The sequence below is a fragment of the Streptomyces sp. SS1-1 genome, assembly GCF_008973465.1.
In the GTDB taxonomy this organism is placed as follows: Bacteria; Actinomycetota; Actinomycetes; order Streptomycetales; family Streptomycetaceae; genus Streptomyces.
Genome location: NZ_WBXN01000004.1, coordinates 2,796,989 through 2,890,000, shown reverse-complemented (window position 1 = coordinate 2,890,000; position 93,012 = coordinate 2,796,989). Strand labels below are relative to the sequence as shown.

The 93,012-nt window shown below is 72.3% G+C and carries 69 protein-coding genes, 2 rRNA genes, 1 other RNA gene and 1 pseudogene (2 of these 73 only partly in view); 36 read left to right on the top strand and 37 right to left on the bottom strand.

The genetic code is table 11. The features are described 5' to 3' along the window. Positions 1-3,051, top strand: a 23S ribosomal RNA gene (locus tag F8R89_RS14280) (it extends 72 nt beyond the left edge of the window). An 84-nt stretch (positions 3,052-3,135) separates the two neighbouring features. Continuing rightward, positions 3,136-3,252, top strand: a 5S ribosomal RNA gene (rrf, locus tag F8R89_RS14275). Positions 3,253-3,364: 112 nt separating this feature from the next. On the opposite strand, the gene F8R89_RS14270 is transcribed toward rrf, so the two are convergent. Genes F8R89_RS14270 through F8R89_RS14250 form a run of 5 tightly spaced genes read right to left on the bottom strand, consistent with a single transcriptional unit; the run spans position 3,365 to position 8,984 of the window. Continuing rightward, a complete protein-coding gene (locus tag F8R89_RS14270; protein ID WP_151784333.1) occupies positions 3,365-4,675 on the bottom strand; it encodes a DUF58 domain-containing protein in 1,311 nt (436 codons plus the stop codon). Continuing rightward, a complete protein-coding gene (locus tag F8R89_RS14265) occupies positions 4,675-5,664 on the bottom strand; it encodes an AAA family ATPase (protein ID WP_151788124.1) in 990 nt (329 codons plus the stop codon). The genes F8R89_RS14270 and F8R89_RS14265 overlap by 1 nt, the downstream gene beginning before the upstream one ends. After that, the gene (locus tag F8R89_RS14260) at positions 5,664-6,872 is read right to left on the bottom strand and encodes a DUF4350 domain-containing protein (protein ID WP_151784332.1); all 1,209 of its coding nucleotides are present in this window, start codon (positions 6,870-6,872) and stop codon (positions 5,664-5,666) included. The genes F8R89_RS14265 and F8R89_RS14260 overlap by 1 nt, the downstream gene beginning before the upstream one ends. Continuing rightward, positions 6,869-7,642: a DUF4129 domain-containing protein gene (locus tag F8R89_RS14255; RefSeq protein WP_151784331.1), complete on the bottom strand. Its 774-nt coding sequence runs from the start codon at positions 7,640-7,642 to the stop codon at positions 6,869-6,871. The genes F8R89_RS14260 and F8R89_RS14255 overlap by 4 nt, the downstream gene beginning before the upstream one ends. Positions 7,643-7,646: 4 nt before the next feature. Beyond that, positions 7,647-8,984, bottom strand: coding sequence for a glycerophosphoryl diester phosphodiesterase membrane domain-containing protein (locus F8R89_RS14250; RefSeq protein ID WP_151784330.1), 1,338 nt, complete (start codon positions 8,982-8,984; stop codon positions 7,647-7,649). A gap of 140 nt (positions 8,985-9,124) precedes the next feature. On the opposite strand from F8R89_RS14250, the gene mtnA reads away from it, so the two are divergent. The 7 genes from mtnA (at position 9,125) to F8R89_RS14210 (ending at position 18,313) form a co-directional block, all read left to right on the top strand. Continuing rightward, on the top strand, positions 9,125-10,273 hold the full coding sequence (gene mtnA, locus F8R89_RS14245) for an S-methyl-5-thioribose-1-phosphate isomerase (RefSeq protein WP_151784329.1): 1,149 nt from the start codon (positions 9,125-9,127) through the stop codon (positions 10,271-10,273). A gap of 157 nt (positions 10,274-10,430) precedes the next feature. Beyond that, positions 10,431-11,120 carry a two-component system response regulator MtrA gene (gene mtrA, locus F8R89_RS14240; protein ID WP_015659998.1) on the top strand — a complete coding sequence of 230 codons (690 nt, stop codon included), beginning with the start codon at positions 10,431-10,433 and terminating at the stop codon, positions 11,118-11,120. Between the two features lies 1 nt (position 11,121). Further along, entirely contained in the window at positions 11,122-13,200 is a 2,079-nt protein-coding gene (mtrB, locus tag F8R89_RS14235; protein ID WP_151784328.1) for an MtrAB system histidine kinase MtrB, read from the top strand. Then, complete coding sequence (locus F8R89_RS14230; RefSeq protein WP_192806125.1) at positions 13,190-15,037, top strand: LpqB family beta-propeller domain-containing protein; 1,848 nt, start codon at positions 13,190-13,192, stop codon at positions 15,035-15,037. Before mtrB ends, F8R89_RS14230 begins: the two co-directional genes overlap by 11 nt. 302 nt (positions 15,038-15,339) lie before the next feature. After that, a complete protein-coding gene (locus F8R89_RS14225; protein WP_151784327.1) occupies positions 15,340-16,359 on the top strand; it encodes a ComF family protein in 1,020 nt (339 codons plus the stop codon). A 315-nt stretch (positions 16,360-16,674) separates the two neighbouring features. After that, positions 16,675-17,367, top strand: coding sequence for a ribosome hibernation-promoting factor, HPF/YfiA family (gene hpf, locus F8R89_RS14215; protein WP_151784325.1), 693 nt, complete (start codon positions 16,675-16,677; stop codon positions 17,365-17,367). Positions 17,368-17,566: 199 nt separating this feature from the next. Next, positions 17,567-18,313 carry a response regulator gene (locus F8R89_RS14210; protein WP_151784324.1) on the top strand — a complete coding sequence of 249 codons (747 nt, stop codon included), beginning with the start codon at positions 17,567-17,569 and terminating at the stop codon, positions 18,311-18,313. A gap of 25 nt (positions 18,314-18,338) precedes the next feature. Here F8R89_RS14210 and F8R89_RS14205 read toward each other — a convergent pair whose 3' ends face one another. Both F8R89_RS14205 and F8R89_RS14200 read right to left on the bottom strand, forming a co-directional pair. Next, positions 18,339-19,511, bottom strand: coding sequence for a winged helix-turn-helix domain-containing protein (locus F8R89_RS14205; protein ID WP_151784323.1), 1,173 nt, complete (start codon positions 19,509-19,511; stop codon positions 18,339-18,341). A 73-nt stretch (positions 19,512-19,584) separates the two neighbouring features. Next, positions 19,585-20,166, bottom strand: a complete 582-nt coding sequence (locus F8R89_RS14200; protein ID WP_151784322.1) for a GNAT family N-acetyltransferase — start codon at positions 20,164-20,166, stop codon at positions 19,585-19,587. Positions 20,167-20,462: 296 nt separating this feature from the next. Here F8R89_RS14200 and secA point away from each other — a divergent pair, with 296 nt between their 5' ends. Further along, entirely contained in the window at positions 20,463-23,312 is a 2,850-nt protein-coding gene (gene secA / locus F8R89_RS14195; RefSeq protein ID WP_151784321.1) for a preprotein translocase subunit SecA, read from the top strand. Between the two features lie 1,056 nt (positions 23,313-24,368). Here secA and F8R89_RS14190 read toward each other — a convergent pair. Beyond that, a complete protein-coding gene (locus tag F8R89_RS14190) occupies positions 24,369-24,941 on the bottom strand; it encodes an Rv3235 family protein (RefSeq protein ID WP_151784320.1) in 573 nt (190 codons plus the stop codon). A gap of 335 nt (positions 24,942-25,276) precedes the next feature. Between F8R89_RS14190 and F8R89_RS14180 the strand changes: the two genes are divergently transcribed. Further along, complete coding sequence (locus F8R89_RS14180) at positions 25,277-25,789, top strand: DUF6912 family protein (RefSeq protein WP_151784319.1); 513 nt, start codon at positions 25,277-25,279, stop codon at positions 25,787-25,789. A 46-nt stretch (positions 25,790-25,835) separates the two neighbouring features. Next, a complete protein-coding gene (locus tag F8R89_RS14175; protein ID WP_151784318.1) occupies positions 25,836-26,501 on the top strand; it encodes an HAD family hydrolase in 666 nt (221 codons plus the stop codon). 42 nt (positions 26,502-26,543) lie between these two features. Here the strand turns inward: F8R89_RS14175 and F8R89_RS14170 are convergent, their stop codons facing one another. Continuing rightward, complete coding sequence (locus tag F8R89_RS14170) at positions 26,544-27,110, bottom strand: DJ-1/PfpI family protein (protein ID WP_151784317.1); 567 nt, start codon at positions 27,108-27,110, stop codon at positions 26,544-26,546. Between the two features lie 670 nt (positions 27,111-27,780). Here F8R89_RS14170 and F8R89_RS14165 point away from each other — a divergent pair. Together F8R89_RS14165 and F8R89_RS14160 are read left to right on the top strand one after the other, a co-directional pair. Beyond that, positions 27,781-32,715 carry an NAD-glutamate dehydrogenase gene (locus F8R89_RS14165; protein WP_151784316.1) on the top strand — a complete coding sequence of 1,645 codons (4,935 nt, stop codon included), beginning with the start codon at positions 27,781-27,783 and terminating at the stop codon, positions 32,713-32,715. A gap of 133 nt (positions 32,716-32,848) precedes the next feature. Next, a complete protein-coding gene (locus F8R89_RS14160) occupies positions 32,849-34,315 on the top strand; it encodes a hypothetical protein (protein ID WP_151788122.1) in 1,467 nt (488 codons plus the stop codon). Positions 34,316-34,321: 6 nt separating this feature from the next. Here F8R89_RS14160 and F8R89_RS14155 read toward each other — a convergent pair whose 3' ends face one another. The 4 genes from F8R89_RS14155 to F8R89_RS14140 all read right to left on the bottom strand — a co-directional run bounded on the left by F8R89_RS14155 (position 34,322) and on the right by F8R89_RS14140 (position 40,052). After that, a complete protein-coding gene (locus F8R89_RS14155; RefSeq protein WP_151784315.1) occupies positions 34,322-35,983 on the bottom strand; it encodes a glycosyltransferase family 2 protein in 1,662 nt (553 codons plus the stop codon). Continuing rightward, positions 35,980-38,202: a CDP-glycerol glycerophosphotransferase family protein gene (locus tag F8R89_RS14150; protein ID WP_151784314.1), complete on the bottom strand. Its 2,223-nt coding sequence runs from the start codon at positions 38,200-38,202 to the stop codon at positions 35,980-35,982. The genes F8R89_RS14155 and F8R89_RS14150 overlap by 4 nt, the downstream gene beginning before the upstream one ends. A 103-nt stretch (positions 38,203-38,305) precedes the next feature. Next, positions 38,306-39,139: an ABC transporter ATP-binding protein gene (locus tag F8R89_RS14145; RefSeq protein WP_151784313.1), complete on the bottom strand. Its 834-nt coding sequence runs from the start codon at positions 39,137-39,139 to the stop codon at positions 38,306-38,308. Further along, a complete protein-coding gene (locus F8R89_RS14140) occupies positions 39,132-40,052 on the bottom strand; it encodes an ABC transporter permease (protein ID WP_151784312.1) in 921 nt (306 codons plus the stop codon). Before F8R89_RS14140 ends, F8R89_RS14145 begins: the two co-directional genes overlap by 8 nt. Positions 40,053-40,181: 129 nt before the next feature. Here F8R89_RS14140 and F8R89_RS14135 point away from each other — a divergent pair, with 129 nt between their 5' ends. Beyond that, the gene (locus tag F8R89_RS14135) at positions 40,182-40,820 is read left to right on the top strand and encodes a TetR/AcrR family transcriptional regulator (RefSeq protein ID WP_151784311.1); all 639 of its coding nucleotides are present in this window, start codon (positions 40,182-40,184) and stop codon (positions 40,818-40,820) included. Between the two features lie 37 nt (positions 40,821-40,857). Here the strand turns inward: F8R89_RS14135 and galE are convergent, their stop codons facing one another. The 3 genes from galE to F8R89_RS14120 form a co-directional block, all read right to left on the bottom strand. After that, entirely contained in the window at positions 40,858-41,841 is a 984-nt protein-coding gene (gene galE / locus F8R89_RS14130; RefSeq protein WP_151784310.1) for a UDP-glucose 4-epimerase GalE, read from the bottom strand. A gap of 52 nt (positions 41,842-41,893) precedes the next feature. Further along, positions 41,894-43,504, bottom strand: a complete 1,611-nt coding sequence (locus tag F8R89_RS14125) for a glycosyltransferase family A protein (RefSeq protein ID WP_151784309.1) — start codon at positions 43,502-43,504, stop codon at positions 41,894-41,896. A 209-nt stretch (positions 43,505-43,713) separates the two neighbouring features. After that, positions 43,714-44,172, bottom strand: coding sequence for a MarR family winged helix-turn-helix transcriptional regulator (locus F8R89_RS14120; RefSeq protein ID WP_151784308.1), 459 nt, complete (start codon positions 44,170-44,172; stop codon positions 43,714-43,716). 157 nt (positions 44,173-44,329) lie between these two features. Here F8R89_RS14120 and F8R89_RS14115 point away from each other — a divergent pair, with 157 nt between their 5' ends. Continuing rightward, a complete protein-coding gene (locus F8R89_RS14115; protein WP_151784307.1) occupies positions 44,330-44,743 on the top strand; it encodes an organic hydroperoxide resistance protein in 414 nt (137 codons plus the stop codon). Between the two features lie 11 nt (positions 44,744-44,754). On the opposite strand, the gene F8R89_RS14110 is transcribed toward F8R89_RS14115, so the two are convergent. The 8 genes from F8R89_RS14110 to F8R89_RS14075 form a co-directional block, all read right to left on the bottom strand. Beyond that, entirely contained in the window at positions 44,755-46,341 is a 1,587-nt protein-coding gene (locus F8R89_RS14110) for a hypothetical protein (protein WP_151784306.1), read from the bottom strand. Between the two features lie 78 nt (positions 46,342-46,419). After that, positions 46,420-48,657 (bottom strand): bifunctional glycosyltransferase family 2 protein/CDP-glycerol:glycerophosphate glycerophosphotransferase, encoded by a 2,238-nt coding sequence (locus tag F8R89_RS14105; RefSeq protein ID WP_151784305.1) that lies wholly within the window; start codon positions 48,655-48,657, stop codon positions 46,420-46,422. A gap of 1 nt (position 48,658) precedes the next feature. Next, positions 48,659-50,866 carry a bifunctional glycosyltransferase family 2 protein/CDP-glycerol:glycerophosphate glycerophosphotransferase gene (locus F8R89_RS14100; protein ID WP_151784304.1) on the bottom strand — a complete coding sequence of 736 codons (2,208 nt, stop codon included), beginning with the start codon at positions 50,864-50,866 and terminating at the stop codon, positions 48,659-48,661. A 164-nt stretch (positions 50,867-51,030) separates the two neighbouring features. Further along, a complete protein-coding gene (locus tag F8R89_RS14095; protein ID WP_151784303.1) occupies positions 51,031-53,274 on the bottom strand; it encodes a bifunctional glycosyltransferase family 2 protein/CDP-glycerol:glycerophosphate glycerophosphotransferase in 2,244 nt (747 codons plus the stop codon). 168 nt (positions 53,275-53,442) lie between these two features. Then, the gene (locus tag F8R89_RS14090; RefSeq protein WP_151784302.1) at positions 53,443-54,357 is read right to left on the bottom strand and encodes a carbohydrate ABC transporter permease; all 915 of its coding nucleotides are present in this window, start codon (positions 54,355-54,357) and stop codon (positions 53,443-53,445) included. Further along, entirely contained in the window at positions 54,354-55,700 is a 1,347-nt protein-coding gene (locus tag F8R89_RS14085; protein ID WP_192806124.1) for a carbohydrate ABC transporter permease, read from the bottom strand. Before F8R89_RS14085 ends, F8R89_RS14090 begins: the two co-directional genes overlap by 4 nt. Before the next feature lie 4 nt (positions 55,701-55,704). Further along, complete coding sequence (locus tag F8R89_RS14080; protein ID WP_151784301.1) at positions 55,705-57,084, bottom strand: ABC transporter substrate-binding protein; 1,380 nt, start codon at positions 57,082-57,084, stop codon at positions 55,705-55,707. 220 nt (positions 57,085-57,304) lie between these two features. Next, positions 57,305-60,604: an FHA domain-containing protein gene (locus tag F8R89_RS14075; protein ID WP_151784300.1), complete on the bottom strand. Its 3,300-nt coding sequence runs from the start codon at positions 60,602-60,604 to the stop codon at positions 57,305-57,307. Positions 60,605-60,962: 358 nt separating this feature from the next. On the opposite strand from F8R89_RS14075, the gene F8R89_RS14070 reads away from it, so the two are divergent. The 4 genes from F8R89_RS14070 (at position 60,963) to F8R89_RS14055 (ending at position 66,195) form a co-directional block, all read left to right on the top strand. Continuing rightward, positions 60,963-62,642: a serine/threonine-protein kinase gene (locus F8R89_RS14070; RefSeq protein ID WP_151784299.1), complete on the top strand. Its 1,680-nt coding sequence runs from the start codon at positions 60,963-60,965 to the stop codon at positions 62,640-62,642. 235 nt (positions 62,643-62,877) lie between these two features. Continuing rightward, a complete protein-coding gene (locus tag F8R89_RS14065) occupies positions 62,878-64,119 on the top strand; it encodes a serine/threonine-protein kinase (RefSeq protein WP_151784298.1) in 1,242 nt (413 codons plus the stop codon). Positions 64,120-64,198: 79 nt separating this feature from the next. Further along, complete coding sequence (gene prfB / locus F8R89_RS14060) at positions 64,199-65,305, top strand: peptide chain release factor 2 (RefSeq protein ID WP_062668774.1); 1,107 nt, start codon at positions 64,199-64,201, stop codon at positions 65,303-65,305. 302 nt (positions 65,306-65,607) lie between these two features. Next, the gene (locus F8R89_RS14055) at positions 65,608-66,195 is read left to right on the top strand and encodes a hypothetical protein (protein WP_151784297.1); all 588 of its coding nucleotides are present in this window, start codon (positions 65,608-65,610) and stop codon (positions 66,193-66,195) included. Positions 66,196-66,304: 109 nt separating this feature from the next. On the opposite strand, the gene F8R89_RS14050 is transcribed toward F8R89_RS14055, so the two are convergent. Beyond that, the gene (locus tag F8R89_RS14050; RefSeq protein ID WP_151784296.1) at positions 66,305-66,496 is read right to left on the bottom strand and encodes a hypothetical protein; all 192 of its coding nucleotides are present in this window, start codon (positions 66,494-66,496) and stop codon (positions 66,305-66,307) included. A 238-nt stretch (positions 66,497-66,734) separates the two neighbouring features. Between F8R89_RS14050 and ftsE the strand changes: the two genes are divergently transcribed. The 7 genes from ftsE (at position 66,735) to F8R89_RS14015 (ending at position 73,130) form a co-directional block, all read left to right on the top strand. Further along, a complete protein-coding gene (gene ftsE, locus F8R89_RS14045) occupies positions 66,735-67,424 on the top strand; it encodes a cell division ATP-binding protein FtsE (RefSeq protein WP_151784295.1) in 690 nt (229 codons plus the stop codon). Between the two features lie 37 nt (positions 67,425-67,461). Further along, complete coding sequence (gene ftsX / locus F8R89_RS14040; protein WP_151784294.1) at positions 67,462-68,379, top strand: permease-like cell division protein FtsX; 918 nt, start codon at positions 67,462-67,464, stop codon at positions 68,377-68,379. Positions 68,380-68,447: 68 nt separating this feature from the next. Next, positions 68,448-69,614 carry a S41 family peptidase gene (locus tag F8R89_RS14035; protein ID WP_151784293.1) on the top strand — a complete coding sequence of 389 codons (1,167 nt, stop codon included), beginning with the start codon at positions 68,448-68,450 and terminating at the stop codon, positions 69,612-69,614. Between the two features lie 59 nt (positions 69,615-69,673). Further along, entirely contained in the window at positions 69,674-70,216 is a 543-nt protein-coding gene (gene smpB, locus F8R89_RS14030) for an SsrA-binding protein SmpB (protein WP_151788120.1), read from the top strand. 89 nt (positions 70,217-70,305) lie between these two features. Beyond that, positions 70,306-70,674: a transfer-messenger RNA gene (ssrA, locus tag F8R89_RS14025) on the top strand. Positions 70,675-70,841: 167 nt separating this feature from the next. Further along, entirely contained in the window at positions 70,842-71,849 is a 1,008-nt protein-coding gene (locus F8R89_RS14020) for a DUF4232 domain-containing protein (protein ID WP_413251255.1), read from the top strand. Between the two features lie 294 nt (positions 71,850-72,143). Next, on the top strand, positions 72,144-73,130 hold the full coding sequence (locus F8R89_RS14015) for an alpha/beta hydrolase family esterase (RefSeq protein ID WP_151784291.1): 987 nt from the start codon (positions 72,144-72,146) through the stop codon (positions 73,128-73,130). Positions 73,131-73,269: 139 nt separating this feature from the next. Here F8R89_RS14015 and F8R89_RS14010 read toward each other — a convergent pair whose 3' ends face one another. Then, positions 73,270-74,115 (bottom strand): SDR family oxidoreductase, encoded by an 846-nt coding sequence (locus F8R89_RS14010; RefSeq protein ID WP_151784290.1) that lies wholly within the window; start codon positions 74,113-74,115, stop codon positions 73,270-73,272. 102 nt (positions 74,116-74,217) lie between these two features. Further along, on the bottom strand, positions 74,218-75,183 hold the full coding sequence (locus F8R89_RS14005; RefSeq protein ID WP_151784289.1) for a helix-turn-helix transcriptional regulator: 966 nt from the start codon (positions 75,181-75,183) through the stop codon (positions 74,218-74,220). 64 nt (positions 75,184-75,247) lie between these two features. On the opposite strand from F8R89_RS14005, the gene F8R89_RS14000 reads away from it, so the two are divergent. After that, positions 75,248-75,850, top strand: a complete 603-nt coding sequence (locus tag F8R89_RS14000) for a TIGR03086 family metal-binding protein (RefSeq protein ID WP_151784288.1) — start codon at positions 75,248-75,250, stop codon at positions 75,848-75,850. 71 nt (positions 75,851-75,921) lie between these two features. Here the strand turns inward: F8R89_RS14000 and F8R89_RS13995 are convergent, their stop codons facing one another. The 5 genes from F8R89_RS13995 to F8R89_RS13975 all read right to left on the bottom strand — a co-directional run bounded on the left by F8R89_RS13995 (position 75,922) and on the right by F8R89_RS13975 (position 82,846). Beyond that, on the bottom strand, positions 75,922-77,439 hold the full coding sequence (locus F8R89_RS13995) for an FAD-binding oxidoreductase (RefSeq protein WP_151784287.1): 1,518 nt from the start codon (positions 77,437-77,439) through the stop codon (positions 75,922-75,924). Positions 77,440-77,567: 128 nt separating this feature from the next. Next, the gene (locus tag F8R89_RS13990; protein WP_151784286.1) at positions 77,568-79,271 is read right to left on the bottom strand and encodes an NAD(P)/FAD-dependent oxidoreductase; all 1,704 of its coding nucleotides are present in this window, start codon (positions 79,269-79,271) and stop codon (positions 77,568-77,570) included. A 29-nt stretch (positions 79,272-79,300) separates the two neighbouring features. Continuing rightward, positions 79,301-80,773: an FAD-dependent monooxygenase gene (locus tag F8R89_RS13985; RefSeq protein ID WP_151784285.1), complete on the bottom strand. Its 1,473-nt coding sequence runs from the start codon at positions 80,771-80,773 to the stop codon at positions 79,301-79,303. A 179-nt stretch (positions 80,774-80,952) separates the two neighbouring features. Then, a complete protein-coding gene (locus F8R89_RS13980; protein ID WP_151784284.1) occupies positions 80,953-81,348 on the bottom strand; it encodes a pyridoxamine 5'-phosphate oxidase family protein in 396 nt (131 codons plus the stop codon). Positions 81,349-81,361: 13 nt separating this feature from the next. Next, the gene (locus tag F8R89_RS13975) at positions 81,362-82,846 is read right to left on the bottom strand and encodes an MFS transporter (RefSeq protein ID WP_151784283.1); all 1,485 of its coding nucleotides are present in this window, start codon (positions 82,844-82,846) and stop codon (positions 81,362-81,364) included. Positions 82,847-83,011: 165 nt separating this feature from the next. Between F8R89_RS13975 and F8R89_RS13970 the strand changes: the two genes are divergently transcribed. Beyond that, positions 83,012-83,431, top strand: a complete 420-nt coding sequence (locus tag F8R89_RS13970) for a winged helix-turn-helix transcriptional regulator (RefSeq protein WP_225994394.1) — start codon at positions 83,012-83,014, stop codon at positions 83,429-83,431. A gap of 4 nt (positions 83,432-83,435) precedes the next feature. Here the strand turns inward: F8R89_RS13970 and F8R89_RS13965 are convergent, their stop codons facing one another. The 3 genes from F8R89_RS13965 to F8R89_RS13955 are packed head-to-tail and all read right to left on the bottom strand — an operon-like array spanning position 83,436 to position 85,736. Next, on the bottom strand, positions 83,436-83,972 hold the full coding sequence (locus tag F8R89_RS13965) for a flavin reductase family protein (protein WP_151784282.1): 537 nt from the start codon (positions 83,970-83,972) through the stop codon (positions 83,436-83,438). A 13-nt stretch (positions 83,973-83,985) separates the two neighbouring features. Then, on the bottom strand, positions 83,986-85,296 hold the full coding sequence (locus tag F8R89_RS13960; RefSeq protein ID WP_151784281.1) for a cation:proton antiporter: 1,311 nt from the start codon (positions 85,294-85,296) through the stop codon (positions 83,986-83,988). Further along, on the bottom strand, positions 85,293-85,736 hold the full coding sequence (locus tag F8R89_RS13955; RefSeq protein WP_192806123.1) for a nuclear transport factor 2 family protein: 444 nt from the start codon (positions 85,734-85,736) through the stop codon (positions 85,293-85,295). The genes F8R89_RS13960 and F8R89_RS13955 overlap by 4 nt, the downstream gene beginning before the upstream one ends. Before the next feature lie 223 nt (positions 85,737-85,959). On the opposite strand from F8R89_RS13955, the gene F8R89_RS13950 reads away from it, so the two are divergent. Both F8R89_RS13950 and F8R89_RS13945 read left to right on the top strand, forming a co-directional pair. After that, positions 85,960-86,652: an antibiotic biosynthesis monooxygenase family protein gene (locus F8R89_RS13950; RefSeq protein ID WP_151784279.1), complete on the top strand. Its 693-nt coding sequence runs from the start codon at positions 85,960-85,962 to the stop codon at positions 86,650-86,652. Positions 86,653-86,717: 65 nt separating this feature from the next. Continuing rightward, the gene (locus tag F8R89_RS13945) at positions 86,718-87,374 is read left to right on the top strand and encodes a response regulator transcription factor (protein WP_151784278.1); all 657 of its coding nucleotides are present in this window, start codon (positions 86,718-86,720) and stop codon (positions 87,372-87,374) included. Between the two features lie 35 nt (positions 87,375-87,409). On the opposite strand, the gene F8R89_RS13940 is transcribed toward F8R89_RS13945, so the two are convergent. Further along, positions 87,410-88,105 carry a ScbR family autoregulator-binding transcription factor gene (locus F8R89_RS13940; RefSeq protein WP_151784277.1) on the bottom strand — a complete coding sequence of 232 codons (696 nt, stop codon included), beginning with the start codon at positions 88,103-88,105 and terminating at the stop codon, positions 87,410-87,412. A gap of 120 nt (positions 88,106-88,225) precedes the next feature. Here F8R89_RS13940 and F8R89_RS13935 point away from each other — a divergent pair, with 120 nt between their 5' ends. Together F8R89_RS13935 and F8R89_RS13930 are read left to right on the top strand one after the other, a co-directional pair. Next, positions 88,226-89,317: a ScbA/BarX family gamma-butyrolactone biosynthesis protein gene (locus tag F8R89_RS13935; protein ID WP_225994393.1), complete on the top strand. Its 1,092-nt coding sequence runs from the start codon at positions 88,226-88,228 to the stop codon at positions 89,315-89,317. After that, a complete protein-coding gene (locus F8R89_RS13930) occupies positions 89,314-90,330 on the top strand; it encodes an NAD-dependent epimerase/dehydratase family protein (protein WP_151784276.1) in 1,017 nt (338 codons plus the stop codon). Before F8R89_RS13935 ends, F8R89_RS13930 begins: the two co-directional genes overlap by 4 nt. Here F8R89_RS13930 and F8R89_RS13925 read toward each other — a convergent pair. Next, positions 90,267-90,977: a ScbR family autoregulator-binding transcription factor gene (locus tag F8R89_RS13925; RefSeq protein WP_192806122.1), complete on the bottom strand. Its 711-nt coding sequence runs from the start codon at positions 90,975-90,977 to the stop codon at positions 90,267-90,269. The genes F8R89_RS13930 and F8R89_RS13925 overlap by 64 nt on opposite strands. Before the next feature lie 599 nt (positions 90,978-91,576). On the opposite strand from F8R89_RS13925, the gene F8R89_RS13920 reads away from it, so the two are divergent. From F8R89_RS13920 to F8R89_RS13910, 3 genes and pseudogenes are all read left to right on the top strand, one after another. Then, complete coding sequence (locus F8R89_RS13920) at positions 91,577-92,281, top strand: response regulator transcription factor (protein WP_225994632.1); 705 nt, start codon at positions 91,577-91,579, stop codon at positions 92,279-92,281. A gap of 350 nt (positions 92,282-92,631) precedes the next feature. Further along, a pseudogene (locus F8R89_RS13915) lies at positions 92,632-92,943 on the top strand (biotin carboxylase N-terminal domain-containing protein); the annotation flags it as partial. Positions 92,944-92,984: 41 nt separating this feature from the next. Next, positions 92,985-93,012, top strand: the start of a protein-coding gene (locus tag F8R89_RS13910; RefSeq protein WP_318841298.1) for a hypothetical protein. Its footprint extends 557 nt past the window's final position; the window shows 28 of its 585 coding nt (coding positions 1-28); it begins with the start codon at positions 92,985-92,987; its stop codon lies off the right edge, out of view.

The window sequence follows — 93,012 nt, the reverse complement described above, 5'->3', positions numbered from 1 at the left end:
AGTCCCCGGGGAGTCGTCAACCAGGCTTTGATCCGGGGGTTTCCGAATGGGGAAACCCGGCAGTCGTCATGGGCTGTCACCCGCTGCTGAACACATAGGCAGTGTGGAGGGAACGCGGGGAAGTGAAACATCTCAGTACCCGCAGGAAGAGAAAACAACCGTGATTCCGGGAGTAGTGGCGAGCGAAACCGGATGAGGCCAAACCGTATGCGTGTGAGACCCGGCAGGGGTTGCGTATTCGGGGTTGTGGGATCTCTCTTCTGTTGTCTGCCGGCAACAGGACGAGTCAGAAACCGTTGATGTAGGCGAAGGACATGCGAAAGGTCCGGCGTAGAGGGTAAGACCCCCGTAGTCGAAACGTCAGCGGCTCGTTTGAGAGACACCCAAGTAGCACGGGGCCCGAGAAATCCCGTGTGAATCTGGCGGGACCACCCGCTAAGCCTAAATATTCCCTGGTGACCGATAGCGGATAGTACCGTGAGGGAATGGTGAAAAGTACCGCGGGAGCGGAGTGAAATAGTACCTGAAACCGTGTGCCTACAAGCCGTGGGAGCGTCGGACATCAGCTTGCTGGTGTCTCGTGACTGCGTGCCTTTTGAAGAATGAGCCTGCGAGTTTGCGGTGTGTTGCGAGGTTAACCCGTGTGGGGAAGCCGTAGCGAAAGCGAGTCCGAATAGGGCGATATAGTAGCGCGCTCAAGACCCGAAGCGGAGTGATCTAGCCATGGGCAGGTTGAAGCGGAGGTAAGACTTCGTGGAGGACCGAACCCACCAGGGTTGAAAACCTGGGGGATGACCTGTGGTTAGGGGTGAAAGGCCAATCAAACTCCGTGATAGCTGGTTCTCCCCGAAATGCATTTAGGTGCAGCGTCGTGTGTTTCTTGCCGGAGGTAGAGCACTGGATAGGCGATGGGCCCTACCGGGTTACTGACCTTAGCCAAACTCCGAATGCCGGTAAGTGAGAGCGCGGCAGTGAGACTGTGGGGGATAAGCTCCATGGTCGAGAGGGAAACAGCCCAGAGCATCGACTAAGGCCCCTAAGCGTACGCTAAGTGGGAAAGGATGTGGAGTCGCAGAGACAACCAGGAGGTTGGCTTAGAAGCAGCCACCCTTGAAAGAGTGCGTAATAGCTCACTGGTCTAGTGATTCCGCGCCGACAATGTAGCGGGGCTCAAGCGTACCGCCGAAGTCGTGTCATTGCGATATATACCCCCAACGGGGATCGTGATGGGTAGGGGAGCGTCGTCTGCCGGGTGAAGCAGCCGCGGAAGCGAGTTGTGGACGGTTGACGAGTGAGAATGCAGGCATGAGTAGCGATTCACACGTGAGAAACGTGTGCGCCGATTGACTAAGGGTTCCTGGGTCAAGCTGATCTGCCCAGGGTAAGTCGGGACCTAAGGCGAGGCCGACAGGCGTAGTCGATGGATAACCGGTTGATATTCCGGTACCCGCTGTGAAGCGTCAAACATCGAATCCAGTGATGCTAAGCCCGTGAAGCCGCCGGCTGAGTCTTCGGACGAGGTCGGAGTGGTGGAGCCGGTGACCCGAGCTGGTAGTAGGTGAGTGATGGGGTGACGCAGGAAGGTAGTCCATCCCGGGCGGTGGTTGTCCCGGGGTAAGGGTGTAGGACGTCAGGTAGGCAAATCCGCCTGACACATAGTCTGAGACCTGATGCCGAGCCGATTGTGGTGAAGTGGATGATCCTATGCTGTCGAGAAAAGCCTCTAGCGAGTTTCATGGCGGCCCGTACCCTAAACCGACTCAGGTGGTCAGGTAGAGAATACCGAGGCGTTCGGGTGAACTATGGTTAAGGAACTCGGCAAAATGCCCCCGTAACTTCGGGAGAAGGGGGGCCATCACTGGTGATCCAATTTACTTGGTGAGCTGGGGGTGGCCGCAGAGACCAGCGAGAAGCGACTGTTTACTAAAAACACAGGTCCGTGCGAAGCCGTAAGGCGATGTATACGGACTGACGCCTGCCCGGTGCTGGAACGTTAAGGGGACCGGTTAGTCGAGATTCGTCTCGGCGAAGCTGAGAACTTAAGCGCCAGTAAACGGCGGTGGTAACTATAACCATCCTAAGGTAGCGAAATTCCTTGTCGGGTAAGTTCCGACCTGCACGAATGGCGTAACGACTTCTCGACTGTCTCAACCATAGGCCCGGTGAAATTGCACTACGAGTAAAGATGCTCGTTTCGCGCAGCAGGACGGAAAGACCCCGGGACCTTTACTACAGTTTGATATTGGTGTTCGGTTCGGCTTGTGTAGGATAGCTGGGAGACTGTGAAGCTCGGACGCCAGTTCGGGTGGAGTCGTCGTTGAAATACCAGTCTGGTCGTGCTGGATGTCTAACCTGGGTCCGTGATCCGGATCAGGGACAGTGTCTGATGGGTAGTTTAACTGGGGCGGTTGCCTCCTAAAGGGTAACGGAGGCGCCCAAAGGTTCCCTCAGCCTGGTTGGCAATCAGGTGTTGAGTGTAAGTGCACAAGGGAGCTTGACTGTGAGACCGACGGGTCGAGCAGGGACGAAAGTCGGGACTAGTGATCCGGCGGTGGCTTGTGGAAGCGCCGTCGCTCAACGGATAAAAGGTACCCGGGGATAACAGGCTGATCTTCCCCAAGAGTCCATATCGACGGGATGGTTTGGCACCTCGATGTCGGCTCGTCGCATCCTGGGGCTGGAGTCGGTCCCAAGGGTTGGGCTGTTCGCCCATTAAAGCGGTACGCGAGCTGGGTTTAGAACGTCGTGAGACAGTTCGGTCCCTATCCGCTGTGCGCGTAGGAGTCTTGAGAAGGGCTGTCCCTAGTACGAGAGGACCGGGACGGACGAACCTCTGGTGTGCCAGTTGTTCTGCCAAGGGCATGGCTGGTTGGCTACGTTCGGGAGGGATAACCGCTGAAAGCATCTAAGCGGGAAGCCTGCTTCGAGATGAGGACTCCCACCCACTTGATGGGGTAAGGCTCCCAGTAGACGACTGGGTTGATAGGCCGGATCTGGAAGCACAGTAATGTGTGGAGGTGACCGGTACTAATAGGCCGAGGGCTTGTCCTCAGTTGCTCGCGTCCACTGTGTTGGTTCTGAAACCACGAACAACCCCATGTGCCACACATGGTGCGGTTGATTGTTTCATAGTGTTTCGGTGGTCATAGCGTGAGGGAAACGCCCGGTTACATTCCGAACCCGGAAGCTAAGCCTTACAGCGCCGATGGTACTGCAGGGGGGACCCTGTGGGAGAGTAGGACACCGCCGAACAATTTTTGGGAAAGGGCTCACACCTTACGGTGTGGGCCCTTTCTGCGTTTCACCGTCCAAGTATCAGGCCCTTTCTGGTGGCAGAAAGGGCCTTTTTCGTTGCCGCTGTCGGCTACAGGCGGCCGGCTGTTTTGAGGGCCAGGTAGGCGTCGGCCAGGGCTGGGGCCAGGTCGTCCGGTGTCGCGTCCACGACGGTCACGCCGTGGCGGCGTAGTTGTTCCGCTGTGCGGTGGCGTTCGGCTTGGGCCTGGGCCGCGGATGCCGCCTCGTAGACGGCGTCCGTGCGGCCGCGGGCCTTTGCCATGTTCGCGATGTGCGGGTCGGCGACGGACGCGAGAAGGATTGTGTGGCGCCGGGTCAGTTGAGGGAGGACCGGGAGCAGGCCCTCCTCGATGGGGGCCGCGTCAAGGGCCGTGAGCAGGACGATCAGGGAGTGGCGGGGAGCCGTACGCAGGGCTGTGGACGTGAGTCCTCGGGCGTCGGTCTCGAGGAGTTCCGGTTCCACCGTGGCCATCGCGTTGACCAGGGAGGGGAGGACGTCCCGGGCTGTGCGGCCCTGGACGAGGGCGCGGACCCGGCGGTCGTAGGCCAGGAGGTCGACGCGGTCGCCGGCGCGGGAGGCCAGGGCGGCCAGCAGGAGGGCGGCGTCCATGGAGGCGTCGAGCCGTGGGGCGTCGCCGACGCGGCCCGCCGATGTGCGGCCGGTGTCCAGGACGAGAAGGATGTGGCGGTCGCGTTCGGGGCGCCAGGTGCGGACGGCGACCGCGGAGTGCCGTGCGGTGGCCCGCCAGTCGATGGAGCGGGTGTCGTCGCCGGGGACGTACTCGCGCAGGCTGTCGAACTCGGTGCCCTCGCCGCGGGTGATCAGGCTGGTGCGGCCGTCGAGTTCGCGGAGGCGTGCCAGCTTGGACGGCAGGTGCTTGCGGCTGGTGAAGGGCGGCAGCACCCGGACGGTCCAGGGGACCTTGTGGGTGCCCTGGCGGGCGAACAGGCCGAGGGGGCCGTAGGAGCGGATCGTGACGCGGTCGGCCTGGCGGTCGCCTCGGCGGGTGGGGCGGAGGCGGGTGGTCAGGCGCCGGCGTTCGCCCGCGGGGATCCTCACCTGGTGGCGGGAGGACGTGACCTCGGTGCCGGACTGCCAGCTGCTCGGGGGCCAGGCGTCGCGGAGATGGGCGCGGAGCGGCCGGTTCGACGGGTTGGTGACCGTCAGGGTGACGTCGGCCGTGTCGCCCAGGCGGACGGAGGTGTCGCCGGAGCGGGTCAGGCGCAGGCGCCGTACGGGGGCCGCGAGAGCGAAGTCGCAGGCGCAGGCGGCGGCCAGGGGGGCGTTGACCGCGAGGATGCCCGTCCAGCCGGGGTCCCAGATACCGACGGGGAGGGAGCCTAGGGCCGCGAGGAGCGCGGCGCGTCCGGTGAAGGCCATCAGCGCGGGACGGGGACGTGGGCGAGGATCGCGTTGATGACGGAGTCGGCGGTGACGCCCTCCATCTCGGCCTCGGGGCGGAGCTGGACGCGGTGACGGAGGGTCGGCAGGGCCAGGGCTTTGACGTCGTCGGGGATGACGTAGTCGCGGCCGGTCAGCCAGGCCCAGGCGCGGGCCGTCGCGAGAAGGGCGGTGGCGCCGCGTGGGGAGACGCCGAGGGCCAGGGAGGGCGACTCGCGGGTGGCGCGGCAGATGTCGACGACGTAGGCGGTGATCTCGGGGGAGACCGCGGTCTTGGCGACGGCCGCGCGGGCGGCTTCGAGGTCGGCGGCGCTCGCGACGGGGCGTACGCCGGCGGCGCGCAGGTCGCGCGGGTCGAAGCCCTCGGCATGACGCGTGAGGACGTCGATCTCGTCCTGGCGGGACGGCAGTGGGATCGTCAACTTGAGGAGGAAACGGTCCAGCTGGGCTTCGGGGAGGGGGTAGGTGCCCTCGTACTCGACGGGGTTCTGCGTCGCGGCGACGAGGAACGGCTCCGGGAGGGGGCGGGGGGTGCCGTCGACGGTGACCTGGCGTTCCTCCATGGCCTCCAGGAGGGAGGACTGGGTCTTCGGCGGGGTGCGGTTGATCTCGTCGGCGAGCAGGAGGTTGGTGAAGACCGGGCCGGGCTGGAAGGAGAACTCGGCGGTGCGGGTGTCGTAGACGAGGGAGCCCGTGACGTCGCTCGGCATGAGGTCCGGGGTGAACTGGACGCGCTTGGTGTCGAGTTCGAGGGCCGACGCGAGAGCACGGACGAGCAGGGTCTTGGCGACGCCGGGGACGCCTTCGAGGAGGACGTGGCCGCGGCACAGGAGCGCGACGACGAGACCGGTCACGGCGGGGTCCTGGCCGACCACGGCTTTGGCGATCTCGGCGCGCAGGGCCTCCAGGGAGGCGCGGGCGGTGCCCTGGTCCCCGGTGTTCCCGGCGTTGTCAGTGGTCGGGTCCATCATGGACGGCGTACCTCTCTTTCGAGGGCGTCGAGTTGGTCGGCGAGGGAGACGAGTGCCGCGTCGTCGCCGGGCGGCGGGCCGAAGAGGAGGGTGTGCAGGGTCTGTCCGTCCCCGTGCCGGCGCAGGTGGGCGGAGAGTGCGGGGAGCAGGGTCTCGGGCGCGTGCGCCTGGGTGAGGGGGACACCGACGAGGGGGGCGAGGCGGATGCGTGTGGTGGAGCGGAGAGCGGTGGCCGCGCGGTCGCGGGCGTTGGCCTTGCGGTAGAGGCGGGCCCGGCCTTCGACGGTCTCGGAGGCGCGGATCGCGACGGGGAGTTTCTCGGGGACCAGGGGGCCGAGTCGGCGTGCCCGCCACAGGGCGGCGACGGCCGCGGCGATGAAGAGCTGCAGGGTGCCCCAGAGCCAGCCCGAGGGGAGCAGGTCGAAGAAGCTTTGCTGGTCGTCCGGGTCGGCGGCCGAGGCGTCGGAGAGCGTGGGGAGGTACCAGACCAGATGGGGGCGGGAGCCGAGGAGCTGGAGGGCGAGCGAGGCGTTGCCCTGCTCGTCGAGGCGGTCGTTGAAGAGGATGTCGGGCGCGCCGATGACGACGGTGTCGCCGGTGCCGTCGCCGCCGGTCTCCGGGATCCGCAGGAGGGTGGCGAGGCGGTTGCTGGGGTAGCACTCGTCGGCGTCGAGGTGGGTGGTGGTGTAGCGGATGCCGCCGGTCTCGGCGGTGCCGGCCCGGCGTGCGGCGGGCAGCGCGCAGTCCGGGGAGAGCGCGGAGTCGAGGCTGTTCGCGGGGTCGGCGGTGACGCCGGGGGCGAGCCGTTCGACGGACGGGCTGCCGGGTGCGACGAGGAGCGTGCGGCCTCCGGCGTCGGCGGTCGCCGCACGCAGCGCCCTCTGCTGGGTGGGGGTGAGCAGGTCGGGGGCGGCGACGAGGAGGGTGGTGTCGGCGTCGGCGGCGGCGCGGGCTCCGTCCAGGGTGGTGACGACGCGCGTGTCCACCTCGCGGTCGGCGAGGAGTTCGGCGACGGCCCTGCTGCCCTGGCGGTCGGCGGAGCGGGGGTCGAGGGTGCCGTGCCGGGCGTCGGAGCGGATCGTGGCGATCGCGACGGCCGCCGCGAGCAGGAGGACGACGCCGAGGGCGATGCCCCGGGTGCGGGTCCACAGGTGGCGGGCGGTGGGCGAGGCCGAGGTGGACGGGTGTGTGGCCTCGGTCGTCATCCGGCGGCTCCCTGGTGGTCCTGGGGGCCCGTGCCGGAGGCCTGGGCGGCGAGCTGCGGCTTGGTGTTCTCCAGGTCGCGGTCGAGGGCCGCGAGGGTCTGGTACGTCTGCCGGGTCGCGGTCCGCCCGCCGTACGTGACGTCGTCGAAGGCGCGGGCGGCGGCCCGCAGCCGGTCGGCGTGGGAGGGCAGGGGTCGGCCGGCGTCGGCGGCGGCCTCGTCGGCGGTGCGGCCGGGGCGGACGTCGAGGAGGGCGCGTTCCTCAAGGGCGCGGACGATGGCGCGCATGCGCTCCTGGACGGCCCGGTTCCAGTGGCCCTGGGCGGCGTGGGCCTCGGCGGCGGAGCGGTGGTCGGCGGCGCTGCAGGGGCGGTCGTCGAACAGGGCGGCGGACGACGCGGGTTCGCGGCGCGGGGTGCCCAGGCGCCACCACAGCAGGCCGATCACGGCGAGGACGACGAGGATGACGACGACCAGGCCGAGCGGGCCGCCGGGAGTGACGGTCGCGGCGCTGTCGAACAGGTCCTCGACCCAGCCCCAGAAGGTGTCCAGCGCGCGCTGGAACCAGCTGGGATCGTCCTCGTGGTACATGCTCTTGGACAGCTCGCGCCGGGCCGCCTCCCGGGCGGGGTCGCGCGGCGTGGTCAGCGGCGGCGCGTCGTCCGCCGCCGCCGCCGCGCGTACGGACGTGTCACCGGCGCGCGCGAGGGCGCGTGCGGCTGCTTCCCGCAGCCCCGGTACCGCTGTGAGAACTCCCCCCGTCGGACTCACCTATTCAGCTCCCCGGGGTGCCGGTGCCGGAGTTCTGGACGCCGGCCGCGCGGGCCAGTTCGAGGTCGAGGGCCTCGCGGCGGATGCGCTGGTCGATGTAGAGCAGCACGGTCACGCCGGCCGTGATGGGCAGGGTGATCATGGAGCCGATCACCGAGCCCACGCCGCTGACGATGAGGAACGTCCAGCCGAAGTCGGTGGTGCCGTCGAGGATGCCGGCGGCGCCCTGGCCGCTGACCGCGCCCGCCAGGAACGTGAACGGGATGACGACGATCGCCGCGACGACGTTCGCGATGATCATGGCGAGGAGCTGGATGCCGAAGACCCGCCACCAGGCGCCCTTGACGAGCTTGGCGGAGCGGCTGAGCGCCTTCCTGATGCCCTGCTTCTCCAGCATCAGCGCGGGGGAGGCGAGGGAGAAGCGGAACCACAGCCACAGCGCGACGACGAAGCCGCCGATCGAGCCGAGGACGACGAGGGCGAAGCCCGCTTCCGTGGCGCCCGAGGCGGCCAGGACGATGCCCGGGACGGCGCCCGCGACGGCGACGCCGACGGTCATGAGGAGCAGCAGGAAGAGCAGGCCGAAGAGGCGCGGCACCTGCGAACGGGCGTCGCGCCACGCCTCGCCGGTGCTGACCGGCTTGCCGAGCACGGCGCGGCTGGTGACGGTCGTCAGCAGGGCGGTGGCGATGACGGTGCCGATCGCCGAGATCAGGAAGATCACGCCGGAGTTGATCAGCGAGTCGCCCATGGCGCGGGTGAGCTCGTCGAGGGTGGCGCTCGGGTCGTTGAGGGCCTCGGTGCTGACGCGCTCGTCCAGGAGGAAGCCCTGGACGAGGATGACGAGGATCTCCGTCACGACGGCGACGGTGAGGGAGACGCCGAGGACCGTGCGCCAGTGGGCGCGCATGGTGGAGACGGCGCCGTCGAGGATCTCGCCGACGCCCAGGGGGCGCAGCGGGATCACGCCGGGCTTGGCGGCCGGCGGGGGTCCGCCCCAGCCACCGCCCCAGCCGCCGTATCCGCCGGGCGGCCCGTAGCCCTGGGGGGCGCCGCCCCAGCCGCCGGGCGCGCCGGGGCCGGCCGGGGGCCTGGCGCCCCAGCCCGGGCCGGGCGGTGGGGGCGGCGGGGCCTGGCCGGGGGCCTGGGCGCCCGTGGGCGCGGACCACTGGCCCGCCGGGGGCTGCTCCTTGGACCACTTCGGGCCGGGGGCCTGCTGGTCCGCCGGTGGCTGCTGCGCGGAGTCGGCGCTGACCGAGGGCTCGGCGGGACCGGACGCGCCGGGTTCCTGCCCGTCGGACGGGGCGGATCCGGGCGAGGCCCAGCCCGGAGTGTCTTTCATCGTCGCTCCTTCACGGTGCCCGTCCGCGGTCGCGGCGGCAGTTCGGCAGCCATCGTGCCATGGGGGCACCGGGGAGGTACCCGCCGAGGTGTGGCCTGCTTCCCTTCAATTGTCCGCCGGATGCGGGGCAGACTGACGGCATGGCTGATCAGTACGCGCATTCCGGCGGGGACGACAGGCCGGCCGAGATACCGGCGATCCGGTGGGACGAGCGGCCGGAGGGCCCGGTCGTGGTCCTGCTGGACCAGACGAGACTGCCCGCGGAGGAGGTCGAGCTGGTGTGCACGGACGCCTCCGTGCTGGTGGAGGCGATCCGTTCGCTGGCCGTGCGGGGGGCGCCGCTGCTCGGGATCGCCGGGGCCTACGGGGTCGCGCTCGCCGCCGCGCGCGGGTTCGACGTGGACGCCGCGGCCGACGAGCTGGCGGGTGCCCGTCCGACCGCCGTGAACCTGGCGCTCGGGGTCCGCAGGGCGCGGGACGCCTACCGTGCCGAGTCGGCGGCGGGCGGTGACGCGCGGCGGGCGGCGTCGGCGGCGCTCGGGGCGGCGCGGGCGCTGCACGCGGAGGACGCCGAGGCGAGCGCCAGGATGGCCGAGCGGGGACTGGCCCTGCTGGACGAGCTGCTGCCGGGCGGTGGGCATCGCGTCCTCACGCACTGCAACACCGGGGCGCTGGTGTCGGGTGGTGAGGGCACCGCGTTCGCGGTGGCGCTCGCGGCACACCGGGCGGGGCGGCTGAGGCGGCTGTGGGTGGACGAGACGCGGCCGCTGCTGCAGGGGGCGCGGCTGACGGCGTACGAGGCGGCGCGCACCGGGATGGCGTACACGCTGCTCACGGACAACGCGGCGGGTTCGCTGTTCGCGGCGGGTGAGGTGGACGCGGTGCTGATCGGGGCGGACCGGATCGCGGCCGACGGCTCGGTGGCGAACAAGGTCGGGAGCTATCCGCTCGCGGTGCTGGCGCGGTACCACCATGTGCCGTTCATCGTGGTGGCGCCGCTGACGACGGTGGATCCGGCGACGCCGGACGGGGCGTCCATCGAGGTGGAGCAGCGGGCCGGGGCCGAGGTGACGGAGTTCGCGGTGCCGCAGGCGCCGGTCGTGGGCGGGCCGGGCGGCGGGATTCCCGTCGCGCCGCTGGGGACGCAGGCGTACAACCCGGCGTTCGACGTGACGCCGCCGGAGCTGATCACGGCGATCGTGACGGAGGAGGGCACCGCGTCTCCTGTGACGGCCGAGGCGCTGACCCAGCTGTGCGCGAGGGCGGGGTCGACGGCGCGAACGACATGATCCAGCCGTAGCGACAGGGTGGGCAGAGGGGGTCAAACCCCTCCAAAGGTCACGCACTGTGTAGGGGACGAGGGCAGACAGTGCGGATGACCTACGACTAAGGTCGCTGGTCGGTGACCTATCTCACCACTGCCTTCGCCACCGTTATGAGAATGGGATGATGTCGTTTATGAAGGGACGAGTCCTTGTCGTCGACGACGACACCGCACTGGCCGAGATGCTCGGCATTGTGCTGCGTGGTGAAGGTTTTGAGCCGTCTTTCGTAGCCGACGGCGACAAGGCGCTGGCCGCATTTCGCGAGACCAAGCCCGATCTGGTGCTGCTCGATCTGATGCTTCCCGGCCGGGACGGCATCGAGGTCTGCCGCCTGATCCGGGCGGAGTCCGGCGTGCCGATCGTGATGCTGACGGCGAAGAGCGACACGGTCGACGTCGTCGTCGGCCTGGAGTCCGGCGCCGACGACTACATCGTGAAGCCGTTCAAGCCGAAGGAGCTCGTGGCCCGCATCCGGGCGCGGCTGCGGAGGTCGGAGGAGCCGGCACCCGAGCAGCTCGCCATCGGCGACCTGGTCATCGACGTGGCGGGGCACTCCGTGAAGCGGGACGGGCAGTCCATCGCGCTGACGCCGCTGGAGTTCGACCTGCTGGTCGCGCTGGCCCGCAAGCCGTGGCAGGTGTTCACGCGTGAGGTGCTGCTCGAGCAGGTCTGGGGCTACCGGCACGCGGCCGACACCCGGCTGGTCAACGTCCACGTCCAGCGACTGCGTTCCAAGGTCGAGAAGGACCCCGAGCGCCCGGAGATCGTCGTGACCGTCCGTGGTGTCGGATACAAGGCAGGGCCGAGCTGACATGTCCCAGGACAGTGCCGCTACGGCCCCCGGTCGGACCGGGACCCGTCGGGAGCGGCCTGTCGGCCGGAAGACGGCGGGTTCCCGCTGGGGGCGGTTTCTGGAAGGCGGGCTGCTGCAGGGCGGGGTCCAGGGCAGCCCGGTCCTCCGTCTGCTGCTGCGCTGGGTGCGCCGGCCGTTGCTGCCGGTCATGCGGCTGTGGCGGCGCAACATCCAGCTCAGGGTCGTCGTCTCGACCCTGGTGATGTCGCTGGGCGTCGTCCTGCTGCTGGGTTTCGTCGTCATCGGGCAGGTCCGCAACGGCCTGCTCGACGCGAAGGTGAAGGCCTCGCAGAGCCAGGCGACCGGTGGGTTCGCGGCAGCCAAGCAGCGGGCCGACGAGTCCGCGGCGGGCTCCGCCGACGACGGTGCCGCCGCCGACGAGCGGTCCCGGCAGAACGTCATCCAGTGGATGAGCGACACCGTCTCGTCGCTGTCCAGCGGCGGTCAGGGCGCCTTCGAGGTCGTGACGCTGCCCGCCGCCGCGGGCAGTGAGACCGGGGGGCGCGGCCGGCGTGCCTCCGGCGGGGTCGACCCGACCGCGAGCGTGCCCGAGGCACTGCGGGAGCGGATCGACGGCACCACAGGCGTCTTCCAGAGCTACACCCGGATCGTCTACCAGCCGAGCGCCCACAAGGAGTCCCAGCCGGGCCTCGTGATCGGCAAGCAGGTCAGCGACCCCAACGGCGACCAGTACCAGCTGTACTACCTCTTCCCGCTCACGCAGGAGGAGAAGTCGCTGAGCCTGGTCAAGACGACGCTCGCGACCGCCGGGCTGTTCGTCGTCGTCCTCCTCGGGGCCATCGCGTGGCTCGTGGTGCGCCAGGTCGTCACGCCCGTCCGGATGGCGGCCGGCATCGCCGAGCGGCTGTCGGCCGGGCGGCTCCAGGAACGGATGAAGGTCACCGGCGAGGACGACATCGCCCGCCTGGGCGAGGCCTTCAACAAGATGGCGCAGAACCTCCAGGTGAAGATCCAGCAGCTGGAGGACCTGTCGCGGATGCAGCGCCGGTTCGTCTCCGACGTGTCGCACGAGCTGCGCACCCCGCTGACGACCGTCCGGATGGCGGCCGACGTCATCCACGAGGCGCGCGAGGACTTCGATCCGGTGACCGCGCGGTCGGCGGAGCTGCTGGCGGACCAGCTGGACCGGTTCGAGTCGCTGCTCGCCGACCTGCTGGAGATCAGCCGCTTCGACGCCGGTGCCGCCGCGCTGGAGGCCGAGCCGATCGACCTGCGGGAGGTCGTGCGGCGCGTCGTCAGTGGCGCCGAGCCGCTCGCCGAGCGCAAGGGCACCCGGATACGCGTGGCCGGTGACCAGCAGCCCGTCGTCGCCGAGGCGGACGCCCGCCGGGTGGAGCGCGTGCTGCGCAACCTGGTGGTCAACGCCGTCGAGCACGGCGAGGGCCAGGATGTCGTGGTCAAGCTGGCGGCGGCCGGCGGGGCGGTCGCGGTCGCGGTGCGCGACTACGGCGTAGGGCTCAAGCCCGGCGAGGCGACCCGCGTGTTCAGCCGCTTCTGGCGGGCCGACCCGGCCCGCGCGCGGACCACGGGCGGTACCGGACTGGGCCTGTCCATCGCGCTGGAGGACGCGCGGCTGCACGGCGGCTGGCTCCAGGCGTGGGGTGAGCCGGGCGGTGGCTCGCAGTTCCGGCTGACGCTGCCGCGTACGGCCGACGAACCGCTCCGAGGCTCACCGATACCCCTGGAACCGAAGGACTCGCGGCGCAACCGCGGCCTGGACGACGCCGGACTGCCCTCCGGGGGCAAGTCCGCGACCGTACCGGCCCAGCCGCAGGGCGAGCAGGGGGCGCTGCGGCCCGTGCGCGACCCGATAGCGCCGCGGCAGAGCGCGGCGCCCAAGGCCGACCCGACGGCGCTGCCCGGCAACGGGGCCCGGGTGGTGCCCCGGCCCGCGTCGGGCACGCGGCGGCTGGAGGACACCATCGGGGAGCAGCCCGGCGAGAGGGACGTGCCGGGCCAGGGGGCCGGGAAGGCCGGAGAGCCGGACAAGCAGGGGGAGACAACTCGTGGGCGCTGACCGCAAGCGGGCCGTCCGGCGGCACGGACCGGGGCGCGCGGCGGCCTTCGCGGCCTGCGGCGCCGTCCTGCTGGCCGGGTGTGCCTCGATGCCCGACAACGGTGATCTGCGCGGGGTGGAGTCCACACCGCGGCAGGAGGCGCAGGTGCGGGTCTTCGCCGTGCCGCCGCACGAGGACGCGTCGTACTCCGAGATCGTCACGGGCTTCCTGGAGGCGCTGACCAGCGACGACCCGGACTACGAGATAGCCCGCAAGTACCTGACCCCGCAGGCGTCGGCCAAATGGCACCCGCTGCGGTCCACGACCGTGCTCGCCGACGGCCCCGGCGCCCAGCCCGACCGGCTGAGCCGGGAGGAGACGGACAGCCTGTCGTACACGCTGACCGGCACCCGCGTCGCCACGGTGGACGCGGAGCAGTCGTACGCGCCCGCCGACGGCGACTACCGCGAGAGCATGCACCTCGTCCGGGACAAGAAGACCCGTCAGTGGCGCATCGACGTGCCGCCGCGCGGCGTCGTCATGGGCCGGTCGGACTTCCAGCGCAACTACCTGTCGGTCGACCGCTACTACTTCGCCACGGACACCAGTGCCGGGACGGCCCCGCACACGGCGGCCGTCGCCGATCCCGTCTATGTGCGCAGGAACGTCGACCCGGTGACCGAGGCGGTGCGCTCGCTGCTCCGCGGCCCCACACGCTGGCTCGACCCGGTGGTCCGCTCCAGCTTCCCGACCGGTACGGCGCTGCGGAACGCCTCGGAGTCGCTGACGCCGGACGACCAGAACAAGCTGACGGTGCCGCTGAACGGCAAGGCGGCGCGGGTCGGCGTGGACAAGTGCCGGGAGATGGCCGCCCAGCTGCTGTTCACCCTCCAGAACCTCACGCCCACCATGGACGAGGTCGAACTGCGCGCGGGTGACCGGCAGCTGTGCCGCCTCACCTCGGAGGACGCCGAGGACATCGCCGTGCGCGGCTCCGTGAAGCGCGCCGACTACCTGTACTTCCTCAACGACAAGCACCGGCTGGTCCGGCTGGCGGCGGCGACCGCCGACAGTGAGCCCACCCCGGTGCCGGGCGCCCTCGGGGAGGACGTGCAGCTGGGGTCGGCGGCCGTCGCGCGCGACGAGGACATGGCGGCCGGGGTCGGACTCGACGGCAAGAACCTGTACGTCGGGGCGCTGGTGTCGGGCGGTCCGCTCGGGGAGCCCGAGCTGACCAGCGCCGGTCCGTCGGCCGGGAAGCGGCTGTCGGCGCCCAGCTGGGACGCGCGGGGCGACCTGTGGGTGGCCGACCGCGACCCCGGCAAGCCGCGGCTGCTCCTGCTGAGGAAGGGCGTCGACGACCCGGTCGAGGTGAAGACCCCGCCCGGTCTCGAGGGCCGGATCGAGTCGGTCCGGGTGGCCGCCGACGGTGTGCGTGTCGCGCTCGTCGTGAAGGACGGCGAGAAGTCCTCCCTGCTCATCGGGCGGATCGAGCGAGGCGACGACGGAGGGGCCGACGGGGCCGGCGACGGCTCCGGGGTGTCCGTGCACGAACTGCGCTCCGCGGCACCCGAGTTGGAGGAGATCACGGCCATGTCCTGGGCCGGGGACAGCCGGCTCGTCGTGGTCGGCCGTGAGAAGGACGGCGTGCAGACGATGCGGTACGTGCAGGTGGACGGCTCCACGCCGGAGGGGCCCGCGCCGGCGGCCCTCAGCGGCGTCAAGGAGATCACCGCGTCCGAGGACGCGCGGCTGCCGCTGGTCGGGTACTCGGAGGACGGGATCGTCCGGCTGCAGTCCGGGACGCAGTGGCAGAAGGTCGCCGCGGACGGGACGGCGCCGGTCTATCCGGGCTGAGCCGTGTGTGCCCGCTCGGTTTTCCGGGCGGGCGCCGGGGCAGGGGACCGGTGCGGGCTTTTGTGTGCGGGGCGGTGGTATTCGCCCTGGACGGTTTGCGCGCGGGCCCGGTGGGTTTTCCCGGGCGCGCCCGTCGTTTCTTCCGGCGTGCTCATGAGCGGTGCTCATTCCGATTCGTTGTGCGGTGAACGGAATTCGGCTTCCGCCGGTGGAAAACCGGTTCCGGGCGTGGCTCTTGTTTTTCCACAGGCGGTTATCCACAGGGGTGGCCGGTCCCTGCCCGTCTTGGCAGAGTGGAGGCCATGCGGGGGTGGTGGCAGGACCTCACGGATCTGGTGCTGCCGGCCGAGTGCGGAGGCTGCGGGAAGCCTCGTACGGTGCTCTGCCCGGAGTGCCGTGCCGTCCTGACCGGGACCGCGCCGAGCCGGGTGCGACCGGTGCCGGAGCCGCCCGGACTGCCCGAGGTGCACGCGGCGGCCCGGTACACGGACGAGGTGCGGGCCGTGCTGCTGGCCCACAAGGAACGCGGCGCGCTGGCCCTTGCGGCACCGCTCGGAGCGGCGCTGGCGTGGGCCGTGCGGGCGGGGCTGCGGGAGAGCCGGGACGCCGGCGGTGCGGGGCTGCGTGAGAGCCGGGGTGCCTGCCGTGCGGGGGCGTCCGTCCGGGCCGGCGGGGACGGTTCCGTGCTGCTCGTGCCCGTCCCGTCCGCGCGGGCGGCGGCGCGGGCGCGGGGGCACGATCCCGCGCGGCGGATCGCGCTCGCGGCGGCGGGTGCGCTGCGGCGGACCGGGACGCCGGCGCGGGTGGCCGCCGTCCTGCGGCAGGCGCGCGGGGTGGCCGACCAGACGGGGCTCAGCTCCCGGCAGCGGCTGGTCAACCTCGCGGGCGCGCTCTCCGTCGTCCCCGGCGGCGGGCGGCTGCTCGCCGGTGCCGGGTCCGTGGTGCTCGTGGACGACCTGATGACGACGGGGGCGTCCCTGGCGGAGGCGGCGCGCGCCGTCCGGGAGGCGGTGGGGACCGGGCCGGCGGGCGGCGACCTGGGAATCCGCGCGGCCGGCGGCGGCTTTGGCCGAACGGAGGACGGCTCGCGCGCGTATGGAGGAGGGAACGAGGGGAACGGGGAGTTCGGTGACGCGTCCACGCCTGTGTATCGCGTGGGAAGCCGGGAAGGCAGAGGGGAAGACAGTGCGGGATCGACGGAGGGTGCGGTGCGGCGAACACGGGGCACGCCGGGAATCGACGGCCGCGGACGGGCCGGTTCCACGATCCGCGCGGCCGTGATCGCCGCCGCCCCTGATTCTTTCGAAATAAACCGGAACTGACAGGGAAGTTGCATCGTTGCAGGTGACGAGAGGATCAATTCACCTGAACGGAGGTACACGGTAGTAGAGGGTGACGACATCCCTCCGGGCGAGATATGTTCGGTTGTGAGGGAAAGCCGCAGGCCATCCCCGCAGTATCCGAATGCCGTGCCGTGGGTTTTCAACCATCACCCTCGGCCATGGGGTGGAGATCTTGCCCATGGGGGAGGAGGAGGTGGAAGTCGCCGAGTCCGAGGTTCCGGGGCCTACCGGAGCCTGGTGCAAAAGGGAGATGCTCCGCCGTCGGAGCGGAGCGATCCGGGAACGGAGTTCTGCGTGGACATCGTCGTCAAGGGCCGCAAGACCGAGGTGCCCGAGCGGTTCCGCAAGCACGTGGCCGAGAAGCTGAAGCTGGAGAAGATCCAGAGGCTCGATGCCAAGGTGATCAGCCTCGACGTCGAGGTGTCCAAGGAGCCCAACCCGCGACAGGCCGACCGCTGCGACCGGGTGGAGATCACCCTGCGTTCCCGCGGTCCGGTGATCCGGGCGGAGGCAGCGGCCAGCGACCCGTACGCGGCGCTCGACCTCGCGGCGGAGAAGCTGGACGCCCGGCTGCGCAAGCAGCACGACAAGCGGTTCTCGCGCCGGGGCGCACGCCGGATCTCGGCGGCCGAGGTGCCCGACCACGTCCCCGGTGCCGCCACGCTCAACGGCAACGGGCAGGCCTTCGAGACCGAAGAGCCGGACGCGATTCCCACCAAGAAGATCGGCTCGCTCGAGGTGAAGGGCGAAGGCCCGCTCGTCGTGCGCGAGAAGACCCACGTGGCCTCCCCGATGACTCTCGACCAGGCTCTCTACGAGATGGAGCTGGTCGGGCACGACTTCTACCTGTTCGTCGACTCCGAGACGAAGGAACCGAGCGTCGTCTACCGGCGTCACGCCTACGACTACGGCGTCATCCATCTGAGCACGGACCCGATGGTCACCGAGGCGCAAGCACCAGCGGCCGGTGGCACGCTGGGCGGCTGACCCACCCGGCCGACGGCTGAGCGGTGCCCCTGGAAGCGCGTGTGCGCCCCCAGGGGCACCGGTGTGCGACCAGTTCGCGCCCCGCACGTCACCGCAGTGTCGGCCAGGCATGGAATCATGACCGGACGGCCCAACCGATGGGCCACTGCCTTGGGTTGGCGATGGCATGCGACCAGCCACAGCCTCAGGGGGAGGAACCATGACGGACAGCTTCGGACCGATGCGGGACGAGGACGCCGACGGTCATGTCGTCGGCGCGGGCCCGGACGCGGGCTCTCCGCGCAAGGAGCCGATCAGAGTCCTCGTCGTGGACGACCACGCCCTGTTCCGCCGTGGACTGGAGATCGTGCTCGCCGCCGAGGAGGACATCCAGGTGGTGGGGGAGGCGGGCGACGGCGCCGAGGCCGTCGACAAGGCCGCCGACCTGCTGCCCGACATCGTGCTGATGGACGTCCGCATGCCCCGGCGGGGCGGCATCGAGGCCTGCACCTCCATCAAGGAGGTGGCCCCCAGCGCGAAGATCATCATGCTGACGATCAGCGACGAGGAGGCCGACCTCTACGACGCCATCAAGGCGGGCGCGACCGGCTACCTCCTCAAGGAGATCTCCACGGACGAGGTCGCCACCGCCATCCGCGCGGTGGCCGACGGGCAGTCCCAGATCAGCCCGTCCATGGCGTCGAAGCTGCTCACCGAGTTCAAGTCGATGATCCAGCGGACGGACGAGCGCCGGCTCGTGCCCGCGCCGCGGCTCACCGACCGGGAGCTGGAGGTGCTCAAGCTCGTCGCCACCGGGATGAACAACCGGGACATCGCCAAGGAGTTGTTCATCTCGGAGAACACCGTGAAGAACCACGTGCGCAACATCCTGGAGAAGCTGCAGCTGCACTCCCGGATGGAGGCCGTGGTGTACGCGATGCGGGAGAAGATCCTCGAGATCCGCTGACCCGGGCCCCGGACGGCCTCGCGGGTCACGCCATCAGGAGGGCCAGCTCCCTCGCGAGCGGTTCGCGTAGCTCCGGGGTGTCGACCCGCTCCACCCGCGCGTCCGTGCAGCCGACCCAGCCCGCCGCCTCGGCCAGCGCCTGCGCCACCGCCGGTACCGCCTTCGGGCCGGCCAGCGAGACCTGCTTCGCCACCAGGGTGCGGCCCTCCCGGGCCGGATCGACCCGGCCGACCAGACGGCCGCCGGCCAGGACCGGCATGGCGAAGTACCCGTGGACACGCTTCTGCCGGGGGACGTACGCCTCCAGACGGTGGGTGAAGCCGAAGATCCGCTCCGTGCGCGCCCGCTCCCAGATCAGCGAGTCGAACGGCGACAGCAAAGTCGTACGGTGACGGCCGCGCGGTGGTGTGCCGAGCGCCGCCGGGTCCGCCCAGGCCGGCTTGGCCCAGCCCTCCACCGTCACCGGCACCAGCCCCGAGTCGGCGATCACGGCGTCGACCTGCTCGCCCTTCAGCCGGTGGTAGTCGGCGATGTCCGCGCGGGTGCCCACCCCGAGCGCCTGACCGGCCAGGCCGACGAGCCGTCGCAGGCACTCGGCGTCGTCCAGCTCGTCGTGCAGCAGGGACGCGGGGATGGCCCGCTCGGCGAGGTCGTACAGGCGCTTCCAGCCGCGGCGCTCCACGCACACCACCTCGCCGTACATCAGGGCGCGCTCGACGGCGACCTTCGCGCCCGACCAGTCCCACCACTCGCTGGTGCGTTTGGCGCCGCCCAGCTCGGTCGCGGTCAGCGGGCCCTCCGCGCGGAGCTGCTTGATCACCTGGTCGTAGGCGCCCTCGGGGAGCTCGTGATGCCACTGCGGGCGGGCGCGGTAGGCGCGGCGCCGGAACGCGAAGTGCGGCCACTCCTCCACGGGCAGGATGCAGGCGGCGTGCGACCAGTACTCGAAGGCGTGCGTGTCGGTCCAGTAGGCGGCCTCGACCGTCTTGCGGCCGACGGCGCCCAGGCGGGCGTACGGGACGAGTTCATGGCTGCGGGCCAGCACGGAGATCGTGTCGAGCTGGACCGCGCCGAGGTGCCGCAGGACGCCGCGGACGCCGCCCCGGCGGTCGGGGGCGCCTAGGAAGCCCTGCGCGCGCAGCACGATGCGACGGGCCTCGTCGGCCGAGAGGTGGAGGGTGGGGCGCGGGGTCGTCATGGTGCGCACCTTAGGACGTGGCACTGACACTCGGGCGTGAACTGCGACGTCGTCGGGGACGGCCCCGGCGGGACTACGACGGCGGCCGGCGCGCGGGCAGATAGGGGGCCGTGGACGGCAGACCCAGGTCGGACGGGAGCAGGGAACCCACCCAGCAGTCGCGGCGCACGCCCTGGTGGATCAGGGCGGAGCGCAGGGTGCCCTCGACCGTGAAGCCGGCGCGCTCGGCGACCGCGCGGGAGGGCCCGTTGCCCGCCTCGGCGCGCCACTCCACGCGGTCCACGAGCAGATCGGAGAAGGCCCACCGGGACACGGCGAGCACCGCCTCCGTGACATAGCCGCGGCCGCGGTGCTTCTTGGTGCCCCAGTAGCCGATCTCGGCGGAGCTCATGGAACGCATCGTGAGGCCGATCATGCCGACCAGGTCCCCGTCGCGGGGGAGGAACAGCCCCCACGTGAACATCGAGCCGTTCCGCCAGCCCTCCGGGACCAGTTCGTGCGTGAAGCTGTGGGCGTGCTCGCGCAGATAAGGGGACGGGATGGTCGTCCAGCGCTGGATGTCGGGGTCCTGGGCGGCCTCGTACACGGCATCGGTGTCGCCCGGGCCGACCGTGCGCATCAGGAGGCGGCCGGTGGTGAGCGTGGCGGGTTCCATCGGCCGATTCTCCTCAAAGGCCCCCACGGCGCGCCATCCGAATACGCGGCGGAGGAGCGGGACACGGGCGCGGGGAGTGAGCGCGCGACCGCGTTCGGCACAATTCAGCGGCGGAACGCGGCACCATCCGACACCCCCGGCCGTTGTCCCTTTGACGGACATTCGAAGGAGCGGAGGCCCGGCGCCCCCGGCAGGCTCCCGGCGCGGCGGGGTCCTCGCATACGATGGCCGTTGCTCAGTCACGTCAGAAGGAAAACCGACCGTCCCAGGCCCGACCGGCAAGGAGACCAACCCCCGTGTCCGTCCTCTCGAAGATCATGCGTGCAGGCGAAGGTAAGATCCTGCGCAAGCTGCACCGCATCGCGGACCAGGTCAACTCCATCGAAGAGGACTTCGTCGACCTCTCCGACGCCGAGCTGCGGGCCCTCACCGATGAGTACAAGCAGCGCTACGCCGACGGCGAGACGCTGGACGACCTGCTGCCCGAGGCGTTCGCCACCGTGCGCGAGGCGGCCAAGCGCGTCCTGGGCCAGCGTCACTACGACGTGCAGATCATGGGTGGCGCGGCGCTCCACCTCGGCTACGTGGCCGAGATGAAGACCGGTGAGGGCAAGACGCTCGTCGGCACGCTGCCCGCGTACCTGAACGCGCTGTCCGGCGAGGGCGTCCACCTCATCACGGTCAACGACTACCTGGCCGAGCGCGACTCCGAGATGATGGGCCGCGTCCACAAGTTCCTGGGCCTGAGCGTCGGCTGCATCCTCGCCAACATGACGCCGGCCCAGCGCCGCGAGCAGTACGCCTGCGACATCACCTACGGCACGAACAACGAGTTCGGCTTCGACTACCTCCGCGACAACATGGCGTGGTCGCAGGACGAGCTGGTCCAGCGCGGCCACAACTTCGCGATCGTCGACGAGGTCGACTCCATCCTCATCGACGAGGCCCGTACGCCGCTGATCATCTCCGGCCCGGCCGACCAGGCCACCAAGTGGTACGGCGACTTCGCCAAGCTGGTCACGCGCCTCAAGCGCGGCGAGCCCGGCAACCCGCTCAAGGGCCTCGAGGAGACCGGCGACTACGACGTCGACGAGAAGAAGCGCACCGTCGCCATCCACGAGTCCGGCGTCGCCAAGGTCGAGGACTGGCTGGGCATCGACAACCTCTACGAGTCGGTCAACACCCCTCTGGTGGGCTACCTGAACAACGCCATCAAGGCGAAGGAGCTCTTCAAGAAGGACAAGGACTACGTCATCATCGACGACGAGGTCATGATCGTCGACGAGCACACCGGACGTATCCTCGCCGGCCGCCGTTACAACGAGGGCATGCACCAGGCCATCGAGGCCAAGGAGGGCGTGCCGATCAAGGACGAGAACCAGACCCTCGCCACGATCACCCTCCAGAACTTCTTCCGCCTGTACAAGCGGCACGACCACAACGGCAAGGAGATGCCGGGCCTGTCCGGCATGACCGGTACGGCGATGACCGAGGCCGCCGAGTTCCACCAGATCTACAAGCTCGGCGTGGTGCCCATCCCGACGAACCGGCCGATGGTCCGCAAGGACCAGTCCGACCTGATCTACCGCACCGAGGTCGCGAAGTTCGAGGCGGTCGTCGACGACATCGTCGAGAAGCACGAGAAGGGCCAGCCGATCCTCGTCGGCACGACGTCGGTCGAGAAGTCCGAGTACCTGTCGCAGCAGCTCAGCAAGCGCGGTGTGCAGCACGAGGTGCTCAACGCCAAGCAGCACGACCGTGAGGCGATCATCGTCGCCCAGGCCGGGCGCAAGGGCGCGGTCACCGTGGCCACCAACATGGCCGGCCGTGGTACCGACATCAAGCTCGGCGGCAACCCCGAGGACCTCGCCGAGGCCGAGCTGCGCCAGCGGGGCCTCGACCCGGAGGAGCACATCGAGGAGTGGGCGCACTATCTGCCGGCCGCCCTGGAGCGGGCCGAGCAGGCGGTGAAGGCCGAGAAGGAAGAGGTCGAGAAGCTCGGCGGCCTCTACGTCCTCGGTACCGAGCGGCATGAGTCGCGCCGGATCGACAACCAGCTGCGCGGTCGTTCCGGCCGTCAGGGCGACCCGGGTGAGTCCCGCTTCTACCTGTCCCTCGGTGACGACCTGATGCGCCTGTTCAAGGCCCAGATGGTCGAGCGCGTGATGTCCATGGCGAACGTGCCGGACGACGTGCCGATCGAGAACAAGATGGTCACGCGCGCGATCGCCTCCGCGCAGTCGCAGGTCGAGACGCAGAACTTCGAGACCCGTAAGAACGTCCTGAAGTACGACGAGGTCCTCAACCGCCAGCGCGAGGTCATCTACGGCGAGCGCCGCCGCGTCCTGGAGGGCGAGGACCTGCAGGAGCAGGTGCAGCACTTCATGGACGACACGATCGACGCCTACGTCGCCGCGGAGACCGCCGAGGGCTTCGCCGAGGAGTGGGACCTGGACCGGCTGTGGGGCGCCTTCAAGCAGCTCTACCCGGTGAAGGTCACCATCGAGGAGCTGGAGGAGGCGGCCGGCGACCGTGCCGGGCTCACCGCGGACTTCATCGCCGAGTCCATCAAGGACGACATCCGCGAGCAGTACCAGGCGCGTGAGGCGCAGCTCGGCTCCGAGATCATGCGGGAGCTGGAGCGCCGGGTCGTGCTGTCGGTCCTGGACCGCAAGTGGCGCGAGCACCTCTACGAGATGGACTACCTCCAGGAGGGCATCGGCCTGCGCGCGATGGCGCAGAAGGACCCGCTGGTCGAGTACCAGCGCGAGGGCTTCGACATGTTCACCGCCATGATGGAGGGCATCAAGGAGGAGTCCGTCGGCTACCTGTTCAACCTGGAGGTCCAGGTCGAGCAGCAGGTCGAGGAGGTCCCGGTCGAGGACACCAAGCCGGTGGCGGACCTGGAGAAGCAGGACGCGGTGCCCGCGCAGGCGGGTGCGCGCCCCGAGATCCGCGCCAAGGGCCTGGAGGCGCCGCGCCGTCCGGACCGGCTGCACTACACCGCGCCCAAGGTCGACGGCGAGGGTGACATCGTCGAGGGCGACTTCGACAACGGCGACGAGCCGGTGCGGTCCGAGGCCGACGGCCTCACGCGCGCGGAGCGCCGCAAGCAGGCGCGCGGCGGGCGCCGGCGCAAGAAGTAACCGGGACGCGTCTTGGCGGGCGCGACGGTCGGCAGGGCCGGGCCTCCTTCGGGAGGATCCGGCCCTTTGCCGTGTGTGGGCCGGGTGGGTCGGTTGGCGGCGGAGGGTCGGTGGCGTCCGCCCGGGCGCCCGCCACGCTCCGGGCGGCCTGGCCGCCCCTGCGCGCGGCCGTCCGCCGCTCTGAGGGCTCGGCCGGCGCATCGTGGGACCGCTTGCCTGGGGGCTGGTGCCCTTCCTCCGGTCGGGACGCCGCAGCCGGTCACCGATGCCCATGCCGGGGCGCCCTCGATCGGGCGCGCCGCGGCGGGCAGTCGGGCCCGGCGTGGGGGTACCGGGGCCCTATGGGCGGGCGCGCAGCCGCCGCCTGGCCTGTCCGGGTCGGCTGGCGCGTCGTGGGACGGCCGCGCGGAGCCGGTGCCCTTCCCAGGGCGGCACGCCCGCAGCCGGTCACCTGGCACCCTTGCCGGGGCGTCCCCAGGTCAGGCATGCGCGCGGGGGGGGGGGCGATCGGTCACTGGTGTGCCGATGCCGGGGTCCCGGACGGGTAGGTAGCCGCCGCCCGTCACGCCGCCTCGGCTGCCGCGTCGCGGTACGGCCGTGAGGGGCCTGGTCGGTGCCTGCCCCCAGGCCCGCACGCCGCAACGGTCACCGGCGCCCATGCCGGGCGCCCCGGTCCAGCACACCGCAGCCGTGGTCACCGGCGCCCAAGCCGGGTACGCCCCGGCCAAGCAGCCGCAACGGCCAGCGGCGCCCAAGCCGGGAGCCCCGGCCAAGCACGCCGCAGCCGGTCACCGGCGCCCCCGGCCGGGCACGCCCCGGCTTATGACCGGTGGCCAGCGCCGATGCTGTCGGGGGCGCCGCCGACACAGGCACGTCGCGGCGCGCGACCGGTCACCAGCGAGCGCTGCCGGGGCCCCGGCAAGGCAGGTCGCGGCGGGTGACCGGTCAGCGGTGACCGATGCCGGGCCCCCGGTCAGGCACGCCACGGCGCGCGACCGGTCAGCGGCGTGGCGATGACAAGGAGCCCCCGGTCAGGCAGCAGCCGTCCGCCCCCGCTCAGTCATCCTCCCCGCGTCGCCCCCTGGTCCCGCCCAGTTCCACCGCCGTGCAGCGCCAGCGGAGGTCGGGGCCCTGTTCGATGCGGAAGGCCATCGCGCGGAGTTGGTCGCCGGCGCCGATGCGGGCGAAGACCTCGACGGCGCCGGGGCGGGGTTCGAACCAGCCGAGGTCGCGGACGACCGGGCGGGTGCCGCGGGTGCGCAGGGGGCCGCGCTCGGCGAGGTGGGCGAGGTCGTCGTAGGCGCGGCCCGCGGTGTGGCGGAGCATCGAGTGCACGGGGCGCTGGCCGCTCAGGACGAGGAGCAGGCGGTCGGCGAAGACGTCCGTGGGCCGGGGGACGGCCGTTCCCGCGCTCGGTGCGGTGGCCGGGCGGCCGTCCGCGGGGCGGGTGCGGGACCGGGGCGGGGTGCTGCCGGGGGAGCCCGGGGGCCGGGCGCCCGGGGACGTCGTACGGGAGGTGCCGCCGCTCGGTGTGCGGGGCGGGGAGCCGGCGGGGCGGCGGGTGTCACGGCGGGACGGCGGGCGGCTGCCGGGGCGGTGCTGGGCGGTCCTGGTCATGACCTTGTTCATGGAGTCCCCGATCGGCGGGCCCGGTGCATACCGGGCGGTAACTTCGTGCTCGCTGATCTTGTATGGGGTCGTCCGGGGCGGCGGCAAGGAAGCGGGAGCCCGGGTCGGAGCGGCGGGAAGGTTCACCTATCAGGGTGAGGTGGGGGTGCAAGGGCCCGTGCCGGCGGGGCGGCACCGGGTGAATCGGCGGACGGGGGTGGACGTGAGGGGGAGAGGTGAGGGGGACTCGAAAGGGGACGCCCCCACGTATCCTGGTGGCCGCCTCGGACGGCGTGGAAACGGCCCGCCCGAGGTGCTGTCGAGCCACCCGAGCGAGTACGAGAAAGCGGTCAGTCATGCGCGTCTACGTCCCCCTGACCCTCCCCGCTCTCGCCGAGGCGCACAGGACGGGTGATCTGGGGGCCGGGCTCGTCGCGTACGCGGTCACCCCGGCGCTGCGCGAGTGGTATCTCTCCGATGACATCGAGGAGTTGGAGTACGCCGCGCTGAACCGGGCCGCCCTGGCCTCGCTGCGGCTGCTCGCGGCGGACCCGGGCGCGCGGCGCCGCCGGGTCGTGGTCGCCGTGGACGTGCCGGACAAGGCGGCCGTCGCCGACCCGGACCGGGGACTGGACCCGTCGGCGCTGGGCGAGGTGCGGGTCTCCGGGAGCGTGCGGCTGGCGAAGGCCGCCGCGGTGCACGTGGACGCCGACGACGCCGAGGCGGACGTGGCGGCGGCCGCGGCCGCGCTGCCGGCGGCGGACGGCGGGGACGACGACGCCCAGTTCGTCGTGGACGGCGCCGAGGACCACGAGCTGCTCTGGTACGCCACGCAGGAGATCCCGAACCTGGTCGGACTGGCGGACTGACCTGGCCCCCTCTTGATTGTCGGTGCGGCCGGGTACGGTTTTCGGCATGGGGAAGCAGTCAGGGGCGCACATCGTCTGGGACTGGAACGGGACGCTGTTCCACGACAACGACGCGATCATCGGGGCGACGAATGCGGCCTTCGGGGAGCTGGGGCTCGCCCCGATCACGATCGAGCAGTACCGGGCGCTGTACTGCGTACCGGTGCCGAAGTTCTACGAGCGGCTGCTCGGCCGGCTGCCGACGGAGGCCGAGTGGGAGGTCATGGACGTGACCTTCCACCGGTACTACGCGGAGCACCGGGTGTCGTGCGGGCTCACCGAGGGCGTGGCGGAGCTGCTGTCGGGCTGGCGGTCGGCGGGGCGCAGCCAGTCGATCCTCAGCATGTACGTGCACGACGAGCTGGTGCCGCTGGTGCGGCGGTTCGGCATCGAGGGGCACTTCCTGCGCGTCGATGGCCGGGTCGGGCCGTCCGGCGGCAGCAAGGCCGAGCACATGGTGCGGCACATCGAGGCGCTGGCGGGCGTGGACCCGACGCGCACGGTGGTGATCGGGGACGCCGCCGACGACGCGGTGGCCGCGCTGCACGTGGGCGCGCGGGCCGTGCTCTACACGGGCGGCTCGCACAGCCGGGCCAGCCTGGAGACGGTCGGCGTGCCGGTCGTGGACACGCTCGCGGAGGCCGTCGCCGAGGCGGAGCGGCTGGCCGCCTGAGGCGGCACCGGTGCCGGCCCCGCCCCACAGCGGTGGCGGGCCTCAGCTCACCGGCGCCTTCGCCCGCAGCACCGTGAGGAACTCGCGCATCCACGCGGAGTGGTCCGGCCAGGCGCGGGACGACACGAGGGTGCCGTCGACGACGGCCTCGGCGTCCTGGAAGGTGGCGCCCGCGGCCTGCATGTCCAGCTCCAGGGCCGGATAGGCCGTGACCCGGCGGCCGCGCAGGGTGTCGACCGCGGCGGTGACCAGGGGGCCGTGGCAGATCTGCGCGACCGGCTTGTCGGAGTCGAAGAACGACTTGAGGATCTTCCGCAGCTCGGGGTCGTTGCGCAGATACTCGGGCGCCCGGCCTCCCGGGATGACGACGGCCACGTAGGCGCCGGGGTCCACCTCGGAGAAGGCGAGGTCGGCCGGCCAGGTGTAGCCGGGTTTCTCGGTGTAGGTGTCGAATCCGGGTTCGAAGTCGTGCACGACGAACCGCAGCGTCTTGCGGGTGGGCGCCGCGATGTGGACCTCGTAGCCCTCCTCGCGCAGGCGCTGGTAGGGGTAGAGGACCTCCAGCGACTCCGCGGCGTCGCCGGTGACGATGAGGATCTTCGCTGTCATGCCGGGCTCCTCTCCTTGCCGGGCCGGCGGCTCCGTCCGGCCGGTCCCTGGGCAACGTGCCGCCGCGCGCGGGACGTGGCAAGACCGTGCGGCGGGGAGGCGACCGCTCTTTTCGGACGCGGGGCGCGAACGGACGGCCGGATTCCGGCGCCGTGGCCCGCTCCGGTGCCCGGAGCGTCTGCTCACCAGGCTGCCCCCGGGTGTCCCGCCCCGCCAGTTACGCCCCGCCCGCCCGGTTCGTCCCTGTGCAGAACGTCAAAGTTCACCCCCCGGTTTTGTACACATACGGCTCATGACGGGCCCCCTGTGCGGAGCGATAGCCTGGGTGGCGTGATCAGCGCGATAGCTCGCGGGGGCGACGATGCCCCTGCCCCGCGCCCGGCGACCACGGAGGACATCCGTGACCGGGCGCCGCTCGCTGGTCCTCACGGGCGGGAGGGGGGCGTACGGGCCCCCGGGACGAGATCGGTCCCCCGGGCCCGGGTGCCGCGGAGAGCGGCGTCACACCCCCTGGGCAGCTCAAGAATGGCTCATATACCCCCGCTCATCTCACCTCTCGGCATAGCGTCGAAGCAGACCGGACACCCCGCGTCGCGGCGTCACGCCGGAGGGGAAGAGACCGTACTTCCTTCAACGTCACGCAACGGCGCGCGACAGGAGCCAGAGGACAATGCAGACCAAGCTGGACGAAGCCAAGGCCGAGCTGCTCGAACGGGCCGCCCGGGTAGCTGAGAACAGCCCGGTCGGGGGGCACCTACCGACCGGGACCAAGGGCGAGGGCGGTTCCGGCACCCCGGACCACGACACGGTGCTCTCGTTCCTCCAGCGCTACTACCTGCACACCGCACCGGAGGACCTGCTCGACCGCGACCCGGTCGACGTCTTCGGAGCCGCTTTCTCGCACTACCGGCTGGCCGAGAACCGCCCGCAGGGCACGGCGAACGTCCGGGTCCACACGCCGACGGTCGAGGAGAACGGCTGGACCTGCAGCCACTCGGTCGTCGAGGTGGTCACCGACGACATGCCGTTCCTGGTGGACTCCGTCACCAACGAGCTGACCCGGCAGGGGCGGGGGATCCATCTGGTCATCCACCCCCTGGTCGTCGTCCGCCGCGACCTGACCGGCAAGCTCATCGAGGTGCTGCCCGCGGCGCCCGAGGGCGACCTGCCGCACGACACGCACATCGAGTCCTGGATCCACGTCGAGATCGACCGGGAGACGGACCGCGGCGACCTCAAGCAGATCACCGCCGACCTGCTGCGCGTCCTGTCCGACGTCCGCGAGGCCGTCGAGGACTGGAGCAAGATGCGGGACGCGGCCCTGCGCATGGCCGACGAACTGCCCCACGAGCCCCACTCCGACCTGCGCGAGCAGGAGATCGAGGAGGCCCGCGAGCTGCTGCGCTGGCTGGCCGACGACCACTTCACCTTCCTCGGCTACCGCGAGTACGAGCTGCGCGAGGACGACTCGCTGGCCGCCGTGCCGGGCACCGGCCTGGGCATACTGCGCTCGGACCCGCACCACTCCGAGAACGACGACCACCCGGTCAGCCCGTCCTTCGAGCGGCTGCCCGCCGACGCCCGCGCCAAGGCCCGCGAGCACAAGCTGCTCATCCTCACCAAGGCCAACAGCCGGGCCACCGTCCACCGGCCGTCGTACCTCGACTACGTCGGCGTGAAGAAGTTCGACGAGAACGGCGAGGTCGTCGGCGAGCGCCGCTTCCTGGGCCTGTTCTCCTCGGCCGCCTACACCGAGTCCGTGCGCCGCGTCCCCGTGATCCGCCGCAAGGTCGACGAGGTGCTCAGCGGCGCCGGCTTCTCCCCGCACAGCCACGACGGGCGCGACCTGCTCCAGATCCTGGAGACCTACCCGCGCGACGAGCTCTTCCAGACCCCGGTCGACGAGCTGCGGACCATCGCCACCTCGGTCCTCTACCTCCAGGAGCGCCGCCGGCTGCGGCTGTACCTGCGCCAGGACGAATACGGCCGCTACTACTCGGCCCTCGTCTACCTCCCCCGCGACCGCTACACCACCGGCGTACGCCTGCGGATCATCGACATCCTCAAGGAGGAGCTCGGCGGCATCAGCGTCGACTTCACCGCCTGGAACACCGAGTCGATCCTGTCCCGGCTGCACTTCGTGGTCCGCGTCCCGCAGGGCACCGAGCTGCCGCAGCTCTCCGACGCCGACAAGGAGCGCATCGAGGCCCGGCTGGTGGACGCCGCCCGGTCCTGGGCCGACGGCTTCGCCGACGCGCTGAACGCGGAACTCGGCGAGGAGCACGCCGCCGAACTGCTGCGCCGCTACGGCAACGCCTTCCCCGAGGGCTACAAGGCCGACCACTCCCCGCGCTCCGCGGTCTCCGACCTCGTCCACATCGAACAGCTCACCGAGGAGAAGGACTTCTCGCTGAGCCTGTACGAGCCGGTCGGCGCCGCCCCCGACGAGCGCCGCTTCAAGATCTACCGCAAGGGCTCCGCCGTCTCGCTGTCGGCCGTCCTGCCGGTGCTCAGCCGGCTCGGCGTCGAGGTCGTCGACGAGCGGCCCTACGAGCTGCGCTGCTCCGACCGCAGCGTCGCCTGGATCTACGACTTCGGCCTGCGCATGCCGAACCACGCCGCGGCCGCCGACTACGCGGGCGACGACGCGCGCGAGCGGTTCTCCGAGGCGTTCGCCGCCACGTGGACCGGCAAGGCCGAGAACGACGGCTTCAACGCCCTCGTGCTGAGCGCCGGGCTGACCTGGCGGCAGGCGATGGTGCTGCGGGCGTACGCCAAGTACCTGCGGCAGGCCGGGTCGACCTTCTCGCAGGACTACATGGAGGACACCCTCCGCCACAACGTCCACACCACCCGCCTCCTCGTCTCCCTGTTCGAGGCGCGGCTGTCGCCGGACCGCCAGCGCGCGGGCCGCGAGATCGTGGACGCGCTGCTCGAGGAGCTGGACGCGGCCCTGGACCAGGTGGCGAGCCTCGACGAGGACCGGATCCTGCGGTCCTTCCTCACCGTCATCAAGGCGACCCTGCGCACCAACTTCTTCCAGGCGGCGGCCGCGGGCGAGCCGCACGACTACGTCTCCATGAAGTTCGACCCGCAGGCCATCCCGGACCTCCCGGCACCCCGCCCGGCGTACGAGATCTGGGTGTACTCGCCGCGCGTCGAGGGCGTGCACCTGCGCTTCGGCAAGGTCGCGCGCGGCGGTCTGCGCTGGTCCGACCGCCGTGAGGACTTCCGCACGGAGATCCTCGGCCTGGTCAAGGCGCAGATGGTCAAGAACACCGTGATCGTGCCGGTCGGCGCCAAGGGCGGCTTCGTCGCCAAGCAGCTGCCCGACCCGGCCGTGGACCGGGACGCCTGGATGGCGGAGGGCATCGCCAGCTACCGCACGTTCATCTCGGCGCTGCTCGACATCACCGACAACATGGTGGCCGGCGAGGTCGTGCCCCCGGCGGACGTCGTCCGCCACGACGGGGACGACACCTACCTCGTCGTCGCCGCCGACAAGGGCACCGCGAAGTTCTCCGACATCGCCAACGAGGTCGCCGAGTCCTACGACTTCTGGCTCGGGGACGCGTTCGCCTCCGGCGGCTCGGCCGGCTACGACCACAAGGGCATGGGCATCACCGCCCGCGGCGCCTGGGAGTCCGTCAAGCGGCACTTCCGCGAGCTCGGCGTCGACACGCAGAGCGAGGACTTCACGGTCGTCGGCATCGGCGACATGTCCGGTGACGTGTTCGGTAACGGCATGCTGCTCAGCGAGCACATCCGGCTGGTCGCCGCCTTCGACCACCGGCACATCTTCATCGACCCGAACCCGGACGCGGCGACCTCCTACGCCGAGCGCCGGCGCCTGTTCGAGCTGCCGCGCTCCAGCTGGGAGGACTACGACACCTCGCTGCTGTCGGCCGGTGGCGGCGTCTTCCCGCGCAGCGCCAAGGCCATCAGCGTCAACGCGCACATCCGCGAGGCCCTGGGCATCGAGGGCAAGGTCTCCAAGATGACCCCGGCCGAGCTGATGAAGGCCATCCTCCAGGCCCCGGTGGACCTGCTGTGGAACGGCGGCATCGGCACCTACGTCAAGGCCAGCACCGAGTCGAACGCCGACGTCGGCGACAAGGCCAACGACGCCATCCGCGTCGACGGCGCCGACCTGCGCGTCAAGGTCGTCGGCGAGGGCGGCAACCTGGGCCTGACCCAGCTCGGCCGCATCGAGTTCGCGCGCCAGGGCGGCCGGATCAACACCGACGCCATCGACAACAGCGCGGGCGTGGACACCTCCGACCACGAGGTGAACATCAAGATCCTGCTCAACGGCCTGGTCGCCGACGGCGACATGACGGTCAAGCAGCGCAACAAGCTGCTCGCCGAGATGACGGACGAGGTCGGCCGCCTGGTCCTGCGCAACAACTACGCGCAGAACACGGCGATCGCCAACGCCCTCGCCCAGTCCAAGGACATGCTCCACGCCCAGCAGCGCTTCATGAAGCACCTGGTCAGGGAGGGGCACCTGGACCGTGCGCTGGAGTTCCTGCCCACGGACCGGCAGATCCGCGAACGCCTGAGCCACGACCACGGCCTGACCGGCCCCGAGACGGCCGTGCTGATGGCGTACACGAAGATCACGGTCGCCGAGGAGCTGCTGCACACCTCGCTGCCGGACGACCCGTATCTGAGCACGCTGCTGCACTCCTACTTCCCGACGGCGCTGCGCGAGCGGTTCCCCGAGCACCTCGTCAGCCACCCGCTGCGCCGTGAGATCACCACGACCGTCCTGGTCAACGACACGGTCAACACGGGCGGTACGACGTATCTGCACCGGCTGCGCGAGGAGACCGGGGCCTCCCTGGAGGAGATCGTCCGGGCGCAGACCGTGGCCCGCGCGATCTTCCGCCAGGCGGAGGTGTGGGACGCGGTCGAGGCCCTCGACAACAAGGTCGAGGCCGCCGTCCAGACCCGGATCCGGCTGCACTCGCGGCGCCTGGTCGAACGCGGCACGCGCTGGCTGCTGAACAACCGGCAGCAGCCGCTCGCCCTCGCCGACACCATCGACTTCTTCGCCGACCGGGTGGAGCAGGTCTGGTCGCAGCTGCCGAAGCTGCTGCGCGGCGCCGACCTGGACTGGTACCAGCAGATCCACGACGAGCTGACCGACGCCGGGGTGCCCGTCGAACTGGCCCAGCGGGTCGCCGGGTTCTCCTCGGCCTTCCCGACGCTCGACATCGTCTCGGTGGCCGACCGCATGGGCAAGGACCCGATGGACGTCGCCGAGGTCTACTACGACCTCGGTGACCGGCTGCACATCAGCCAGCTCATGGACCGGATCATCGAGCTGCCGCGGTCCGACCGCTGGCAGTCCATGGCCCGCGCCTCCATCCGCGAGGACCTGTACGCCGCCCACGCGGCGCTCACCTCGGACGTCCTGGCGGTCGGCGACGGCACCGCGACGCCCGAGCAGCGCTTCGAGGCCTGGGAGCGCAAGAACGCCGCGATCCTGAGCCGGGCCCGCACCACGCTGGAGGAGATCCGCGGCTCGGACTCCTTCGACCTGGCGAACCTCTCGGTGGCGATGCGCACCATGCGCACGCTGCTGCGGTCGCACACCTGATCCGCCCGGCCGCCTGAGGCGGACGCGCGGCGGAGCGCCCCGGACCCCACCGGTCCGGGGCGCTCCCGCATCCGGCCTCCCGCACAGCGGGCGAAACGGGAATTACAGTGCCCGTGTGAGCACGATCCGGGCCATGCCGCCGAAGGCGGCGGTCGTCGCGGGGGCCGCCGGCGCGCTGGTCCTCGTCCTGCTGCTCCTGGTGATCGTCCGGCTCCCGTGGGCCGGGGACCTCGGCATGCACGCGGCGACCGTCGAACGGCTGCGCCACAGCCTGGCCGACCCCGGCAACCCCCTGGTCGACGCGGACACGCCCAGCCCCTACTACTCGCCGTGGATGCTGGTCCTGGGCTGTGTGGCGCGGGTGACCGGGCTGTCCGTCTTCGTGGTGCTCCGGATCGGCGCGCTGGCCGGGCTGGCGCTGCTGGTCACCGGCGTCTGGCGGTACGTGCGGACGCTGACCGCCGACCGGGCGGCCCCCGCGCTCGCCCTGCTGTGCCTGGTCTTCCTGTGGGGGACGTCCCTGTTCGCGTGGAGCGGCTTCCTGGGGCTGAACTCCCTGGCGCTGACGGTGTCGTATCCGAGCGTGTTCGCGCTGGGGCTGGCCTTCCATCTGTGGGCGTGGCTGGCCGGGGCCGTGCGGGCGCGGGCCGGCTGGGGGGTGTGGCTCGGGCTCGGCGTGCTGTGGGCGGTGATCCTGCTCAGCCACCAGTTCTCCGGGGTCGTCGCCTCGCTCGGCGCCCTCGCCACGGTGGCCGCCGGGCGTCCGGGACGCGCGATGGCGGCACGGCTCGCGGGCGCCCTCGCGGTCGGCGCGCTGGTCCTGTGGGCGTGGCCGTACTACGACTTCTTCGCGCTGTTCGGGGCCGGGGCCGACCTGGAGTCGGTGCACCGGGGCCTGTACCGGGACCTGTTCGGCCGGTACTGGCTGGTGCTGCTCGGGGTGGCGGCGCTCGTACCGAGGTGGCGCAGGGACCGGCGCGATCCGCTGGTGCTGTTCTTCGGTCTCGGGGTGCTGGTCGTCGCGGCCGGCTGGCTGAGCGGGCACTACTCGTGGGGCCGGGCCCTGCCCGCCGTGGTGATCCCGGCGCAGCTCGCCGCCGCGCTCGCGGTCGCCGGTGCCCGGCCCGGCCGCCGGCGCACCGCCTGGGCGGCGGCCCTGACGGCGGCGCTGCTGGCCGGCGCGTGGACGCAGGCCGGCACGGTGGGCTACGTCGTGCCGCGCACCGCCCTGCCGGGCGCGGTCGCCGACAAGTACCGGGAGCCGTGGAACGGGTACCACTGGCTGACCCCGTGGGTGCGGTACGGCGACGTCGTCATGGCCCGCACCCTGCCCGCCCGGCAGATCCCGGCGTACGGCCCGTACACCGTGGCGCCCGGCTACCCCGACTTCTTCCTGCCCGACGAGGACCGGCGGGCGGCGGCCGTGCGGACGTACTTCGCGCCGGGCACCTCGCGGGAGGCGCGGCGCGCGATCGTGCGGGCGTACGGGGTGCGCTGGGTGGTGGACCGGGGGAGCACGGCCGGGGAAGGGCTGCGCAGGGTGGCCGACGGCCCGGACGGGCAGGTGCTGTACGAGGTGACGGCGCCCCCGGCCCGCTGACCGTCCCTACCGCAGCACGGTCCGCACGAGGCGGGCCGCCCTGCGCACCCTCGGCCGGTCGAGGCGGCGTACCACCGGGCGCACCAGCCGGGCCGTCACGCCGACCGGCTGCCAGCGGATCTGCAGACGCCCCGGACCGCGGTTCTCCGGCTCGATGGTCACCCGGTGCGGGGCCGTGCCGGAGTGGTGCCCGATCCGGGTGGTGAGGACGGGGAAGGACAGGGGGGCCAGCAGGACGGCGGAGTGGGCGAGGCCCTGGTGCTCGATACGGAGCAGGGGGTGGCGGACGCCCGCGAAGCCGTGCCGGGGGATCGGTGCCGCCGTCAGGTCCAGGTGGACCCGGCCCTCGAAGACGCCGGGGCGCACCGGGGTGAGCCGGAACGGCACCTTGAGGCGGCGCCGGCCCGGGGCGACGACGAGGCTCGCCCGGACCGGTCCGACGGGCAGCCGAAGCCCCGGGTCGTAGGTGCGCACGGCGAGGTCGACGGAGGCGCCGGGGCCCCGGGTGAGCTCGGTGATCTCGTGCCGGAACAGGGCGCCGCGGAAGGGGCGGGTGTCCAGCTCCAGGTCGGTGACGTCCAGCTCGCGGCGGGCCAGGTCGTCCGAGGGGACGGTGTCTCCCCAGTAGACGCGTCCGTCGGCGTCCGGGGTGACCTGCCGGGGCGCCACCCCGTGGCCGAGGCCGCGCGCGGCCAGCCGGGCCTCGGGGAAGCGCCGCTCGCGCACCAGCTGGAGCACCACGCGTTCCGGCCGGGGCAGCCGGGCGTAGGCCGCGGGGGAGAGCGTGTCGAGGTAGGGGGTCATGAGGTCGGCGAACGAGGCCAGCCAGGGGTCGTCCCGGTAGGGCAGGTCGCCCGCGTACATCCGGAAGTCGTGCTTGAGGAACTTGTAGTCCTTGTCCTCGCGCAGGCCGCCGTGGCCGCTCTCGGTGAGGAAGTCGTCGATGAGCCGCTGGACGGCGACCCGGTCGCGGACGTTGTCGAGCCGGTCGCGCTGGTTGGAGATGGAGGCGGTGTCGGCGGCCGCGAAGGGAGCGATGTGCCAGCGGTACACCGGCTCCGGGATGATCGTGAACTCCTTGGCGAGGCAGTACGCCTGCGTGGTGAACAGCTGGTCCTCGTAGTGGATGCCCTCGGGGAACCGCAGGTCGTGCCGGTCCAGGAAGGCACGGGCGTACATCTTGCTCGTCGACAGGTGCTCGAAGAGCAGCCGCGGCTCGGACTCGATGCCGAGGACCGTGCGCCGCTCGGCGACCAGGTGCGGCATCCACCGGGTGCGGCGGCCGCTGTCCTCGCGGACCCGGACGACCGCGCCCATCGCGAAGTCGATCTCCCGTTCCCGGTGGGCCGCGAGCAGCAGCTCGACCGCGTCCTCGGTGAGTTCGTCGTCGCTGTCGAGGAACATCGCGTACGGGGCCGTCGCGACGTCCAGGGCGCGGTTGCGCGGGGCGCTGCACCCGCCGCTGTTCTCCGGCAGCCGCAGATGCCGGACGCGGGGGTCGCGGGCCGCGAACTCCCGGGCGACGAACGGTGTCCCGTCGGTGGAGTGGTCGTCGCTGATGATGATCTCGATGTTGCCGTGGGTCTGCCGGAGCACCGACTCCACGGCCCGGGGGAGACGGTCGGCGTCGTTGTAGACGATGACCGTCACCGTGACGTCCGGAGTCATACGGCCTCCCGGGGGCTCGGCGCGGGCGTGCGGTCCTCCGGCGGGACCACGGGCGGCAGGGCGTCCTCGCTCTCGCCGAGGAAGACCCGGCGGACGACCCGTTCGGCGGCGTGCCCGTCGTCGTACTCGCAGAACCGGCGGCGGAACGCGGCCCGTGCCTTGGCGGCGCCCTCGTCCTGCCAGGCCTCGGTGGCGAGGATCTCGGTCAGCTCGGCCTGGGTGCGGGCCACCTGGCCCGGCGGCTCGGCCATCAGGTCGAAGTAGACCCCGCGGGTGGAGCGGTACGTCTCCCAGTCGTCGGCGTACACGACGATCGGGCGGTCCAGGTTGGCGTAGTCGAACATGATCGACGAGTAGTCCGTGACCAGCGCGTCGGCGGCCAGCGCCAGGTCCTCGACCGGGTCGTAGGAGGAGACGTCGATGATCCGGCCGGTGCGGCGCAGCGCGGTCAGCGGGGAGGGCGTGCCGTCGTAGAAGTAGTGGCCGCGCACCAGCAGGACGGTGTCCTCGCCCAGCCGGTCGGCGAGGGTGGCGAGGTCGAGGCGGGGGGTCCAGCCGGCCTCGTAGTCGCGGTGGGTGGGGGCGTAGAGGATCGCGCGGCGCTCCGGGGCGATGCCCAGACGGGCACGGATCGCCCGGATGTCGGCGGCCGTGGCGCGGTAGTACACGTCGTTGCGCGGATAGCCGTGGTCGAGGGAGACGAAGCGGGACGGGTACGCGCGCTCCCACATCCGGGTCGAGTGGCTGTTCGCGGAGACGCTGAAGTCCCACTTGTCGATCCGGGACAGCAGGGCGGGGAAGTCCAGCCCCTTGGCGGCGGCCGGGAAGTCCATCTGGTCCACGCCCATGCGCTTGAGCGGGGTGCCGTGGTGGGTCTGGAGGTGGACGGCGTCCGGGCGCTTCACGACGGCGTTCGGGAAGTTGACGTTGTTGACCAGGTACTTGGCGGTCGCCATGACCTCGCGGTAGCGGGGGGTGCCGGGGAGCACATGGTCGGTGTGCGGGGGGAGGAGCGCCGCGTTCTCCGGGGTGACCACCCACACCGGGTGGATCTGCGGGGCGAGTTCGGTCAGCTTGGCCGCGATCGCCGCCGGGTTGCAGGCCACGCCCCGGTACCAGTACGCGGCGAACACGGCGAGCCCCGGATCGACGGGCCGGGACAGGGCCGCCCGGTACCGCCGGTCGCCGAGCGCGCCCGCGATCCGGCGCCGCGTGGTCCGTACGGCCGTGCGGGTGGTGCGGCGGGCCCGGTTGGCGGCCTGGAACGCCCGGTACCCGCTGTACGCGCCGTCCTCCAGCAGGGCCCGGCGCATGCCCTCTGGCCCGGAGGGACGGCGGTATCCGGGCGGCCGGTACCGCACGGCCGCGTCGGCGGCCCGGCGGAAGAACTCGCGCGCCACGGCGTCCGGCAGGGCGGTGCGGGCGAAGGTCCGCAGACAGGTGCGGACCATGACGTCGTACAGCACGGCGTACGGCACCTGGGCGGCCGCTCCGGTGCGGTCGCCGGCGCGTTCGCGCGCGAGGTCCAGGAGGGCCGTGTACCGCTCGACGAGGGCGTAGCGGTCCTCGGGGGCGACCGGCGGCAGGCTCTCGGGGCGCAGTTCGTGGTGGAGGTGGGCCACCTGGTCGCAGGCGGCGACCTGGCCGGCGAGCAGCAGGGCCGCGTACGCCGCGAACGCCTCGTCGCCGGCGGTGAGCCGCTCCTCGTGCGCCCGCCAGAACGAGGTGCGCAGTGCGCGGTTGCCGAGCAGCGGGGTGACGCGCAGGGCGCTGCGGGCGATGTCGTCCAGGAGGCGGGGCGCGCGGCCCGCGCGGGCGAGCAGGCGGCCGTCGGGGGAGGGCAGGCCGGAGGTCTCCCAGGTGGAGCGGAGGTGGTCGAAGAGGAACACGTCGACCTCGTCCGGCAGTTCCGCGAGGCGTTCGGCGACCAGTCGCGGGCCGCCCGGGGGCAGTCCGTCGGACGCGTGCACGAAGTGCAGCCAGCGGCCCGAGGCGCGGGCCGCTCCCGCCGCGCGGGCCGCCGCGTCGCCGGTGCCCTCCGGCAGCGGAAGCACCAGCAGGTCCGGGGCGTGGCGCCGGGCCGTCTCCTGGGCCCAGGCGCCGACCGCCGCGACGACCACCTCGACGTCGCCGTGCGGGTGGCCGGCGAGGGAGTCCAGGAGCCCGGTCAGCCGGTCCTGCGTGTTCGGACCGTGGACGACGACGCTGAGCTCGGGCATCGCAAAGACTCCTTCACCTTCGTCATCGCTGCGGGGCACCCTGCTCGGCCATAGTGGCACTTATAGGATGAAAGGGTGAGCCTGGACGACGCCGGACTGCGCCTCACGAGGGAACGGGAGCCGCCGTCCGGGGCTTCGGCTTCGGCTTGGCGGCCTTGTCGCCGGTGAACGCCTCGTACTCCTTCAGGACCTCGTCGGTCGGCCCGTCCATGCGCAGCTCGCCCCGCTCCAGCCACAGCACGCGCTCGCAGGTGTCGCGGATCGACTTGTTGTTGTGGCTGACCAGGAACACCGTGCCGGCGCGCTTGCGCAGTTCGCGGATGCGGGCCTCGGAGCGCTTCTGGAAGGAGCGGTCGCCGGTGGCCAGCGCCTCGTCGATCAGCAGCACGTCGTGGTCCTTGGCGGCGGCGATGGAGAACCGCAGCCGGGCCGCCATGCCCGAGGAGTAGGTCCGCATGGGCAGCGTGATGAAGTCGCCCTTCTCGTTGATGCCGGAGAAGTCGACGATCTCCTGGTAGCGCTCCTTGACCTGCTCGCGGGACATGCCCATCGCGAGCCCGCCGAGGTGGACGTTGCGTTCCCCGGTCAGGTCGTTCATCAGGGCCGCGTTCACGCCGAGGAGGGAGGGCTGGCCGTCGGTGAAGATCCTGCCGTTCTCCACGGGCAGCAGCCCGGCGACCGCCTTGAGCAGCGTCGACTTGCCCGAGCCGTTGGTGCCGATGAGACCGATGGCCTCGCCCCGGTACGCCACGAAGGACACGTTCCGCACGGCGTGCACCGTGCGTACGCCGGCCGCCTTCTCGGCCTTGCCGCGGCGCAGGATGCGGTTGAGCGCGGCGGTGGCCGAACCCCGGCCCGCGCCCGTGCCGTTGACGCGGTAGACGATGTCGACGCCGTCCGCGACGACGGTGGGGACCTTCTCGGTGTGCTCAGCCACGGCCGTACGTCTCCTCAGCCTTCCAGAAGTAGATGAAGCCGCCGGCGCCGGCGAGCAGCGCCCAGCCGGCCGCGAGCGCCCAGACGTGCGGCGGGAGCTGGCTCCCCTGGAAGCTGTCGATCAGGGCGAAGCGCATCAGGTCGATGTACACGGCGGCCGGGTTGGCCTGCAGGACCGAGGTCAGCCAGGAGGGCGCGTCCGTGTGCTTGCTCATGATGTGGCTGATGCTGAACATCACCCCGGACGCGTACATCCACGTCCGCAGCACGAACGGCATCAGCTGCGCGATGTCCGGCGTCCTGGCGCCCATCCGGGCCACGACCAGGGAGACGCCCGCGTTGAAGGCGAACTGGAGCACCAGCGCGGGGAGCGCCAGCAGCCAGGACGCGGCGACCGGGACGCCGAAGCACAGCAGGATCACGACCAGCGCCGCCATCGAGAACAGCAGCTGCTGGAGCTGCTGGAGGCAGAACGAGATCGGCAGCGCGGCCCGGGGGAAGTGCAGGGCGCGCACCAGGCCCAGGTTCCCGGAGATCGCGCGGGTGCCCGCCATGATCGAGCTCTGTGTGAACGTCCACACGAACACGCCGGTGACCAGGAACGGGACGAAGTCCGGCACGCCCCGGCTGGTGCCCATCAGCTTGCCGAAGATGAGGTAGTACACGGCCGCGTTCAGCAGGGGCGTCAGCACCTGCCAGACCTGGCCCAGCTTCGCCTGGCTGTACTGGGCGGTGAGCTTGGCGGTGGAGAACGCCGTGATGAAGTGCCGCCGCGCCCACAACTGGCGGACGTACTGCGGCAGCGTCGGGCGGGCGCCGCTGACCGACAGCCCGTGCCGGGCGGCCAGGGCCGCGAGGTCGGTCCCGGGCGGCGCCTCGGCCGTCCGGGGCGGTGTGTGCAGGGCTTGGGTCACATCCGCTGCTTTCACTGGAGGTCACTGGGCGGGTCGCGTCCCCCGTCACGTCGGGACGGGGCCGTTTCGTCGCAACGGGAGCGTAAGGCGATCGGACGACGGAACGCAACCGTTCCGTCGTGACGCCCTATGCTGGTCCGCATGAGCACCGACGCCGACCAGTCCTCGACGCCGCCGCGCCGCCGGTCCCCCGCCGGGGCGGCCGTGCTCCGGGAGGACGTGACCGAGGCGATCCGGGCGGCCGTCTTCGAGGAACTCGCGGCCGTCGGCTACGCGCGCATGTCGATCGAGGGCATCGCGCGCCGCGCGGGCGTCGGCAAGACGGCCGTGTACCGGCGCTGGCGCTCCAAGCTGCACCTGGTGCTCGACGTGGTGTCCGCGGTCGCGGTGCTGGGCCTGCCGGTCCCGGACACCGGCACCCTGGAGGGCGATCTGCGGCTGCTCTACGAGGTGACCGCGCGGGCCCTGCGGCACCCGCTGGCCTCGCAGATCCTCCCCGACCTGCAGGCCGAGGCCGCCCGCAGCCCGGAGATCGCCGAGGCCGTGCAGAAGGCGCTGCGCGACGGCCAGGCGAGCGTCGCCAGCACGATCGTGCGGGCCGCCGAGCAGCGCGGGGAGGTCCGCTCCGGCCTCGACGGGGAGCTGGCCCTCGACCTGATCTCCGGGCCCCTGTACTGGCGTTCGGTCGTCATCCGCAGCCCGAAGCTGCCCAAGGGCCACCTCGACGCCCTGTCCCGCGCCACCGCGGCGGCCCTCAAGGCCCTCTGACCGCGCCCGGCCCCGGGCGCCAGGGGTTCCCGCGCGCTCAGTCCCGGGCGGCCTCCGGGTGGCTGCGCACCCAGCCCACCCAGGCCGACGTGATCATGTCCCGGACGTCGTACTTCGCCTTCCAGCCCAGCTCGGTGGCGGCGCGGTCGGCGGAGGCGACCACCCGGGCCGGGTCGCCGGGGCGGCGCGGGGTCACCGTCGGCGGGCGGTCGTAACCGGTGACGGCGTTGATGACGTCGATCATCTCGCGCACCGACACGCCCTCGCCCCGCCCGATGTTGAGGGTCAGGGAGTGGCCCGGCGAGGACTGCAGGGCGCGGGCCGCGGCGACATGGGCCTCGGCGAGGTCGGCCACATGGATGTAGTCGCGGACGCAGGTGCCGTCCGGCGTCGGGTAGTCGTCACCGAAGACGCGTGGCGCCGCGCCCTGCGTCAGCCTCTCGAAGACCATCGGGACGACGTTGAGGACACCGGTGTCGGCGAGCTCCGGGGCGGCGGCGCCCGCCACGTTGAAGTAGCGCAGCGACGCCGTGGACAGGCCCGTGGCCCGGCCCGTCGCCCGGACCAGCCACTCGCCGGCGAGCTTGGTCTCGCCGTACGGCGAGATCGGCGCGCACGGCGTCTCCTCGGTCACCAGGTCGACGTCCGGGGTGCCGTAGACGGCCGCCGAGGAGGAGAACACGAAGGAGCGCACATGGGAGGTGGCCGTCACCGCCTCCAGGAGGACGCGCAGGCCCTCCACGTTCTCCCGGTAGTACAGCAGCGGCAGGTCGACGGACTCGCCGACCTGCTTCTTCGCCGCGAGGTGGACCACGCCGGTGATCCGGTGGGCGGCGAGGGCGCGGGCGACCCGGTCGCGGTCCAGGGTGGAGCCGACGACCAGCGGGACGCCGTCGGGCACCCGGTCGGCGATGCCGGTGGACAGGTCGTCGTACACCACGGCACGCTCGCCCGCCTGGGTCATCGCCCGTACCACGTGTGCTCCGATGTAACCGGCGCCGCCGGTGATCAGCCAGGTCATGTGCGGCCGTCCCCTCATCAGTGGCCAGTGCTCGTGCAGGTCGGTGTCGCTGTCAGTGAAGCAGGCGGCGGAGTCTGCCGCGGACGACGGACAGGACTCCCCGCAGACCCGGCGCGACGCGTACGGCGAGCGCCCCGGAGTGGGTGGTGTACGGCTGGACGAGGACCACGGTGTGCCCGGCGCCCAGGACCGCGCGGCGACGCAGCCCGCCGGTGCCCGTGACGGCGTGCGCGGTGACCTCGCGCCCGGCGCCCTCCCGGAAGCGCAGGCGCAGCCGCAGGTCCCAGGTGCCGGCGCCGAACGCGGCCCAGCGCACCGGGCATGCGGCCCGCCAGTTCTCCCCGTCCGGCTCCGGGCGTACCGGTGTGGGCGGCCCCGCCGCGCGTCCCGTCTCCCGGCACCGCCACTCCACCTCCAGCGCCTCGGGTCCGGCGCGCGCCACCCGCCCGTACAGCTCGTGCAGGCGCAGCCGCAGGACGGCGGTCCGCGTGCCGGGGCGCAGGTCCGCGTCGACGGCGAGCGGGAGGACGTGGACGGGCCGGGTCAGCAGGGGTTCCAGGGTGACCTGGGGGAGCCCTGGCGACCAGACCGGGGTGCCGTCCGCGGCCCGGGCATAGGGCGGGAGCAGGCGGGCGGGGCGGGAGGCCAGGTCGCGCAGCCGGGGCAGGTCGGCCGGCTCGGGCGAGGCCAGCACGATCCGCCCGATCAGGCGGCCGGGCGCGGTCGGGTTGTGCGCCCAGTCCGAGGCGTCGTACTCGGCGAGGTACGCCCGGGTGTGCGCCCACCAGTCGCGCCGGTAGGCCGCGTCGCGCAGCCCCAGTTCGCGGGCGTACATCCGCAGCTCGTGGTCGAGGAACTTGGCGCGGGCGGCCCGGGCCAGCTCCTTCTGCCCGGAGCCCAGCAGGATCTCGTGGGCGAGCCGGCTCGCCTCGACGCGGGCCCGCCAGTTGGCGACGTCCGCGCGGTCCAGGGAGATCGACAGCCGCCCCGCCGCGCGGCGCACGTGCCAGACGTAGACCCGGTCGGGGACGACGGCGATCCGCGGGCGGGCGGCGAGGACGCGCGCGGTGAACACGAAGTCCTCGTAGGGGAAACGGCCCTCGGGGAAGCGGATGCCGTGCGCGCGCAGGAAGTCGGTGCGGTAGAGCTTGTTCACGCAGAGGGTGTCGTGGACCAGCCGGGGGCGCTGCGCGGGGCGCTCGAACACGGCGTGCGCGGCGTACAGGGACGGCTCCCAGGGCACCTCGCGCCCCCCGGGCAGCTCCCGCCGGACGCAGAGGCCGCCCGCCACCTGGGCGCCGGCCTCGTCCGCCGCCGCGCACAGGGTCCCGGCGGCGCCCGGCGGGAGGACGTCGTCGCTGTCCAGGAACATGACGTACGGCGCGGTCACCCGGTCCAGGCCCGTGTTGCGGGGGCTGCCGCATCCGCCGCTGTTGACCCGCCGCCGCACCACCCGCAGGCGCGGCTCGCCGGCGGCGAGGCCGGCCAGCCGGGCCGCGCTGTCGTCGGTGGAGCAGTCGTCGACGGCGATCACCTCCCGCACGACGGGGCCCTGATCCAGCGCCGACCGGACGGCGGTCGTCACATGGGCGGCGTCGTCGTAGCCGATGACGACCACGGCGACCTGCCGGTCGGGCGTGGTGGGCGGGGGTGGTGGGTGCATGGGGCCACGGTCCGGGTCGGAGGGATGGTGCGGCGGATCCCTGGGGCGGGAGGTGCGGCCCGTGGCGGAAGACGAGGACGACCGCGGGCCGGTTCAGTGAGCGTCACCGCGGATCGTAGGACGGACAAAAGGCGTGCGGGTGGAGATACGCCGTATATCCGTCATGAATGTCAGCTAATAGTACGAATGCTGCACTGGATGGCCGGGCTCTACGCCTCCTGTGCGGCCGTGTCCAGCGCGGAGGTGAGCCGGTCGAGCCGCTCGCGCAGCTCCCGGATCTCGTCCACGTCGAACCCGGTGGCCGCCGAGATCCGGCGCGGCACCTCGAGCGCCCGCTCGCGCAGGGCGTCGCCCTCCTCCGTCAGCCGCACCTCCACCGAGCGCTCGTCGCGGGTGCTGCGCTCCCGGCGCACGAGGCCGGCCGCCTCCAGCCGCTTGAGCAGCGGCGACAGGGTGCCGGAGTCCAGGCGCAGCTGCTCGCCGAGCCGCTTCACGGGCAGTTCGCCCTGCTCCCACAGCACCAGCATCACCAGGTACTGGGGATAGGTGAGGCCCAGATCCTTCAGGACCACGCGGTAGAGGCCGCCGAAGGCGCGCGAGGCCGCGTTCAGGGAGAAGCAGATCTGCTGGTCGAGGCGGAGCCAGTCGGCCGTGGGCGTGGTCGTCATGCCTCCAGGGTAGCTCCCCTGTGCGCCATTCAGTTGCACACAATTGAATTGCGTGCTCTACTTGTGGTCGTACGGCGGCCCCGGGACGGAACGGGGCGGACCGCACAGTCACGGACGCCCCGGCGTCCGTCACGACCTACGAGAGGGATGGTTCTCCATGGACGCGCTCTACACCGCAGTCGCCACCGCCACCCACGGCCGCGACGGCCGCGCCGTCACCAACGACGGCCGGATCGACGTCAAGCTGGCCCCGCCGGTGGAACTGGGCGGCAACGGCGAGGGCACCAACCCCGAGCAGCTGTTCGCCGCCGGATACGCCGCCTGCTTCGGCAGCGCGCTCGGCGTCGTCGGCCGCCAGGCCAAGGTGGACGTCTCCGAGGCCGCCGTCACCGCCGAGGTCGGCATCGGCAAGCAGGGCGAGGGCTTCGCCCTCAAGGTCACCCTGCGCGTCGAGCTGCCCGACGCCATCGACGAGCCGACCGGCCGCAAGCTGGTCGAGCAGGCCCACCAGGTCTGCCCCTACTCCAACGCCACCCGCGGCAACATCGACGTCGACCTCGTCGTCGAGTAGTCCCCGGCCCGTCAGCCGATCCGCGCCAGGACCTCCCCCGTCTCCCGGCTCCACGCCACCACGACCGCCTCCTCCGGCACCTTCTTCCAGCGCGTCAGCAGCAGCCAGCGCGCGTGGTACCGGCGGGCCACGGCCGTCCGCGTGGCGCGGGTGGAGGCGGGGGAGAGGTACGCCCGGACGTCGGCGAGCCGGCGCTCCCGCTCCCGCTCGTCCAGCGCGGGGTCGGGCCACACCGGCGCGGCGAGGTTCAGCCCGTAGCCGGGCAGGGAGCGCGGGGCGTAGTGCCCGTCGGAGACGACCACCTCGCCCTTCGCCACATGCCGCGCCACCCACGCGTACGACGGCCACCGCGACGGCTGCTCCAGGCCCAGCGGGTCCAGGGCCGTGGGGACCACCGCCCCGCCCTGCACGGTGAGGAACCCGGCGCACGCCCCGGCCGCCGCGGCCAGACCCAGCGCCCGGCGCGCCGCGCCCCACGGCCGGGGCGCCGCCAGCTCCACCGCCAGCGCGAACTGCAGCGGCACCAGGGTGAGCCCGAGGATCCTGCCGTACGTGTAGCGGCCGGTGACCCAGCCGTACGCCACCAGCAGGCAGTCCAGGGCGAACAGCAGCACCAGCGGGTCCCGCCAGGACGAGCGGCGCCCGCGCAGCCACAGCGCGGGCAGGCCCAGCAGCGCCAGCCAGAACTGCCCGCCCAGGTGCTCGTACAGCTGCCGGTGCATCGCGTCCACGCTGCCGTCCCCGGCCAGCGCGAACACGTCGTAGTACGGCCAGGCCCCGGCGACGAGCACCGCCACGGCCGCCGTCAGACCCCAGCGCGCCACGGCGGCGGCGCCCCACGGCCGCTGCCATCCCACGACGAACGCCCCCGCGCCCAGGGCCGCCGCCACCGCCGTGATCGGATGGACCAGCAGGATCAGCCCGTAGAGCGCCCCCAGCCCGGCGTACCCGGCCCAGCCCGGCAGGCCGCTCGGGCCGACGTACCGGACCGCCCGCCCGCCGCGGGCCCGCGCCCCGGTCAGCGCCCAGGCCCAGAAGGTGAGCCCGATGGCGAACGCCGACGGGTAGCCGAGGTTCCCCGTCATCGACATCAGGTTCAGATAGCCGCTCCACCAGGCCCGCTCGGTGCCCCACAGCAGCGTCATCGCGCCCAGCGCCAGCACCGGCGCCCACGGCCGCGGCGTCAGCACCCGCGTCAGCCGGCCGATGCCGGTCAGCAGGACCAGCAGGTTCAGCACCCCGGCCAGCCGCACCACCTCCCAGCCGCCCAGCCCGGTCGCCAGCGCGAACACCGCCTCCGCGACCGCGTACGGGGAGTAGTAGGGGCTGCCCGCGCCCGGCAGGTCCGCCATCGGATGGCGCGGATGGAAGAGGTCCGCCCGCAGCCGCTCCACGACCGCCGCGTGCTGCCCCGCGTCGCAGCACAACGGCACCGCCCAGTACGCCAGCAGCATCACCAGGCAGAACACGAACCCGACGGCCTGGTACGGCGTCGGGCGCGGGCCGCGACCGCCGCGCAGCGCGCTCGCGCCGCGCACGGCCCTCCGCGCGAGGGTGCCCGCGGGTCGGGTCGGGGAGGGTGTGGGGGTTCCAGGCATCTGCCGAGTCTCCCCGCTCGGGTCAACGGCTCTGGCGATCTTCACCTCTGCGGGTGAGTCCCGTGCTGCGGATGCCGGTCAGCGCGCGTCAAGGAGCGACCGGGGGCCCGCCGGACCCGGCACCCGGCCCGTCTCCGCCGCCCGCCCCGCCAGCGGCTCGCCCAGCATCAGCGTCCGCACGACCCGCTCGGCGGCCAGCCCGTCGTCGAACTCGCAGAACCGCTCCCGGAACCGCCGCCGCGACCGCGCCGACTCCCCGTCCCGCCACGCCCCGGACGCGAACAGCTCCGCCAACTCCCCGTACGAGCGCGTCACATGGCCCGGCGCCTCGGCCGTGAGGTCGACGTAGGAGCCCCGGCTCGCCGTGAACGCCCCCCAGTCGTCCGCGTGGACCACGAGCGGCCGGTCCAGCAGGGCGTAGTCGAACATCAGGGACGAGTAGTCCGTGACCATCACGTCCGCCGCGAGCAGCACGTCCTCGGCCCGCGGCACGTCCGTCGCGTCGACCAGCACGCCCCGGCGGTGCAGGTCGGCCAGGCCCAGCCCGCGCGCGACGCCCTGCGCGAGCGAGGGGTGCAGCCGGACCACCAGCGTGCGGCCCTCCCCGAGGTCGCGGGCGAACCGCGCCAGGTCGATCCGGTCGACGTGCCCGCCCTTGCGGTAGTCCCGGCGGGTCGGCGCGTACAGCACCACGGTGTTCCCGGGCGGCACGCCGAGCCGCGCCCGGGCCGCCTCGGTCGCCTCCGGTCCCGCCGTGACCAGCACGTCGTTGCGCGGGCTGCCCGTCCGCAGCGAGGTGTAGTGACACGGGTAGGCCCGCTCCCAGGCCAGCTCCGCGTGCCGGCTCGCCACCAGGCTGTAGTCCCAGCGGTCCGCCCGCCACAGCATCTTCGGCACGTCGAAGCCGTGCCGGGCGCCCGGCTTGGTCAGCAGGTCGGCTCCCATGTACTTCAGCGGGGTGCCCCGGTGGGTCTGGATGTGCACACTGCCGGGCCGCTTGGCGAGCGTGCCCGGCCAGTTGACGTTGTTCACCCAGTACGTGGCCCGCGCCATGACCTCGTGGAAGCGCCGCGAACCGGGCGTCACGTAGTCCGTACCGGGCGGCAGGTCCGCCACCGCGTCCTCCCGGACCACCCACACGCCCCGCAGCCGCGGGGCGAGCTCCCGCGCCTTGGCGTGGATCGCCGCCGGGTCGCCCAGCACGCCCCGGTGCGAGAACGCCGAGTAGACGGCGAGATCCGGGTCCAGCGGACGCCGTGAACAGGCCCCGTACCAGGCGCGCTGCGCCCGCTCCGACACGGCCCCCGCCACCTTCCGGCCACCGCCCCCGGCCACCCGCCGCAGCTCGCGCAGCCCGCGGACCGCCGCGTACGAGGCGTAGGGCGCCGACGCCAGCAGCCGCATCTCGGTGCCGCGCCGCCCCTCCGGCGGGACGAAGCCCTCGGGGAGGTACCGGGCGTGGAAGGCGCGGATCTCGCGATAGAAGGCCGGCCGGTCCGCCGGGCGCACCCGGTCCTCGCGGGCCAGCACGAACAGCATGTGGTCCAGCGCGCGCTCGAACAGCGCGGGCCGCGCCCACGCCAGGTCCGGCCGCTCCGCCAGGAAGGCGAACAGGCCCTCGTACTGGGGGAAGATGTCGAAGTGGCGCCGCCCCGGCGTCCTCGTGATCGCGCCCTGGCGGCGCTGCCGGTACTCGACGCCGATCCGCTCCAGGCACACGATCCGCTCGGCCAGCACCATCGAGCGATAGGTGACCGGGGCGTCCTCGTACAGGCCCGGCGCGTACCGCAGCCCGTGCCCCACGAAGAAGTCCCGGCGGTACGCCTTGTTCCACGCGACCAGGAACAGGTGCAGGTACTCGGGGCTCTCCCGGACGTTCACGACGTCCGTCCCGGCCGCAGCCAGCAGGCCGGCGGCCTCGCTGCGGCCCCCGCGGCCCCACCAGTGGGTGCGCACATGGTCGAAGACCAGGATGTCCGGCTCGTCGGCCGCCGTCAGCCGGGCGTCGACCGCCTCCAGCAGACCCGGCGTGTAGCGGTCGTCGCTGTCCAGGAACAGCACGTAGTCGCCGCTCGCCTCCGCCAGACCCGCGTTGCGGGCCCGGCCCAGGCCCACGTTCTCCGGCAGGTGCAGCACCCGCACCCGGGGGTCGCGCTCGGCGTAGCCGTCCAGGATGGCGGGGCAGCCGTCGGGGGAGCGGTCGTCGACCGCGATCACCTCCAGATCGGCGTACGACTGCCCGAGCACCGAGTCCAGGCACTCCCGCAGGAAGCCCTGCACCTTGAAGACGGGCACGATGACACTGAAGCGGGGCACGTCAGCTCCTGGTGAGGGTCGTCGCGGCGGGGGAGGGGGCGGGGACGCGCTCGGCCAACGGGACCACCGGGGGCAGCGCCTCGGGCGGCTCGCCCAGCAGCACCCGGCGCACCACGCGCTCGGCGGCCCGCCCGTCGTCGAACTGGCAGAAGCGCTCCCGGAACGCGGCCCGCAGCGCCCGGGCCTCCTCGTCGGCGTACGAGCCGTCCCGCAGCAGCGCCGCCAGCTCGCCGGGGGTGCGCGCCACCCGGCCCGGCGGGTCCCGCATCAGGTCGAAGTAGACGCCCCGGACCTCCCGGTAGACGTCCCAGTCGTCGGCGTACACGACGATCGGCCGGTCCAGGTTGGCGTAGTCGAACATGATGGACGAGTAGTCGGTGATCAGCGCGTCCGCCGCCAGGCACACCTCCTCCGAGGACAGATGCCCGGTGACGTCGATGATCCGGCCGGACGCGCGCCGGTCGCCCCGGTCGTAGAAGTAGTGGGCGCGCAGCAGCACGACGTACTCGTCGCCGATCTCCTCGCACAGCGCCCCGAGATCAAGGCCCGGCTCGAAACCGGACGCGTGGTCGCGGTGCGTCGGCGCGTAGAGCAGGGCCTTCTTCCCGTCCGGGACGCCGAGTTCACGCCGGATGCGGGCGACGTCCTCGGCGGTCGCCGTGTAGTAGACGTCGTTGCGCGGATAGCCGTACTCCAGCGTCTCGTGGGCGGCGGGGTACGCGCTCTCCCACATCTCGGTGGAGTGCCGGTTGGAGGTCAGGTTGTAGTCCCAGCGGTCCACGCGGGCCAGCAGCCGGGCGAAGCTCCCCGTCGCGGCGGCCACCACCGGGTACATGGCCTGGTCGGCGCCCATCTTCTTCAGCGGGGTGCCGTGCTGGGTGGACAGGTGCACGCTGCCCGGGCGTTTGACGACGGCGTCCGCGAAGTTGGCGTTGTTGACGAGGTACGCGGCGCGGGCCAGCACGTCCCAGTAGCGACGGGTGCCGATCACCGCGTACTCCACGCCGTCGGGCAGCGTGGCCGCCTGCTCCGCCTCGACCAGGAACACCGAGCGCAGGTGCGGGGCGAGTTCGCGGGCCTTGGCGTGGATCGCGGCCGGGTTGCAGACGTAGCCCCGGCCCCAGTACGCGCAGTACACCACGAGGTTCCGGTCCAGGGGGCGGCGCAGCTGGAGCCGGTAGCGCAGCCGGGTGCGCAGCCCGTGCGGGCGCGGCACCCGCGCGAGGGCACCGCCCACCGCCCGGTTGGCCGCGCGCAGTGCCCGGAACGCGCCGTACGCGCCGCCCGCCAGCAGCCGGTGCTGCACGCCCAGGCTGCCGCCCGGCACCCGGAACCCGGCCGGGCGGTGCCGCCGGTACAGCACTCCGGCCCGGCGGAAGAACGCGCGCCGCCCGTGCGGCAGCCGCCGCGGATGGGCGGCCGTCTTCAGCACGGCCGCGAACAACTCCCCGAACAGCGGCGCGTGGCGGCGCGCCGGCAGGCCCTGTTCGGCGGCCCGGGTCAGCACCAGCTCCACCTGGTCCAGCAGCTCGGCGTGGTGCGGGCCCGGCCGGTTCGACCGGCTGCCCTGCCGCCGCACCCGATGCCGTACGACGACCCGGCGCAGTACCGCCATCCGCTCGGCCACCAGCGCGGCCAGTCCGCCGAAGCCGACGTCCGTGAAGTGACCGGCGGGGAAAGCGAGTTCGTGCTCGGCGAGGAAGGCCCGGCGGTAGGCCGCGCTCCAGGCGGGCAGCCCCACCCCGGTCAGCCACGGGGCCCGCTCGGGCGGGAACGCCCCGTCGGGGGCGCGGGCCAGCAGCGGCGCGGCCGGTTCGGCCGGGTCGCCCGTCCACCAGGGGACCCGCTCGTGCCCGCAGTACACGACGTCCGCCTCGCCGGTCTCCCGCAGCCGCCCGGCCAGGGCCGCCAGCGCGTCCGGCGCCAGCTCGTCGTCGCCGTCCAGGAATAGCACCCAGTCACCGGTGGCGGAGCGCAGCCCCGCGTTGCGTGCCCCCGCCATGCCCTCCGACGGGGGCGCGTGCACCGGCACCACCCGCCGGTCCCGCCCCGCGTACCGGGCCACGACGTCCGCCGCGGGGCAGCCGGGGCCGTCGCACACCGGGATCAGCTCGACGTCACCGAAGGACTGGGTGAGGACCGAGTCCAGCGCCCGGGACAGCCGGCCCGCGACACCATGGGACGGAACGATGACGCTGAAGCGGGGCATACTGCTCTTTCTGTCGAGGTACGGGGGCGGTGCCGGCGGCCCGGAGCGGGTCAGCGCGCCCGGCGCCGGCCGGGGCGCCCGGCGGGGCGCCAGGTCTGCGGACGGCTCGGCGTGGGCCGGGACGGACTGGAGGGCATACGGACTCCTCTCGGGGACAACGGTGTTCAGCGGCTCTCGGTGACGGTCCGGGGCGAAGCCGGCCGCGGCACGACCCCCAGCGGGGCCCGCGGGCGCGGCTCGGCGGGCGGCGGCACCGGACGCCGGGCGGACGGCACCACCGGAGGGCTGTCCGGCTCGCCCAGCACCACGTGCCGGACGACCCGCTCGGCCGCCCGGCCGTCGTCGTGCGGGCAGAAACGCCGTCGGAACGCGGCCCGCAGCTCCGCCGAACGCGACCCGCGCCAGTGACCGGACGTGAAGATGTCGATCAGCTCGTCCTCGCCGCGCGCCACCGCGCCCGGCGGGCAGGCCCGCAGATCGAGATAGGTGCCCCGGACCGCCTCGTGGGCCTCCCAGTCGTCGGTGAGCAGCACGACCGGCCGGTCCAGGCAGACGTAGTCGGCCATGAGCGACGAGTAGTCCGTGACCAGCGCGTCCGAGGCGAGGCACAGCTCCTCGACGCTCCGATGCCCGGTCACGTCGAGGACCCGGTCCGAGGCGGCGGCGAGCGGGCCGTCGTGGCCGTGCGGGGCGCGGGCCAGCACGATGTGGCGAGGGCCCATGCGGCACGCCACGCGGTGCAGGTCGACGGGGGCGCGGCGGTAGGCGCGGGCGGTCGGGGCGTAGAGGATCACGACGGCGTCCTCGGGCACGTCGAGCTCCCCGCGGACCCGGACCGTGTCCGCCGGGGTGGCCCGCCGGAACACGTCCGCGCGCGGACTGCCGTACTCCAGGACGGTGTACGCGCCCGGGAAGGCCCGCTCCCAGGTGAGGGTCGCGTACCGGCTGGGCGAGACCAGGTAGTCCCAGGTGTCGACGTCCGCCAGGAGCCCGTCGACGTCCGGGTCCGCGCCCGGGCGTCCCCGCAGATCGAGGCCCGTGCGCTGGAACGGGGTGCCGCGCCGGGTCTGCACCAGCACCTGGCCGGGCCGCTTCACCAGCCGCCGGTCGAAGGCCGCGTTGTGCACCAGGTACCGGGAGCGGGCCAGCGCCGTCCAGTAGGCGGCGGAGTCCGGGCGCAGCGGGCGCACCCCGGACGGCAGCGCGTCCCGCTCCCCGGCGCCGGTCACCCAGGCGGTGCGGATGTGCGGGGCGTGCGCGCGGAACGCCCGCTCCAGGGCGCCCGGGTGGCAGCCGTGAGCGGGCACGCCGTGCGCGGCGAACACGGCCCGGTCCGCGCGCACCGGCAGACAGCGCTGCACCCGGTAGTGCAGCCGCAGGGCGCCCGCCCGCAGGGCCCTGCGCAGCCGCACGGCGGTCCGCGCGGCACGGCGGAGCACGGCCGCCGTGCACCGCAACACGTGATACGTGCGGTGCAGTCCCATCCGGACCAGGGCGTGGTGCAGCCGCACACGCGGCGGCAGCGGACCGGCGGGGCAGTGGTAACGCCGGTAGTACGTACGGGCCTTGCGCAGGAACTCGGCGCGGCTGTGGCGCGGCAGCCGGTCCCGGCGGGCGAACACCACGACCAGGTGGTCCACCATCCGCCGGAACAGCAGCGGCCGCCAGCGGGCCAGTTCGGGGCGCTTGTCGACGTACGCGAAGACCCGGTCGTACTGCTCGAAGACGTCGAAGTGGCGGGGGCTGACCGTGCCGAGGATGCCGCCGTGGCGCCGCTGCCGGTAGTGCACGCACACCCGGTCCAGCGTCGCGATCGACCCGGCCGACATCAGCACCGGGTACGTCCAGGGCGTGTCCTCGTAGTAGCCGGTGGGGAAAACCAGCTCCTCGGCCTCGACGAACTCCCGGCGGTACGCCTTGTTCCAGGCGACCATCAGCAGCCCCAGCAGACCGGGCCGGTCCGTCAGCCGGAAGGGCGCCGGGCCCTCCTCGGCGAGGTGGGCCGCCGCCTGGTTGCGGACCGTCTCGCCGGTCCAGAACGTGCGCGCGTAGTCGTACACCAGGACGTCGGGTTCGCCGGTCTCCTTCAGCCGGCCGGCGATGGCCTGCAGGGAGTCCGGGGTGAGGGTGTCGTCGCTGTCGAGGAAGAGCAGGTAGTCGCCGGTGGCCTCGGCCATGCCCGCGTTGCGCGCGGGCCCCAGGCCCCGGTTGCGCGGCAGGTGCACGGCACGCACCCGGGGGTCGCGGGCCGCGAACTCGTCGATGATCGCGCCGCACGCGTCCGGCGAGCAGTCGTCCACCGCGATCAGTTCGAGGTCCGGGTACGACTGGGTGAGCACCGATTCCAGGCACTCGTGCAGATACGCCTGCACCTTGTACGCGGGGACGATGACACTGAACCTGGGCAAGGCACATCCACTCGGTCGGCCGGGGACGACGGGCGCTGTCGCCGTGCCGGGAACGGCCGATGGAGTGACTTGGTTACGCGATCCGAGGCATCCGGGGGGCCGGTCGGGTGAACGGCGAGGGGCGGGCCGCCACCGGCCCGCCCCTCTCGAAACAGGGTGCTCCGTCGCCTACTTGACGGCGCCCGCCATCACACCGGACACGAACTGCCGCTGGAAGGCGAAGAACACGACCAGCGGGATCACCATCGAGATGAACGCGCCGGGCGCCAGGACGTCGACGTTGCTGCCGAACTGCCGTACCTGCGTCTGCAGGGCGACCGTGATCGGCTGGCTGTCGGCGTCCGTGAAGATCAGCGCGACCAGCATGTCGTTCCACACCCACAGGAACTGGAAGATGCCGAGCGCGGCGATCGCCGGACCGCCGAGCGGCATCACGACCCGGAAGAACAGGCGCAGTTCACCCGCGCCGTCCAGCCGGGCCGCCTCCAGCAGCTCCCGGGGGATCTCCGCGAAGAAGTTCCGCAGCAGGAACACCGCGAACGGCAGCCCGAAGCCGACGTGGAAGAGGACCACGCCGATCAGGGAGCCGAAGATGCCGATGTTCCCGAAGAGTTCGGCGATCGGGATCAGCGCCACCTGCACGGGCACGACCAGCAGCCCCACCACGCCCAGGAACCACCAGTCGCGGCCCGGGAACTCCATCCACGCGAACGCGTAGCCCGCGAGCGCGCCGATGACGACGACGAGGACCGTCGCCGGGACCGTGATCAGCACGGTGTTCAGGATCGAGTCCGTGATGTCGCTGTTGCCGAGGAGCTTGTCGTAGCTGTCGAAGGTGAGCTGGGAGGGCTTGCTGAAGACCTCCCACCAGCCGCTCGACGTCATCTCGTCGGGCGGCCGCAGCGACGACAGCAGCAGCCCGAGCGTCGGGACCAGCCAGAACAGGCCCACGAGGATCAGGAAGACCCGTACCATCCCGCCGCTGACGAAGGAGACGAGCCGGGCGCCGAGGGAGCGTTCGCCCTCGACGGCGGTGAGCGGCTCGGGCGCCGCCTTCGTCAGCCTGCCGGCGTCCGCACTCATCGCCGCACCTCCCGCCTGAGCCGCCGGACGTTGAACCACATCACCGGGATCACCAGCAGCAGCAGGAACACCGAGATGGCGCTCGCGACACCGGGCTGGTCCTCGGAGAAGCCCTTGCGGTACAGCTCCAGCGCGAGGACGTTGGCGTCGTCCTGCGAGGAGCCCGGGGCGATGATGAAGACCAGGTCGAAGACCTTCAGCACGTTGATCATCAGGGTGACGGTGACGACCGCGAGGACGGGCGCCAGCAGCGGCATCGTGATCCGGCGGAACACCTGCCACTCGTTGGCGCCGTCCACGCGGGCCGCCTCCAGCAGATCGCGGGGGATGCCCGCGAGCCCCGCCGCGATCAGCACCATCGCGAAACCGGCCCACATCCAGATGTACGACCCGATGATGGCCGGGGTGACCAGGGACGGGCCGAGCCAGTCGACGCCGTTGTACGGCTCATTGAAGTTGTCGGCCGGGAGCCGCAGCCGGGCCCCGTCCGCCGCGGCCGGCAGGGTGAACGTGCCGTCGTCGGCGGCCGTCGTGGACGCCACGACCTCACCGTCCTTGACGGCCTCGATCCTCATCCCGGCGTAGCCGAGCTCCGCCGGGTCGATACCGCCGAGGGTGCCGACGCCCTTGCCGCGGGTGAAGTCCTGCCAGGTGGTGCCGGTGACCTTGTCCGGTTCCGCCTTCGCCTGCCCGGCCTTCGCCGCGCTGTCCGGCATCTTGTCGGGGGCCACGCCGACGAGCGGCAGGGAGACCGGGGTGCCGGCGCTCACCGGGTCCTTGGTGAGGAAACCGCCGCCCGGCGCCGCCCGGAGCGGCGACTCACGGCCCGGGTGGGCCTTGGGGAACGCCGACGACTGCGCGAAGGTGTCGTGGACGCCCACCCACACCGCGTTGGCGACGCCCTTGTCCGGGTCCTGGTCGTACACCAGCCGGAAGATGATGCCCGCCGCCAGCATGGAGATCGCCATCGGCATGAAGACGACCAGCTTGAACGCCGTGCCCCAGCTGACCCGTTCGGTGAGCACCGCGAAGACCAGGCCGAGCGCGGTGGCGACGGTCGGGGCGAACACCACCCAGATGACGTTGTTCTTCAGGGCGGTGCGGATGCCGTCGTCCGTGAACAGCGCCTGGTAGTTGTCGAACCCGGCGAAGCCGTCGCCGGACTGGACGTAGAAGCTGCGGATCACCGAGTACCCGATCGGGTACACCACGAGCGCGCCGAGCAGCACCAGGGCGGGCAGCAGGAACAGCACCGCCACGGTTGTGCGGGTACCGGTCACGCTCTTGCGCGACTTCGGAGCGGCGGGAGCCGGAGGGGCCCCCGCCGCCTGTGCCGACGCCATCGCGTCAGTTTCCGTACGCCGCGGCCGCGTCGGCCTCCAGCTTCTGCTGGGTGCCGGCGATGTCCGACGGGTTCTTCAGGAAGTCCTGCAGCGCCTTCCACTCGCCCTTGCCGGGCGTGCCGCCGAACGCCTGCGGCGCCTGGTCGGACATGTCGAAGCGGAAGTCGTCACCGGCGTCGATGAGGGCCTTCGCCATCGTGCGCTGCACCTCGTTCGGGTACGCCGCGTTGTCCACGCTCTTGTTCGGCGACAGATAGCCGCCGAGCTTCGCCTGGATCGTCGCCGCGTCCGGGGAGGCGAGGAAGGTGGCCAGGGCCTGCGCCGCCTTGGAGTCGTCGAGGATGACGGCCGCGTCGCCGCCGGAGACGACCGGCGCGGTGTCGCCGACCGTCGGGAACGGGAACACCTTGGCGTCGGTGCCGACGTCCGCCTTCGCCTGCGTGATGTTGACCTGCGCGAAGTCGCCCTCGTAGACCATGGCGGCCTTCGGCTGGTCGCCGCCCGTGAAGGTCTGGGTGACCGAGGTCGGGAAGTCCGTCTGGAGGGCACCCTTGGCGCCGCCCGCCACGTAGTCCTTCTTGCCCCACACCTGGGCGAGCGCGGTCAGCGCGTCCTTCACGGACGGGTCCGTCCACTTGATCTCGTGCTTCGCCAGCTGGTCGTACTTCTCGGGACCGGCCTGGGAGAGATAGATGTTCTCGAACCAGTCGGTGAGCGTCCAGCCGTCCGAGCCGCCGACGGAGAACGGGGTGACACCCGAGTCGTACACCGTCTGAGCGGTCGTCAGCAGCTCGTCCCAGGTCTTGGGCTCCTCGGCGCCCGCGTTCTCGAACGCCTTCGCGTTGTACCAGATCAGGGATTTGTTGGCGGCCTTGTAGTACACGCCGTACTGCTTGCCGTCGACCTTGCCGATGTCCTGCCAGCCCTGCGAGTAGTTCTCCTGGAGCTCCTTGAGCGCCTCGGCGCCGAGCGGCTTGGCCCACTTCTTGTCCACGGCCTGCTTGATGGCGCCGGGCTGGGGCAGCATCGCGACGTCCGGCGGCTGGCCGCCCGCGACCTTGGAGCCGAGGAAGTTGATGATGGGGTCCTGGGCGGGGACGAACTTCACCGTCGCGCCGGTGCGCTTCTCGAACTCCGCGAGGACCTTCTTGAAGTTGGCCTGTTCGGCACCCGTCCAGACGGCCGCGACCTCCAGGGTCTCGCCGTCGAGCTTCGGCAGGGTCACGGTCGAGGCGGGCTTCTTGCCGCCGCCGTCCTGTTTCCCGCCGCTGTCGTTGTCGTCGCCGCCGCAGGCGGTGAGGGAGAGGGCGAGGGCACCGGCGGCGACGGCCGCCGCGGCCCTGGCGGCCCTGCGTGTCCGGTTCTTGCTGCTCGTGCTGTGCATCACTGCCCCGTTCTTCGTGCCTCGTCGAACGTTCGAGCGCTGTCCCGTGCGTCTGGTCTACGCCCTGCCCCAGGGGTCGGCAAGACCGCGTCCTCTGTCAACTCGGGGATCGTGACCGCCTCGTGACCAGGCGCCAGGCTGCGGGCGCCAACGGTCGGGATCGCGTCACGGCGGCGGGCCGAGACGGGTACGCACCGGCGCCGCGGATGCCCGGGCCCCGTCAGAGCAGGGACGGGACCTCCGTGGCCGAGACCTCGCGGGTCGCTCGTTCCAGGGCGCTGGCCAGGAGGGCCAGGTCGGTGGGGCCGTTGCCGAGTTCGCGGACGGGGCGGCGGGCCGGGGGGTCGCCCATGCGGTGCCACTCCAGCGGGACGACGGTGGGCCGCAGCGTCGCCGTGCGCGGGATGCGCCCGGTGACCCGGCCGCCCTGGAACGGCACGGTCCGCCCGTCCGCGCGGACCACCCGGCCCCGCCCGGGTGCCGGGGCGTCCGGGCCGGTCGTCACGGCGTCCAGCGTCACCCGGAGCGAGGCGCACCGCGCGGGCTCCGAATCCGCCGCCCGGCCCCCGAGTCCGGTCGCCGCGACCAGATGCACGCCGAGCCGCTCCCCGTCCCGGGCGACCGCCTCCAGCGCGCGTATCACCGACCCGGCGGCCGGCCGGCCCGGTGACCCCAGGGAGGGGTGGACCAGGGCGTCCAGGTCGTCCACGACCACCACGAGCCGGGGCAGCGGCGGCACGGTGTCCGCCTGCCGGCGGGCCGCGCCCGGCCGCAGCCGGATCGTCGCGCTGGGCGGCGACTCCAGATCGCCGTCACCGGCACCGGCACCCGCGCCGGCCGCCCGCTGCGCGATCATCCGGCCGGTCAGCGCCCGGCCGGTGTGCCACTCGGTGAAGTCGGACCGCCCGAGCAGCTCCGCGCGCCGCTTCAGCTCCGCGCTGAGCGACTGGGCGAACTCCCGCATCCGCACGGGGTCGTTGGCGGTGAGATGCGTCGTGACATGCGGGACGTCCGTGCACACGCCCAGGCCCTCGCCGGGGCCGCCGCCCGCGCCCGTGCTGTCGCGGCCGTCGATGAGAACGATGCCCAGCCGGTCCGGCCGCTCGGCCGCCGCGAGCGACGCGACGACGGCCCGCAGCAGCTCGGTGCGCCCGGCGGCGGGCGGTCCCTCCACCAGCAGATGCGGCCCCTCCGCGCCGAGGTCCACACCGACCGGTCCGTGCGGTCCCGCGCCCAGCACGGCGGTCACCCGGCCGCCCAGCGCCTGGGTGTCGTCGGCCGCGTCGGCCCAGCGCGCCATCAGGGACGCCGGAGTGGCCCGCGCCAGACCCAGCTCGTCCAGCAGCCGGGCCGACTGGGGCAGCGGCACGGACACCCGCACCTGGCCCTCCCCGGCCGCCCGGTCGGTGCGCAGCGGCGCCAGCGCCCGCGCGAAACGCTCCGCCCAGGCGGCGGACACGGCGTCCACGGTGGCCACCGTGCCGTGCCCGACCGGGCCGCGCACGCCGGGCACCGCGCCCTCCTGGCCCGCCTCGGCCCCGTCGGGCGCGACCCGCAGCAGCCGCAGCGCCGTCGCCACGTCACCGCTGAGCAGCGCGACCGCGCCGCAGGCGCGGAACGCCGGGGCGACCGCGCAGGCCGCCTCATAGGTGTCCGTGACCGGGGAGGCGGGCGAGGCCGCCGCAGTCTCGGCGAGGCACACCACATGGATGCCGGCCCGCGGGCCCTCCAGGGCCAGCCGGGCCACCGCCTCGCGCAGATCCGCTCCGCCGGGGTCGCCGTCCACGACGAGCACGGAGTACGGGCCCGTGAACTCCGGGCTGCCGGAAGCCGGTTCGCCGTCCCGCGCCCAGGAAGGGCGGCGCCCGGCGGCGCGCGGCGCGGGCACCCGGCCGTCCGGGGCGCGCCCGCCGCCGTCGTGGTCCGTCAGGTCCTCCAGGCGCCGCAGCAGCTCCTCCACGCGCGCGGTGGCCTGTTCCCGGTCGTGGGCCAGCAGCAGCCGGCAGTCCTGGCCATGGCCGGGGCGGACATGCGGCAGCCAGCCCAGCCACGCCCACTCGGCGGTCCGCTCGGACACCGGGCGGGCCCGGTCCGCGCTGACCAGCACGATCTCCAGGGTGTCCGGCGAGTGCAGCGCGGCGAGCTGGGCGAGCACCGCGCGGGTCAGCCCGGCGAGGCGCTCGCGCGGACCGGCCAGCCCCAGCGCCCCCGCCTCCCGCAGATCGGCGGTCACCGGCACGGCGGGCAGCAGGCCGGAGCCGTCGGGGGCGGCCCGGTCGGCCGTGCCGAGCCGCACCGTGAGGGCCTCCGGGTGTCCGGGGGCGCGCTCCCAGAGGCGGGGGCCGGGGCCGAGGGCGGTCAGCAGCAGCGACGCCGGGTCCGGCCAGGTCTCCGGCAGCATCGCGCCGCGCCCCGCCGCGGTGGGCCCCGCGGGCTCGGCCGGCTCCTCGTCGTACGTCCCCTCGTCGGCGGGCTCCGGCTCGCCGCGTCCGCCGGCCAGGCGACGCGCCCAGGCCGACAGCCCGCCGCGTCTGCGCGCGCCCGCCGGTCCGTCGGTGCCGCGCGGCCCGGTGCCCGGGCGTCCGGCGTCCGGCACCGGGCGGGGCCCGTCGAGGGGGCCCACCTCGAAGCCGGTGGCATGGGTGTCGCCGCCGCGCGGGTGCGGGACGGAGCCGTGCGCGCCGGTCCGCTCGGCGTGCGGCGCCCGGCCCTGGGCGGGGACCACGGGCGGTGCGGCCGGGGTGTGCTCCCGGGCGGCCGGGCCGTCGGAGGGGGCGGGGCCGCCGTCCGTCACGCGCGCGTGCGCCGCCGGGCCGGTGCCCTCGCCGCCGCGCGGGCACACGCGGACGTGTCCCTCGCCGTCCGGTTCCGTGGGCACCCGCGCGCCGGGGCCGCCGGCCGGGGCGAGCCGCAGCGTGGACTCGCCGAGGCGCAGCAGCGCGCCGGGGACGAACCGCACCGGGCGGGTGGTCAGCCGGGTGCCGTCGAGCGTCGTGCCGTTCGTCGAGCCGAGGTCGGCGACCGCGACGCGGCCGTCCGCGCCGACCGTGACCGCGCAGTGCAACCGGGAGACGTCCGGGTCGTCCAGCGGGACGTCGGCGTCGGCGGAGCGGCCGACGCGGATCTCGCCGCCGTGCAGCAGATGGACGCCGCCCGCGTCCGGGCCGGCCACGACATGCAGCTGCGTCGGGGCGTCGTCCAGCTCGGGGTGGGGCTCCGGGGCCGCCGGGGCGCCCAGGGACAGCACCGCGCCGTCGGTCAGCGGGGGCTCGCCGAGGGTGCTGCGCCGGTCGTCGAGCCGCTCGGTGCCCGCGTAGAGCACGACCGGGCCGCCACCGCGCTCGCTCTCCGCGCCGCGGGCGGCGCCGCCCTCGCCGGACACCGCGGAGGCCAGCGCCGACGCCACCGCCGACAGGGCCGTGCCCGCGGGAGCCGTGACCAGCACGTCGCGGCTCGCGGCGGCGCCGCGAGCCGCGGAGGGCGGGGCCAGCGGGTCTACGACGGTCAGCCGGATCTGCATCGGCGTCAGCGGTCCCTTCTGCGCGCGGGCGCGGGCACGGAACCACCCCACCCCACACGAGCACATCGGCCAGTTCTCCCCGCATCCTCGCACCTGCCACCGACAACCCGCCCCCCGCCCGAAGACAAGTGATCTTGATTGGTCGGCTCTGCCCGCAAAAGTGCCGGACAACGACCCCGCCGGTGATCACTTGAGATCGCTCACGTCCGTTCGCGGCAACCACCGGACTGAGCCGAGCGTCTTTCCTTCGAACATGTACGGGAGGCCGTACGTAAGACGCACAGAATGACGACCGCCGGTGCCCGGGGGCCCGGCACTACAGTGGGTCGGAACGTAGGCAAGCAGCAGGGAGCGCGACGTGCGGCCGGTAGGCAGCAAGTACATCCTCGAGGAGCCGCTGGGTCGCGGCGCCACGGGGACCGTCTGGCGAGCCCGCCAGCGGGAGACCGCGGGCGCCGAGGCGGCCGTGCCGGGGCAGCCCGGCGAGACGGTCGCGATCAAGGTCCTCAAGGAGGAGCTCGCCGGCGACGCGGACATCGTCATGCGCTTCCTGCGCGAGCGGTCCGTGCTGCTGCGCCTGACCCACCCCAACATCGTCCGGGTCCGCGACCTGGTCGTCGAGGGCGAGCTGCTGGCCCTGGTCATGGACCTCGTCGAGGGCCCCGACCTGCACCGCTACCTGCGCGAGAACGGCCCCTTCACCCCGGTCGCGGCCGCCCTGCTCACCGCCCAGATCGCCGACGCCCTCGCCGCCAGCCACGCCGACGGCGTCGTCCACCGCGACCTGAAGCCCGCCAACGTCCTGCTGCGCCAGCAGGGCGGCGAGATGCACCCGCTGCTCACCGACTTCGGCATCGCCCGCCTCGCCGACTCCCCGGGCCTGACCCGCACCCACGAGTTCGTCGGGACGCCCGCCTACGTCGCCCCCGAGTCCGCCGAGGGCCGCCCGCAGACCTCCGCCGTCGACATCTACGGCGCCGGCATCCTCCTGTACGAGCTGGTCACCGGACGTCCGCCGTTCGGCGGCGGCTCCGCCCTCGAAGTGCTGCACCAGCACCTGAGCGCCGAGCCGCGCCGCCCCTCCACGGTCCCCGACCCGCTGTGGACGGTCATCGAGCGCTGCCTGAGCAAGAACCCCGACGACCGGCCCAGCGCCGAGAACCTCGCGCGCGGCCTGCGCGTCGTCGCCCAGGGCATCGGCGTGCACGCGAACTCCGCGCAGATCGCCGCCGCCGAGGGCGTCGGCGCCCTCCTCGCCCCGGACCCCGCCCCGGCCACCGTGCCGGGCTCGGCCGACCCCACCCAGGTGCTGCCGCACGGCGCGGGCTCCTTCGACCCGAACGCCGCGACCAGCGTCCTGCCGCACAACGGCGCCCCCGGCGCCGCCGACCCCACCGCCGTCCTGCCGAACACGGGCGGGCGCGGCGCGGCCGACCCGACGGCGGTGATGCCGCCGGTGCCGCAGGGACCGCCCGGCGGCCCCGGCCCCGAGGACCCGCACCCCTGGCAGAACCAGCTGCGCGCCGCCCGCGACCGCAACGAACAGACCCAGGTCCAGTACCTCGACCCGAACCAGGACCCCCTGCGCCGCCGCCCGCAGCGCCAGGTGGCCCGCCCCCAGCCGCAGCCCCAGCAGCCCCCGCAGCCCCAGCAGCGGCCACCGCAGCGCGGCCGGCAGGGCGGTTACACGCAGCCGCAGCAGCACCAGCCGCAGCCGTACGCGCCGCCGCGCCAGCCGCAGCAGCCCCCGCAGCGCTACGCGCCCGAGCCGCAGCGTCCGCAGCGCGAGCCCCGTGAGCCGCGCCGCCGCGGCGGCAACCCGATGCGCATCCCCGGTCTGGGCTGCCTGAAGGGCTGTCTGTTCACGATCGTCATCCTCTTCGTGGCCGGCTGGCTGGTGTGGGAGCTGAGCCCGCTCCAGGAGTGGATCGGCACCGGCAAGGGCTACTGGGAGCAGCTCAGCAGCTGGTTCAGCACGGTCACCGACTGGATCGGCGACCTCGGCGGGAGCTCGGGCGGAGGCACGAGCACCGGCTGACCCTCCCGCGACGACGACCGCCGAAGGCCGTACGGACCCCCCGGGGCCCGTACGGCCTTCGTGTGTCTGGGGATTTGTCGACACCCGGTGGGTGATTTCCGCCTCCGCGGTGAAGGCCGGCCGTCCGACCGCGTAGTTTTGTCGACCGGGGGTTCCCAGGGTCTGTCGGCTGGGGGTCCGGGGGGCGGCCCCCGGGAGGACGCAGCGGCGGCACAACGCGTCGGTAGGAGCAGTCTTGGCACGGAAGATCGGCAGCCGGTACACCGCCAACCAGATCCTGGGGCGGGGCAGCGCCGGCACGGTGTGGCTGGGCGAGGGACCGGAGGGCCCCGTCGCCGTCAAGCTGCTGCGCGAGGACCTCGCCTCCGACCAGGAGCTCGTCGGGCGGTTCGTGCAGGAGCGCACGGCCCTGCTCGGCCTGGAGCACCCGAACGTCGTCTCCGTCCGCGACCTGGTGGTCGACGGCAACGACCTCGCGCTCGTCATGGACCTGGTCCGCGGTACCGACCTGCGCACCCGCCTCGACCGGGACCGCAGGCTCGCGCCCGAGGCGGCCGTCGCGATCGTCGCCGACGTCGCCGACGGCCTGGCGGCGGCCCACGCGGCCGGTGTCGTCCACCGCGACGTGAAGCCGGAGAACATCCTGCTGGACATGCAGGGCCCCCTCGGCCCCGGCGGCGCCCACCCGGCCCTGCTGACCGACTTCGGCGTGGCCAAACTCATCGACTCCCCGCGCCGCACCCGCGCCACGAAGATCATCGGCACCCCGGACTATCTGGCCCCGGAGATCGTCGAGGGCCTGCCGCCCCGCGCGGCCGTGGACATCTACGCCCTCGCCACCGTCCTGTACGAGCTGCTGGCCGGCTTCACCCCGTTCGGCGGCGGCCACCCCGGCGCGGTGCTGCGCCGCCATGTCACGGAGACGGTGGCGCCGCTGCCCGGCATCCCCGACGAGCTGTGGCAGCTCATCGTCCAGTGCCTGGCCAAGGCCCCCGCCTCGCGGCTGCGCGCCTCCGAGCTCGGGGCGCGGCTGCGCGAGCTGCTGCCGCTGGTCGCCGGGATGCCGCCGCTCGACGTGGACGAGCCCGACGGGGAGCCGGAGGAGGACGAGGCCCCGGCCGCATCCCCGGCCGACCCGGCGGGTGAGCGGGTACGGCGCCGGGGCGCGGTGCCGCTGGTGCCGGGCGCCCGGCCGGCCGACTCCAACCGGGACACCCACACCTCGATGCGGGTCCCGGCCCCGGACGAGCTGGCCGGCGGCGCCCGCGGCACGGCCCGGGTGCCGCGCGCGGCGGGCGCCCCGCGGCCGGGCTCGGCCCGCCACCGCGCCGCGACCCGGCGGCGCCGGCTGGCGCTGGGCGGGGCCGCGGTGGTGCTGGTGGCCGCGGCCGGGGTGGGGACCTGGCTGGCGATCTCGGACGACGACGCCGGGGCGACCCCGCGGGACACCCGCAGCACGGCTCCCGCGACCCCCTGACCCGCTCCCGGGCCGGTGGGGCGGCCGGGCGGGCAGGTACCCGGAGCTCGCCGCCCTGCGGAGCCGTTACGCTGGAGGCGTGGCAGTCGTCGATGTATCCGAAGAGCTCAAGTCCCTCTCCTCGACCATGGAGTCGATCGAGGCCGTTCTGGACCTCGACAAGCTGAGGGCAGACATCGCCGTGCTCGAGGAGCAGGCGGCCGCGCCGTCCCTGTGGGACAACCCGGACGAAGCGCAGAAGATCACCAGCAAGCTCTCCCACCTCCAGGCGGAGGTGAGGAAGGCCGAGGCCCTGCGCGGGCGGATCGACGATCTCGCCGTGCTGTTCGAGATGGCCGAGGAGGAGGACGACCCGGACACCCGTGCCGAGGCCGAGTCCGAGCTCACCGCCGTCCGCAAGGCGCTGGACGAGATGGAGGTCCGCACGCTCCTCAGCGGTGAGTACGACGCCCGTGAGGCGCTCGTCAACATCCGCGCGGAGGCCGGGGGCGTCGACGCCGCCGACTTCGCGGAGCGGCTGCAGCGGATGTACCTGCGCTGGGCCGAGCAGCACGGCTACAAGACCGAGATCTACGAGACCTCGTACGCGGAGGAGGCCGGCATCAAGTCGACCACCTTCGCCGTGCAGGTGCCGTATGCCTACGGCACCCTCTCGGTCGAGCAGGGCACGCACCGGCTGGTGCGCATCTCGCCGTTCGACAACCAGGGCCGCCGCCAGACGTCGTTCGCCGGCGTCGAGGTGCTGCCCGTGGTCGAGCAGACCGACCACATCGAGATCGACGAGTCCGAGCTGCGCGTGGACGTGTACCGGTCCTCGGGCCCCGGCGGACAGGGCGTCAACACCACCGACTCCGCCGTGCGGCTGACCCACATCCCGACCGGCATCGTCGTCTCCTGCCAGAACGAGCGCTCGCAGATCCAGAACAAGGCGACCGCGATGAACGTCCTCCAGGCCAAGCTGCTGGAGCGGCGCCGCCAGGAGGAGCAGGCCAAGATGGACGCCCTCAAGGGCGACGGCGGCAACTCCTGGGGCAACCAGATGCGGTCGTACGTGCTGCACCCCTACCAGATGGTCAAGGACCTGCGGACCGAGTACGAGGTCGGCAACCCCGAGGCCGTCTTCAACGGCGAGATCGACGGCTTCCTGGAGGCCGGCATTCGCTGGCGCAAGCAGCAGGAGAAGTAAGGGAATTCATTTGTCGACAAGGCAACTGCCGCCCACCGGGCGGCAGTTGCCTTTTGTGTACCTGCATGTCTGGGTTTTACATCACACTCACAGCTTCCAACCCATGGCAAAGAACTCGTAGTTGGACATCGCGCCCGCAACGGCCTTGACGTGCTCTTGAAAAATGGGAAGGGTGAAGCGTGGCATGCGTATTTCTGGGGCGCATGTGAACCGGGGGGCTCTAGTTGCGTCACCTCCGTCGATCACGGCCGGCCCCTGAACGCCGCCTCACTGACGATTCAGCTACTGGGGGTAGCAACCAGATGACCAAGAAGACGCGGATCCGTATCGCGCGCCTCGCCGCCGGTGCCGTGATCGCGGCCGGCGCCTCGCTGACCGCGGCCGGTGCCGCCTCCGCCGCCGAGACCGAGGACTGCATCCTCGGCATCCTGTGCAGCGGCGACGAGGACCCGACCACTCCGCCCACCGAGGAGCCGACGGACCCGCCCACCGAGGTTCCGACCGAGCCCACCGAGGAGCCCACCGTCCCGACGGAGCCCACCGAGGAGCCGACGGAGCCGCAGGAGCCGACCGACCCGGCCGAGCCCACCGACGAGCCGTCCAACCCGGGCAACGGGAACGGCAACGGCGGCGGCAACGGCGGCGGCAACAACGCCGACCCCGACGGTGGCACCTCCACCCAGGAGGAGGGCTCCTCCTCCCTGACCGACACCGGTTCGGCCGCCACCGGCACCAGCACCACCGCCCAGGGCGGCGGCGCCGAGCTGGCCGAGACGGGTGCCGCGCAGACCACGTTCCTGCTGGTCGGCGCCGCCACGATGATCGCCGGTGGCATCGGCTTCCGCGTCCTCCCGCGTCTCGCGGGCGGCCGTGGCGGTGCCGCTGCCTGACGGTAGCCGTCACGCGCACACCGCGTGAGCAGCGCCTTACGCACGAGGGGCCCGGAGCGATCTTCGCTCCGGGCCCCTCGTCACGTCGGTCCGTGGGGGAGGCGGTGCCTCACACCGTCTGGTGCGCCAGCAGGGCCACCGCCGCGATCAGCACCGCGAGCAGGACGACCAGCGCCATGGGGTTCAGACCCGCGAACGGGTTCTCCTGCTGGAGCCGCTGGCGGTTCGCCCGGCAGACGGGGCAGCGGCCCTCGCTCACGGGTGCGGCGCAGTTCGCGCACACCAACCGGTCGTACGTCATGCGCCACCCTCCTCGCGCCGTCCTGCCGAGAGGTTCAACGGGTCCGGTCCCGGATACGTTCCCCTCCCTCTCTACTGTGCCAGGTTCCCCCGCAAAGGGCGCGGGCGCTCTCTCAGGGCGTAGCCGCCACCGGTACAAATGCGCACAACCCTTTACACAACCCCTACGGTGCCTGCGCTCCCCGGCCCGGTTCGCGTATGGTCACGCACACCTACCCCCGGCGACCCGTGGTGCATCCGTGATCCGATTCGACAACGTCTCCAAGGTCTACCCCAAGCAGACCCGCCCCGCACTCAGGGATGTCTCCCTCGAGGTGGAGAAGGGCGAGTTCGTCTTCCTCGTGGGGTCCTCCGGCTCCGGAAAGTCCACCTTCCTGCGGCTCATCCTCCGCGAGGAGCGGTGCAGCCACGGCCAGGTGCACGTCCTGGGCAAGGACCTCGCCCGCATCTCCAACTGGAAGGTGCCGCAGATCCGCCGCCAGCTGGGGACGGTCTTCCAGGACTTCCGCCTCCTGCCCAACAAGACCGTCGGCGAGAACGTCGCCTTCGCGCAGGAGGTCATCGGCAAGTCGCGCGGCGAGATCCGCAAGTCCGTGCCGCAGGTGCTCGACCTCGTCGGGCTCGGCGGCAAGGAGGAGCGGATGCCGGGCGAGCTGTCCGGTGGTGAGCAGCAGCGTGTGGCGATCGCCCGCGCCTTCGTGAACCGGCCCAAGCTGCTCATCTGCGACGAGCCCACCGGCAACCTCGACCCGCAGACCTCCGTCGGCATCATGAAGCTGCTGGACCGGATCAACCGGACCGGCACGACGGTCGTGATGGCCACGCACGATCAGAACATCGTGGACCAGATGCGCAAGCGCGTCATCGAGCTGGAGAAGGGCCGCCTCGTCCGCGACCAGGCACGCGGCGTCTACGGCTACCAGCACTGACCCGTCCCAGTCCACGGAAAGGCCTGAAAGAGACGCCATGCGCGCCCAGTTCGTACTCTCCGAGATCGGTGTCGGTCTCCGCCGCAACCTGACGATGACGTTCGCCGTGATCGTCTCCGTCGCCCTGTCGCTCGCCCTGTTCGGCGGGTCGCTCCTGATGAGCGACCAGGTCAACACGATGAAGGGCTACTGGTACGACAAGGTCAACGTCTCCGTCTTCCTCTGCAACAAGAGCGACGCGGAGTCCGACCCCAACTGCGCCAAGGGCGCCGTCACCGAGGACCAGAAGAAGGAGATCCTCGCCGACCTGGACAAGATGACGGTCGTCGACAAGGTCACCTACGAGTCCCAGGACCAGGCGTACAAGCACTACAAGGAGCAGTTCGGCGACTCCCCGCTGGCCGCGTCCCTGACGCCGGACCAGATGCAGGAGTCGTACCGGATCAAGCTGAAGGACCCGGAGAAGTACGAGGTCGTCGCCACCGCCTTCGACGGGCGGGACGGCGTGCAGTCCGTGCAGGACCAGAAGGGCATCCTGGACAACCTCTTCGGGCTGCTCAACGGCATGAACTGGGCCGCGCGGGCGGTGATGGCGCTGATGCTCGTCGTCGCCCTCATGCTGATCGTCAACACCGTGCGGGTGTCCGCGTTCAGCCGGCGCCGCGAGACCGGGATCATGCGCCTGGTCGGCGCCTCCGGCTTCTACATCCAGGCGCCGTTCATCATGGAGGCCGCCGTCGCCGGGCTCATCGGCGGCACGGTCGCCTGCGGCTTCCTGGTGATCGCGCGGTACTTCATCATCGACCACGGCCTGGCCCTGTCGGAGAAGCTGAATCTGATCAACTTCATCGGCTGGGACGCGGTGTTGACCAAGCTGCCGCTCATCCTCGCGACGAGCCTGCTGATGCCGGCGCTGGCGGCGTTCTTCGCGTTGCGCAAGTACCTCAAGGTGTGACCAACGCCAAGGGGGCCGTACGGGGATCGGACCGTACGGCCCCTTCGCGTTGTCCTAGACTCACCGGCATGTCAGGCCGTGACCTGTTCTGTCAGCCCCGCCGCTTCGGCCGCGGGGCCGCCCTGACATTGGTGTTCGCGAGCGTGCTCGTCGCCGGTGCGGCGACCGGCTCCCTGCCCGGACCCGAGCGGAAGTCCCCGTCGCCCGCCGCCCGTTCGACGGTCCCCGGCCCCCGGCACGAGGACGTCGCCGAGGCCGCCGCCGACGCCATGGCCGCCGGCACGTCCCCCGTCGAGGCCGCCGAACGCGCGGTCAGCCGCAGCGGCGACCGCTGGGGCGCCATCTACTCCCGCGGCGAGTACGAGGAGTTCCAGGAGGCCCTCGACGGCCGGTACACCGGGGTCGGGCTGTGGGCCGGGCGCCGGCGCGACGGCGCCGTCGAGGTGACGAAGGTGCGCTCCGGCTCGCCCGCCGCGCGGGCCGGCATCGAGGTGGGGGACCGGCTGCGCAGCGTCGACGGCGCCCCGGTCGAGGGCCGGCCCGTCAGCGAGATCGTCGCCTTACTGCGGGGCGACGCCGAGGACGCGGCCGCCGGCACCTCCGTCGTCGTGGGCCTGGAGCGCGGCGGGCGCGCCTGGGAGCTCACCCTGCGCCGGGCGAAGCTGTCCACCGACCCGGTCACCGTGCGCGAGGGCGCCGGGGGCGTCACCGTCATCCGGATCGCCTCCTTCACCAAGGGCAGCGGGGACGCCGTGCGCGCCGCCCTGCGCCGGGCGCCCTCCGCCGCCGGGGTCGTCCTCGACCTGCGCGGCAACTCCGGCGGCCTGGTCACCGAGGCCGTCACCGCCGCCTCCGCCTTCCTCGACGGCGGGCTCGTCGCCACCTACGACGTCGACGGCGCCCAGCGCGCCCTGCACGCCGAGCCGGGCGGCGACACCGGCCGGCCCCTCGTCGCGCTGGTCGACGGCGGCACGATGAGCGCCGCCGAGCTGCTCACCGGCGCCCTCCAGGACCGCGGCCGGGCCGTCGTCGTGGGCAGCCGCACCTTCGGCAAGGGCTCGGTGCAGATGCCGAGCCGGCTGCCCGACGGGTCCGTCGCCGAGCTGACCGTCGGCCACTACCGCACCCCGTCCGGGCGGACCGTGGACGGGCGGGGCATCGCCCCCGACCTGCCGGCGGACCAGAAGGTCCTGCAGCGGGCCGAGACGGTCCTCAGCGGCCTCGGCGACTCGTAAAACGGCTTCCCGCGCACCCCGTCCGTAGTGCGAAAATGGACGGCACTATGAGCAAGGGAATGTACGTACCGAAGGAGTCCCAGCCCAAGCAGGGCGGGTCCGCCGCGAAGGCCAGGGACGGCGAGAAGGGCGGCAAGAAGAAGATCGTCGCCCAGAACAAGAAGGCCCGGCACGACTACGCGATCATCGACACCTACGAGGCCGGTCTGGTCCTCATGGGCACCGAGGTCAAGTCGCTGCGCGAGGGCCGGACGTCCCTGACCGACGGCTTCGTCCAGATCGACGGGGGCGAGGCGTGGCTGCACAACGCCCACATCCCGGAGTATCACCAGGGCAGCTGGACCAACCACTCCGCGCGCCGCAAGCGCAAGCTGCTCCTGCACCGGGAGGAGATCGACAAGCTGGAGGCGAAGTCCCAGGAGACGGGTCACACCATCGTGCCCCTCGCCCTGTACTTCAAGGACGGGCGCGCCAAGGCCGAGATCGCGCTCGCGCGCGGCAAGAAGGAGTACGACAAGCGGCAGACCCTCCGGGAGAAGCAGGACCGCCGGGAGTCGGACCGCGCGATCGCGGCGGCCAAGCGCCGTCAGCGGGGCCACTGACGGTCGGGAATGCACTGGCATCGTCCGGCGTTGGTCACGTACGATGGCATCGCACCTCACAGCGGGTGCGGCTTTTGAAAACACCACATGGGGATGATCGGTTTCGACAGCGGCTGTTGAGACAGGGGAAGCGTGTCGAGGAAGCGGCAATGATCTCGTAAACCATATGTCGCAAAAAATAATCGCCAACACCAAGCGCGATTCCTTCGCCCTCGCTGCCTAAGTAGCGACTCGCGAAGTGTCAGCCCGGGGCTGTTCCCGACCCGGATCCTGGCATCAGCTAGGGAACTAAACCTTGATCCCGGTCACGGGGTGAAAAGGGAAATCAAACAGTGACTGGGCCCGTCGGCGACTTGTTCGCGTGATCGCCGGGGCCGAGAAAAGCGCAGCGAACTGCACACGGAGAAGCCCTGTTTTTGCACCGTTGGACGCGGGTTCGATTCCCGCCATCTCCACGATCGAGAAGGCTCCGGCCCTCTCTCCCATGTCGGCACAGGCCCCGTCGCTTCCGAGCGGCGGGGCCTTGGTCGTTTGTGACACTGCTGTGACGGCTGGTGTGGGGCGCGTCACAGCCTTGGGAGCGCTCCCCTGGTGGGGTGGGCGGATGCCCAGACTCCCGCGTGCGGTGCCCCCTGTCCTGTCCGGCCTCCTGCTGCTGACGGCGTGCGGCTCGCACGACGCCTCACCGGGCGCGGGCATCCCCGACGTGAAGGTCGGCGTGGAGGCGCTGTGCCCCTCCGACTACACCCAGTACGGCGCCACGCCCTCCGCGGACCGGCCGACGGCGACCCCCTCCGGCACCCCCACCTCGCTGCCCCTGCCGTCCCCTGTGACGGACGAGGACGGCGTGCGGGTCACGAAGCTGTACGCGTGGGGTCCGGACAGCGGATGCGTGGGCGTCGACCACAGCGCGGAGTTCGAGATCGTCAACACGACGCCCGCCGCGGCCACCTACACCGTGACGCTGTCGTTCAGCTCGGCGTCCGGGACCGCGGCCGGCACCGCGGAAGCGGTCGTCGAGGCGGTCGGGCCGGGCCGGACCGGCAAGGGCGCCGCCGCCATGACCGGCACGGTGCCGGGCGATCTCCAGGTGACGGGCGTGAAGGTGATCAGGGTGCGCAGCGTCCCCGTCGCCGAGGCGTCGTCGGCGTCGGGGCCCTGCCCGGCGTCGGGGGTGCGCGTCTACGCCGACCGCGGGGACGCGGCCATGGGGCTGCGGGCCGTCGGTCTGCACCTGGTGAACTGCGGGACCGAGCCGTACGCGCTCGATGGCTATCCCGAGATGGAGATCCAGGATGAGGACCACGACACCGTGAAGGGCGTCCGCATCCTGCGGGGGACCCAGGAGATCGGTGGCGGGCTCGGTGGCCAGGAAGCCCCGCAGGCTCTCACGCTGCGTCCGGGGGAGGCCGCCAGGACCACGCTGGCCTGGCGCAACACCACCCAGGCCGGCACGCCGGTGAACGCGCCGTACGCCCGTGTGTGGGCCAGGCCCGGCGCCGACCCGGTGATGGTCGTCCCCGAACTCGACCTCGGGACGACGGGCCGGCTCGGCGTCGGCCCGTGGCGGCGGGACGAGACGTACCGGGACCGGGACCAGGACCAGGGCCAGGACGCCACGGCACGTCCGTGAGCCTCCTCGTCGTCCTCGCCGGGGCGGCCGCGCTGTGTCTGCTCGGCCGGTCGCGGGTGCCGCCCGGCATCGAGGTCGCCGTCGTCACCGGTCACGCAGGCCGTGGTCTGGGGGCTGCCTCGCCGTCAGCCTCGTGCTGCTCGCCATCGGGCCGGCGTGGGCCGTGCGGGAGCCGCGGGTGGTGGCCCGCCGGTTCCGGTGGAACCGGCGCGGCTGAACCACCATGCGGAAGAGGCCCGTTGTGGTGTCCGGCCCCATATCGGGGTCCGGCCCGCGCTTCTACGGTCCCTCCGCATGACACCGACCAGAGCCGCACGTCCCCGCCTCGCCGTCCTGGTGACCCTGCTGGTCGCCCTGACCTCCGTCCTCCTCGCCCCCGGCCGGGCCGCCGCCGCCTCGCTCCAGGAGGTGACCGGCTTCGGGTCCAACCCCGGCGCCCTGCGTATGTTCCGGTACGTCCCCGACGGGCTGCCCGCCGGACGGCCGGTGGTCGTCGCGCTGCACGGGTGCACCCAGAACGCCGCCGGGTACGGCACCGGCAGCGGCTGGCTCCAGCTCGCCGACCGCTGGGGGTTCTCCGTCGTGCTGCCGCAGCAGCAGAGCGCCAACAACCTCTCGTCCTGCTTCAACTGGTTCCAGAACGGGGACATCGCGCGCGGTCAGGGCGAGGCCGCGTCGATCGCGCAGATGGTGGACCGCCAGCTCGCCGACACCTCCGGTGACGCCTCCCGGGTCCAGGTCACCGGGCTGTCCGCCGGGGGCGGCATGACCGCCGTGATGATGGCCGCCTACCCGGAGAAGTTCGCGTCCGGCGGGATCGTGGCCGGACTGCCGTACGGGTGCGCGCAGGCCGCCGGGTCGCCGTACGTCTGCATGTACGTCGGCGCCACCCAGACCGCCCGGCAGTGGGGTGACCGGGTGCGGGCCGCGCGGCCCGGGTACACCGGGCCCTGGCCGGCGCTCGTCGCCTTCCAGGGCACGGCCGACTACACGGTGAAGCCGGTCAACATGGCCGACCTGGTCCGGCAGTGGACCGACGCGCACGGCACCGACCAGACCGCCGACGTCAGCGACACGGTCGCCGGGTTCCCGCACCAGGTGTTCCGGGACGCCTCCGGGCGCGCGGCCGTGGAGACGTACAGCCTCACCGGGATGGGCCACGGGCAGCCCGTCGATCCGGGCAGCGGCACCGAGCAGTGCGGGACGGCCGGGGCGTATCTGCTCGACGTGAACCTGTGCGCCGCGTACCGGATGGGCCGGGCCTGGGGGCTCGGCGGATGATGGCCCGCCCCGGACCCGTACGGGGGATTTCCGGATCCGGGGCGGTGCCGGGGCCGCGGCCCGGCCGAAAGGGGGCCGCGGCTGTCCGGGGCGCCGGCGACGGGGTGAGGCCGCCGGCGCGGCCCTCAGGGGAGAGGGGTCACGCGAAGGCGGGCGCGTTGCGCTTCGCCCAGTCCGCGAAGGAGCCGGCGGGACGGCCGAGGAGGCGCTCGACGTCGGGGCTGACGCGCTGCTCGGCGGGCAGCGGCTCCCCGAGGATGTCGAGGGTGCCGTCGATGACGGGCTCCGGCATGAACCGCGCCATGTGCTCGCGGGCCTGCGCGCGGGTCAGCTCGACGAAGCCGACCTCCTCGCCGAGGGCCTCGGCGAGCGCGGCGGCCTGCTCGCGCGGGGTGACGGCGGCCGGACCGGTCAGCTCGTACGTCTGCCCGGCGTGCCCGTCCTCGCGCAGCACCACGGCCGCCACGGCGGAGATGTCCGCCGGGTCCACCACGGGCAGGGCCACGTCGGCGAACGGGGCGATCACCGCGCGCTGGGTGCGGACGCTCTCGATCCAGGCGTAGGCGTTGGAGGCGAAGCCGCCCGGCCGCAGGATCGTGAAGTCCAGGCCGGAGCCGCGCACGGCCTCCTCGAACTCGCGCAGCCGGCCGTGCGAGAGGGCGTCCGGGCGGGTGGCGTTGATCTGCGAGGACAGCAGCACCACGCGCCGCACCCCGGCCTCGCGGGCCGCCGCCAGCACCTCGGTGGCGGGGGCGCCGCCGCCCAGCAGCTCACCGGCGAGCAGCAGGAACAGGGCCTCGGCGCCCTCCAGGGCGGGGCCGAGCGTCGACGGATCGGCGAGGTCGGCGCGGACATGCCGCGCTCCCTCCGGCAGGTCGTGGGAGAGGGGATTGCGGGAGACGGCCGTGACCTTCTCGCCCGCGGCGGCAAGCGCCTCGACGAGCGGACGGCCGACGTTCCCGGAGGCTCCGGTGACAACGATCATGAGAACTCCCAAAAGAGTGGAAACAAGGCTGAGTTGGGGTCAAGTGGTGCGATGTCTTCGACGGTAGCATCCTCGGTATAGTAGGTACCTAGAGGAAAGTGACTAGGGAGTCGCCGCGTCCTCCAGTTCCTCGTAGCGGACCCGCAGCGCGCGGCCCAGCCGGGCCAGCCGGGCGCGGGCCGCGGGCGGGCCCACCACCTCCACCCGGTCGGCCAGCCCCGCCAGCTGCGCCGCCAGCACCTCCAGGGAGGGGCCGGCCGCCTCGATCTCCCGGCGGCCGTCGCCGAGCAGCCGCCCGATCCGCAGCCGCCCGCCGAACAGCCGCTGCAGCACGGGCAGCGCGTCCTGGTCGGCGTGGGCCGTGACGGCCGCCGCGAGCAGCCGGTCCTCCAGCCGGCCGGCCAGCGACCGCCAGGCCGCCGCCAGGTCGAAACCGGCGGGCCGCCGCACCGGCTCACCGGTCGCCTCCACCGAGGAGACCCGGCCCAGCCGGAAGGACCGCAGCCCGTCCGCCGTGCCGGCCACCAGATACCAGTGGCCCGCCTTGTGGACGAGGCCGAGCGGGTCCACGGTCCGCTCGGCCGGCTCCTCGCCGGGGCGGGCGTACCCCAGCCGGACCCGCACCCCGTCGAGGACGGCCCGTTCCAGCTCCGCCAGATGCGGGTCGGCCGCCGTCACGGCGGTGCCCGACCAGTCCAGCTCGTCGACGATCCGGGCCCGGGACGCTGCCTCCGCGTGCGGCCGCAGCGGCTCCGGCACCGCGCGCAGCAGCTTGCGCAGCGCCGAGCGCAGCTCCGGGGAGGCGCCCGACGACCCGGCCGCCAGGAACAGGGCCCGCACCTCCGGCGAGGTGAGCCCGGTCAGGTCCGTGCGCGCCCCGCCGACCAGCCGCCAGCCGCCGCCCCGCCCGCGCTGGGCGTAGACGGGGACACCGGACGCGGTCAGCGCCTCCAGGTCGCGGCGCGCGGTCCGCTCGGAGACCTCCAGTTCGGCCGCCAGCTCCGCCGCCGTGACCCGGCCGCGCGCCTGGAGGAACAGCAGGGCCGCCACCAGCCGGTCAGCGCGCATCGCCGCTCACCCCTTCGGGTAAATAGGCCGGAGGGTGGCCCATTTCGCCGGAAGACTCGACGGCATGACCCATCCCGAGAACACCTCCGCCACCCCGTCCGCCGACCCCCGCGAGGGCCTGTTCAAGGCCGTCGACCTGGCCGGTGACGTGCTCGCGTCCGTGCGGCCCGAGGATTACGACGGCACCACGCCCTGTCCGGACTACTCGGTGCGCCAACTGTCCCTTCACCTCGTCTCCGTGCTCCGCCGTGTCGCCGTGATCGGCGCCGGCGGTTCGTTCTTCTCCGTCCCGCACTTCGCCGAGGACGTCGCCGACGGCGCCTGGGCCGAGGCCTGGGCCGCCGGGACGAAGGAACTGCGGTCGGTCTGGTCGGATCCGGCGGTCCTGGGCCGGGAGATCGGGCTGCCCTGGGGGCCGGTCCCCGGCGCGGCCGCCGCGGTCATCTACACCAATGAGTTCGTGCTACACACCTGGGACTTGGCCAAGGCCACCGGTCAGAAGCCCGCGTGGGACGACACCGTGCTGGCCGCGCCGCTGGCCGTGATGAAGCGGGCGGTGCCCCGCGAACCGCGCGGCGGCCAGGTGCCGTTCGGCCCCGTCGTGGACGTCCCCGACGACGCCCCCGCCATCGACCGCCTGGTCGGCTGGTACGGCCGCCGGCCCTGACCCCGGCGCCGTCCCGTCCCCGCGGGTGCCCGGAGGGGAGGGCACCCGTGGGGCGGACGGCCGGCCGGCGCTCAGGCGCCTATGGACTGGGGGAAACGGAAGAAGCGGTTCGGGTCGTACGTGTTCTTGATCCGGGCCAGGCGCGGGTAGTTCTCCGCGTAGTACGACCGCTTCCAGTCCGTCAGCGAGGGGTCCATCCAGTTCTGGTAGCTCTCGCCGTTGGACAGCGGGTCGATCGTCGCGAACCCCCGGTCCACCCAGGTGTTCGCGACCGCCTTGGCCTCGTCGGTCACCTGGGCCGGATCGTTGATCAGCACCCGGTAGTTGACCGAGAAGAGCGAGTCGCGGTGCACGTACGCCGTCGCCGTGCGGGACGGCTCGTTGGCGGCGCCGCCGAAGAAGTGGAAGTCGAGGTAGCGCGCCTGGCCCGCCCGGCGGTCCGCGTCGAACGCCGTCATCACGTCCGCCCAGCCGCTCGCCGCGTACGGCCTGCTGCCGAGGCGCGTGCGCTCCAGGCCGTAGGCGGGGCGGGACAGCGTGCCGGAGGGCGTCTTCTCGGAGCGCTGGCACTCGGCCTCGGTGAGGGTGGGGCAGCCGAAGATCATCATCATGAGCTGCTGGTACGTCATCACGCCGTCCTGGCGCTGTGCCGGCGCCCCGGTCAGGGCGAGCAACCGGGCGGTCTCGGCGCCCAGTTCGGCCGGGGTGCCGCGGGACGCGAGGAAGACGTTGGCCTGCGGCACCGAGCCCGGCGCCGCGTCGGGCTGCACCACATAGGCGCCGCCGCCGATCGTGTGCGGGGCGTCCACCAGCCAGCGGGCCACCCCGTCGAGGACGTCGGCCATCCGGTCGTACGGGAAGATCAGGTTGCTGATCGCCATCTGGTCGCCGGTGTGCGGGGTCACCGTGAACCGGGTGACGACGCCGAAGTTGCCGCCGCCGCCCCCGCGGATCGCCCAGAACAGGTCCGGGTTCTGCTTCGCCGAGGCGGTCACCACGCGGCCGTCGGCCAGCACCACCTGCGCGGCGGTCACCGCGTCGCAGGCCATGCCGGTCGACCGGGTCAGGAAGCCGAAGCCGCCGCCCTGGAGGAAGCCGCCCGCGCACACGGTGGGGCAGCCGCCCTCGCTGACCACCAGGTGGTGCGGGGCCAGCGCGCCCAGGATCGTGACGTTCTGCGCGCCCGGCCCGATGTCCACCGACGAGGCGCTGTTCACCGTCACGGCGTTCAGCTGCGACACGTCGATGATCAGGCCCGGGGTCGTGGACCAGCCGCCGTAGTTGTGGCCGCCGCTACGGACCGCGGTGCGCACCCCGTGGTCCTGGGCGAAGCGCACACACACCGAGACGTCCGCCGCGCTGCGGCAGTAGGCGACGGCCTGCGGGTTCACCGCGTCGAACTGGCCGAGCTCCAGCTGCCGGGCGACGGTGTAGTAGGGGTCGGAGGGCAGCACGAGCCGGCCCGAGAGGCGGCTCGCGAGCCGGGCGTACGGCACGCCCGTGCCTTCGGCGGGCACCGGAACGGCGGGTACGAGAGCGAGACCGGCGGCTGCGGAGCCGGCACCGAGCAGGGTTCTACGACTGATCACACGGTGTCCCAGAGTCGATACGGGTGACGGACGGTCGGGGAGCGGCCCGCACAGGGCCGAGCGCTTGGGGGTGGCACCACGCCCTGTGCGGACCGGATCGGGGGGTGGGGGGAGTTGGGGGGAGGAGGTCAGGAGACCTTCTTGCCGCGCAGGGCCGACTTCGCGACGCCCTTGAGCATCGCGCGGCCGAGATCGCGCATCTCCTTGGGGCCGTTGGTGCTGGCCCACCACATGAACTTGATCATCGTGGGGGTGGTGGCCCGGTAGAAGCGGTGGTCCTCGCCGTCCTTCCAGCCGAACGGCGTGTTGACCGACTCGCAGTCGTTGATGGCCTGGAAGACGATGTCGGCCGCCTTGTCGCCGTCGATCTCGCCGGCCTCGTACTTCACGCAGGTCTCGTGGGTGACGTCGAGCAGATGCTTGAAGGCGTGGCTGTCCGGCCACCACAGGCCCGGGTACGGAGCCTTCTCCATGTTCCGGAAGTGCCGGTCGTCGCCGTCCAGTTCGAACTCCTGGCGGGCCTGGATCTGGCGCATCGTGGCCGGGGTGGTGAAGCAGGCCCAGACCCGGAAGACCGCGTTCCAGAGCCGGAAGTGGGAGAACGCGATGTACGAGCTGTCGACGATCATGTCGTTGAACGTCAGCAGGCCCTGCTCCAGGCGCTCCACGTACTCGAAGCGCTCGGCGGAGAAGTCGCCGTCGCGCAGCGCGTCCAGGACGCGGTAGCAGAGGGCGTCCACCACCTCGAAGGTGTTGGACAGGCCCCGCGAGTACAGCGGGTCCACGAAGCCGGCGGCGTGCGACATCAGGCACCAGCGGTCGCCCACGGTCTGCTTCGAGGAGTACTGGATGCGGTCCGGCGTGGAGACCCACTCGCGCACCCGGCGCGCGCCCTCGAACTGCCGCTTCACCGCCGGGTACATGTCGAGGTAGTGCTGGAACTCCTCGTCCGGCGTCTTGTCCTTGGGCTGCGGGTACAGCCGCTCGTCGAAGGTCAGCCCGACGCTGCACACCGGGTTGCGGGAGTCCTTGTAGTTGTCGAACGGGATGATCCAGAACCAGCCGCGCTCGATCAGGTGGTGCAGGGTGCCGCCGTGGAAGGGGGACTCGGCGGGCGGGCGCAGCGCGTCCGGGTAGCCGCACACGTCGTCGTAGGGCTTGATGCCGACGTAGTGCGTGAACATGGAGCGGGCGTGGTGCCGGATCCGGGTCGGCTTGTCGCGCAGGTCGAACTTCTGGGCGAGCGGGGAGCGGAAGCCGCTGGCGTCGATGAGGTACTTCGCGCGGAACACCTCGCCGTTCTGGCCGGTGACCGTGACGCCGTCGTCGTCGAAGTCCAGGTCGGTGGCGCGCCAGTTCTGGCGCAGCGTGCAGCCGTACTTGGCGGCGACGTTGAAGTAGTAGGTGTCGGTGTCCTGGCGGAACATGTGCGACGCCTCGGTGAGCATCTTCGGGATGACGAACATCGTCGCCTCGCGCGGGTCCGGCTCCCGGTCGGGGACGTGCCGCACGAAACCGAAGCTCTGCTTGCGGCCGTGGTGGGCGCCGATGTGCTTGGTGACGGCCTTGATGTCGAGCAGGTGCTTCAGCTCGGGCACGTCGTAGCGCACGGCGAGGATGTGCAGCCACTCCACGAGCTGCGGGTTCTGCGACTCGCCGACCGCGAACCGCGGGTGCTGGCCGGCGTCGACGAGCACCACCTTCGCGCCCTGCCGGGCCAGGATCGCGCCGGTGATCGAACCGCCGATCCCGGCGCCCAGGATGATGACGTCGCACTCGGTCCACGCGCCGGGCTGCGGTGGCGTCTTCTGCGTCTCGGCCTTGCCGGTCAACTCGGGACTCCTCTTCTGGCGGTGGGGGCTCAGCCGGCGGCGGGGGCGCCGAACCAGCGCTGCAGGGCGGTGGTCAGACCGTCGGCGGTGCCGTCCGTCCCGACCCAGGCGATGTAGCCGTCGGGGCGCACCAGCAGGTCGGCGGCGGGGGCCTCGGGGTCGGGCCGGGAGGCGGCGACGACGTCCACGCGGTCGGCCCAGCCGGCGGCGGCCCGCGTCAGGGCCTCGCCGCCGCGCAGGTTCAGCAGCAGCGGGCGGCCGCGCGTGAGCAGCGCGTACGTGCTGGTCTTCTCGTCGCCGGCCAGCAGGTCCTGGTCGGGCAGCCGGCGGCCGAGCAGCGGGTGTCCGCCCTCGCCCATGTCGTAGGTGATGTCCAGGCCGGTGACCAGGCCGACCAGGTGCTTGCGGACCGCCTCGATGCCGACCAGCTCGCCGAACAGCTCGCGCAGCGGCTGCATCTCGGGGCCGCCGAGGTAGAGGGAGCGCTGCACCAGGGTGTTGGCGACGATCCGGCCGCCGACCGGGTGCCGCTCGGAGTGGTAGGTGTCCAGCAGCCCCTCGGGGGCGTGGCCCTTCAGCGCGGCGGCCAGCTTCCAGCCGAGGTTCACCACGTCGCCGACGCCGGCGCTGATGCCCTGCGCGCCGATCGGCAGGTGGATGTGGGCGGCGTCGCCGGCCAGGAAGACCCGGCCGCTGCGGTACTCGGCGGCGTGCCGGCTGGCGTCGGTGAAGTAGCTGGTCCACAGCGGCCGGTACCCGGTGATGTCCTCACCGGTGACGCGCTGGAAGGCGGCGGCGACCTCGTCGAAGGTGGGCGCCTCCGTCGTCGGGCGGACGCCGGCGCCGCGCTCGAAGACGACCACGCGGGTGGCCCCCGGGCCCAGCGGCAGCACCACGACCATGCCGGCCTCGCCGACCTCGCCGGTCGGGCGGATGCGCAGCTCGTTGGTGGCGACGTCGGCCATCAGCATCTCGATGGTGGCGCTCGTGCCGGGGAAGTCGATGCCGGCCAGGCGCCGCACGGTGGAGCGGGCGCCGTCACAGCCGACGAGGTAGGCGGCGCGCAGCGTCTCGGTGCCGTCGGGGCCCGCGACCTCCACGGTGACGCCGTCGTCGTCCTGCGTCATGCCGACGACCTCGTGCCCGCGGCGGACCTTGGCGCCGAGGCCGGTGGCCCACCGGTGCAGGATCGCCTCGGTCCGCGACTGCGGAACACCCCGGACGCCGAAATTGCCGCCCTCGACGATCTGGTAATCGATGGGAAGTCCGCCGAAATGGCCGAAGGGTATCGTCTCGAGTTCACCGAATTCATCGAGAAGTCCGCGCTGACCGAACTCCTCGATGGTACGTGCGGAAAATCCGAGGGCGCGGGACTGCTGCATCGGTGCGGTCAGCCGGTCGAGCACCAGCACCTCGTGCCCCGCCAGGCGGAGTTCACCGGCGAGCATGAGTCCGGACGGGCCGGCCCCGGCGACGATCACGTCGGCATGAAAACGGTTCATGTTTCCTCTCCCAGTGGATTTTTCACCAGTATTCCGGGGGAGCCGGGGAAGCTGAACGGCCCTAAGTACAGGTCTCTGACAAGTTTCGTCAGAGATTCCACAGCAGGGTCAGGGGGTGGAAATACGCCGAGGGCGCCGGCGGTTTCGCGTCCGGCGCCCTCGGCGGGTGTGCGGCCCGCTCACAGCAGGCCCAGCACCCGGTCCACGTCGATCTCGATGACGACCAGGCCCGGCGGCTCCGGCGGCGGCGACCAGTACCGCTTGGCGTACCGCCGGACGCCCTCCTGGACCCGGGACGGGTCGTCGTGCACGGTGGCGGTGCCCTCCAGGGTGATCCAGCGGGGCCCGGCCGTCTGGCACAGGGAGACCCGGCCCCCGGGCGAGGCCAGCACGTTGCGGGCCTTGCGCCGGGTCACCGCGGTCATCACCCGGGCCAGTCCCGCCTCGCCGTCCCAGGTGAAGCGCACGGGCGTCACATGGGGCGAGCCGTCGGGGCGGAGCGTGGTGAAGGCGCACAGCTGGTTCTCGGCGAGGAAGTCCTCGGCCGCGGGGGACAGACGCGGTGACGTCGGCATGCTCGGTCCGATCTCAGGCGGTGGGGGCGGCGGGCTGGTCCGCGGCCTTGGTGAGGGGCAGCAGGATCAGCGTGAGGACCAGGCCGGCCGCGGCGAAGCAGGCACCGGCGAGGAACGCGTCGTGGAAGACCTCGGTGCGCGCCTCGGTCACCCGCGCGGGCACCCCGTCCGCCCACTTGGTCAGCTCCTCGACCTGGCGGAAGGCGTAGGTCGCGGCGACGGCGAGGCCCAGGGCGCCGCCGACCTCCTGCGCGGTGTTGATGAGACCGGCCGACAGACCGGACTCGTCCTCCTCGGTGCCGGTGAACGCGGCCACCTGCACCGGCACGAACGACAGGCCGAGCCCGAGGCCGGAGATCAGGAAGGCGGGCAGCAGGTGCACCGCGTAGGAGGCGTCGGACGGGGCCCGCCACAGCAGGAACATGCCCACGCTGGTCAGGGTCAGCCCGACCATCAGCACCGGCTTGGCGGCGACCTTCGTCACCAGCTGGGAGGCGACGCCCGCGCCGACCGCCACGATCACGGCGAGCGGGACGTACGCCAGACCGGTGCGCAGCGCCGACCAGTTCAGCACCTGCTGCATGAAGAGGCTGGCGAAGAAGAACAGGGTGACGCAGGTGCCCAGCAGCAGGACCGCGACGACGTTGGAGGCCCGCAGCGACTTGCGCTTGAACACGCCGAGCGGGATCAGCGGCGCCTGGGCGCGGCGCTCGATCAGCAGGAACGTGATGAGCAGGACCGCGGAGAGGGCGAAGCCGCCGTAGACCCGGGCCATGGGGACGTCGGAGTCGTCGACGGTCTGGCACAGGCTGAAGATGAGCAGCACCAGACCGGCGGTCAGGGTGACGGCGCCGGCGACGTCGAAGGAGCTGCTGCGCTCGGCGGCCCGGCTCTCGGCGACGACCCTCGGGGCGAGCAGGGCCAGGACGAGGCCGATCGGCACGTTGATGAAGAAGATCCAGCGCCAGCCCGGGCCGTCGGTCAGCAGACCGCCGAGGGTGACGCCGGCGACGGCGGCGATACCGCTCAGCGCGCCCCACGCGCCCAGCGCCTTGTTGCGCTCGGCGCCCTCCTCGAAGTTGTTCGCGAGCAGGGACAGCGCGGCGGTCGCGATGAACGCGGCGCCGAGACCCTGGGCGCCGCGCGCCACGATCAGCATGGCCGCGCTCTGGCCGAACCCGGCGAGCAGCGAGGCCAGGGCGAACAGGATCAGGCCGGTCTGGAGCATCCGGCGGCGGCCGAAGGCGTCGGCGAGCCGGCCGGTCAGCAGCAGGAAGCCGCCGAGCAGCATGCCGTACGTGGTGACGATGTACTGCAACGACGTCTGGGAGATGTGCAGTTCGTCCTCGATCGTCGGCAGGGCCACGTTGACGATCGACACGTCGAGGAAGGTCATGAACCCGGCCAGGCAGAGGAACGCCAGGATGAGTCCGGGGCGCTTCGGCGGGGCCGACGCGTCGGTGGAGTGGGGAAGGCGCAGCGACTCTTGGGTCGACATGTCGCTCCTAGTGGGAGGTGAACGGAAGGGTTCCGTAGGGACGGGACAAGGAGGGAAAGGACATGGCGCGGGGGCCGGGAGCGGGGAAGCTCACCGCCTTCCGGGAAGCTAGCATCCTGGGTAAAGTAGGTACCTAGAGGAAAGTGGCTTCCTGGGAGGATCCGCATGGACGGCACAGGCACGATGGGCGGCGCCGCGAAGCACGGCGCAGGTGTCGACTCGGAGCTGGCGTGCCCGGTCTCCCCGGTGGTCGACATCGTCTTCAGCCGCTGGACGACACCGATCCTGTGGACGCTGAACGAGTTCGGCCGGCAGCGCTTCGTCGAGCTCCAGCGCAACATCCGCACCATCACGCCGAAGGTGCTCACGCAGCGGCTGCGCCAGATGGAGCGCGACGGCCTGGTGGTGCGCACGTACCACCCGGAGGTGCCGCCCCGGGTCGAGTACGAGATCAGCGAGCTGGGCCGCAGCCTGGCGCCGATCTTCGCCCACCTCGCCGACTGGTCCGCGGAGAACCTGCACAAGGTCGAGCGGGCCAGGCGGGAGTTCGACGACGCCGACCTGCCGGCCGGGGTGGCGCGCTGACGGCTCAGCCCCGCGCCGCGGCGTCCAGGACACGCATCGCGCCCTGGTAGAACACCAGCGGATCGGCCTCCTCCTCGGAGGTGCCGAGGGCGGTGACCTCGCCGACCACGATGGCGTGGTCGCCGCCGTCGTACTCCTCGGCGAGACGGCACTCCAGGAACGCGAGCGCCTCGGTGAGGACGGGCAGCCCGCCGGCCGAGCGGTGGTGCGGGACCTCTGTCAGCCGCGCCGACTCACGGCCCGCGAACTTCCAGGCGAGCCCTTCCTGGCGGTGCGTCAGGAAGTTCACCACGAAGCCGCGGGAGCGCTGGAGCACCGGACGCAGCCGGGACCGCCGGTGCAGGCAGAACAGCACCAGCGGCGGATCCAGCGAGACGGACGTGAACGAGTTCACCGTGGTCGCGGCGCCCTCCTCCGGGCCGCCGGTGGTGATCACGGTGACGCCGGTGGCGAAACTGCCGCACACCGTGCGCAGCGCACGGCCGTCGACCGGTGGTCGCGGCTGCCGCTCGTGCGGGGACAACGGTTGGACGGGTATCACGGGATCCCCCTCGTCAAGTGCGCGGCGCGGTCGCGTCCGCGACGGGTGTGGGTGCCTTGGGAAGGTCGCCGGCCGTGAGGTGCTCGCGCCGGGACAGCAGCGGCGCCGCCATCGCCGTGGTCACGAGGGCCATGATCACCAGCAGGGTGAACATCCGCCCGTCGAGCACGCCGAGGCTCACCGCGGCGTTGAGGATGATGAGTTCGGTCAGGCCCCGGGTGTTCATCAGTACGCCCAGGTCCTTCGCCTCGCGCCAGGACAGACCGGACAGCCGGGCCGGGGCGATCGCGCCGAGCAGCTTGCCCGCGCACGCCACCGCCACGATCAGGGCCAGCGCCAGGCAGTCGGCCGCCGTCAGCGCGCCGAGGTCGACACCGAGGCCGGTGACGATGAAGAAGACCGGCAGCAGGACCACGCTGACGTCGTCCAGCGGCCGGCGCAGATGCGCCGCGAGCACCCGCCGGGGTTCACGCGGCATCACGAAGCCGAACAGGAACGCGCCGAAGATCTGGTGGATGCCGATCCACGACGTCAGCCACGACGAGGCGAACACGCCCGCGCACAGCACCGCGAGCAGCGCCGGCCAGCGCTCCATGGCCGCCCACCGCCACACCAGCCGCGAGATCAGCGGCCGTACGACGACGAGCATCACGGCCACGTACACCACGCTCAGCGCGCCGATCCGCGCCAGGTCCGCGTAGTCGCCGTCCGAGCTGACCAGCGCCGAGACGTACGCCAGCAGACACCAGGCGAGGACGTCGTCGATCGCGGCGCTCGCCAGCGACAGGGCGCCCACCCGGGTGTCCATCAGCTTGTTCTCGGTCAGGATGCGGGCCAGCACCGGGAACGCGGTGACGGACATCGCGGTGCCCATGAAGGTGGCGAACGCCAGGAACGAGATGTGCTTCCCGGCCACCGTGTCGTGGTGCGGGTACAGCACGGCGGCGGCGGCCACCCCGAGTCCAAAGGCCAGCACGATCGACGACAGCGAGACCCCGGCCGCCAGCCGGGCGTGCGGCCGGATCAGCCGCCGTTCGAACTCCCAGCCCACCACGAACATGAACAGCACCAGGCCGACCTGCGACACCGCCAACAGCAACGGACGCACGTCCGACGGGAACAGACGGTCCGTCAGGTCACCGGGGAACAGGCCCAGCAGGCTCGGCCCCAGCACGATGCCCGCCGTGATCTCCCCGATCACCTTGGGCTGGCCGACCTTGCGGGCGAGCGCCCCCAGACCGGCGCCGACCAGCAGGATCACCCCGATGCCCAGCAGCATCGCGGCGATCCGGTCCTCCTGGACGCCGGCGGCCAGGGCCCTCATCGGGCGTCCGCCGGGCGGGGCGGGCTGCCCGTCGACCACACCAGGTGGAACGACAGCTCCGTCAGCCGCCAGCCCCGGCCGGTGCGCCGGGCCGCGCCCCGCACGAGCGTGCCGGACACGAACAGCGGATCGCCGGGCGTGCCCGGGTGGTGCACATGCGTGGAGACCAGATTGGCCCGCAGCACCGCCCGGTCGTCCTCGGTGAGGTCCACGACCGCCGGCGAGTTGAGGTGCTGGGTGCGGGCGAAGGCCTCCAGCGCCCCGCGGTGCCAGTCGGCCAGACCCCCGACGCCCTCGTGCCGGGCCATCGGGAACTCCACACGGGCGTCGTCGGTGAACAGAGCGCGCGCCCAGTCGTCGTCGAGCTTTTCGTCGTCGAGACCTATGAGATATCGGTCGAGCAGTCCGCCGATTTCGGCTTTCGCAGGGGAGGAATTCATCACCCGAGCATCGCGCGCGGGCCGATGGGCACCCAAGAGCACTTGTCGAAGACCTGACGTAGCCGTAGAAGATCTGACGCTGCCGCGAAAGACCTGACAATCCGCGCGGAGACCTGAACACAGCGCCCTTCACCAGCGGTTGCGGCCTTGTCATGCTGGTCCGGAAGCACCGATCACCATTCGAGTTCTGCTTCTTTCATCACCGACCGGAAGAGAAGAGAGAATGCCGAAGATCGCCGCCGATGGTAAGAACCTGACCGTCCTCAACCTGTTCTCCACCGACTCCGCGGAGAAGCAGGACAGCCTGCTCGCCGCGATGCGGGAAATCGTCGACTCCGCGGCCTACGAGGGCTGGCGGTCCAGCACCGTGCACAGCGGGCAGACCAAGTTCGGCACCGCCAACTTCATCCAGTGGCGCTCCACCGAGGACCTGGAGGCCCGGTACGCCGGCGAGGAGTTCAAGCACCGCACGCTCCCGCTGTTCGGCGAGATCACCACCGCCATCCGGCTGCTGCAGAACGAGGTGGTCTTCACCCAGCAGAAGCCCGGCGCCGACGAGACCGAGATCTCCCCGGAGCGCGACGACTACACGGTCATCGACCTGTACGGCGTCACCGAGAAGCACCAGGACGACCTCGTCGAGGCGCTCGGCGCGTCCCAGGACTGGCTCCAGAAGGTCCCCGGCTACCGCAGCCACACCGTGCTGCGCGGACTGCGCGGACGCAACATCGAGGGCAAGTGGGTCGTCGTCTACTCCCAGTGGGACAGCAAGGAGGCCTACGACGCCTTCCTCGCGCAGCCGGCCGCCGAGCGCTCGGCGGAGCGGCAGAAGGTCGACGCCGCCGTGGACGCGCTGGCCACCTGGCGGGACTCCAACACCTACCGCGTGGTGCACACCCGGTCGGCGGGCGAGTGAGGGCAGGGGGTACCGGCCGGGCGGGGTCACCCGCCCGTGCCTGACGGACCCCCGGTGGAGTCCAGATGCGCGTACTCGTGATCGACCCGGACGACGGGTCCGCCGAACCCCTAGTCTGCCGCCTGGTGCGCAACGGGCACCAGGTCCGGCGGGCCCGCACCGGCCGGGCGGGACTGCAGGCGTGGGAGCAGGCCGAGGTCGTCCTGCTCGACCTGGACCTGCCCGACCTCGACGGTCTGCAGGTGTGCGCCGAGATCAGGGCGCGCGGCGGCACGCCGCTGATCACCTTCACCGGCCGGGACTCCGAGCTGGACCGGGTGCTCAGCCTGCGCTCCGGCGCCGACGACTGCCTGGTCAAGCCGTACGGATTCCGGGAGCTCGCCGCCCGGATGGACGCGGTGACCCGCCGCGTCGCCACCGGCGGCGGCCCGGCCGGGGTGGCCTGCGGGGCACTCCGGCTGGACCCCGGCACCCGCGAGGCGTGGCTGGGGGAGCGGTCGCTGGAGCTGACCCGCAAGGAGTTCGACATCCTGCTGCTGCTCGCCTCGGCGCCGGAGACAGTGGTCTCCCGCCGGAACCTGATCGCGGGGGTCTGGGCGGACGAGTGGGCCATCTCCACCCGCACCGTCGACACCCATGTCAGCGCGCTGCGCGCCAAGCTGGGCGAGGGCTGGATCACCACGGTGCGCGGCGTCGGCTACCGGCTGGAGGACGCCGGCTGAACACCGGCGCCCCCGGGGGCCGCGCGGGCCGCCCGTCAGGCCGCGCTGTCCCCGCCGGCCTCGGCCTCCTCCGCCTCCAGCGCGGCGTCGCGCGAGGCGAGGAGGGCGACGGCCCGCTCCTCGCTCAGCTCCAGCGTCGGCAGGATCTGCGGCATCGCCACGCTGGGCAGCAGATGCCGGAACATCGCGATGACCCGGCGCGTCAGATCCCGCCGCTGGCACAGCACCTGCGACGTCCACTGGATGCCGGTGAACGCCCCGGACAGCAGCTCCGCCGTCTCCGCCGGATCGACGTGCGGCAGCAGCTCCCCGCGCCCGCGCGCCTCCACGAGCAGTTCGGTCAGCCGGTCCGCCCACTCCTGGAACGGGCGGCCGTGGAAGGGGTTGGCGCCCTCGCCGTTCTCGCTCCACTGGTCCATGGCCAGCCCCACACTGGCCCGGGTGAGCGGGTCGTACTGCAGCTGGTGGGCGAACAGCAGTCCCTGATCGGTGAGTTCCTGCAGCTTCGTGCGCTGCGCGGGCAGCGGGCCCAGCTCCAGCTGCGCCGCTATCACCCCGAGGGCCAGGTCCTCCTTGGACGAGAAGTGGAAGTACAGCGCACCCTTCGTCACGCCGGCGCGCGCGATGATCTCCGTGATGGTGGCCGTGCTGTAGCCCCGCTCGTCGAACACCTCCGCCGCCGCCAGCAGGATCGACGTGCGGGTCTGGATCGCTCGCGCTTGTCGTGCCATGCCCCCGTGCCTGTTTCTATGTCAGAGCTTGGTCAGGTTCCCCCGCAAAGAGAACCGGACTGCCAGTCTTTTGTCGAGAGGGGAACTATTCCCCGCAGGCAGCGACTCAGGGGGCACTCCATGGCCGATCCCGCTATATCCGTAGTCGACAGGTTCGTCGGGTCCCGTCCGCATCTGACCCCGGCGCAGGAACGATCCGACACCGCTTCGGCGGCCTCACCGGCCCGTCCGGGCCGTCCGGGCGGCGAACACGCCCCGGCGAACCGCTCCGAACAGACCCTCGTACGCCTCGCATACCAGACCGACTCCCCGGTTCTGATTCCCGACGGACGGGCCACCGGAGAGCTGTGCCACCGCCCCGACGCCGCCGACCGCTTCCCCGTCGACTGGCTGCGCCTGTCCGAGCACCGCTACCTCGTCACCGTCGACTGGCCCGCCGCCCACCGGTTCTTCGCCCCGCTGCCCGGCGGACGGCAGGACCCGATGCTGGTGGCCGAGACCACCCGGCAGGCCACGATGATGCTCGCGCACGCCGCGTACGGCGTCCCCGTCGGCGACCAGTTCGTGATGCAGGAACTCGGCTACCGGCTGCTGACCGACGAGTTCACCGTGCTCGCCGCCTCGGGCCCGATCGACGTGGTCGTCGACTGCTCCGACGTACAGCTGCGCGCCGGACGCCTGGTCGGGATGCGGGTCGACCTGCGCTTCCAGCGGCTCGGCCGGGTGCTCGCCACCAGCATGGGCATCCTGTACTGCACCTCCGCCCGCGTCTACCGCAGACTGCGCGGCGCGAGCATGGACGCGGCGGCCGGCGCGGTGCCGCTGCTGCCCGCCGTCCCCGCCCACGAGACCGGCCGCACCGACCCCGCCGACGTCGTCCTCGCCCGGTCCAAGCACCGCCCCGGCTGGCGGCTGCGCCTGAACACCGCGCACCCGACGCTCTTCGCCCGCCCCAACGACCACGTCCCCGGCATGGTCCTCCTGGAGGCCGCCCGCCAGGCCGCCACCGCGCTCACCCCCGGGCACGACTTCCACCCGGCCTCGATGCGGGTCGCCTTCCACAAATACTGCGAACTCGCCGAGCCCTGCTGGCTCCTGGCCGGACACGAGACGGACGCCGACCAGGGACCGGTGGTGCGGGTGCGGGGCATCCAGGGGGAGGAGCCCGTCTTCACCGCGACCCTGGGGACCGCCGTACGGGACGACGGGTGAGCCCGCACGTCCTGGTGACCGGGTCCGGCGGGTTCGTCGGCGGCCACGTGGTCGCCGCGGCCGGCGCCGCGGGGGGCGTACGGCTGCGGCTGCTGGCCCGCGCCGGCCCGCCGCCCGGCCTGCGCCCGCCCCACACCCTCGTACGGGGCGACCTCGCCGAGCCCGCCTCGCTCGCCGGTGTCTGCGACGGCGTCGACGCGGTCGTGCACTGCGCGTCCCGCGTCGGCGGCGACCCCGGGGAACTGCGGCGCGTCAACGACCTGGGCACCCGCGCCCTGGTCGAGGAGGCACAACGGGCGGGCGTCCGGCGGTTCGTGTACCTGAGCACGGCGGCGGTGCACGGCAGGGGCCCGTTCCGCGCGGTCCGGCCCGGCGAGGTCCCCCTCGCCCCGGTGTCCGCCACCAGCAGGACCCGGGCGGCGGCCGAGGGCCATGTGCTCGCGGCCGGCGGCACGGTCCTGCGGCCCCACCTCGTCTACGGGGCGGGCGACCGCTGGGTGGTGCCCGGCGTGCTCACGCTGCTGCGGGCGCTCGGCGCCCGGCCCGAGGGGCGGCTCGGCCGGCAGTCGGCGGTCGACGCCGCCGCCCTGGGCAGGGCACTGCTTTCGGCCGCGCTCGCCCCGCCGGAACACACCGGCGGTGTCCGGTTCGTCAACCATCCCCGGCCGGTGCCGGGTGAGGATCTGCTGACCGCCGTCGCCGAAACGTACGGTCTCTTTCCGGGGACCGCGCCCGGCCTGCCGCTGGAGGAGGCGCGCGCCCGGCTGCGCGGCCACCCCGTCGCCCTGCACCACCTCGAACTGCTCGCGGTGGACCACTGGTTCGAGGACACACCGGTCTGGGACGCGCTCGGCTGCTCCCCCGGCCCGTCGTTCGCCGAGGGCTTCCCCCGGTACGCGGCCCGGTACCGGAACGCGGAGCCGGCCCCGCCGCGGGAACCCGGCAGGGGTCAGCGCACGCCCGACGCGGCGCTCTCGGTCCCCAGCGTCTCGTCCGGGGAGAAGGGCAGGTAGCGGGACGCGGACACCGCGTACTCCACCACCTCGGCCGTCCCGCCGGGGTTCAGCCGCCCGAGCAGGTCCGGTACGGCGAGCCCCGGCAGGAAGCCCTGCCAGAACCCGGTGAAGGCGAGCCGTGTCCGCTCCGCCTCACCCCCCTTGATGAGCACCCCTATCCCGGTCGTGGCGGCCACGATGGCGCAGGTCACCGCCCTCAGGTGGACCTGCTGCGCCAGGCTGCCCTCCTGCCGCGCACGGTCGAGCAGCCGCTGCACGGCGGCGTGCCAGGCGTGCAGGAACTGTTCCCGGCCGCGCCGGGACCGGTCGTTGTCCAGCCGCAGGCCGGCCCGCGCCACGACGTCCCAGGAGAGCAGCTGGCTCAGGGCGTGGGAGACGTCGGTGAGCGCCTGGAGCGGCTCCGAGTTGTGCTCGTAGGCGCAGCGCGCGGCGTGCCACAGGGTGCCGCGCGCCTCGCTCACGACGGCCTGCGCCAGCTCCTCCTTGTTCGCGAAGTGGAAGTGCAGAGCGCCGGTGCTCATGTTGGCCCGTGCGCTGATGTCGGAGAGCCTGGCCGAGGCGTAGTCCTCGCGGTCGAAGACGTCGGCCGCCGACTTGAGCATCAGCCGGCGTGTGCGGATCGCCCTCTCCTGTTGTAGTCCCACCTGCGTGCTTCCTCTCATCCCGCCCGTCCCGAAACGGACTTCAAGGTCTGTTTAGTGGGCGCGAGTGCCCACCCCAGGGGAGCGTCGGTGTGGTCGGCGGCCCTCAACGTTATCGACACTCCGTCAGTAGTGCCCAGACGATCACACTTTCCCACCTCAGGACCAGGCCGAGGGTGAAGCGGAAGCAGGGAATCGGACGGCCGAGAACGTTCTGGACGGTATACCACCGTGCCTGGAAGGGCGGAACACGTCCGGCGCGACCGTTTTCAGCGATCCACCTGCGCACCTCTGGCTCTCCAGGGGGCGGTCAAGAACATACCGCGTCCGCCGTCAGTGGCTGTTCGCACCTGGTTCACGGTCGAAAATTACTCGCGAAGCGAAGTGAAGATCGTGAAAGCGATGACGCTGTGCAGCGGAATTGATCCTTCACTTGACATCAACTCCGGCGAAAGCCGCATTCGTTGTGACGGTCGGTGAGTTTACCTAGTCTTTTTTTGACAAACCGAGAGGTAGGTTTTTAGGCTCGTCCAGCGAAGTGCTCGAGCGGGAACTACGTGTTCAGGGGGAGAGCAGTGAGTCAACGCGCCACGAGCAGCACTCTGGAGATCCGGCAGCCCGTCCCGTCCCAGATCCGCAAGCCGGCCACCAACTGGCGGGTCCTGGTCGTCGAGAACAACACCGGCGACCGGGAGACGCTGACCGCCGGCCTCCGGCGGCACGGTCACCATGTCGAAGGGGTCGCGACGGGGAACGCGGCCCTCCAGTCGTACCAACGCGCGGACATCGTCCTGCTCGACCTCGAACTGCCGGACGTGGACGGTCTCGAGGTGTGCCGTTCCATCCGCGCGCTCAGCGACGTCCCGCTCATCGCCGTGACCGGGTGGGGGACGGAACTGGACCGGGTCCTCGGCCTCCAGGCCGGCGCCGACGACTACCTCGTCAAGCCGTACGGCTTCCGGGAGTTGATGGCCCGCATGGACGCGGTGATGCGCCGCTCGCGTCCGCAGATGCAGGCCGAACAAGTGGTCCTGCGCGGCCCGTTGCGCATCGACGCGGCCTCCCGCGAGGTCAGCCTGCACGGCCGCGTCGTGGAACTCACCCGCAAGGAGTTCGACCTCCTGCACCTGCTGGCCTCCCACCCGGAGACCGTCATCTCGCGCAAGCGGATCATGCAGCAGGTCTGGGGCGGCTCCTGGTCCCGGCGCACCGTGGACACCCATGTCAGCAGTCTGCGCGGCAAACTCGGCGGCAGCGACTGGATCGTCACCGTGCGCGGGGTCGGCTTCCGCTTCGGCGGCCGCTGACCACACACACCGATCCGAAGGGCGGGCTCCCCACATGGGAGCCCGCCCTTTTTTCGCTGCCCCGACGCCTTTCCGGGCAGCGGACGGCCGTGCATTCCGTACGTCCCCGAATCCCCTTCCGGTATCGGCCCACCGGGGCGTCTGACGCTTTTCTGACACGTGCCTGGCCCTGCGCCAACAAAGCGGTAGCGGTCCTGTCGATCTGGTCCGAAGGCTTGAAAGGCGACTGTTGAACACCGCCCTCTCCCGAGCCGACGATGGACAGGTATTCGGGCGCCGCCCAGGAAGTCGAAATACCCGGGGCGCGCCCGGCCATCCCAGAATTCCAGCCGAGCGAGGAGAGGGCCGTCGTGCGCAAGGTGCTCATCGCCAACCGTGGCGAAATCGCTGTCCGCGTGGCCCGGGCCTGCCGGGACGCCGGGATCGCGAGCGTGGCCGTCTACGCGGATCCGGACCGTGACGCGTTGCATGTCCGCGCCGCGGATGAGGCGTTCGCCCTGGGCGGTGACACCCCGGCCACCAGCTATCTGGACATCGACAAGGTCCTGAACGCCGCCCGCGAGGCCGGGGCGGACGCGATCCACCCCGGATACGGGTTCCTGTCGGAGAACGCCGACTTCGCCCAGGCCGTCCTGGACGCCGGGCTGATCTGGATCGGCCCGGCGTCCAGGACGCCGTCAACCTGGGCTGGAAGCTGGCAGCCGTGGCCCGCGGCACCTCACCCGACAGCC

What these genes read in the sequence shown, in the direction of transcription:
- F8R89_RS14210 (WP_151784324.1), top strand. Translation starts at nt 17,567, where the DNA reads ATGACGGACAGCTTCGGACCGATGCGGGACGAGGACGCCGACGGTCAT.
- F8R89_RS13960 (WP_151784281.1), bottom strand. Translation starts at nt 85,296, where the DNA reads ATGAGGGCCCTGGCCGCCGGCGTCCAGGAGGACCGGATCGCCGCGATG.
- F8R89_RS14155 (WP_151784315.1), bottom strand. Translation starts at nt 35,983, where the DNA reads ATGACTCCGGACGTCACGGTGACGGTCATCGTCTACAACGACGCCGAC.
- F8R89_RS14075 (WP_151784300.1), bottom strand. Translation starts at nt 60,604, where the DNA reads ATGCAGATCCGGCTGACCGTCGTAGACCCGCTGGCCCCGCCCTCCGCG.
- F8R89_RS14080 (WP_151784301.1), bottom strand. Translation starts at nt 57,084, where the DNA reads ATGCACAGCACGAGCAGCAAGAACCGGACACGCAGGGCCGCCAGGGCC.
- F8R89_RS14035 (WP_151784293.1), top strand. Translation starts at nt 68,448, where the DNA reads ATGTCAGGCCGTGACCTGTTCTGTCAGCCCCGCCGCTTCGGCCGCGGG.
- ftsX (WP_151784294.1), top strand. Translation starts at nt 67,462, where the DNA reads ATGCGCGCCCAGTTCGTACTCTCCGAGATCGGTGTCGGTCTCCGCCGC.
- F8R89_RS14050 (WP_151784296.1), bottom strand. Translation starts at nt 66,496, where the DNA reads ATGACGTACGACCGGTTGGTGTGCGCGAACTGCGCCGCACCCGTGAGC.
- F8R89_RS14015 (WP_151784291.1), top strand. Translation starts at nt 72,144, where the DNA reads ATGACACCGACCAGAGCCGCACGTCCCCGCCTCGCCGTCCTGGTGACC.
- F8R89_RS13980 (WP_151784284.1), bottom strand. Translation starts at nt 81,348, where the DNA reads ATGCCGACGTCACCGCGTCTGTCCCCCGCGGCCGAGGACTTCCTCGCC.
- F8R89_RS14100 (WP_151784304.1), bottom strand. Translation starts at nt 50,866, where the DNA reads ATGCCCCGCTTCAGCGTCATCGTTCCGTCCCATGGTGTCGCGGGCCGG.
- F8R89_RS14005 (WP_151784289.1), bottom strand. Translation starts at nt 75,183, where the DNA reads ATGCGCGCTGACCGGCTGGTGGCGGCCCTGCTGTTCCTCCAGGCGCGC.
- F8R89_RS14120 (WP_151784308.1), bottom strand. Translation starts at nt 44,172, where the DNA reads ATGACGACCACGCCCACGGCCGACTGGCTCCGCCTCGACCAGCAGATC.
- F8R89_RS14085 (WP_192806124.1), bottom strand. Translation starts at nt 55,700, where the DNA reads ATGGCGTCGGCACAGGCGGCGGGGGCCCCTCCGGCTCCCGCCGCTCCG.
- F8R89_RS13940 (WP_151784277.1), bottom strand. Translation starts at nt 88,105, where the DNA reads ATGGCACGACAAGCGCGAGCGATCCAGACCCGCACGTCGATCCTGCTG.
- F8R89_RS14180 (WP_151784319.1), top strand. Translation starts at nt 25,277, where the DNA reads ATGCGCGTCTACGTCCCCCTGACCCTCCCCGCTCTCGCCGAGGCGCAC.
- F8R89_RS14010 (WP_151784290.1), bottom strand. Translation starts at nt 74,115, where the DNA reads ATGATCGTTGTCACCGGAGCCTCCGGGAACGTCGGCCGTCCGCTCGTC.
- F8R89_RS14150 (WP_151784314.1), bottom strand. Translation starts at nt 38,202, where the DNA reads ATGCCCGAGCTCAGCGTCGTCGTCCACGGTCCGAACACGCAGGACCGG.
- F8R89_RS13935 (WP_225994393.1), top strand. Translation starts at nt 88,226, where the DNA reads ATGGCCGATCCCGCTATATCCGTAGTCGACAGGTTCGTCGGGTCCCGT.
- F8R89_RS14055 (WP_151784297.1), top strand. Translation starts at nt 65,608, where the DNA reads ATGACCAAGAAGACGCGGATCCGTATCGCGCGCCTCGCCGCCGGTGCC.
- F8R89_RS13955 (WP_192806123.1), bottom strand. Translation starts at nt 85,736, where the DNA reads ATGAATTCCTCCCCTGCGAAAGCCGAAATCGGCGGACTGCTCGACCGA.
- F8R89_RS14165 (WP_151784316.1), top strand. Translation starts at nt 27,781, where the DNA reads ATGCAGACCAAGCTGGACGAAGCCAAGGCCGAGCTGCTCGAACGGGCC.
- F8R89_RS14125 (WP_151784309.1), bottom strand. Translation starts at nt 43,504, where the DNA reads ATGCACCCACCACCCCCGCCCACCACGCCCGACCGGCAGGTCGCCGTG.
- mtrB (WP_151784328.1), top strand. Translation starts at nt 11,122, where the DNA reads ATGTCCCAGGACAGTGCCGCTACGGCCCCCGGTCGGACCGGGACCCGT.
- F8R89_RS13950 (WP_151784279.1), top strand. Translation starts at nt 85,960, where the DNA reads ATGCCGAAGATCGCCGCCGATGGTAAGAACCTGACCGTCCTCAACCTG.
- F8R89_RS14270 (WP_151784333.1), bottom strand. Translation starts at nt 4,675, where the DNA reads ATGGCCTTCACCGGACGCGCCGCGCTCCTCGCGGCCCTAGGCTCCCTC.
- F8R89_RS14205 (WP_151784323.1), bottom strand. Translation starts at nt 19,511, where the DNA reads ATGACGACCCCGCGCCCCACCCTCCACCTCTCGGCCGACGAGGCCCGT.
- F8R89_RS14115 (WP_151784307.1), top strand. Translation starts at nt 44,330, where the DNA reads ATGGACGCGCTCTACACCGCAGTCGCCACCGCCACCCACGGCCGCGAC.
- F8R89_RS14225 (WP_151784327.1), top strand. Translation starts at nt 15,340, where the DNA reads ATGCGGGGGTGGTGGCAGGACCTCACGGATCTGGTGCTGCCGGCCGAG.
- mtnA (WP_151784329.1), top strand. Translation starts at nt 9,125, where the DNA reads ATGGCTGATCAGTACGCGCATTCCGGCGGGGACGACAGGCCGGCCGAG.
- F8R89_RS13945 (WP_151784278.1), top strand. Translation starts at nt 86,718, where the DNA reads ATGCGCGTACTCGTGATCGACCCGGACGACGGGTCCGCCGAACCCCTA.
- F8R89_RS14200 (WP_151784322.1), bottom strand. Translation starts at nt 20,166, where the DNA reads ATGGAACCCGCCACGCTCACCACCGGCCGCCTCCTGATGCGCACGGTC.
- F8R89_RS14135 (WP_151784311.1), top strand. Translation starts at nt 40,182, where the DNA reads ATGCTGGTCCGCATGAGCACCGACGCCGACCAGTCCTCGACGCCGCCG.
- smpB (WP_151788120.1), top strand. Translation starts at nt 69,674, where the DNA reads ATGTACGTACCGAAGGAGTCCCAGCCCAAGCAGGGCGGGTCCGCCGCG.
- F8R89_RS14110 (WP_151784306.1), bottom strand. Translation starts at nt 46,341, where the DNA reads ATGCCTGGAACCCCCACACCCTCCCCGACCCGACCCGCGGGCACCCTC.
- F8R89_RS13985 (WP_151784285.1), bottom strand. Translation starts at nt 80,773, where the DNA reads ATGAACCGTTTTCATGCCGACGTGATCGTCGCCGGGGCCGGCCCGTCC.
- F8R89_RS14175 (WP_151784318.1), top strand. Translation starts at nt 25,836, where the DNA reads ATGGGGAAGCAGTCAGGGGCGCACATCGTCTGGGACTGGAACGGGACG.
- F8R89_RS14090 (WP_151784302.1), bottom strand. Translation starts at nt 54,357, where the DNA reads ATGAGTGCGGACGCCGGCAGGCTGACGAAGGCGGCGCCCGAGCCGCTC.
- F8R89_RS14260 (WP_151784332.1), bottom strand. Translation starts at nt 6,872, where the DNA reads ATGACGACCGAGGCCACACACCCGTCCACCTCGGCCTCGCCCACCGCC.
- F8R89_RS13975 (WP_151784283.1), bottom strand. Translation starts at nt 82,846, where the DNA reads ATGTCGACCCAAGAGTCGCTGCGCCTTCCCCACTCCACCGACGCGTCG.
- F8R89_RS14250 (WP_151784330.1), bottom strand. Translation starts at nt 8,984, where the DNA reads ATGAAAGACACTCCGGGCTGGGCCTCGCCCGGATCCGCCCCGTCCGAC.
- mtrA (WP_015659998.1), top strand. Translation starts at nt 10,431, where the DNA reads ATGATGTCGTTTATGAAGGGACGAGTCCTTGTCGTCGACGACGACACC.
- F8R89_RS14190 (WP_151784320.1), bottom strand. Translation starts at nt 24,941, where the DNA reads ATGAACAAGGTCATGACCAGGACCGCCCAGCACCGCCCCGGCAGCCGC.
- F8R89_RS14265 (WP_151788124.1), bottom strand. Translation starts at nt 5,664, where the DNA reads ATGGACCCGACCACTGACAACGCCGGGAACACCGGGGACCAGGGCACC.
- F8R89_RS14170 (WP_151784317.1), bottom strand. Translation starts at nt 27,110, where the DNA reads ATGACAGCGAAGATCCTCATCGTCACCGGCGACGCCGCGGAGTCGCTG.
- F8R89_RS14160 (WP_151788122.1), top strand. Translation starts at nt 32,849, where the DNA reads ATGCCGCCGAAGGCGGCGGTCGTCGCGGGGGCCGCCGGCGCGCTGGTC.
- F8R89_RS13970 (WP_225994394.1), top strand. Translation starts at nt 83,012, where the DNA reads ATGGACGGCACAGGCACGATGGGCGGCGCCGCGAAGCACGGCGCAGGT.
- F8R89_RS14000 (WP_151784288.1), top strand. Translation starts at nt 75,248, where the DNA reads ATGACCCATCCCGAGAACACCTCCGCCACCCCGTCCGCCGACCCCCGC.
- galE (WP_151784310.1), bottom strand. Translation starts at nt 41,841, where the DNA reads ATGACCTGGCTGATCACCGGCGGCGCCGGTTACATCGGAGCACACGTG.